The 114,053-nt window shown below is 60.9% G+C and carries 97 protein-coding genes, 1 tRNA gene and 8 pseudogenes (2 of these 106 only partly in view); 49 read left to right on the forward strand and 57 right to left on the reverse strand.

What is annotated here, in order from left to right; translation table 11 throughout:
- Positions 1–691: the end of a carboxylesterase/lipase family protein gene (locus WJU18_RS07500; RefSeq protein WP_423459480.1), read on the forward strand. Its footprint begins 911 nt before the window's first position; the window shows 691 of its 1,602 coding nt (coding positions 912–1,602); its start codon lies beyond the left edge, outside the window; the stop codon is at positions 689–691.
- A gap of 145 nt (positions 692–836) precedes the next feature.
- On the opposite strand, the gene WJU18_RS07505 is transcribed toward WJU18_RS07500, so the two are convergent.
- The gene (locus WJU18_RS07505) at positions 837–1,745 is read right to left on the reverse strand and encodes a LysR family transcriptional regulator (RefSeq protein WP_423459481.1); all 909 of its coding nucleotides are present in this window, start codon (positions 1,743–1,745) and stop codon (positions 837–839) included.
- A gap of 139 nt (positions 1,746–1,884) precedes the next feature.
- Between WJU18_RS07505 and WJU18_RS07510 the strand changes: the two genes are divergently transcribed.
- Genes WJU18_RS07510 through WJU18_RS07525 form a run of 4 tightly spaced genes read left to right on the forward strand, consistent with a single transcriptional unit; the run spans position 1,885 to position 7,321 of the window.
- On the forward strand, positions 1,885–3,489 hold the full coding sequence (locus WJU18_RS07510; RefSeq protein WP_423459482.1) for a gamma-glutamyltransferase family protein: 1,605 nt from the start codon (positions 1,885–1,887) through the stop codon (positions 3,487–3,489).
- Entirely contained in the window at positions 3,486–5,177 is a 1,692-nt protein-coding gene (locus WJU18_RS07515) for an amidohydrolase (RefSeq protein ID WP_423459483.1), read from the forward strand. The genes WJU18_RS07510 and WJU18_RS07515 overlap by 4 nt, the downstream gene beginning before the upstream one ends.
- A complete protein-coding gene (locus WJU18_RS07520; protein WP_423459484.1) occupies positions 5,174–6,310 on the forward strand; it encodes a DSD1 family PLP-dependent enzyme in 1,137 nt (378 codons plus the stop codon). Before WJU18_RS07515 ends, WJU18_RS07520 begins: the two co-directional genes overlap by 4 nt.
- A gap of 36 nt (positions 6,311–6,346) precedes the next feature.
- The gene (locus tag WJU18_RS07525) at positions 6,347–7,321 is read left to right on the forward strand and encodes a Bug family tripartite tricarboxylate transporter substrate binding protein (protein WP_423459485.1); all 975 of its coding nucleotides are present in this window, start codon (positions 6,347–6,349) and stop codon (positions 7,319–7,321) included.
- Between the two features lie 31 nt (positions 7,322–7,352).
- On the opposite strand, the gene WJU18_RS07530 is transcribed toward WJU18_RS07525, so the two are convergent.
- A complete protein-coding gene (locus WJU18_RS07530) occupies positions 7,353–8,375 on the reverse strand; it encodes a patatin-like phospholipase family protein (RefSeq protein WP_423459486.1) in 1,023 nt (340 codons plus the stop codon).
- A 922-nt stretch (positions 8,376–9,297) separates the two neighbouring features.
- Here WJU18_RS07530 and WJU18_RS07535 point away from each other — a divergent pair.
- The 5 genes from WJU18_RS07535 to WJU18_RS07555 all read left to right on the forward strand — a co-directional run bounded on the left by WJU18_RS07535 (position 9,298) and on the right by WJU18_RS07555 (position 15,125).
- Positions 9,298–10,758, forward strand: coding sequence for a tyrosine-type recombinase/integrase (locus WJU18_RS07535; protein WP_423460959.1), 1,461 nt, complete (start codon positions 9,298–9,300; stop codon positions 10,756–10,758).
- Between the two features lie 197 nt (positions 10,759–10,955).
- The gene (locus WJU18_RS07540; protein WP_423459487.1) at positions 10,956–11,702 is read left to right on the forward strand and encodes a hypothetical protein; all 747 of its coding nucleotides are present in this window, start codon (positions 10,956–10,958) and stop codon (positions 11,700–11,702) included.
- Between the two features lie 312 nt (positions 11,703–12,014).
- Positions 12,015–12,476, forward strand: a complete 462-nt coding sequence (locus WJU18_RS07545; RefSeq protein ID WP_423459488.1) for a CHC2 zinc finger domain-containing protein — start codon at positions 12,015–12,017, stop codon at positions 12,474–12,476.
- Entirely contained in the window at positions 12,473–14,302 is a 1,830-nt protein-coding gene (locus tag WJU18_RS07550; protein ID WP_423459489.1) for a DUF927 domain-containing protein, read from the forward strand. Before WJU18_RS07545 ends, WJU18_RS07550 begins: the two co-directional genes overlap by 4 nt.
- A 283-nt stretch (positions 14,303–14,585) precedes the next feature.
- Positions 14,586–15,125 (forward strand): hypothetical protein, encoded by a 540-nt coding sequence (locus WJU18_RS07555; protein WP_423459490.1) that lies wholly within the window; start codon positions 14,586–14,588, stop codon positions 15,123–15,125.
- Positions 15,126–15,447: 322 nt separating this feature from the next.
- Here the strand turns inward: WJU18_RS07555 and WJU18_RS07560 are convergent, their stop codons facing one another.
- Positions 15,448–16,116: a hypothetical protein gene (locus WJU18_RS07560; RefSeq protein ID WP_423459491.1), complete on the reverse strand. Its 669-nt coding sequence runs from the start codon at positions 16,114–16,116 to the stop codon at positions 15,448–15,450.
- Between the two features lie 332 nt (positions 16,117–16,448).
- On the opposite strand from WJU18_RS07560, the gene tnpA reads away from it, so the two are divergent.
- From tnpA to tnpC, 3 genes are read left to right on the forward strand one after another with little or no spacing between them, the layout of a single operon-like run.
- Complete coding sequence (gene tnpA / locus WJU18_RS07565) at positions 16,449–16,781, forward strand: IS66-like element accessory protein TnpA (RefSeq protein WP_423459492.1); 333 nt, start codon at positions 16,449–16,451, stop codon at positions 16,779–16,781.
- Positions 16,769–17,113: an IS66 family insertion sequence element accessory protein TnpB gene (gene tnpB, locus WJU18_RS07570; protein WP_423459493.1), complete on the forward strand. Its 345-nt coding sequence runs from the start codon at positions 16,769–16,771 to the stop codon at positions 17,111–17,113. The genes tnpA and tnpB (WJU18_RS07570) overlap by 13 nt, the downstream gene beginning before the upstream one ends.
- 59 nt (positions 17,114–17,172) lie before the next feature.
- Positions 17,173–18,723, forward strand: coding sequence for an IS66 family transposase (tnpC, locus tag WJU18_RS07575; RefSeq protein WP_423459494.1), 1,551 nt, complete (start codon positions 17,173–17,175; stop codon positions 18,721–18,723).
- A 264-nt stretch (positions 18,724–18,987) separates the two neighbouring features.
- On the opposite strand, the gene WJU18_RS07580 is transcribed toward tnpC, so the two are convergent.
- The 5 genes from WJU18_RS07580 to WJU18_RS07600 form a co-directional block, all read right to left on the reverse strand.
- Positions 18,988–19,560, reverse strand: coding sequence for a hypothetical protein (locus WJU18_RS07580; protein WP_423459495.1), 573 nt, complete (start codon positions 19,558–19,560; stop codon positions 18,988–18,990).
- Positions 19,561–19,867: 307 nt separating this feature from the next.
- Entirely contained in the window at positions 19,868–21,124 is a 1,257-nt protein-coding gene (locus WJU18_RS07585; RefSeq protein WP_423459496.1) for a TolC family protein, read from the reverse strand.
- Positions 21,121–21,423, reverse strand: coding sequence for a DUF3240 family protein (locus WJU18_RS07590; protein ID WP_423459497.1), 303 nt, complete (start codon positions 21,421–21,423; stop codon positions 21,121–21,123). The genes WJU18_RS07585 and WJU18_RS07590 overlap by 4 nt, the downstream gene beginning before the upstream one ends.
- The gene (locus tag WJU18_RS07595) at positions 21,416–24,523 is read right to left on the reverse strand and encodes an efflux RND transporter permease subunit (protein ID WP_423459498.1); all 3,108 of its coding nucleotides are present in this window, start codon (positions 24,521–24,523) and stop codon (positions 21,416–21,418) included. Before WJU18_RS07595 ends, WJU18_RS07590 begins: the two co-directional genes overlap by 8 nt.
- A gap of 1 nt (position 24,524) precedes the next feature.
- Positions 24,525–25,637, reverse strand: a complete 1,113-nt coding sequence (locus WJU18_RS07600) for an efflux RND transporter periplasmic adaptor subunit (protein ID WP_423459499.1) — start codon at positions 25,635–25,637, stop codon at positions 24,525–24,527.
- 304 nt (positions 25,638–25,941) lie between these two features.
- On the opposite strand from WJU18_RS07600, the gene WJU18_RS07605 reads away from it, so the two are divergent.
- On the forward strand, positions 25,942–26,088 hold the full coding sequence (locus WJU18_RS07605) for a hypothetical protein (RefSeq protein WP_423459500.1): 147 nt from the start codon (positions 25,942–25,944) through the stop codon (positions 26,086–26,088).
- Positions 26,089–26,290: 202 nt separating this feature from the next.
- Here the strand turns inward: WJU18_RS07605 and WJU18_RS07610 are convergent, their stop codons facing one another.
- Positions 26,291–26,977, reverse strand: coding sequence for a HupE/UreJ family protein (locus WJU18_RS07610; protein ID WP_423459501.1), 687 nt, complete (start codon positions 26,975–26,977; stop codon positions 26,291–26,293).
- A 255-nt stretch (positions 26,978–27,232) separates the two neighbouring features.
- Here WJU18_RS07610 and WJU18_RS07615 point away from each other — a divergent pair, with 255 nt between their 5' ends.
- From WJU18_RS07615 to WJU18_RS07625, 3 genes are all read left to right on the forward strand, one after another.
- On the forward strand, positions 27,233–27,511 hold the full coding sequence (locus WJU18_RS07615; protein ID WP_423459502.1) for a metal-sensing transcriptional repressor: 279 nt from the start codon (positions 27,233–27,235) through the stop codon (positions 27,509–27,511).
- Positions 27,512–27,603: 92 nt separating this feature from the next.
- Positions 27,604–29,076, forward strand: coding sequence for an IS5 family transposase (locus WJU18_RS07620; protein WP_423459503.1), 1,473 nt, complete (start codon positions 27,604–27,606; stop codon positions 29,074–29,076).
- A 71-nt stretch (positions 29,077–29,147) separates the two neighbouring features.
- Entirely contained in the window at positions 29,148–30,464 is a 1,317-nt protein-coding gene (locus WJU18_RS07625) for an MFS transporter (RefSeq protein ID WP_423459504.1), read from the forward strand.
- A 453-nt stretch (positions 30,465–30,917) separates the two neighbouring features.
- On the opposite strand, the gene WJU18_RS07630 is transcribed toward WJU18_RS07625, so the two are convergent.
- On the reverse strand, positions 30,918–31,481 hold the full coding sequence (locus tag WJU18_RS07630) for a transmembrane anchor protein (protein ID WP_423459505.1): 564 nt from the start codon (positions 31,479–31,481) through the stop codon (positions 30,918–30,920).
- Positions 31,482–31,589: 108 nt separating this feature from the next.
- Complete coding sequence (locus WJU18_RS07635; protein ID WP_423459506.1) at positions 31,590–32,327, reverse strand: HupE/UreJ family protein; 738 nt, start codon at positions 32,325–32,327, stop codon at positions 31,590–31,592.
- Between the two features lie 360 nt (positions 32,328–32,687).
- Here WJU18_RS07635 and WJU18_RS07640 point away from each other — a divergent pair, with 360 nt between their 5' ends.
- Positions 32,688–33,083, forward strand: a complete 396-nt coding sequence (locus WJU18_RS07640) for a metal-sensing transcriptional repressor (RefSeq protein ID WP_423459507.1) — start codon at positions 32,688–32,690, stop codon at positions 33,081–33,083.
- 316 nt (positions 33,084–33,399) lie between these two features.
- Positions 33,400–33,585 (forward strand): annotated as a pseudogene (locus WJU18_RS07645) (DedA family protein); the annotation flags it as partial.
- 18 nt (positions 33,586–33,603) lie between these two features.
- Here the strand turns inward: WJU18_RS07645 and WJU18_RS07650 are convergent.
- Entirely contained in the window at positions 33,604–34,086 is a 483-nt protein-coding gene (locus WJU18_RS07650) for a Fur family transcriptional regulator (protein ID WP_423459508.1), read from the reverse strand.
- 279 nt (positions 34,087–34,365) lie between these two features.
- Between WJU18_RS07650 and aztA the strand changes: the two genes are divergently transcribed.
- From aztA to WJU18_RS07670, 4 genes and pseudogenes are all read left to right on the forward strand, one after another.
- Positions 34,366–35,139, forward strand: coding sequence for a zinc ABC transporter ATP-binding protein AztA (gene aztA, locus WJU18_RS07655; RefSeq protein ID WP_423459509.1), 774 nt, complete (start codon positions 34,366–34,368; stop codon positions 35,137–35,139).
- Entirely contained in the window at positions 35,139–36,011 is an 873-nt protein-coding gene (locus tag WJU18_RS07660) for a metal ABC transporter permease (protein WP_423460960.1), read from the forward strand. Before aztA ends, WJU18_RS07660 begins: the two co-directional genes overlap by 1 nt.
- A 5-nt stretch (positions 36,012–36,016) precedes the next feature.
- On the forward strand, positions 36,017–36,964 hold the full coding sequence (locus tag WJU18_RS07665; RefSeq protein ID WP_423459510.1) for a metal ABC transporter solute-binding protein, Zn/Mn family: 948 nt from the start codon (positions 36,017–36,019) through the stop codon (positions 36,962–36,964).
- Positions 36,965–36,976: 12 nt separating this feature from the next.
- Positions 36,977–37,461, forward strand: a pseudogene (locus WJU18_RS07670) (EamA/RhaT family transporter); the annotation flags it as partial.
- 12 nt (positions 37,462–37,473) lie between these two features.
- On the opposite strand, the gene WJU18_RS07675 reads toward WJU18_RS07670, so the two are convergent.
- From WJU18_RS07675 to WJU18_RS07695, 5 genes are all read right to left on the reverse strand, one after another.
- Positions 37,474–37,809 (reverse strand): hypothetical protein, encoded by a 336-nt coding sequence (locus WJU18_RS07675; protein ID WP_423459511.1) that lies wholly within the window; start codon positions 37,807–37,809, stop codon positions 37,474–37,476.
- 71 nt (positions 37,810–37,880) lie between these two features.
- A complete protein-coding gene (locus tag WJU18_RS07680; RefSeq protein ID WP_423459512.1) occupies positions 37,881–38,339 on the reverse strand; it encodes a chromate resistance protein ChrB domain-containing protein in 459 nt (152 codons plus the stop codon).
- A gap of 4 nt (positions 38,340–38,343) precedes the next feature.
- Complete coding sequence (locus tag WJU18_RS07685) at positions 38,344–39,252, reverse strand: Fe-Mn family superoxide dismutase (RefSeq protein ID WP_423459513.1); 909 nt, start codon at positions 39,250–39,252, stop codon at positions 38,344–38,346.
- 31 nt (positions 39,253–39,283) lie between these two features.
- The gene (locus tag WJU18_RS07690) at positions 39,284–40,411 is read right to left on the reverse strand and encodes a chromate transporter (protein WP_423459514.1); all 1,128 of its coding nucleotides are present in this window, start codon (positions 40,409–40,411) and stop codon (positions 39,284–39,286) included.
- Positions 40,412–40,509: 98 nt separating this feature from the next.
- On the reverse strand, positions 40,510–41,472 hold the full coding sequence (locus tag WJU18_RS07695; protein ID WP_423459515.1) for a chromate resistance protein ChrB domain-containing protein: 963 nt from the start codon (positions 41,470–41,472) through the stop codon (positions 40,510–40,512).
- A gap of 729 nt (positions 41,473–42,201) precedes the next feature.
- Here WJU18_RS07695 and WJU18_RS07700 point away from each other — a divergent pair.
- A complete protein-coding gene (locus WJU18_RS07700) occupies positions 42,202–42,633 on the forward strand; it encodes a hypothetical protein (protein WP_423459516.1) in 432 nt (143 codons plus the stop codon).
- A gap of 146 nt (positions 42,634–42,779) precedes the next feature.
- Here WJU18_RS07700 and WJU18_RS07705 read toward each other — a convergent pair whose 3' ends face one another.
- On the reverse strand, positions 42,780–42,956 hold the full coding sequence (locus tag WJU18_RS07705; protein WP_423459517.1) for a hypothetical protein: 177 nt from the start codon (positions 42,954–42,956) through the stop codon (positions 42,780–42,782).
- 712 nt (positions 42,957–43,668) lie between these two features.
- Here WJU18_RS07705 and WJU18_RS07710 point away from each other — a divergent pair.
- Positions 43,669–43,914: a helix-turn-helix domain-containing protein gene (locus tag WJU18_RS07710; protein ID WP_423459518.1), complete on the forward strand. Its 246-nt coding sequence runs from the start codon at positions 43,669–43,671 to the stop codon at positions 43,912–43,914.
- A 53-nt stretch (positions 43,915–43,967) separates the two neighbouring features.
- Here the strand turns inward: WJU18_RS07710 and WJU18_RS07715 are convergent, their stop codons facing one another.
- A complete protein-coding gene (locus WJU18_RS07715) occupies positions 43,968–44,309 on the reverse strand; it encodes a hypothetical protein (protein WP_423459519.1) in 342 nt (113 codons plus the stop codon).
- 334 nt (positions 44,310–44,643) lie between these two features.
- On the opposite strand from WJU18_RS07715, the gene WJU18_RS07720 reads away from it, so the two are divergent.
- Positions 44,644–45,126 (forward strand): DUF488 family protein, encoded by a 483-nt coding sequence (locus WJU18_RS07720; RefSeq protein WP_423459520.1) that lies wholly within the window; start codon positions 44,644–44,646, stop codon positions 45,124–45,126.
- Here the strand turns inward: WJU18_RS07720 and WJU18_RS07725 are convergent.
- Positions 45,083–45,907 (reverse strand): hypothetical protein, encoded by an 825-nt coding sequence (locus tag WJU18_RS07725; protein ID WP_423459521.1) that lies wholly within the window; start codon positions 45,905–45,907, stop codon positions 45,083–45,085. The genes WJU18_RS07720 and WJU18_RS07725 overlap by 44 nt on opposite strands.
- An 811-nt stretch (positions 45,908–46,718) precedes the next feature.
- Here WJU18_RS07725 and tnpB (WJU18_RS07730) point away from each other — a divergent pair.
- Positions 46,719–47,060 (forward strand): annotated as a pseudogene (gene tnpB, locus WJU18_RS07730) (IS66 family insertion sequence element accessory protein TnpB); the annotation flags it as partial.
- Between the two features lie 82 nt (positions 47,061–47,142).
- Here the strand turns inward: tnpB (WJU18_RS07730) and WJU18_RS07735 are convergent.
- Entirely contained in the window at positions 47,143–47,337 is a 195-nt protein-coding gene (locus WJU18_RS07735) for a hypothetical protein (RefSeq protein WP_423459522.1), read from the reverse strand.
- 167 nt (positions 47,338–47,504) lie between these two features.
- On the opposite strand from WJU18_RS07735, the gene WJU18_RS07740 reads away from it, so the two are divergent.
- The 3 genes and pseudogenes from WJU18_RS07740 to WJU18_RS07750 all read left to right on the forward strand — a co-directional run bounded on the left by WJU18_RS07740 (position 47,505) and on the right by WJU18_RS07750 (position 52,176).
- On the forward strand, positions 47,505–49,553 hold the full coding sequence (locus WJU18_RS07740) for an ATP-dependent nuclease (RefSeq protein WP_423459523.1): 2,049 nt from the start codon (positions 47,505–47,507) through the stop codon (positions 49,551–49,553).
- Complete coding sequence (locus WJU18_RS07745) at positions 49,550–51,301, forward strand: UvrD-helicase domain-containing protein (protein ID WP_423459524.1); 1,752 nt, start codon at positions 49,550–49,552, stop codon at positions 51,299–51,301. The genes WJU18_RS07740 and WJU18_RS07745 overlap by 4 nt, the downstream gene beginning before the upstream one ends.
- Before the next feature lie 198 nt (positions 51,302–51,499).
- Positions 51,500–52,176: pseudogene (locus WJU18_RS07750) on the forward strand (response regulator).
- 84 nt (positions 52,177–52,260) lie between these two features.
- Here WJU18_RS07750 and WJU18_RS07755 read toward each other — a convergent pair.
- From WJU18_RS07755 to WJU18_RS07800, 10 genes are all read right to left on the reverse strand, one after another.
- On the reverse strand, positions 52,261–53,781 hold the full coding sequence (locus tag WJU18_RS07755) for a recombinase family protein (RefSeq protein ID WP_423459525.1): 1,521 nt from the start codon (positions 53,779–53,781) through the stop codon (positions 52,261–52,263).
- A 586-nt stretch (positions 53,782–54,367) separates the two neighbouring features.
- Complete coding sequence (locus WJU18_RS07760; RefSeq protein WP_423459526.1) at positions 54,368–55,216, reverse strand: phospholipase D-like domain-containing protein; 849 nt, start codon at positions 55,214–55,216, stop codon at positions 54,368–54,370.
- A complete protein-coding gene (locus WJU18_RS07765) occupies positions 55,206–57,437 on the reverse strand; it encodes a hypothetical protein (protein ID WP_423459527.1) in 2,232 nt (743 codons plus the stop codon). Before WJU18_RS07765 ends, WJU18_RS07760 begins: the two co-directional genes overlap by 11 nt.
- Position 57,438: 1 nt before the next feature.
- Positions 57,439–61,650, reverse strand: coding sequence for a DEAD/DEAH box helicase family protein (locus WJU18_RS07770; protein WP_423459528.1), 4,212 nt, complete (start codon positions 61,648–61,650; stop codon positions 57,439–57,441).
- Positions 61,647–64,442, reverse strand: coding sequence for a hypothetical protein (locus WJU18_RS07775; RefSeq protein ID WP_423459529.1), 2,796 nt, complete (start codon positions 64,440–64,442; stop codon positions 61,647–61,649). The genes WJU18_RS07770 and WJU18_RS07775 overlap by 4 nt, the downstream gene beginning before the upstream one ends.
- 11 nt (positions 64,443–64,453) lie before the next feature.
- Positions 64,454–66,217: an HsdM family class I SAM-dependent methyltransferase gene (locus tag WJU18_RS07780; RefSeq protein WP_423459530.1), complete on the reverse strand. Its 1,764-nt coding sequence runs from the start codon at positions 66,215–66,217 to the stop codon at positions 64,454–64,456.
- 201 nt (positions 66,218–66,418) lie between these two features.
- Complete coding sequence (locus WJU18_RS07785; protein ID WP_423459531.1) at positions 66,419–66,859, reverse strand: IS3 family transposase; 441 nt, start codon at positions 66,857–66,859, stop codon at positions 66,419–66,421.
- Positions 66,860–66,938: 79 nt separating this feature from the next.
- Positions 66,939–67,457 carry a helix-turn-helix domain-containing protein gene (locus WJU18_RS07790; RefSeq protein WP_423459532.1) on the reverse strand — a complete coding sequence of 173 codons (519 nt, stop codon included), beginning with the start codon at positions 67,455–67,457 and terminating at the stop codon, positions 66,939–66,941.
- Between the two features lie 255 nt (positions 67,458–67,712).
- Positions 67,713–67,789, reverse strand: a tRNA-Met gene (locus tag WJU18_RS07795).
- A 91-nt stretch (positions 67,790–67,880) separates the two neighbouring features.
- Positions 67,881–69,383 carry a vWA domain-containing protein gene (locus WJU18_RS07800; RefSeq protein WP_423459533.1) on the reverse strand — a complete coding sequence of 501 codons (1,503 nt, stop codon included), beginning with the start codon at positions 69,381–69,383 and terminating at the stop codon, positions 67,881–67,883.
- 137 nt (positions 69,384–69,520) lie between these two features.
- On the opposite strand from WJU18_RS07800, the gene WJU18_RS07805 reads away from it, so the two are divergent.
- Positions 69,521–70,144 (forward strand): sigma-70 family RNA polymerase sigma factor, encoded by a 624-nt coding sequence (locus WJU18_RS07805; RefSeq protein WP_423459534.1) that lies wholly within the window; start codon positions 69,521–69,523, stop codon positions 70,142–70,144.
- Complete coding sequence (locus WJU18_RS07810) at positions 70,141–71,397, forward strand: hypothetical protein (protein WP_423459535.1); 1,257 nt, start codon at positions 70,141–70,143, stop codon at positions 71,395–71,397. The genes WJU18_RS07805 and WJU18_RS07810 overlap by 4 nt, the downstream gene beginning before the upstream one ends.
- A 100-nt stretch (positions 71,398–71,497) precedes the next feature.
- On the opposite strand, the gene WJU18_RS07815 is transcribed toward WJU18_RS07810, so the two are convergent.
- Positions 71,498–72,277: an enoyl-CoA hydratase gene (locus WJU18_RS07815; protein ID WP_423459536.1), complete on the reverse strand. Its 780-nt coding sequence runs from the start codon at positions 72,275–72,277 to the stop codon at positions 71,498–71,500.
- Positions 72,278–72,422: 145 nt separating this feature from the next.
- Between WJU18_RS07815 and WJU18_RS07820 the strand changes: the two genes are divergently transcribed.
- From WJU18_RS07820 to paaK, 3 genes are read left to right on the forward strand one after another with little or no spacing between them, the layout of a single operon-like run.
- Positions 72,423–73,223, forward strand: coding sequence for an enoyl-CoA hydratase-related protein (locus tag WJU18_RS07820; RefSeq protein WP_423459537.1), 801 nt, complete (start codon positions 72,423–72,425; stop codon positions 73,221–73,223).
- Positions 73,223–73,690 (forward strand): hydroxyphenylacetyl-CoA thioesterase PaaI, encoded by a 468-nt coding sequence (paaI, locus tag WJU18_RS07825; protein ID WP_423460961.1) that lies wholly within the window; start codon positions 73,223–73,225, stop codon positions 73,688–73,690. Before WJU18_RS07820 ends, paaI begins: the two co-directional genes overlap by 1 nt.
- Before the next feature lie 10 nt (positions 73,691–73,700).
- The gene (gene paaK, locus WJU18_RS07830) at positions 73,701–74,996 is read left to right on the forward strand and encodes a phenylacetate--CoA ligase PaaK (RefSeq protein WP_423459538.1); all 1,296 of its coding nucleotides are present in this window, start codon (positions 73,701–73,703) and stop codon (positions 74,994–74,996) included.
- A 112-nt stretch (positions 74,997–75,108) separates the two neighbouring features.
- Here paaK and WJU18_RS07835 read toward each other — a convergent pair whose 3' ends face one another.
- From WJU18_RS07835 to WJU18_RS07850, 4 genes are read right to left on the reverse strand one after another with little or no spacing between them, the layout of a single operon-like run.
- Entirely contained in the window at positions 75,109–76,377 is a 1,269-nt protein-coding gene (locus tag WJU18_RS07835; protein WP_423459539.1) for a DUF3108 domain-containing protein, read from the reverse strand.
- Positions 76,362–78,263: a M61 family metallopeptidase gene (locus WJU18_RS07840; protein WP_423459540.1), complete on the reverse strand. Its 1,902-nt coding sequence runs from the start codon at positions 78,261–78,263 to the stop codon at positions 76,362–76,364. The genes WJU18_RS07835 and WJU18_RS07840 overlap by 16 nt, the downstream gene beginning before the upstream one ends.
- Positions 78,264–78,315: 52 nt before the next feature.
- Positions 78,316–79,035, reverse strand: coding sequence for a DsbC family protein (locus WJU18_RS07845; RefSeq protein ID WP_423459541.1), 720 nt, complete (start codon positions 79,033–79,035; stop codon positions 78,316–78,318).
- Positions 79,032–80,213 (reverse strand): FAD-dependent monooxygenase, encoded by a 1,182-nt coding sequence (locus WJU18_RS07850; RefSeq protein ID WP_423459542.1) that lies wholly within the window; start codon positions 80,211–80,213, stop codon positions 79,032–79,034. The genes WJU18_RS07845 and WJU18_RS07850 overlap by 4 nt, the downstream gene beginning before the upstream one ends.
- 133 nt (positions 80,214–80,346) lie before the next feature.
- Between WJU18_RS07850 and WJU18_RS07855 the strand changes: the two genes are divergently transcribed.
- Together WJU18_RS07855 and ychF are read left to right on the forward strand one after the other, a co-directional pair.
- The gene (locus WJU18_RS07855; protein ID WP_423459543.1) at positions 80,347–81,225 is read left to right on the forward strand and encodes an MOSC domain-containing protein; all 879 of its coding nucleotides are present in this window, start codon (positions 80,347–80,349) and stop codon (positions 81,223–81,225) included.
- A gap of 177 nt (positions 81,226–81,402) precedes the next feature.
- On the forward strand, positions 81,403–82,497 hold the full coding sequence (ychF, locus tag WJU18_RS07860) for a redox-regulated ATPase YchF (protein ID WP_423459544.1): 1,095 nt from the start codon (positions 81,403–81,405) through the stop codon (positions 82,495–82,497).
- A gap of 220 nt (positions 82,498–82,717) precedes the next feature.
- Here the strand turns inward: ychF and WJU18_RS07865 are convergent, their stop codons facing one another.
- The 4 genes from WJU18_RS07865 to WJU18_RS07880 all read right to left on the reverse strand — a co-directional run bounded on the left by WJU18_RS07865 (position 82,718) and on the right by WJU18_RS07880 (position 86,145).
- Positions 82,718–83,182, reverse strand: coding sequence for an SH3 domain-containing protein (locus WJU18_RS07865; RefSeq protein ID WP_423459545.1), 465 nt, complete (start codon positions 83,180–83,182; stop codon positions 82,718–82,720).
- Between the two features lie 93 nt (positions 83,183–83,275).
- The gene (locus tag WJU18_RS07870; protein WP_423459546.1) at positions 83,276–83,941 is read right to left on the reverse strand and encodes a hypothetical protein; all 666 of its coding nucleotides are present in this window, start codon (positions 83,939–83,941) and stop codon (positions 83,276–83,278) included.
- On the reverse strand, positions 83,908–85,314 hold the full coding sequence (locus tag WJU18_RS07875) for a hypothetical protein (protein WP_423459547.1): 1,407 nt from the start codon (positions 85,312–85,314) through the stop codon (positions 83,908–83,910). The genes WJU18_RS07870 and WJU18_RS07875 overlap by 34 nt, the downstream gene beginning before the upstream one ends.
- 300 nt (positions 85,315–85,614) lie before the next feature.
- A complete protein-coding gene (locus WJU18_RS07880; protein WP_423459548.1) occupies positions 85,615–86,145 on the reverse strand; it encodes a TetR family transcriptional regulator in 531 nt (176 codons plus the stop codon).
- A gap of 77 nt (positions 86,146–86,222) precedes the next feature.
- Between WJU18_RS07880 and WJU18_RS07885 the strand changes: the two genes are divergently transcribed.
- From WJU18_RS07885 to WJU18_RS07895, 3 genes are all read left to right on the forward strand, one after another.
- The gene (locus tag WJU18_RS07885) at positions 86,223–87,695 is read left to right on the forward strand and encodes an MFS transporter (RefSeq protein WP_423459549.1); all 1,473 of its coding nucleotides are present in this window, start codon (positions 86,223–86,225) and stop codon (positions 87,693–87,695) included.
- Positions 87,696–87,989: 294 nt separating this feature from the next.
- The gene (locus WJU18_RS07890; RefSeq protein ID WP_423459550.1) at positions 87,990–88,811 is read left to right on the forward strand and encodes an SDR family oxidoreductase; all 822 of its coding nucleotides are present in this window, start codon (positions 87,990–87,992) and stop codon (positions 88,809–88,811) included.
- Entirely contained in the window at positions 88,808–89,590 is a 783-nt protein-coding gene (locus WJU18_RS07895) for an enoyl-CoA hydratase/isomerase family protein (protein WP_423459551.1), read from the forward strand. Before WJU18_RS07890 ends, WJU18_RS07895 begins: the two co-directional genes overlap by 4 nt.
- A gap of 22 nt (positions 89,591–89,612) precedes the next feature.
- Here WJU18_RS07895 and WJU18_RS07900 read toward each other — a convergent pair whose 3' ends face one another.
- From WJU18_RS07900 to WJU18_RS07950, 11 genes and pseudogenes are all read right to left on the reverse strand, one after another.
- Positions 89,613–90,470: a MaoC/PaaZ C-terminal domain-containing protein gene (locus WJU18_RS07900; RefSeq protein ID WP_423459552.1), complete on the reverse strand. Its 858-nt coding sequence runs from the start codon at positions 90,468–90,470 to the stop codon at positions 89,613–89,615.
- 233 nt (positions 90,471–90,703) lie between these two features.
- Positions 90,704–91,372 (reverse strand): type 1 glutamine amidotransferase, encoded by a 669-nt coding sequence (locus WJU18_RS07905; RefSeq protein WP_423459553.1) that lies wholly within the window; start codon positions 91,370–91,372, stop codon positions 90,704–90,706.
- A 53-nt stretch (positions 91,373–91,425) separates the two neighbouring features.
- Positions 91,426–92,142, reverse strand: coding sequence for an ABC transporter ATP-binding protein (locus WJU18_RS07910; RefSeq protein WP_423459554.1), 717 nt, complete (start codon positions 92,140–92,142; stop codon positions 91,426–91,428).
- Positions 92,135–92,917, reverse strand: a complete 783-nt coding sequence (locus tag WJU18_RS07915; protein WP_423459555.1) for an ABC transporter ATP-binding protein — start codon at positions 92,915–92,917, stop codon at positions 92,135–92,137. The genes WJU18_RS07910 and WJU18_RS07915 overlap by 8 nt, the downstream gene beginning before the upstream one ends.
- Positions 92,914–93,881, reverse strand: a pseudogene (locus WJU18_RS07920) (branched-chain amino acid ABC transporter permease). Before WJU18_RS07920 ends, WJU18_RS07915 begins: the two are co-directional and overlap by 4 nt.
- Before the next feature lie 139 nt (positions 93,882–94,020).
- On the reverse strand, positions 94,021–94,881 hold the full coding sequence (locus tag WJU18_RS07925; RefSeq protein ID WP_423459556.1) for a branched-chain amino acid ABC transporter permease: 861 nt from the start codon (positions 94,879–94,881) through the stop codon (positions 94,021–94,023).
- Between the two features lie 57 nt (positions 94,882–94,938).
- Positions 94,939–96,123, reverse strand: coding sequence for an ABC transporter substrate-binding protein (locus WJU18_RS07930; protein ID WP_423459557.1), 1,185 nt, complete (start codon positions 96,121–96,123; stop codon positions 94,939–94,941).
- Positions 96,124–96,205: 82 nt separating this feature from the next.
- Complete coding sequence (locus WJU18_RS07935; protein WP_423459558.1) at positions 96,206–97,453, reverse strand: NAD(P)/FAD-dependent oxidoreductase; 1,248 nt, start codon at positions 97,451–97,453, stop codon at positions 96,206–96,208.
- Positions 97,453–97,776, reverse strand: a complete 324-nt coding sequence (locus tag WJU18_RS07940) for a 2Fe-2S iron-sulfur cluster-binding protein (protein WP_423459559.1) — start codon at positions 97,774–97,776, stop codon at positions 97,453–97,455. Before WJU18_RS07940 ends, WJU18_RS07935 begins: the two co-directional genes overlap by 1 nt.
- A gap of 18 nt (positions 97,777–97,794) precedes the next feature.
- Positions 97,795–99,233: pseudogene (locus WJU18_RS07945) on the reverse strand (glutamine synthetase family protein).
- Between the two features lie 11 nt (positions 99,234–99,244).
- Complete coding sequence (locus WJU18_RS07950; protein WP_423459560.1) at positions 99,245–100,567, reverse strand: Rieske 2Fe-2S domain-containing protein; 1,323 nt, start codon at positions 100,565–100,567, stop codon at positions 99,245–99,247.
- A 298-nt stretch (positions 100,568–100,865) separates the two neighbouring features.
- Here WJU18_RS07950 and WJU18_RS07955 point away from each other — a divergent pair, with 298 nt between their 5' ends.
- A complete protein-coding gene (locus WJU18_RS07955) occupies positions 100,866–101,600 on the forward strand; it encodes a GntR family transcriptional regulator (RefSeq protein ID WP_423459561.1) in 735 nt (244 codons plus the stop codon).
- Between the two features lie 22 nt (positions 101,601–101,622).
- Here WJU18_RS07955 and WJU18_RS07960 read toward each other — a convergent pair whose 3' ends face one another.
- From WJU18_RS07960 to WJU18_RS07970, 3 genes and pseudogenes are all read right to left on the reverse strand, one after another.
- On the reverse strand, positions 101,623–102,279 hold the full coding sequence (locus WJU18_RS07960) for an NAD(P)H-dependent flavin oxidoreductase (RefSeq protein ID WP_423460962.1): 657 nt from the start codon (positions 102,277–102,279) through the stop codon (positions 101,623–101,625).
- 139 nt (positions 102,280–102,418) lie between these two features.
- Positions 102,419–102,658: pseudogene (locus tag WJU18_RS07965) on the reverse strand (nitronate monooxygenase); the annotation flags it as partial.
- Positions 102,655–103,479: an IclR family transcriptional regulator gene (locus tag WJU18_RS07970; RefSeq protein ID WP_423459562.1), complete on the reverse strand. Its 825-nt coding sequence runs from the start codon at positions 103,477–103,479 to the stop codon at positions 102,655–102,657. The gene WJU18_RS07970 and the pseudogene WJU18_RS07965, both read right to left, overlap by 4 nt.
- Before the next feature lie 67 nt (positions 103,480–103,546).
- On the opposite strand from WJU18_RS07970, the gene WJU18_RS07975 reads away from it, so the two are divergent.
- From WJU18_RS07975 to WJU18_RS08005, 7 genes are read left to right on the forward strand one after another with little or no spacing between them, the layout of a single operon-like run.
- Positions 103,547–104,755 (forward strand): iron-containing alcohol dehydrogenase family protein, encoded by a 1,209-nt coding sequence (locus tag WJU18_RS07975; protein ID WP_423459563.1) that lies wholly within the window; start codon positions 103,547–103,549, stop codon positions 104,753–104,755.
- A 57-nt stretch (positions 104,756–104,812) separates the two neighbouring features.
- Positions 104,813–106,270, forward strand: coding sequence for an aldehyde dehydrogenase family protein (locus tag WJU18_RS07980; protein ID WP_423459564.1), 1,458 nt, complete (start codon positions 104,813–104,815; stop codon positions 106,268–106,270).
- Between the two features lie 28 nt (positions 106,271–106,298).
- The gene (locus WJU18_RS07985) at positions 106,299–107,279 is read left to right on the forward strand and encodes a Bug family tripartite tricarboxylate transporter substrate binding protein (protein ID WP_423459565.1); all 981 of its coding nucleotides are present in this window, start codon (positions 106,299–106,301) and stop codon (positions 107,277–107,279) included.
- A gap of 27 nt (positions 107,280–107,306) precedes the next feature.
- A complete protein-coding gene (locus tag WJU18_RS07990) occupies positions 107,307–108,056 on the forward strand; it encodes an SDR family NAD(P)-dependent oxidoreductase (RefSeq protein ID WP_423459566.1) in 750 nt (249 codons plus the stop codon).
- Positions 108,053–108,613, forward strand: a complete 561-nt coding sequence (locus WJU18_RS07995; protein ID WP_423459567.1) for a MaoC family dehydratase — start codon at positions 108,053–108,055, stop codon at positions 108,611–108,613. The genes WJU18_RS07990 and WJU18_RS07995 overlap by 4 nt, the downstream gene beginning before the upstream one ends.
- Positions 108,610–110,745, forward strand: a complete 2,136-nt coding sequence (locus tag WJU18_RS08000; RefSeq protein ID WP_423459568.1) for an acetate--CoA ligase family protein — start codon at positions 108,610–108,612, stop codon at positions 110,743–110,745. Before WJU18_RS07995 ends, WJU18_RS08000 begins: the two co-directional genes overlap by 4 nt.
- A 36-nt stretch (positions 110,746–110,781) precedes the next feature.
- Positions 110,782–111,537 (forward strand): citryl-CoA lyase, encoded by a 756-nt coding sequence (locus WJU18_RS08005; protein ID WP_423459569.1) that lies wholly within the window; start codon positions 110,782–110,784, stop codon positions 111,535–111,537.
- A gap of 52 nt (positions 111,538–111,589) precedes the next feature.
- Here WJU18_RS08005 and alkB read toward each other — a convergent pair.
- The 3 genes and pseudogenes from alkB to WJU18_RS08020 form a co-directional block, all read right to left on the reverse strand.
- Positions 111,590–112,245 (reverse strand): annotated as a pseudogene (gene alkB / locus WJU18_RS08010) (DNA oxidative demethylase AlkB).
- Positions 112,246–113,057: 812 nt separating this feature from the next.
- Entirely contained in the window at positions 113,058–113,531 is a 474-nt protein-coding gene (locus WJU18_RS08015) for a YqaA family protein (RefSeq protein WP_423459570.1), read from the reverse strand.
- Positions 113,532–113,552: 21 nt separating this feature from the next.
- Positions 113,553–113,699 carry a hypothetical protein gene (locus tag WJU18_RS08020; RefSeq protein WP_423459571.1) on the reverse strand — a complete coding sequence of 49 codons (147 nt, stop codon included), beginning with the start codon at positions 113,697–113,699 and terminating at the stop codon, positions 113,553–113,555.
- Between the two features lie 223 nt (positions 113,700–113,922).
- Here WJU18_RS08020 and dusB point away from each other — a divergent pair, with 223 nt between their 5' ends.
- Positions 113,923–114,053 carry the 5' portion of a tRNA dihydrouridine synthase DusB gene (gene dusB / locus WJU18_RS08025; RefSeq protein ID WP_423459572.1) on the forward strand. It continues 919 nt past the right edge of the window, so only the first 131 of its 1,050 coding nucleotides appear in the window; the start codon lies at positions 113,923–113,925; its stop codon lies off the right edge, out of view.

The raw sequence follows: 114,053 nt of genomic DNA on the forward strand, positions 1-114,053 counted from the left end.
GAAGGTTCCGTTGCGCGCTTTTGCAGAAGGCGATTTCAACCGTGTGCCAGTGATGATTGGTGGTGTATACGACGAAGGCACATTGTTCTCCGACCCGAATATGAGCGCGGCGGTTTACCCGTTCGCTTTGCATTCTTTGGCGCCGGCTGGCTCCGATACCACACGGATCGATGCGGCCTACGCGCTGTCGCGCTTTTCCTCGCCGGGACAGGCATTTGCACGGGCCACGGGAGATGCGATGTATGCGTGCGGGAACAGTATCCAGCGCACCACGCTCTCAGCCTGGGTGCCAGTCTACGGGTGGGAGTTGACCGATCCGGTCATGTCTTTTCCCGAGCAATCCAGCGGCTACTACTATGGCAGCTCTCACGGGATGGATGCCATGTACTGGGCCGGTGGAGTGGAGGGGCTAAGGAACTATCCCTATCTTGACGCCCCTGTCGCGGACAAGGTGACCAACGCTCCCGCGCTTGCCCAGCGCAAGGCGCTCAGCGCGCAGATGCAGGAGCACCTGGTGAACTTCGTCCGCAGCGGCGACCCGAACGGCGAGCAAGGTTCCGCAAGTTTGGATTGGCCGCGCTTTGCAGGCTCAGGAGAGCAGCATCTGATGCACTTCACGCTACCGGAGAGCCGAGTTGCCAATGGAGAGTTCGAGACGACGCACCACTGCGAAATCTGGCCTGCCATATAGAGGTTGGCCGGCTCCGCCATGACGCACGGACCTTGAACAGCAAGGCCCGTGCAAAGGAGAAAACGAGAAGCCTTAAGCCTGAAAGCAGGGCCCGCTGCGCGGTTTAGCGCTACAGGTGTTTCCCGCGAAACTACAGGGTTCAGAGCTATCGCCTCGCCTTGGACTGAAGCTTGGCGCCAAGCTTCAGTGCACTTGCAAGCTGCGTCGCGGCACGGGAAAGCCTGCGGTTTGTACGGACGAAGAGAGCCACCGCGTCCTGGGACTGCAGTTCGGGAACCCGGACTTCGCGAAGTCCCGATGAGGCGACCACGACCTTGAGCAGGGGCTCTGGAATCAGGGTGACGTAATCGGTGGAGGCCACCAGCGCCTGAACAAAGTAAAGCGAATCCGACCGCATGGCGATCATGGGGCCGCTCTTTCGTATGGTCTTGAACGCCGCTTGAAGATCGGCGGCAACATCAAAGGCGGCGCTCGGGAGCACCCATTGGGATTCGGCAAAATCCTCTAGCGACTTGGCTGCACGCAATGGATGTTTCTGGCGCACGGCGATCACGGTGCTCACGGTGAACAGGTCATGCACTTCGATCGATGCGGGAAGCGCTCCCCGCGGCCGTGCACCGATGACGAGATCAAGCGAGCCATCCGCCAACTGGGAAAGGTGGGAGCTCGGCAATCCGCCCATGACGTGCAGCTGGACCTTGGGGTACCTCTCATGAAAATCTTCCAGAACCGAGGGTAGAAGATCGACCCCTAGCGTCGCGGAACATGCAATGCGCACCACGTCATCCGGATCGCCCGCCAACTCGGCGAGATCAACGGGAATGCGGTCGATCTCGTTCGTGATCAGCTTGGCGCGCTCGTGAAGCACCTCGCCGAACTCGGTCAAGCGCGAACCCTTTGAGTCGCGGGTGAGCAGCGACACACCCAGTGTGGTCTCCAATGCGCGCAGCGAGCGGGATACTGCTGGCTGAGTGATCCCCAGCGATTCTGCCGCCAGCCGGACGCTCCCGTTGTCGGCGACCGCGACAAAGTGCTGCAAGTGAGTGAGATTCACAGGTTCATCTCAAGCCAAAGAAGGGCAGAAAAAGAAGGGCAGATTAAAGGTGGATGGATTGGTTAACCCCTTAACTGATTTGAGTATACCCACGGACCACGCCCGCTCCTACAGTGAACCCCCTCACACATGAGGATCTATGCAGGATTTGTCTCAATCATCGATAGCCCAGGCAGGCCTGGGGGTCACCGAGGCTGCCGGAACGGGTTATGCCGTCGTGTCGAGCCATCCGCTCGCGACTGCACAGGCGCAGCGCGTGCTGCAGGCAGGCGGGAATGCCTTCGATGCGGCGGTGGCTGGCGCGGCCGTGCTGTGCGTGGCACTGCCCCATGCCTGCGGCTTGGGCGGCGATGGCTTTGCGATGGTGCATGACGCCTCGAAGAACGAGGTCTGGAGCCTGAACGGGTCTGGCGCCTCGCCTCTGGCGCTTGCGCCTCATGTCTCAGCCTCCCAATTGGGCCAGGGGCCGCTTAGTTGCGGGGTTCCGGGTATGGTGGGCGGATGGCATGCCATTCATGAACGGTTCGGCCGTCTTGGCTGGCAATCGCTTATCGAACCTGCTGCCCGGCTGGCCGCGGAAGGCGTCGAGGTTTGCGATGACTTCGCGCAATCTTTCCGTTTGTTTGGCGCAGGGGTGAAGGCAGATGCCGGCCTCGCGCAACTGTTCCTCACGGACGGGGAGCTTCCGGTGATTGGAGACAGGCTGCTTCAGCCGGCCCTGGCCCGTTCGCTTCAAGCCATCGCAGATAACGGCCCGAAAGCTCTCTATCAAGGGGACATCGGTCAATCGATGTGCCAGGTGCTGCAGGCGCAGGGCGGCTCAATGTCCATGGACGATCTGAGCGCGTACGAGCCCATCTGGTCGCGTCCGTTGAGTGCCAGCTACCGTGGGTTGACTGTGAATGTCGCCTCGCCCAATTCGTTCGGCTTGTTCATGCTGCTTCAGCTTCTGGCACTTGAGGGCACCGGCATTGAAAAGCATGGTCCCTTGTCTGCGGAGCGGTTGGCGCTTCTGATGAAGGCGGCCAAGACAGCTTTCGCGCACGGACTCTCCTATGTGGGAGACCCTTCGCATGTAGCGTCCGCCCAAGAGGCCCTCTCTCCAGCGGCTGCCGAAGCACTGCGTGAAGGGATGCGTTCCGATGGGCCGGCGCGCTCGATCAGCAAATCCCAAGGCACGGCGACGATATCGGTGGTCGATGAGTCTGGCAATGCGATCACGCTGATTCAAAGCATTTTCAAGCCCTTTGGTGCGATGGTGGCGGATGCTGCGACAGGCGTGATCTTGAACAATCGCCTGGCGGGATTCAATCCGCAGGCAGATCATCCCAACGGCGCAGGACCGGGCAAGCGGCCGGCGCATACCTTGAACCCGGTCATGGTGATGAGCGGGGGGCGGCTGAAGTATTTGCTGGGAACACCAGGGGGCTCGGGCCAGACGATCACCTTGACGCATGTCTTGTCCGCCCTGGTGGATATGAAGCTTTCCCTCAGGGAAAGCATCGCGGCGCCGCGCTGGTCGATGGATCTTCGCGGTGGGCTGCTGATTGAGCCAGGCCTTGCCGAAGGCAGGGCCGCCGGGGTTCCGGCTCAGTTGCGCGAGCAGGGTCTCGATGTTCAAGTTGCAGCAGCCGAGCGATTCTTCTTCGGGTCGGCGGAATGCATCGAGCTGGCCGATGATGGCCGGCGCATCGCCGTGGCCGACGACAGGCGCGATGCTTCTTGCGTGGCGGGGAATGCATGAATCGTGATCGGCTATTCGTCAACGGAAAAATAATCTCGGTTGATCAGCGCTTCGGCGTGTACGAGGCTATCCACGTGCGGGGCGACCGTATCGTGGCCGTAGGATCCAGCGAGCAGATCAAGGCGGGGGCCCCCGCCGAGGCTGTCATTCAGGATCTGAGTGGCCGGGCCGTGCTCCCCGGGCTGATCGACGGGCATGCCCACATGGACCGGGAGGGGCTCAAGCAGGTCTATCCGTCGCTGGAGGGTGCCCGCTCGATACGCGACATTCTCGACCGGATCGCGGCGCTGGTACGCCAGGCCAAGCCGGGCGAGTGGATCGTCACCATGCCGGTCGGCGATCCGCCTTCCTACTGGAACATGCCGCAAGGGCTGCAGGAGCAGCGCTGGCCCACCCGCTGGGATCTGGACCAGGTGGCGCCGGACAACCCTGTGTTCATCAAGCCCATCTGGGGGTTCTGGCGCCACGCGTTGCCGCTCGTCTCGATAGCGAATTCAAGGGCGCTCGAAGCGTGCGGCCTCGACGGAAGCACGCCATCGATGACCGAATCGGTGCATCTTGAAAAGGACAGCCATGGAAACCTCACGGGCGTTTTCTTCGAGCACACCTACATGTCTGTCGTCGAGTTGACGCTGATGCTCAGGGCGGGCCGTTTCACGGGGCGCGACCGCGTCGCTGCGCTTGAGCGCTCCATGCGGGAGTACAACGCCTACGGCACCACGAGCGTGTTCGAAGAGCACGGGATTGCCGGCGAGGTGCTGAGTGCCTACCAGGAACTCAGGTCACGCGGGCCGTTGAATGTGCGGGCCCATCTGGTCCACAGCCCCTCATGGTCGACGGTGGCGGGCGCCGACCGCGAGAAGCTTCTGGCCACCTGGGGAGCGTGGATGGGCGGGCGAGGCCTTGGCGATGAGTATCTGCGCGCAGGCGGCTTGTACGTGCTGATGGACGAGGAGGGCGATGGCCCGCGGTCTCCAAAGGAGAACATGCTGCGCGCCTCATGCAACCCCTACACCGGATGGGCGGGTTTCTACAACGACGCCGGTCTTCCTCGCGAAGAACTGAAAGCGGTGCTGATCGCCGCGGCCCGCAACAACATCAGGTGCGTCGGCGTGACGCCGGATCTGATCGGTCTGTACGAAGAAGTCGATCGCGTGGTGCCGATCCGGGACAAGCGCTGGGTCCTGGGGCACATCAGCTTGCTGACAGAGACGGACATTGCCAAGGCGCGAGACCTTGGGCTTGTCATGACCACGCATACCAACAGGTATATCTACCGGGCCGGAATCAGGACACGTGATTCGATCGGCATCGAGCGTGAGCAGGAAATATCTCCTTTGCGGAGCCTGGAAAAGGCAGGCGTTCGGGTGTCCCTCGCGACGGACAACGTGCCAGTATCGATGTTTCATCCGATATGGCATGCCGTGGCGCGCCGGGACCGGTCGGGCGAGTTGGTGGCTGCAGACCAGCGCGTCAGCAGAGAGCAGGCCATCAGGGCCGCGACCCTGGACGGCGCGTTCCTGACGTTCGAGGAAAAATCAAAAGGCTCCTTGGAACCGGGCAAGCTCGCGGACTTTTTTGTGTGCAGCGATGACCCTCTCACGGTGCAGGAGGATGCGTTGAAAGACATTGTTTCCGTGGAGACCTATGTGGGCGGCGTGCAGACCTATTCAAGGAGCGGCGAATGACGGCAAATGCTGATCTCATCGGGCAACCCGGTGGCGCCCGGCTTCTGACGACCCCCGCGTTGATCGTGGATGGCGAGTTGCTTGAGCGGAATACCCGTTCCATGGTAGAGCTTGCCGCAAAAGCAGGCATGAAGCTGCGCCCGCACGCCAAAACCCACAAGTGCTCGGAGCTGGGCAAGCGGCAGATCCAATGGGGCGCGAGCGGCCTGTGCTGCGCCACCCCGCATGAGGCACTGGTTATGTTGGGCGCGGGGATCGGAGACCTGCTTCTCACGGCGCCGGTCACCCAGCCCAGGCAGGCGAGCGCCATTGCCGCCGCGCTCCAGCGCTTGTGCCCATCAGGGCAGCCTTGCGAATTTTCCGTGGTGGTCGATTCGATCTGTGGCATCGAGTTGTGGGAAGAGGCCTTGAAAGGCGCCCGCCTCCAGATCAATGCGCTGGTGGATTTGGATATCGGCATGCAGCGGACCGGAGCGCCGGATAGCCCGGCGGCGATCGAACTCGCCACGCGCCTTTCAGCCAGCCCGAGCATGAAATATGCAGGCGTTCAGGCGTACTCGGGATTGGTGCAGCACATAGAGAGTTTCGAGGAAAGGCAGCGGGTCTATGGAACTCATCTGCAAAAGCTCAAGGCCGTTCTCGATGGGCTGCGGGCCGCGGGACTCGCGCCAACCATCGTCTCAGGCGGCGGTACTGGCTCGTTTCCGATCGACGCGGCGAGTGGCCTTTTCAATGAGCATCAGGCGGGTTCGTTTGTCTTCATGGATGTGGAATACGGCAGGGTGGCCTGGGGCACCTCCATGGTGCCGTTCGATGTATCCATCTGGCTGAGAGGCCATGTCATCAGCCAGAACCATCCGGGCATCGCCACGGTGAACCTGGGCACCAAGAGTCTTTCTTCAGACAGCTTCGCACCAGGCGTGCGAGGCCAGCCGGATTGGACTTTCCAGTTCTTCGGCGACGAATACGGAAAGCTCCAGTTCGCCGGACCGGGCGAGCCGCTATGGGGAAAGACCGTGGATTTCGTGCTTCCGCATTGCGACCCCACCGTGAACCTGCACAGCGAATATCACGTGCTGCACGGAGACACCCTCATCGCGATCTGGCCCATCGACGGCCGGGGCGTGCTTTGACACCTTGATTTTGATGCCATCAACCGGAGCTTTCCCATGAAGCTATCTCTCTCGAAAATGATCTGCGCCTTTGCTCTCATCAGCTTTGGCCAGGCGGGATTCACGCAGGCGGCCTACCCGGCGAAGCCGATCACCATGGTCGTTCCCTTTGCGCCAGGAGGCACTGCGGACAATATCGGCCGGTTATTGGCCAATCACATGTCGCAGACCCTGGGCCAGGCGGTCGCGGTGGAAAACCGGGCCGGGGCGGGCGGCAATATCGGGTCCGCCTATGTGGCCAAGTCGGCCGCCCCCGATGGCTACACCATCCTGCTCGCGACCAACAGCCTGGCGACCAACGTGTCGCTCATGAAGATGTCTTTCGATCCCCGCCGCGATCTGGCTGCCGTGGCGGGTATCGCGGGCCTTCCCAACGTCATGATTGTGTCGAAGGACAGCCCCTACAAATCGCTTGCCGACGTCGTGGCCGCGGGCAAGGCGAATCCCCAATCATTGACTTACGGCTCATCGGGGCCGGGGTCGGGAAGCCATCTTGGGAGCGAGTTGTTCCGCGCCGCCTCTGGAACACCGATGCTGCATGTGCCCTACAAGGGCAGCGCCGCGGTTTATCCGGATCTGCTGTCGGGGCGCATCTCTTTTCTGTTCGACGTTTTCGGTTCTGCTGCGCCCATGATCGAAGGCGGATCGGTGCGCGCGCTGGCGATCTCATCACGCCAGCGGCTGCCATCGTTTCCCAATATCCCGACCGTACAGGAGTCGGGGTACCCTGGCTTCGTGGTGCTTAATTGGATAGGCTTTTTTGCGCCCGCTCAGACGCCCGCACCCATCATCGCGAAACTCCAGTCTGCCGTGGAACGCGCGCTCTCTCAGCCGGATGTCAAGGCCGCGTTGACCAAAATCGGGGCTGAAAACGTGCCCGCGAAATCCGCGGAGTTCGGCGCCTATTTCAATGCGGACGTGGAGCGCTGGGCGGGACTGGTCCGCGAGGGCCGTGTGAAGCCACTCGAATGAGCGCTGGCCGGAGCTAAAGATCGGCCAGGAACTAGGGTTTGGGGCAGGCGTCGTTCAGGCCCACCATGTCGGTCAGCTTCTGCAGGCGTGAGCGCTGGTCCAGGCAGGCGTGGTGCTGGGCTTCGGCCTCCTTCTGTTGCGCGAGGTGCGCAGCCTTGTCGCGCGTCGCCTGCAGCTGCGCGACACGCTCGCGAATCTGCGGCATTGCGGCCAGGGCGGCTTTTTCACCTTCCAGGATAGCGTTGGCACGCTGAGTGAAGTCGGCTGCGCCGATGTCGAGCACCTGCGGGCGCACGATCACATCCGCGCGGGCGAGCTCGGCCTGGCCGAGCTTTTGGCCCATGATCGCAATGGATTGGCCGAGCGTGCCCAGCATGTCGGTGGGTGATTGTCCGCGCGCTTTATTGGAGATGTCCACGGCGACCACTACATCCGCGCCCAGTTGGCGCGCCGCATCCACCGGTACGGGGCTGACGACGCCGCCATCCACGTAATGGTATTTGCCGATGGCTACCGGCTGGAAGACGCCAGGCACGCTGCTGGAGGCACGTACCGCCTGACCGGTATTGCCCAGCGAGAACACGGTGCGCGTTCCATCTTCCAGCCGGGTGGCCACGGCCACGAAGGGTTTGGCCAGCCGCTCCAGCGGCTGGCGCCGCACCTGCTGGTTCACGTAGTCTTCGAGCTTCTGCCCCAGCACCAGCCCGCCAGAGGAAAACTGCAGATCGCGGATCTTGGCTTCGTCGAGCGCGACGGCTTTTTCCTGCAGCTCGAACGCGTTCATGCCGCTGGCGTACAGCGCCCCGACCACGCTGCCCGCGCTGGTGCCCGCCACTACCGCGGGAGCGAAGCCATTAGCCTCCAGCATCTTGATGACGCCGATATGGGCGAAGCCCTTGGCTGCGCCGCCTCCCAGTGCAACGCCCACTTTGATGGGAGGCAGAGCCGAAGAGTGGGGCGGCGCGGCCTGTGCGGGGACCGGGGACGCGGGGGTCTCGGATGTGGGGGCGGGCGGTGAACTGCCGCAAGCAGCCAAGAGGGCCGCCGCACTCATGACACTCCACGGGCGCCACAGGGCTAAAAGGCGGGCGAGGGTATTCTGAGCGTTCAGGCGCATACGGGGAAAGGATGGCGCGATAGAAATGTATTCAAGTCTATTGATCGCTTAAATCCGCACAGGTTCATCTCTAGAAGTAAACAAAAAATCCGCCTGCCTGAGCAGAGATGCTCGCGCACTAGCCGAACCATGGCTCACTGTGAATGGCTCATGCCAACTTGGCCAATCAACTCAAGACTTCTCGTTCGAGTTGGTCTTCGGTCATTCTTACTCCCCGTGCCGTTCCAGGAGAATCTGTACCTTGATAGGGGATGGACGCCACCACACCTTTGAGTTTCGCCAGACGATGGCTGTTGCTGGCTAGCTTCTTAAGGATCGCCGGTGTGTAAAACCGCGAGGGGCCAGCGTTTCAAGAGGCAGCAGCGAGGTCATGGCGCGGCAGGAATAGCTTACTTGTATAAAAAATCGGAATTTTTATACATGTTAGCGTCTATATGTATAAGAACGGTGGTTTTTAATACGATTAGGCTGTTGCCTTCATGCCAAGGCTTCGTCCGCTTGCTGCTCGGCTTGGTCTGCCTCAAATGCTCTTGCATCCGCCATTACAGCTTTGAGAAAGTAAGGCTAAATAAAAAGCCCCGCGCTACAGTATTTGTAGCAACGGGGCTAATAGCCACGAGGGCTTATGTATGGTGGCGCTTCACGGACTCGAACCGCGGACCTGTGGATTATGATTCCTCTTGTTTTAGTATTTGCCATTGTTGATGTCGATTGATAAAATTCAATTGAATCAACAGGATATGATCAAATTTGAGTAAATCGCTTGATCGAGGTGTTGATTGAAATACGCCAAAATTCAGGGTTTTTGGCTACACAGTGGCTACACAGATCGCCGTGTAGCCAACCGGAGATCGACACCATGGCACGTCCAAAGAGTTCTGAAGCGCCAGACACCAGCAAAGCTATCGAGCTGACCGCAGGGGCTATCGAGCGCCTGATCTGCCGCACCGACGTCAAGGCCCAGGCGTTCCTGCGGGACACAAAGGCGCCGGGTTTGCGGGTACGCGTGACCAGCGCGGGTGCAAAGTCATTCGTTTTCGAGGCGAAGTTAAACCGTCAGACCATTCGGCGCACTATTGGTGATGTGCGGGCTTGGAGCATTGAGGCGGCACGACAGGAGGCCAATCGCCTTCGGGTGACATTAGACAGTGGTCATGACCCCCGTGAATTGGAGCGCCAAGCCGAGGCTGAGAAAGCCGCACGCAAGGCCGATGCGGAAGCCGCAGCCGCGCGCATCAAGCAGGAAGCTGCTGCCGCGGCTTTGACCGTGGGCGAGGTATGGGCTGTTTATTTGGAAGCGCGCAAGCCGCATTGGGGCACCACTCACTACAACGACCACGTCAAGCTGGCCCGCGCTGGAGGAGAGGTTGCCAAACGAGGCACTCGCGGTAAGGGGGTAACCATCGCCATGCCCTTGCACGTTCTCATGGAAAAGCCGCTGCGCAGCCTGGATGCTCCAACAGTGGAGGCGTGGGCCGCCGAGGAGGCTAAGACTCGTCCCACCAGTGCTCGTCTCGCCTGGCGCCTCCTGAAAGTGTTCTTGAATTGGTGTGCGGAGCAGCCTGAGTACGCCCCGCTACTACCATCCAAAAATGCAGCTGCCACTCGGAAGACTCGGGAGGCGCTGGGCAAGCCCAAGGCCAAGACGGACGCCTTGCTGCGCGAGCAGTTGCCGGCGTGGTTTGCCGCGGTGCGCAACTTGGCCAATCCGACAATTTCTGCCGCCCTTCAGGTGATGCTCCTGACCGGCGCGCGGCCGGGGGAGGTGCTGTCCATGAGATGGGAGGACGTAAACCAGCTGTGGCGGGGCTTGACGATCCGCGACAAGGTCGAGGGTGAACGTGTCATCCCGTTGACTCCATATGTGCAGTCGCTCCTGACCAAATTGCCTCGGCGAAACGAATGGGTGTTCGCCAGTACGCGCATAGTGAAGATGGACGAAAAGAACATGGCTCGTCGCGAACGCCGAGCTCATGCCAGCGGCGAATCGATGGAGTTGGGTGAAGTGGTGCAGGCCAGCGAATCCGGACACATTTCTGAGCCTCGGAGCCACCATGCCTGCGCTTGCGCGGCTGCCGGCATCGACCACTTGACATTACATGGCCTGCGCCGCTCATTTAAGAGTTTGACGGAATGGCTTGATGTTCCCGCCGGGATTGTGGCGCAGCTTATGGGTCACAAGCCTAGCGCTACCGCGGAAAAGCATTACGCCGTTCGACCTCTGGATATGTTGCGAGTACACCATGAGCGCATAGAGGCGTGGATTCTGGAGCAGGCCGACGTGGAGTGCGACGCAAGAGCTGACCCCCGAAAGCTCTAGGTGCTAGCAGCATTGGGGATGCGCAAGCACGGCCCTGCATACGCGACCATCAATTTAGAAGTTGTAGGTGTTTGTGAAAATGACGCAAACTAAGCGCAACAGGACAACTGAAATCACAGCGGCACCCGATTGTTCGTTCAGCGATGAATGCGCTAAAAGCACTGAATTGAGCTAGTACTACCCCAGGAGGATCCACGTTGGCAGATGGAGAATTTGGCTTTGCCCGACTCGAACATTGGGCCGAGTTTTTTGAAATTAAACGAATTCAGGTTGTCCAAGCCGCCGTGAACGGGCAAATTGGGTTGTATTTCCTGTTGCGGGATTGTTTTACTTCAAGCCTGCCCAATCCGAACCCTGGGCGCCCCCTGGAAATGAGCCGTTGGCGCAGCATTTATCTGCAGGCCGACAAGCCTACGCTTCAAAGAGTCCTCAATAGCGGTGAAGCGAGCAACGTGCAGGAGGCATACATCTCCAATGCAGGGCGGGTACATACCGGTTGGCCTGAAGCTGGGAGGGTGTACGTGGAATTGCCGGCCAACGGGAGAATGGCGACGCCGATAACTATTCGGCTTGGAGACTTGTTCGCCATAGGTGATCACGTTGAAAGATTGAGGCTTGCCACGGTAACACCCCCTACAGGAAAAATTGCGGCCGTTGAGGCAGGGTCGGGCTATGTCAACACACAGGTGGACGCTGATCCAACGCCGACTTTACGCAGGGAGCCTTTGCCGCGGTCCCAAGCACAGGATGAAGCCATACTTTGCGCCATTGCGCAGCGAGGCCATGACCCCAAAGCTATACCTCCTTGGAAACCAAGCATGCCTGGACTGAAAGCCGAGATGCGCGCCGAAATGAGGTCCCGCAAAAAACTGTTCACTAGCGATAAGGTATTCGATAAGGCTTGGGAGCGTTTGCGCGCCAGCGGTGACATTGCTGACGCCTGACTCTTCTCCCCCAGTTTGGGGGATATGAAACCCTTGCGGGGGAGGATAGTTCGCGGAAAAAACTCGCGCATCGAAACAAACCCGAAAGGGAGGAAACGATGGCAGCGAAAGCCACACAATACCCGCCGCTGGAAAGCGTCACTCGTCCTACAGTCCCTACGTCCCAGGCAGCGTATTACCTGAATCGCGCTCAGCAAACTCTGCGCATCTGGGCTTGCCGTGAGGATGGTCCTATCCGTCCCCTGCGTATCCATGGCCGCCTTGCATGGCCGGTCGGCGCCATCCGCCACCTCCTGGGTCTGGAGGCGTAACTTGAGCTTCGATCAATCTCAACTTCCAGACCCTGCCGACTACTACGTAAACACGGCCGGCCTGAAGCTGACGGGTAAAGCTAAGTGGCGTACCGCAGGCTGCCCTTTCCATGGCGGTAGCGACAGCCTGCGCATCAACTTGCGTAATGGCGCTTTCGTGTGCATGGCGGGCTGCGGCGCGAAAGGGGGTGATGTATTGGCCTTCCATATGGCTTACGCGGGCCTTGGCTTCGTTGAGGCCGCCAAGGCACTCGGTGCATGGGTTGCAGACGGCAAGACCGCTCCGACGCGCCCCACGCCTATCACTGCCCGCTCAGCGTTGGAAATCCTTCGCGCCGAAGCCTATGTGATCGCTGTCGCCGCCGGCAATCTCGCTCGCGGCGTGGTTTTGACCGACATCGATCTCGCCCGTCTGATGACCGCAACTGGACGTGTCACGCGCATCTGGGAGATGTTTACATGATGTCGGACGCTTATAAGCGCGATCTTGCGGCGCTGGATGATTCCATTGCCAGCCATGTAGGAAAAACTGGCGAGATGATGACGAATCACCTGCCATTTGCGGTGCCTGGTGAAAGCGAACGTCCCTGTTTTAAGGTTCTGGATGACTGGACAGAGCTTGATGGCGTCAAGTTTAAGCCCGGCGTGCATTCTTTTGGTCTGAAGCGCGGAAAGAAGGAAGACGATCCTCCCTCGCTTACTCACGATTGGGTTTGTGGCCCTTTGTACATTGAGGCAGTTACCACCGACGCGCACGGCAGCAATTACGGACGTCAATTGCGCTTCAGAACCTCTTTGGGCAAATGGCGGAGCTGGGCCATGCCCATGGAACTGCTGCGCGCTGACGGAGCCGACTTGCGCGGCGAACTGTTGCATATGGGCTTGGAAATCGACCCCGGCATGCACAGAGCGCTGAGCCGCTATCTGCAGGCATTGACGCCAGAGCGCAACATCCTGTGCACCGCTCAAACCGGATGGGCTGGTCAGGTGTTCGTGCTTCCTGCTGAAGTTATTGGTCCAGGTTCTGAGGGTGTCGTGTTCCAGTCCGGTGAGCGACCTAGTGATGAGTATGCACAGGCTGGCAGCATGGAGGGCTGGAAAACTGGAGTGGCGGCGTTGGCCGTTGGCAATCCGCTGTTGATCTTGGCCATCTGCGCTGCTCTCGCTGGCCCTTTGCTGAAGAAGGTCAATGCCGAGAGCGGTGGCATACATTTCGTGGGCGATTCGAGCACCGGCAAGACCACCGCCATTGAAGTCGCATGCAGCGTGTGGGGCGGCGAAGGTTTTCGGCGCTCCTGGCGAGCTACCAGCAACGGTATGGAAGGTGTGGCAGCCTTGTTCAATGACTCGTTGTTGGCGCTGGACGAAATCAGCGAATGTGATCCACGCGAGGTCGGTGCCATCGTTTACAGCCTGGGCAATGGGCGTGGCAAACAGCGCGCGTCGCGCACCGGTACAGCCCGTGCTGTTGCCAGCTGGAAATGCAGTGTGTTGTCCAGTGGTGAACGCACCATCGGCACCACGATGGCAGACGGCGGACAACGCATCAAGGCTGGACAGACCGTGCGCCTGTTGGATGTACCTGCGCAGCGCCGCTATGGCGCCTGGGATGAACTGCATGGTCACGCCAGTGGTGCGGCCTTCTCTGATGCCCTTAAGACCGCCAGCAAGACTCACTACGGCCACGCCGGGCGTGCATTCCTGCAGGCTTTAACCCGAAGCGACATAGACTTTGCTGATGCGCTGGAGGTCATGAAGGCGCGGCCGCAGTTTCAAGCCCGGGACGGACAGGCAAAACGCGCCGCCGCTCGTTTTGCCCTGCTGGCTTTAGCAGGCGAACTGGCGACAGCCCTCGGAATAACCCAATGGCAGCCCCAGCAAGCCATCGAGGCCGCGGCCGAGGGTTTCCGTGTTTGGCTGGCCGAGCGCGGCGATGTTCCGGGAAACCTCGAACGCGCTCAATTGCTGGAGAAGGTGGAGGGCTTCATAGAGCGCTACGGAGACAGCAAATTTAGCGCGATCGGCACGAGCCCCAGTCCAACCATGATGATCCGTGACCGAGCCGGCTGGTGGGAGGAGGCGCCTGGCGGCAGGGTATACCTGTTTACTGGCGATGGAATGCGCGAGTGCCTGAGGGGCTATGACTTCCAGCGCGGATTGGACGTACTGCGGGAGGCCGGAGCCCTGCCAAGACCGGGTGCAGATGGCAAAAGCTCATTCTTGCGTCGCATTGATGGACAACAGAGACGCGTGTATCCCGTGAACGCTCATTATCTGGACGCGAGTTAATCATGATTTGTGCTTTCTGCATCGATCTGCGGGGTGTTACGGGTGTGGCACGTGTGCACGTCAGCCCTCATGCGGGTTTGCGTTGGAACACTCCGCAGAAGCGTCGGTGTTCCATGTGTTTCAGCTGCCAGCCATCCGTCATGCCTGGAACACTTGGAACACCGGCAGAAATGGATGGTGTTTCAGCAAAAGGTCTGCGTCCGTGTGGATTGAACACACGATACACCTGGAACACTGAAAAAAATCAGACTATGGTGGAATCCACGCCCGGAGCGAGGAAGCTATGAGTTTCGGAGTACTCCAGGGATTGTTTGACATGCTGGCGGCGCAGGACGATATGACTGCGGCGCCAGATCCGATTCTCGCTCCAACGGACGACCTGAGTGAGGACGTGGTCACCAGCTTTCAGAGACATGGGGCGCGCGCTGTGACAGGTGACGCTGTCGAAGTAGTCGCGAATCCTCAGATTGCCGACACGCTAATGGACCATCAAATTGACGACCTCGAGGCGTCGGCCGATCGCTACTGCTGGCCCTTCGACCCCAGTATGGATGCTGCGATGAACCGTACAGAACAGGCAGTCCTTCAGGCGCGCATCATCTTGTTTACCCGCCAAGATATTGGCGAAGAGTTGGCGGAGGCATTGGCCGACAAGTTGGTGCGCCGTGATCGCGAGGGGGACGACCGCCGCCTCTGTCTTGAGTGCGTGCATTTGAGCTCAAAGCGCTGCGGCATCTATACCAGGGCAGAACTGAAGTCTCCTGAGGTCGGTGGCGTCCTTCAGATGCTGCAACGCTGTCCCGCGTTCGCCAGCTTTCAATAGCAGGTCTGAGCGCCTATTTGGATACCCTTTTAGGACGTTTTTGGGGCTTCAGCGCCCAGGACGGACGGGGGTGTAAGAAGGGGGACTTGGTGCCCGATTCTGGTTGGGCTAGGAGCGCGTGTTAGTGCTAGGACTCTGCTTCCGCCCATTGGGCGGTGCGTGTTGAGCACGAGTGGTAGTTCACTCGAAACATCTAGTCAAAAGGAGGTCGCTTGCCGGGGTTTCCACTTTGATCGGAGGACAAAACAGAAGCTCGCAGTTTTCGCGGCTAGCCCGTCTTCTTGACATGCTGCGAGTCTGTCACAACACGGCCGTCGATCGACTACTCGACATAAAAATCGACCCGATTTCCGATCGATGTCGTTGCAGTTGCCAGGGTAATCACTTTCCCCGCGTGCGAAGCGGAAGCTACTTCTAATGAAAGGCTTTCCGTTATGGTGCGAATTCCTATCCCAACGCGAGTCACAGCTAGGATAGTTCCATCCATGGCTCGCGTAAACCATTCTTCATCTGCTGGTGAGCAAACATGCACCCAGAAGTCACCAGAACCAGCAGGTGTGTGATCGAGCATCACAGTGCGAATGGCATCACTCGTCAGAATCTCTTGAATGACGAGTTCCATAGTTCCGGCGAGCTCACCGGTGTTCTTTCTGAACCACTGAAAACTCCCCATGCCTTCGATCCGTTCCAGCGTTCCATCTGGATTCCTTACATCGAGAAAAGGAAAAAATGTAGGGGACACGAGCTGTACACGACTGCCAACCAAATTTCTGGCAGTCTTTGCCCAGTCCACTTTTTCCACGTCCTTTGCTGACACCACGTCAATTTTGAGAAGTTCGGCTTTGCGTATCGCCGACCTCGTGAAGCCATTTCGCGACCAGAGTACCAGTTTAGAGGTGGGCAAACTTTCGTGCTTTAGCCATCGACTCGATCCAGGTAACGTCTGCAGGGCGTGTATGGTCCCGGCATTCGGCACACAAATAGAGTTCATGCCCCACTATCTTCGCATAAGCAACAACATCGACTTCCCGTTTGTCGCCCGTGTGCAGATCACACAGCATCCGAGATTCGGTGACTTCCCAGCCCTTCGATAGTCTGGTGTGAATCACGGTTACTAAGCGTTGGAAGTGGTTGGATCTTTGTGGCATGGAATTGTCTCGACAGGAACGATTTCCCCGTGGTTGTGTGCTACGACGCCAACGATCACTTCAAAGCGGGAGATGTTCAAGATGCACAAGTTCTAGTTAATCAGTAAGCACCCGGTGAACCCATATTGAATCCTGTGATGGGGTTGGCTAGTGTCCACCTCTTTAGGTGGGCACCATGACGAAGACAGAATTAGCACCGTTGCGCCGTCGGCGTACTTATCCGAAGGCGTTGAAGGCGCAGATCGTGGCCGAGTGCAGCCAGCCCGGTGCGTCCATTGCGGGAGTAGCGCTGTCGCACGCGGTGAATGCGAACCTGGTGCACAAGTGGATCCGCCAGAGTAGCGAGCGAGGGCAGAACGTGCCGGGGTTTGTGCCTGTGATGGTGAGCGCGCCGGCGAGCGGCCATATCGAGATCCGGCTGGTGCGCGGGCCTGTGCAAGCCACGGTGCAATGGCCCGTGAGCGAAGCGGGAGCCTGCGTGGCCTGGCTGCGCGAGTGGCTGAAGTGATCCGCGTAGAGGCCATCTGGCTGGCCACCCATCCGCTGGACATGCGCGCAGGCGCCAACACAGCCCTGGCTCGGGTGATCGAAGTCTTTGGCACTGCCAAGCCTCATCACGCCTACTGCTTTGCCAACCAGCGTGCCAACCGCATGAAGGTGCTCGTGCATGATGGCATCGGCCTGTGGCTGGCCGCGCGGCGGCTGAACCGCGGCAAGTTCATCTGGTCCAATGCGATGCACGGTGCCCACGTGCCCTTGGACAGTGAGCAGTGGCAAGCGCTGGTGCTAGGTCTGCCCTGGCAACACGTCGGTGCCGCAGGTGCCATCTCCGTGCTGTAGCTGGCAATGGGGTAAGACGCCAATAGCAGGTGCTTTGAGTCTCTGCCACACTGCAGGCCATGAGTGATGCAGTGAGCCTCGATCAGTTGGATGCGCAGCAGTTGCGCGTACTGGCCGAACGCCTGATGGGCCAGGTGGCTGAGCGCGATGCGCAGATCGCCCGACACGATCAGGCGCTGCACTTTAAGCAGACGCATATCGATCAGCTCACGCAGGAGCTGGCGCTGTACAAGCGCTGGCGCTATGGCCGGCGAAGCGAACAGCTCAATGCAGCGCAGGCAAGCCTGTTGGAAGAAACGATGGATGCAGACATGGCGGCCATCGAAGAACAAGTGCTGGCCTTGCAGGCCAGCATCACAGCCCGGCCTGTCACCCAGGCACCACGGCGTATGAAGCTGCCGCCCGAGCTGCCGCGTACCGAGATTCACCATGAGCCGGCCTCCACGACGTGCCGCTGCGGCTGCGAGCTCAAACGCATGGGCGAAGATGTGAGCGAGAAGCTGGACTATGTGCCGGGTGTCTTCTCGGTGCAGCGCCACATCCGCGGCAAATGGGTGTGCGCGCAGTGCGAAACCCTCACGCAAGCGCCGGTACCGGCCCAGATCATCGACAAAGGCATCCCCACGGCAGGCCTGCTGGCGCAGGTGCTGGTGGCCAAGTTCGCCGATCACCTGCCGTTGTATCGGCAAGAAGGCATCTTTGCACGCGCAGGTCTGGCGCTGGCCCGCTCGACGCTGGGCGAATGGGTGGGCGTGTGCGGACTGCGGCTGCAGCCGTTGGTCGAGGCGCTCAAGGCCGAGGTGCTGACCAAGACAGTGCTGCACGCGGATGAGACTCCGGTGCAGATGCTCAAGCCCGGGGCAGGCAAGACCCATCAGGCCTACCTGTGGGCCTATACGCCCACGGCGTATGAGCAGGTGCGTGCGGTGGTCTATGACTTCCAGCCCAGCCGGGCGGGCGAGCACTGCCGCGCGTTCCTGGCTGAGTGGCGAGGCAAGCTGGTGACCGACGACTATGCGGGCTACAAGGCGGGGTTTGCCGCAGGGATCACCGAGTTGGGGTGCATGGCGCACGCACGGCGCAAGTTCCATGATCTACATATGAACCACCAGAGCCAGATCGCGGCACAGGCGCTGGAGTTGTTTGGCGCGCTGTACGGAATCGAACGCGAGGTGGCTCAGTTGCCTGCCCAAGAGCGGCAAAGGATGCGGCAGGCACGCGCCAGGCCGGTTGCCGAGACACTGCATCGGTGGCTGTTGGCGCAGCGGCTGCGGGTGCCGGATGGATCGGGCACGGCGCGCGCCATCGACTACAGCCTCAAGCGCTGGCAGGCGCTCACGCGCTACCTGGACGATGGTGATGCGCCCATCGACAACAACTGGGTGGAAAACCAGATCCGGCCTTGGGCGGTGGGCCGCTCGAACTGGTTGTTCGCCGGATCGCTGCGCGGTGGGCAGCGCGCAGCCGCCATCATGAGCCTGATTCAGTCGGCGCGCCTGAATGGCCATGATCCGTATGCCTATCTGAAAGACGTGCTCGAACGCTTGCCCACTCACAAGAACAGCCAGATCAGCAAACTGCTGCCTCACCGCTGGACACCAGCAGGCTGATACAACTGCGTCAAGACGGGTTCACCGGGTGCTTACGTTAATCAGCCTTATATGCGGTTGCAGAAACCTTTGTGACGCATTCAACACAGTATGGCGCTTAGACATTGATTGAAAATCTAGTGATGCACCAAAAATCCTCAGGGTTAAGTGAGGAGGTCAAGCTGATCTGGACCCAAGCCTAGGTCGCGTACGAAGAGGTCCGCTAGCGCGGTCTCATCCAATTGCGACTTCGAACCACAGGCAGTTGATTGCGCCGACTGCATCTCAGTGCCGATCGGTGGCGCCTTTGACATAGAACCAAACAGGCAAGCTCACTTCCACAGGCGCGATGTCATCACCCAAGGTGTGGAAGAGCACTCCGGGCTTTTCGTCCTTGATTGATCTGTAGCCCTCGGCCATCAGACTCATCGCCTCCTCCAGTCGCGCGCGCACATAGTAGCCGTCGGGAGGCTTGGTCTGTTTCACTGGTTTTTTATCCGGCTGACGTCCGGGCAATACCTCTTGGAGCAACCACGAGAGGGCGTTGCGTTCTGCTCGGCTTCGATGTAAGGCGGTTTGATGGTTACCATCTCGCTCTTCTCGACGGGCTAAGATGTTGAGCCGGTAGCGCAACGCAACAACATGGTTTACGAATCTTTCTGAGTCCGAACGGTCCCGAGTCGTTGGATATGCTTCAGGGACATTCGCTAGTGCATCTAGTAGGCGACGTCGAGCGCTCGTTCGAGGTGAATCGGTTAACGGCCCCTGCTCAGCGTTAAGCTCGGAGTCGCCATCATTCTCAAAAACAATTTTCCGCTCCTTTTTGTCAATAAGCGTCCATTTGTCGTCTTGTGTCATCTAGATCCCCTACATTGGTATAAACGTCAGGGCAATCATGCCTTAGGAATCGCGTTCAGATACATTTTCCGTTCCCACATCAGGAACGGAGAATGGGAAAGCATGACCTCTCGCTCAAGATCCAGGCCAAGTCCGATGAGTTGGTTAACAAGGCCTCAGTTAACGCGCCGGTTTACAAAACTAACCCTGTTAACGAACAGCAGACGGTTGAGGCTGTAGCGCAGACGCAGGCGGGTATTCGGCTTGCGCAGCGGGAGGATATTCACCGTGCCCGGCAGATTGTCTTACCACCAATCCCTAGTTCCTGTTACCGCGTCGCTTGCTGCCACAAGGCTCCCGTGTCTAAAAGCAGCTGGTAGCGCGCACGTAAAGCATCCATTCGCGTTGATTGGACCGCTCTCACAGCCTCAAGCGCCTGTCGACGGGTCAATAAGAGTGCCTGAACGTCCAACTCTCCCGCTGCATAAGCCTTCTGGCTTAACTGAGTGGTCTCCTGTACCGCTTTAGCTGCGTCCACGGCCAGCTTCCAACGATCGAAGTTACCTATCGCTTCCCGGAACCGGGTAGCTACCTGCAGTTCCAACTCGCGTTGTTGACGTTCAAATCCAGCACGCGCGACATCGACTTGACGTAGAGATTCAAGAGCTGCCTGCTGCCGATAGGTTCCGCCAATGGGAATACTGACGCTTAAACCAACAATCCGTTCGCTTCGTCTGGCCTCAGAACTCACGAACATTCCAACCGTTGGGTCAGGGGTGCGTTCCGCGCGCACTCTTTCGGCGGCCAGTTCAGCGCGGACTACGGCCTGCCTTGCTGCAACCAACGAGGGGTGATCTGCCGTCGCGCGCTGGCGCCACTGGTCTTCGCCTAGCTCCAAGGGCGCGGGGTCTGGTTGAGACCGTGCTTGAGCTGGCAACGTGGGGTATCTAACTTGCAAAGCCGCTAAAGCTTTCGCCTCAGCTGTTGCAGCCTCGGCTACTTGCCGCCGAGCCTCTACCAGATCGGCTCTTGCAACGTTGGACTCTAGACGTGACGCGTCACCAGCTTTGCGCCTCAAATCTACCGTGCGTTGGTTTTCTTCTGCTAGCCAGACCTGATCTTCCAAGGCGGCACGCGTGTTCTGTGCGGCTTGCCAATCCAGCCAAGTTTGGAGCAGTGTCTCTGCTGCTTCGATGCGTGCCTTTCCCAATTGCGCACGAGCGAGTTCTTCCGTCGATTGACCTAGTCGACGGTCCAAGTCTGCCTTTCCACCCCAACGAATTGGTCGCTCTATTTGGACGGTCCATTCATTGGACCCGCTCTCACCCTTAGTCCTCCGGCGTTGTGCATTCCCCCCGACCGTCCATTCATACGGGCCTGCCGCAATCATGGCAGCGCTATGACGTGAGGCCTCAAGAGCATGACGAGCTTGGACTACTGCAGGGTCCTGCTCTATGGCCAGTTGAGCCTGGTTCGCATCTGGGAGTTCGGCGGGCAGTGCTTGACCAAAGGACTGCAAAGCAGTAGTCAGGATGAGAGATATCAGCCCGGTGCGCAGAATTGTCATGATGTGAAGTTGTTTCATTTGATTTCTCCGACGTGGCTCAAAGGCACCGTCCAATAACGCAATCCTGTTCCAGCAAAGTCGACGCGAAGTGTCTCAAGCAGTTCAGTCAGCTCTGCAGGTCCTGTCAGGATCTGCAACTGGATGGCATGACTACGACCCATGACCTGTTCACTCTTGTCAAGAAGACCATGAGCCATCCCGTGGCTGAAAGTCGGTGTAGTGGTGAAGATCCGGTCTGTCACATTGGCAAGTAATGCGTCCAATAACTTCTCCTCTACTTCAGGCGGACACAACACGGTTAGGCAAAGCTCAGACATGTGTCAACTCCTTTGCGTCGCCAGAATATGGGCGGGTTGTAGATTGGCCGAAGCGCAAATAAAGGATGGGTAAAAGAATCAAGGTCAGCGCGGTCGCGGTGATGAGCCCGCCAATCACCACGATGGCCAGAGGGCGTTGGATTTCTGATCCGGGGCCGGTCGCAAACAGCAAGGGAATCAACCCAAATGCAGTAATAGCTGCCGTCATCAATACCGGCCTTAGTCGGCGCTTTGCACCTTGGACAACGCAAGCCAGTGGATCTAAGCCTTCGGCGCGCAACTGATTGAAGTAACTGACGAGCACTAGACCATTCAGTACTGCGATGCCGAGCAAGGCGATAAAGCCGACCGACGCAGGCACCGAGAGATACTCTCCTGTGACCCAGAGCGCAATGACTCCACCCACTAGCGCGAAAGGGATGTTGCTAAGCACAAGAAGTGCTTGGCGGATAGATCCAAACGTGGTGAACAAAATGACAAAAATGAAGGCTAGCGATAGCGGAACCACCAGAGCCAACCGGGCGGCGGCACGCTGCTGGTTTTCGAACTGCCCGCCCCAAGCGATGCGATAGCCTGTTGGCAAACTAACGTTCTGGTCAATCTTGGCGCGCGCCTCCTCGACAAATCCAACCAGATCGCGCCCAGCCACATTGGCAATCACTACGCTATAGCGGCTGCCCATTTCACGATCAATCTTCACCGGGCCGCTGGTCCGCTCCAATCGAGCCAAAGTGCGAAGGGGGACACTCTGGCCGTCTGGGGCCGTGATTCGCAATGCCTCAAACTCTGCTGGGGAAATCCGCACAGCGTCGGTGCCACGCATCACGATTGGGATACGGCGGTTACCGTCAATCACTGTCCCTGCGCGCTGACCCTCTATCTGCACGCGTAGAGCGTTCTGCACGTCTTCCATTGACAACCCGTAGCGACCTGCAGCCAGCCGGTCGACTATGACGCTAAGGTACTGGACTCCATCGTTTTCGACCGTGTAGACATCCTGGTTGCCTGGAACCTCCTTGACCAGCTTTTCTATTTGGGCTGCCAACTGGTTTAGCTTGTTCAAGTCGGGTCCGAAAACCTTGATTGCCACGTCGCCTCGAACGCCGATGATCATCTCGGACACCCGCATATCAATTGGCTGTGTGAAGCTGTATCCCACCCCTGGTAAATCGTCCAACACGGCGCGAATCCGATCTTGCAGTACTTCCTTGTTCTCGGCAGACCATTGGTCGCGAGGCTTGAGGACCAGAAAGGTATCTGTCTGGTTTAAGCCCATGGGGTCAAGCCCGATCTCATCTGAGCCCGCACGGGCGACGACACCAGTGATCTCGGGAATCGCTCCCATCAGCGCCTGTTGAATGCGGAGGTCTAGCGCGGCAGTCTGCTCTAGACTTACGGAGGGCAGCTTTTCGATACCCACGATGATGTCGCCTTCGTCCATCGCTGGCATGAATGTTTTGCCGACCAAGGTGTAGACCCCTGCCGCAGCGGCGAGCATCGCAGTTGCAAGGACAAAGACCAGCTTTTGGCGTTTCAGCGCAAAGATCAGGGTTGGTTCGTAGAGAGCTGCCAATTTCCGTGGCAGCCAAGGGTCATCGTGCACTCCGCGCTTGATGAGGAAGGACGACAGAACTGGAATGATGGTCAGCGACAAGAGCAGAGAACTGGCCAGCGCGAATACGATGGTCATTGCGACGGGCACGAAGAACTTACCTTCCAGACCTTGAAGGGTCAGTAGCGGCAGGAACACGACAACAATGATGAGGATGCCTGCCGCGACCGGCACAGCGACCTCGCGGACCGCTCGGAACACGATGTGGAGGCGGGGGAGCCGCTTACTCTCTTTTTCATTGCCAAGGTGCTGGACCACGTTCTCAACCACCACCACTGCCGCATCCACAAGCATGCCCAACGCAATAGCGAGCCCGCCCAGGCTCATCAGGTTGGCCGACATACCGGTCATTCGCATCAAAATGAAGGTTGCCAATGCGGTCAGGGGCAGCACGAGGGCTACAGTAAGAGCGGCGCGGAGGTTGCCAAGGAAAGCGCCCAATAACACCAAAACCAACACTGTTGCTTCCAGTAGCGCCTTCGAAACGGTTCCTACAGCCTTTTCAACCAAGCTGGCCCGGTTGTAGAAAACGTTCAATTCAATGCCTTCGGGCAGCGTGGGCTTCAGCTCTGCGATCTTTTGTTGCACACCCTCGACCACTTTTTGAGCATTCGCGCCAGCCAAGCCCAGTACTAATCCTTGAACAGCCTCACCTTTACCATCCTTGGTAACAACACCGTAGCGGGTCACGCTCCCGTCGCGCACTGTCGCGACCTCCCCAAGTCTGACGGTCTCGCCCTTGTCGGCCTTGACGACTACTGCGCGCAGGTCCTCCGCGTCGCGGATGCTTCCCTCGCTACGAACCAGTAGCACCTCGTCGCCTTCGCTGAGCCTTCCTGCACCATCGTTGCGGTTGTTGGTCTCAATCGCAGCCTTGACTTGCATCGTGGATATCCCTACCGCAGCCAGACGAACCGGGTCAGGTACGACTTCAAAGCTGTGCACCTTGCCGCCCAGGGCGTTGACGTCTGCTACTCCCACCACTGAGCGCAAAGCTGGCCGAATAACCCAGTCCAGCAAGTTGCGCCGCTCTTCCAACGAATAGCGCTCACCTTCAATGGTGAACATGAACATCTCACCCAGTGGTGTGGTGATAGGAGCCATACCGCCGCTAATCCCTGCCGGAAGGTCGCCTAGAATTCCAGATAAGCGCTCCGATACCTGCTGGCGTGCCCAGTAAATATCGGTGCCGTCTTCAAAGTCGATCGTCACGTCGACGATGCCGTACTTGGACACCGATCGCAGCATGCGTTGCTTTGGAATGCCCAGCATCTCGACCTCTATCGGCAAGGCGATGCGGCTTTCAATTTCCTCGGGGGTCATTCCCGGGGCTTTCATGATGACCTTGACCTGGGTGCTGGCTACGTCTGGAAACGCATCAATCGGAAGATCTTTGAAAGCCAGCCAACCGGCGCCCGCTAGCAATAAGCCTGCAAGCAGCACAAACAAGCGCTGTGCGAGCGCAAAATGAACTAAGCGCGACAGCATGTTAGTTGCTCCCGCCTTTACCGAGCCAAGCTGCTTTCAGTGCGATGACTGAGGAGACGGCGATCTGCTGTCCCGGGCGCAATTCGCCTACTACGAACAGCGATTGACCGGCTCCTGCCTGCACGGTGACGCGCGTGGCCGTGAAGCCCTCAGGCGTGCGTACAAATAGAAAAGCATCGTTGTCCTGACGAACCACAGATGACACTGGAACGGCCCATCCGCCTGTCGCGCTAAACGGCACGCGCACCTGCAACGCTTCGCCTACACGTACTTGCTCAGCGCCTTTGGTTACCTCTGAGCGCAATGTCACCGTCTGGCTGTCTGAAACTATTGGCCCAAACCCGACGACCTTGGCTAACAGCTTGCGGTCGACCCCCTCCAAAATCGCTCCCTTGGGCGCAACCTGAGACTGCCTGGCAACTGGAATCTGAACGTCCAACCAGAGCTTGCGCGTATCAGCCACGCGCAACAGCGCTTCTGCGGGCTGCACCCGTTGTCCTGGCTTGGCGTCGATTCTGGTCACGATGCCGGGGCTGCGGGCGTAGAGCAACAAAGCGTCTTGCATCGCCCCTCCTTGGGCGACACGCCGGATCATCCCCGCATCGGCCCCAGAAAGCCTTAGTGCCGACTCTGCCTGAGTTTGGCGGATGCGCGCCTCAGACGCTGCAGCCTGCGATTCTTGGATTCGCCGCTCTGGGATGATTCCTTCAGAAAACAAAGCTTGTTCTCGGACCAATGTTTGCTGCGCGAGTCGCGACCGCGAGGCGGCTTCGGCTAGGCGCAACTGTAGTTCACCAAGCTCCGGGCTTACCAGTCGCACCAAAGGCTGCCCCGTTTTCACGAGCTCGTTCTCTGTAACCAGCAATTGGTCAATGCTCCCGCCCAACGGTGCGCTGAGTACAACTTCCTGCGCTGGGGGTAGCACTACACGTGCGGGATATGCTAAGCCCGCGATCGGTGCCGGATTTTCCAAAGTCTGTAACTGAATACCCAAGGCTTGCAATTGCGCTGGAGACACTTTGAAGCTCTCGGCCTGTGCAAGTTGCGCTGCGCTCGAAGCGGCGAGCAAGATGATGGTGCGCGCGAGCGCCATCCTAACAAGATGATGAAACATGAAACCTCCACGACGGAACCCGGCGCACCGTTTGGTGCACCACTGAAAGCGGAAAAAGAATGCTTCAGGCGCGGATGGGAGGCGCGCGTCCGTCTGGAGGTAGGCTTCGTTGGACGATCGGCGGCGGCCGGTCTAGTGGTAACGGTGTTCCGGTCACTACCTCACGAACCGCGAGTACTAGCCGGAACGAGGTCGATGGGTAGAGCGGTTTGTCTGCCTCCGGATTGGGGGCGGGGTCACCTAATTGTGGTCGTAGATCCGCGAGCAGTGCTGTGGTCGCATGGAAAGCTTCTGGGCTGCTCTCATGGCTCTCGCAGAAGTCTTGCCTGTCGATGGAATGACCGAAGCCTTCGATAGCAACCATCTCGTCTACACGAGAATCATGATGATGCTGATGCCAGGGGGCACTGACTTGGTCTGCTATCAACACGACGGCCAGGAGGCAGCGTAACCACCAGCCAACGACATGTCGAGAAGGCAAGCGGGCGACATTGATCTTCATTCGCGCGTTCCTCCTATAGGGAGATTCGGGAGGAACGGCATAGTACTCACCGGTGCTCGCCAAAACCGCTGATTTTCCTGAAGAGACGCCTTAATAGAGAGCGTCTCGGGATTGAATGGCGATTTATTGCTGTGCACCGCAAGCCTTGATCTCAAGCCAGTACGTCGCGTACCAAGCCATAGGGCAATATCTGGTACTCCAGGATATTGGTGGCCACGCCGACACCATGAAAAGTCGCAAATACCAGCGTAGCAAGCCCAGGGTTTGGTTGAATGATCCTCCAGCGTTGAAATCCCCCAAGGTTGTCCACAACTTTGTAGACCACAGACAGACCAAGCATCACGTTGATCAGGTATATGTTGGTTCCTAGACCAAAATAGACTCCAAAAATCATGGCAGTGAAATGGCCGAGCACAAAAAGGCTCACGTAGGTGCCGACGTGCGTGAGCCGGAATAGGAAGAAGAAAACCCCCATCAAAAAGAGGATGTGGCCAAGATTTAGGAGCATGTGTCCTATCCCAGGGGCTATGAGCGTAAGCAGATCCAGACGGGTAGGTCCCTGTAAATGACCGTTTTCTCTTGGATCCGCCGCGTCAGCCATGGCGTCTGGAACTCCTAGGGCGATCGTCAACGTGAGCGAGACCAATACACGATGAGATAGAAAAAAGAGCAGGCTTCTCGGCGCAGGCAATGCTAGCGATGACCCGATAGATCCGAGGTTGCAAAACCTGCTAAAAAGCGAAGCCAAAAAATCAGCAGTGATCTGGGAAAAGATGAACGGAGATGGGCGCGGAACCGCGCAACCACTACGACTAAGCAATGTCATTCCCGTGTCCATTTTTTGTCTCCGAGGTCATGCCAACTTGACATGGAGAAATTCATGCAAACGCCTCCACAATTTTGGCCAATGGCAGAGGGCTTTAGTGGCAGATATCGCGACAGAGGCATGATGAACGTCGATAGGAACACTTTTCGATACAGATTGACTGCAGCGCGCGAAGTGCCAATTAGCAATGACTACAAAGAGGGCGCTCTACGCTAACCTGAGGAAACGAATGATTGATTTAACCTGGGGGGAGGATAACATAGAGTCATGGAAAATCTACACACACATGAGACTCACGCTGCCATCGTCAAGCGCCTGAAGCGAGCAAACGGGCATCTGGCTAGCGTGATCCAGATGATTGAGGGCGGACGCGAGTGCTTGGACATTGCTCAACAACTTCAAGCCGTTGAGAAAGCGATCTCTCAAGCCAAGAAGACGCTTGTGCAGGACCACATTGACCACTGTCTGGAACATGCCATTGCGGATGCTGGGAAAGCCGGTGCACGCTCATTAGTCGCCCCTGCAAAACTCCTGCAATCCGCATGAATGCTGACGATCTGGGGTGATTCCGAATGGTCAGAACTCCCAAAGAGATATTCAATAGAGCCTGTTTTCTGGGAGTTTTTGAAAGCAGCGCCATGACTGACGATTTTTTCCGTAACCGTCTGGACCAGATGATTGATTTGCGCCACCCTCTGGCAGTGCTGGCCAGTCGCATGCCCTGGCAAGAGATCGAGGCATCGCTGGCTCAGCGCTGGGCGCGGCAGATCAAGGCTGGCAGGAAGATTGAGGATCTGGACCTGTTTGGAGCGGTATCTGGCGTGGCAGATGGACGAATCTCCAACGCTGGGCGGCCACGGTTGCCCACCCGGCTGATGGTGGCGCTGCTTTACCTCAAGCATGCTTTCAATGAGAGCGACGAAGACGTCATACAGCGCTGGGGCGAAACGCCCACGTGGCAATACTTTTCGGGCAACGAATACTTTGAGCACCGCTGGCCTTGCGACCCAACCCAACTGGGGCGCTTTCGCAAAGCCCTGGGCGAAGAAGGCGTGGAAGAACTGCTGGCACGCACCATGGAGGTGGCCGTCAACCTTAAGCTCATTGCCAGGCAGGAACTGGCCCGAGTGATCGTGGACTCCACCGTCCAGGAGAAAGCCGTTGCCCACCCCACCGACAGCAAGTTGCTGGAGACAGCACGCGCCAAAGTGGTCCAGGAGGCCAAGGCCGCAGGCATCGAGCTGAAGCAAACCTATGCCAAAGAAGGCCGGGAACTTCGATTCAAGGCTGGCCGTTACGCCCATGCGCGGCAATTCAAACGCATGCGCAAGGTCATCAAACGCCAGCGCACCATCGTGCAAAGGCTGCAGCGCGAGGTGGGCCGCAAGATGAGCACGCTGGCTCAGGCGGTGCAGCAAGCCTTGGGTCACACGCTGGACAAGGCCAAACGGTTGGTCATGCAGACGCTCAGCCGCAAGGCGATGGACAACCGCGCCAAGCTCTACAGTTGGCACGCACCGGAGGTTGAGTGCATCTCAAAAGGCAAGAGTCGCAACCCCTATGAATTTGGGGTGAAGGTCGGTCTGGCCATGACGCTCAAGGGCAACCTGATCGTGGGCGCCAGGAGCTTTCCCGGCAATCCGTATGACGGTCACACCTTGCACGAGCAGATCGAACAGAGCACGATCCTGATGCAAAGCCTGGGCGTCAAGCCGCAGGTGGTCTATGCCGACCTGGGATACCGGGGTGTGGACAAGGACAACCCGGACATTGAGATCAAGCACCGCGGCAAAGACAAGCGACTGACCAACGAAGAGCGCAGACTGCTCAAACGACGTCAGGCGATCGAACCGATCATCGGTCACCTCAAGGCCGATCACCGCATGGACCGCTGCCATCTCAAAGGCTCAGAGGGCGATGCGCTGCACGCGGTGCTGTGCGCCGCGGGATACAACATTCAGTGGCTGCTGAGAATGATCGCCAAAAAAGGCCTGGGCCTTTTGTTGTGCCTGTTGCAGGCAAGAATTTCGGTCGCCCTGATTGCGAAATTGGCCGAAATCATCGGCCATCACCGACTACAAAAAACAGATCAACGTTGGGCCTTGGGTTGAAACGAATTTTGCAGGGACGACTCATTAGATGAGTTCAAGCAAATTACTCGCTACCTCTGAGAGAGCTTTCCATGTGGAACTTACTTGCTAATCGAACTTATCGGCATTTGTTCGCTGCACAAGTGATTGCGTTGGTGGGCACGGGGCTAGCCACAGTGGCCCTAGGGCTGCTGGCATTCGACTTGGCGGGGCAAGATGCTGGCATGGTCTTGGGGACGGCGCTGGCCATCAAAATGGCAGCCTACGTTCTTGTGGCGCCGGTCGCCACTGCATTGGCTCAGGGGCTGCCTAGGCGCACGACTCTCGTTGCGTTGGATTTAGTCCGTGGCTTTGTGGCGCTGCTTCTGCCCTTTGTATCCCAGATCTGGCAGATTTACCTGTTGATATTCATACTGCAGGCCGCGTCTGCCGCATTCACGCCGCTATTCCAAGCCACTATTCCGGAAGTGCTTCCGGACGAGCGTGAGTACACCAAGGCTCTATCACTCTCACGGTTGGCTTACGATTTGGAGACCCTTCTAAGCCCATTGCTTGCCGCAGCGCTACTGACTGTAATTGGGTTTCACGACCTATTCGCCGGTACTGTAGTTGGCTTCCTGGCTTCAGCTGTGCTTGTCGTCAGTGTCAAGCTTCCGGCATTGGCGAAGTCTGAGAAGCGCAGCATCTACGAACGCACGACAAGAGGCTTACGGGTTTTCCTGGCAACGCCGAGGTTGCGTGGACTATTGGCCGTCAATGGGGCGGCTGCAGCTGCAGTATCGATGGTTTTCGTCAACACGGTGTTTCTGGTTCAAGCGCGCTGGGGAATGCCACAAAGTTCGGTAGCTCTCGCGCTCGCGGCTTTCGGTGCAGGGTCAATAGTTGTCGCTCTTGCGTTGCCACCGCTTCTTGAACGCTGGCCCGACCGACCGGTCATGCTACTTGGTGTTGCCTCGTTGGCTGTAACGATGTTGCTCGGTAGTTTTTTCGCTAGCTACCCCGTACTGCTAGTTTTGTGGTTTTTGGCGGGTGCCGGATACTCTGCGGCCATGACACCCACAGGGAGGGTCATAAGGCGCTCAGCTGCGCCGTCCGATCGACCCGCTCTGTTTGCGGCGCAGTTCGCGCTGTCCCACGGGTGTTGGCTCTTGTTCTACCCGTTGGCAGGATGGGCAGGTGCACGCTTGGGTGTGACCGCCACGTTTCTCATGCTGGGCCTATTTGGAGCTGCCGCCACTGCTCTGGCATGGCGGATTTGGCCGGAACATGATCCGGAAATCGTCGAGCACACGCACGCCGACTTGCCGGTGAATGCCTCGCATCTAGAGAAAGAAAGTGCCGGGACAGGCGTTCGACACGCACACGCCTACTTTATCGACGACCTTCATCCATCTTGGCCCCGCTCGTAAGAAGTTTCGGCTCGATCGTGAAGGATCAACCATAGATCGCTGAGGGGAATCGGCGCCGGAGACTGTTTGCAAATTCCGGGTCCTTCTCGACCAGAAAGAGTCTTTCCGGCGGCGATCCCTTTTCAATGAGTAGTTGCGTGAATACGCCTGTTCCAGGGCCCAGTTCCACGACAACCCCACCCTCCGGATCGATTTCGCGGGTGATCAACAGGCCAACTGACGACTCGATGGCGCGACCGTGCCGATCTCCTCGGGGCTGGCCAGCCATTGCCGAAGGAAGGTCGCACGTTCGGTCGAAGTCGACATGAACAAGCCTTTCATGGGTTGATGGCAATTTCCGCGCGCACAGACACTTACCACGACAGCATTTGTCGGGCTGGCGTGGGACGCTGTGCTGAGCGGTCATCGCAGCGGAAGGGCGCTCGCCTGGTCGAACCAGGCGAGCGCGCAACCTCACTGAACGCGCTTGAGTTGGCTGTAGTCCCCGCGAGTGCGTAGGACCACTTCAACATTGGCTGGGCTGCGATTACGCCAGAACCAGCCATGGTTTCCCGTGAAGTCCGCAGTCAACACTCCTTCGTCTTTCTGGACACCACGTCCCTTTTCGTAGCTGATTGACTTGCCCCCACCATCGCCGTGTGTGTCGTAGTTGACGACACCACCATTGACCACCCAGGCGTATTCGGCCTTGGCTCCTTGCTTCATCACCAGTTTGATCTCAATCCCCTGACCGGGAGGTAAGGTAAAGCGTTCTTCATCTTTCCAAGTGGCTTGGGTCGGAACAGGCGCCGGTAAGGCAACGGCGGGGGCTCCGCGGTTGGCTGCGACAGCAGGAGCTTGCGTGGGAGAAGGACTGGCGCTGGCGCCGTTGGACTGGGCATCGACCGAGGCATCCGCAGCTGCTTCTGCTGCCAGTTGTGTCTTGATCTCGCCCATCTCGGTGAGGCGCAGCACGCGACCTACGCCGCTCGGATCGATGCCATACTCGGATGGCAGGATCACGGTGATGAGCAGCACCAGAGCGGAAACCGCAGCAATGATGGTGGAGCGCAGCAGTTGTTTAGACGATGGGAGTTCGGATAGGGGGGTAGGTTGCTGTTGTACATGAATACGGTCTATGCGATATTAGGAGACGAAGAGGCCGGTCAACTGGAGGCCCACGAGCATGAAGCCCAGGCTCATCATGACCACGTTGGCGCTGTATGCGTAGCGCAAAAAGCTGGACGTGCGGCGCCAGTAACCCATGGCGATGAGAATCACGCCGAGCGCCAGGAGCTGGCCCAGCTCCACTCCGACATTGAACGCCAGCAAATTGGGCACTAGGCCATCAGGAGATATCTGGTACTCCAGGATCTTTGTGGCCAGGCCAAAGCCGTGAAACAGACCGAACACCAGGGTCGCTACTTTGGTGTTGGGCTGAAAACCCAGCCACCGCTGGAAGGCACCCATGTTGTCGAGCGCCTTGTAGACCACGGATAAGCCGATGATGGCGTCGATGACGTAGCTGTTGATTCCGACGTTGAAGTACACGCCCAGAACCATGGTGGTGGAGTGGCCCAGCGCGAACAGGCTGACGTAGATGGCGATGTGCTTCATCCTGTACAGGAAAAAGATGACGCCGAACAGGAAAAGGATGTGATCGTAGCCCGTCATCATGTGCTTGGCACCCAGGTAGACGAAGGGCAGTAGGTTCACCCCCGAGATTTCCTGGATGTAGCCCTTGTCGCCTTCGGTGACGGCGTGGGCTAGGGCATCGACAGTGCCGGTCAGAAGCGCGATGAAAACTAGCGTAATGAGGAGCAGACGTCCCCGCCATGTCAGCCATGGCAGATCCGCCAGCCCATCGTGAAAACGGCTGTGCATGAAAAAAACTCCAAAAGAATAGAAACAAGAGCGACGAACACAGCGCGCGCAAGCGCGCCTGTTCAGGCGTTTTCTAGGTCTCTCGGAGGTCTATCCAGCCGGAAGATTGGCATTCGATCAACCTGAGAACGCACCGTCGCGTGCCAGGCGGATGGCCTCGGTATCCAGTCGGTTATGCCTTCCTGTGTGGTGTGCGCTTTGTCGTGGAAATGATCGTGGGCGTGATGGGGGTGCGCTGAATCTGCCGTAGCTCCTGTGGACTCGTCGTCGTGCGCATGACCATGTGCAAGGTCAATGTTGTTATCGAGACTGTGATCGACAGCCGCCAGCGCAGCGATACCGTGTGAATGGGTGACGCCGATGGCAGAACTCAACATGCCACACAGAAGCGCTATCAGCACCAACCAGCACAAGGCTGGGGCGCGCATCAAGGTGCGGACTGAGCGGGTACGGCACATGGATTGGCGAACGATCGTACAGAGGGCGATGGAGGCAGTATCATATCCTCCCCTGGGGGATATTTTCAAATCTAAACTCAGGCGGAAAGATCAAACTCATCCTGAAATCATTAAACGCCTTCGTCGCGCCGGTGGCCCTTTCAACGGCATCGTGGAGATGATTGAGCAAGGTCGTAGCTGTCTTGACATTGACCAACAACTCCAAGCGGTGGAAAAAGCTATCCAACAAACCAATAAAACGCTGATCCAGGATCGCATTGACGACTGCTTTGAAGGGGTGAACGGCCCGTTTGCGTGAGGCCCGCGTATGTCGATTGCGGAGTTCAAGAAGATAACGCGTGACCTGTGGCGTACTTCAATAGCCCTGCGCACAAACTGTTCCAGTTGCCATTTCCTACCGAGACCGGGCGGCCTGGAGATTCAGCGCAACACGCGGAGATCGCTGGGCACTACCAAGAGAACGGCACTCGCGACGCCCACCTGCTCTGGAGCGAAGATCGACATCCCAATTGGTTCCACGCAAAGCCTTGATCCAGATGACGATTGCAGATTGGAGCGCCTACGGGGGCTATTTCTGAGCGCCTTTATCGCCGCCGCCTTGCTTCCTGCGGCGTCCGAGGCCGTATCAGCGCTACGGCAAGTGGAGTTTGTTGATGAGTTGGGCACCCGTTATAGGCGATTTTCTGGCCATCGTGGCCGGTCTCGTGCGTGAGCCGTTTCCGATCGTCCTGCTGCTTGTAACGGTCGCTAAGTTGGGGCGCTATCTGGTGGTCACCGCCGTGACGTTGGGCCTAGTATGAGGACCGTGATTGACATCTTCAGCGGCGTGACGGAGGCTCGATGCATCCGGAGCAGGTCCCGTGGATGGAAAGGTCGATGCGCTGGCCCATGTGGCCCAGGTTGGACAACGCGCTCAGAATCTGATCCGCGGCGGCCTTGGTCGGCTCGCTCGCCTCGGGCAGGTTGAAATGGCGATGACAGGCGTCGCATTCGAAGCGTGGCAAGGGCATGTCGGGCTGGAGGCTACGAAGCCCGAAACGCCAGGCTCGATCCGCGTCGTCACTGTGCCTTTCCAGCACCTCCGTTGCAACCAACCGCTCCAACAGGCGGTACAGCGTCACCCGATTTACCGGCACACCACGTTGCATCAGGGCCTTTTCGAACTCCGCATGTGTTCTTGCGCAAACTGGTTCTGCGAGCAAAACGTCCAGCACGGTGAGTGCTGCTCGGGTGCGGCGCAATCCGGCCCGTCCCAGCAGATCGGCTGGCGTGGCGGTGTTTTCCAAGATGGGAGCTGACATTTCTGGTTCCTGTCGAAACAGTGGCTGGTACTACTCAGATGATGTGTCATCCATTAACGCAACTCTATTGCTATATCATTCTCTTAAACGCAACTGAGTTGCAATTATCGCTCTATCATGATCCATCCGCATAGTCATCGCCACTCTGTCTCCAAACCTGCAGCGAACGAGGGAGTCGGCCTGTTGCTGCGATCCGGCTTGAGTAGGTTATTCGTCGCCAGTCTGGTCAGCTTGCTGCTCTGGGCTATTTTGCTCTGGGTTATTAAGGCGGACTGAACCATGAGCTTATCGACGCTGTTTCTGGAAAATTTGACACTGGGGTATGAACGCCACCCGGCGGTCCATCACCTTGATCTGCGCATCGAGCCTGCATCGTTGGTGGCCATCATCGGTCCCAACGGCGCTGGGAAGTCGACCTTGCTCAAGGGAATGGCCGGGTTGCTCCGGCCGTTGCAGGGCCGTATCCGTGGTCTAGATGGCCAGCGCGTAGCGTACTTACCGCAACTCTCCGAGGTCGATAGAAGCTTTCCTATCAACGTTGTCGACATGGTGGCCTTGGGGCTGTGGCGGGAAGTGGGTGCGCTTGGGGCGTTCAATAGCGCACATCGCGAACGCTGCCGGGTGGCTCTGGCCGCGGTGGGGCTGACCGGGTTCGATCACCGGCCGCTGGACACCCTATCTGGGGGGCAGTTTCAGCGCGCTCTGTTCGCGCGCCTGATATTGCAGGACGCCTCTGTACTTCTACTAGATGAGCCTTTTGCGGCGGTTGATGAGCGCACCACGGGCGAACTGATGAGCATGTTGCGTACTTGGCAACGGGAGGGCCGCACAGTGATTGCTGTGCTGCATGACCTGGACCTGGCCCGGCGCAATTTTGACCATGCGTTGCTGCTGGCGCGCGAAGCGATCGCCTGGGGGCCTCCGAACCAGGTATTGATGCCTGCCCAATTAGCGCGAGCGCGAGGATTGCACGAGGCCTTCGACGACGACGCGGCGACGTGCGAGACGCCACGACCGGCTGTCCTAGTCATGGATGGAGTGCTGCCCTCATGATGGAGATTCTGTGGCAAGCATTAGCGGGGCCGTTCGTGGAGTTCGGATTTATGCAACGAGCCTGGGTTGGCTGCCTCGCTTTGTCGCTGAGCGCCGCGCCCCTTGGTGTGTTCCTCATGCTGCGGCGCATGAGCCTCATGGGCGATGCCATGGCCCACGGCATTCTGCCCGGTGCCGCTCTGGGCTATCTTTATGCAGGACTTTCGTTGGGGGCAATGACGATAGGTGGAATCGTCGCGGGCGTAGCTATAGCGATCGCTTCTGGCTTGGTTGCACGCTCGACCGCGTTAAAGGAGGACACCAGCCTAGCAGCCTTCTATCTAATGTCTCTGGCGCTGGGGGTTCTCATCGTTTCGACGAGGGGGAACAACGTCGATTTGCTGCACGTGCTGTTTGGTACGGTGCTTTCGCTGAATGATGAGGCGTTGGTGCTGCTGGGATCGATTACCACGCTGACGCTTGTGGGCCTCGCTGTGCTGTATCGCCCGCTGGTTCTGGAGTGCTTAGACCCAGCGTTCCTCCGCATGGTCAGCCGTCGGTGGAGTCCCGTGGCGCACTATGGCTTCCTGGGTTTGCTGGTGATCAATTTAGTGGCTGGCTTTCACGCTCTAGGCACGCTTATGTCGGTCGGCTTATTGGTGTTGCCCGCCGCAGCGGCTCGCTTCTGGGTGCGCCAGGTCAGTCCGATGCTGCTATTGGCCTCAGGGTTTGCAATGCTGGGCACTACGTCGGGCCTGCTCTTGTCTTTTCACGCAGATTGGCCCAGCGGGCCAACAATCGTGCTGTGCCTGGGCATCCTGTATCTGTTCTCTCTGGCTTTCGGGCGCCAGGGTTTATTCCAACCTCGCTTTTCTTCTCATCTTCAGGGTTGATCACCATGACCGTTAAATCCCATTTCCTCTCTAAGCGCAAAGCTCTCGCGGGCTTGCTACTTGCAGTGTTCGCGCAACTCGGTGCATCTCAGGTATATGCGGCAGGCGAGGTGAAGGCCGTCGCGACATTCAGCATTCTGGGCGACTTGGTCCGGCAGGTGGGAGGTGACCGTGTGAACCTGACGGTTCTGGTCGGGGCTGGTGGCGACAGCCATGTATTTCAATCCAACCCGGCGCAAGCGCGCAGCGTGGGGCAGGCGCAGGTACTTTTCTCTAATGGACTGGGCTATGAGAGTTGGGTGCGGCGATTGGTTCAGGCTGCGAAGTTCAAGGGCCGCCATGTCGTGGTGAGCCAGGGGATTGAAACGCTTAAGGCGACCGACTCGGGTGGCCACGGTCATGGCCATGCCCATGACGAGGTGGACCCACATGCTTGGCAGTCCGTTGGAAACGTCAAGCGCTATGTGAAGAATATTGCTGATGGCCTGTGCGCAGTGGATGCGGCGGGTTGCATGGAGTATCGGCGTAACGAGCAGTCCTATCAGGCCGAGCTTGACCGGCTTGAAGCGGAGATTCGAGTCGCCTGGGAATCTGTGCCTATCGAGCAGCGCAAGGTCATCACGTCCCACGACGCGTTCGGCTATTACGCGCGGGCTTATCAAGTTCGTTTCCTGGCAGCACAAGGAACGAGCACAAGTGCCGAGGCCACCACGAAAGGCGTGGCCCGGCTGGTGCGTCAGATTAAGGCCGAAGGCGTCAAAGCCTTGTTCGTGGAGAGTATCTCTGATCCTCGGTTGATCGAACAGGTAGGGCGTGAGACTGGCATAAAGCCGTCGGGAACACTCTTCTCGGATTCTTTGTCTCAGTCAGATGATTCTGCGTCGAGTTATGCGGCGCTGATGCGTCACAACACGCGAGTGCTGGTGACTGCCGTGCAAGGCAAGGGCCGATGAACGCCTCGCAGACGAGCGATCCCGGGGACTTCGGCTAACGCCATTCTGGGTGTTCTGGCGGGCGATTCGCTGCCGAAGCTGGGCACGGCCCGGGCCTGATGGCCCTGGGAGCCATCGGCTACGGCCTGAGCTTGCGCTTCTACCTGCTGGCCCAGCGGGCCTTTGGTGCAGCGCGCACAGGATCGGTGTTCGCCTTCGCGTCTTCCATTGGCGCCGCAATCGCCATTGCTTAGGGCAACCATAGCGGCACCTGGGTTATGGCGGTGGGCGGCCTGCTGATGGTGCGGGGGGTGGTGCTGCACTTGGCGGAGTCACATGGGCACGAGCATGCGCATGAGCGGCTGGAGCACGAGCACGCGCATAGCCACGACGATGGCCACCACGGCTACACTCACGATCCGATGCCGGTTGGCACGCACAGCAATCCCCACGTGCATGAACCAATGGTGCATGCGCACCCGTATGTACCGGATGCGCACCATCGGCACGAGCACTAACTGCGCAGCCGGTCACGGCTCGCGTTTGGGCATCGGCCGGATGACGCCCTGGAAGACCACGAACTGCGCATCGTCCTTGTACTGCAGTTCCTGCCCGTCACGCATGACGCTGTAGCAGATCGGCTCGTTCTCGCTAATTTCCGGCTGCAGCAAGCAGAGCTGATTGCCTTTGACAGACCAGCGTGCCGTCCGCTGGCGGCCGTTTTCTGACCGCTCAACGTGTCCGTCCGCGAAATACCTGTGTCCCCAGTGGCGTTCATCGGTCACGTATTTGCCGCTGATGGCGGCGCGGATCTGCGGGCCGGTCAGCGGCACCTCCTTGGCGGTCGCGGAAAGTGCGCAGAGCATGGCTGCAGCGGCGGCAAGGCGCAGGAGGTGCCGAGCGCTAGCAGTTGTTCGGTATGCATTCCGCATGGCGATCAGGCGGTTATGGCGGGTGGCCAGTTGTGCGTCTCGGCCTGACAGGAGCGGCACCACGCATAGAGCGCGTCGTACATCACCATGCCGTGCCGGAGCATTTCGTGGTCGTCGCTGAAGTTGTGCGACAGCCCGAGCGAAAGCGCATAGAGCCCCGCCGATTGCGGCGTCAGGTCGAGCCGAGAGGTATCGGCGCCGCGCACGATCCCGGCCAACTGATCCAGCGCCGGATCATGGAGGTGGTACTTCGCCAGGAAGGCATCGAAGCTGCACAGCTCGCCCACATGGCTCAGTTCGACATTCGGGATGTCGTAGGGAATGGCGCCGGCGGCCTTGGCGGTGCTCAGCACCTCGCTGGCCGGCACATAGAGAAATTCGGGCGCCTTGTCGATGAAACGCGCGATTAGCCAGGGGCAGGCGATGCGGTCGATCTTGGGGCGTTCTCGGGTGATCCACTGCATGGTGCTACTCCTTCGCTTCCAGGGCTACGCCGATGGCTCGGCAGGCCTCGATGCCACCGGCCACATAGCGCGCATCGAAGCCGCGCGCCCGCAGTGCGAGTGCCACGGATTGGCTGACGTCATGGCCATGCACGCAGTACACGAGGACGGGTTGAGATGTATCGAGTTCGGCGCTCCATTCGGCCAACTGCGCAGGGTTGCCCCACATGGCTCCCGCCACGCGATCGGCGGCTTTTGCATAGTCTGCGGCCCGGCGCACATCGATAAGCTGGACCTTGTCGGGAACTGTCTTGGGAGGCGCCGACCAGGGTAGCGCATCGGCCTCGACTGCCGCGCCATAGCGTCGCGCTACTTCCTCCCAGCGGATGTTCTGCATGAAGGCGTCCACATACGCGGCCGCCCTGGCCCCGAAATCCATGTGGTATGCGTGCTCATACATGTCCAGCGCCAACAGCGGTGTGGCCCGGGCCAGCAGGTGCGTGTGGTCGGCCGCCCAATGGGAGACCAGCCGCGCCTCGCGGGTTGACCAGGACAGCAGCGCCCAGCCCGAGCCACCGCCCATGGCCTTGGCCAGCGCGGTGAATTCCGCACGCCAGCGGTCGGTGCTGCCAAAGTCGCGCGCCAGGGCCACGGCCAAGCCAGAGTCCGGCAAGGAGTCGTCGCCGCCCAGCGATTCGAAGTACAGCTCATGGAGCCAGGCGGAGTTGGCGGCGATCAACTCCTCGCGCTTCAGGCCATTGATAGTGAACACCGGCGCGCTCGGCCAGTCCAGCTGCGCCAGTTGCTGGCGGATGGCGCCTAGGCGCTTGACGGCGCCGGTGTAGTTGTTGGCGTGGTGGCTGGCGATCAGCTTCTCCGATAGGCCATTGAGGGCCGCTGGATTCAGGGTAAGGGAACGTGGTTGCAGATCCATCGCAGTGCTCCTGGGTGTGTGAGGCATCCTGTCAAGCGTGAGTGACCAGGGGATGCACGATCAGTCCGATCACAGCAGCCACCGCCACAACCGCCGGTTCGGGAATCTTTTTGAAGCGCCACAGCACGGTAGCTGTCGCCAAGGCCAGTGCCGCTGTTATCCAGTCCGTGATGGAGCGTTGCCCGATCACAATCACTGCGCCGGCAATCGAGCCAATAGCTGCGGCCGTCACGCCGTCCACGAAGGCGATCACATCGGGGCGCTTGCCATATTTCTTGAAGTACGGGGCCGGGATGACCGTGAATAGATAGCAAGGAACGAAAGTAGCGAGTGCCGCCACCAACGCACCCCAGAAGCCGGATACGAGAAAACCGATGAAGCCGGTCGTGATGACCACCGGGCCCGGCGTGATCATGGCCACGGCCACCGCGTCCACGAACTGCCGGTCGGTCAGCCAGCCGTATTCCTTGACAACGCCGCCATAGAGAAACGGCACGATCGCCAGGCCACTGCCAAAGACGAAACTGCCAGCATAGGCGAAGTACAGTCCGATCTGCTTGAGCTTCACCCAGTCAATGGTGTTCAACGCAAACAGACTGGCCACGGGAGCAGCCACGCTGTTCAGGTTGCCGCCGCGCTTGAGCCACGTAGGCGGTGCGCGCCAGAACCACACCAGCACGCCGGCGCCCAAGAACAGCCAGATCTCCTCCGATTGAGTGACCACAGTGACAGCGGCGCTAACCAGAAAGATCGGCCACAGCAGCTTGTCCTTGCCGATGCTCTTGCTGGTCAGCTTGTAGGCGCTGATGGCGATGATACCGACCACGGTAGCACCCACGCCATAGAACACAGACTGCATCCAGCCGATACCGCCATAGGCCACGTAGGCCGCGCCCAATGCCACCACCATGAAGAAGGAGGGAAGGACAAAGGCCACGCCGACCAGGGAGGCGCCAAGGAAGCGGAAGTGGACATAGCCCAGGTAGATGGCCAACTGTGCCGCCAGCGGCCCGGGCATCAGCTGGGCCAGGGCCAGACCTTCCTTGTAGTCCGCGTCGGTGATCCACTGGCGCTTTTCCACCAGGTCGCGGTACATGTAGCCGGCCAGGGCCACGGGGCCGCCAAAGCCCCAGGTGCCTAGGGCCAGTATGTAGCGCACGAGCTGCCAGAGGGTGTAGCCGGGGAGCTTGCAGCTCTGGGATCGGGTGCTGCCGCTGTGTCGAGGTTGCTCATGTTCGTCCTTGGAGTTGTTGAGGCCTACGGCTTGCGCGGGCTGGAGAAATGGGCGTGGAGCGAGTCCAGCACGCCGCTGATGTCGGCCAGCAGCGCGTCGTCGTCCGGCCAGCGCTTGCGGGCGCCAGCCAGCACGGCCTCGAAGCCGTTGGCCTCGGGTGTGGGCGCGCCACCCACGTCGAGCGCATGCACCATGGCGGCTAGCTGGGAGAGCCCGCGATTGCCTTCCAGCCCGAAACTTGCAAGCAGTACCTCAAAGGTCACCCGTTCACCTACATGCGAGAACGTCGCGCCGTCGAAGTCGAAACCCAGGGCATCCGGCGGGCAACTGGCCGGGGTGTCCAGCCACAGAAAGCGCGCGTGCGGGTCGATATAGCGCTGGATAAGCCAAGCGCTGGCCACGCGATCTACCCAGAGGTCGCGGCGCGTGGCCCAGAGCCGTCCCTGGTACTGCATGCGGTCCCGCCGGGCAATGCGCCCGGCCATTGCTTGGGGCTCTCCAGGTGATTGCGCGGCGTCGATGGCGTTGGAAAAGTCCCGCCATTGGGCTTCGGCGCGGATCGAGCTCTCGTCCGGAAAGAAGTCGATCTTGCGGATGGCCTCGTAGGCACGCGCATGCCTGCGCTGCAGGCGGCCCAACTCGGTTGCGCCCAGGCTGGGTAGCGTCTGGCGTGCCTGCGCCAGTTCCTCCAGCCAGGGAGCATAGTCGGCGGCCCGGTCGAACAGAGTCTGGAGCGCTGCCTGCTCGGCCATGTCCCGGGCCTGTACCTGGAGCAGCCAAGCCTGGCCGCCCTCCTGCAGCGCCTCGTCGGCCAGGGCCTGCAACTGCGTAGCCTGCTCCACCTGCGCGGGCAGCAGATAGGCGCCATCGCGCAGGGCCGCGCAGCCCAGCGTCTTGACAGCGCGCCAAATCCGCATGCGCACCGTAGCGCTGGCGGATGGGAGGCTGATGATGAGGGTCAGCCAAGAGTCGGAGCTAAGAGTCATGGCCGCAGCTTATGCTGCCGTCATGGTCACTGCAATAGTGTAGCTATCTCTACAAAAATTGTGTGATCAGAGCCGCAAGAGGCACACAAGCGCCAGGAGCTGTGCGCTGCGCTCCCCAATGCCGGATGTGGCCAGGTGCTGGGGGTGTAGCGGCTTGCTGCTCCCTCATGGTGCCAAGGTATTCGCGCCGCAAAGGGCGGCGCGTGCAGGCACGCTTCTAGTTATTCCAAGTCCCTAGCATTGGGACAATTGGCCTCGTGTGAGGAAATCAGTTGGGGAGCAGCTTGGAGTCGACTTGTTGTGCAGCCAGTCGATGGAATATGGCGCCTGTGAGAGCCGGGAGCAGAGGACCCAGGTTCAGCTTGATATGGATCCCAATACTAGAAGCAGGTTGTACGACTTGCGCGGAACCAGTGGCATTCGGCTCTGCGCCTTGGTCTCAATGCGTGGAAATCGCGTTCACTTGCTCGACTTCAGGAAAAGGTGGGGCCCGAGCGCTTGGTAAATATGCCGGGGTTTTGGTCGTGATATGAGAATGTCTCTACTCCATTTTGAGACTGAGAAAACATGGCTAGACCGGCGAATCCTAGGCGCAACCTTGTAATTTCCACGATTAACCGTTTGGTAGGCGAACATGGCGTTAAAAGCGGCCTGCACCAAGCGCGACAGCAGTTTCCTGATGTCCCCAATGCCACCTGGGCGCGGTGGCGTTTGGCGGCGATTGGGAGCGTGAGCAAGGCCGATGCTGACGCCGTGGTTGGTCTGGCGCCTGAGGTGCGTGCCCAGATTCCTCGGCTGCATGAATTGGCGCCGGTGGTCGAAGATCCAGTGCCGGCAACGCACAAGGCGGTTCGATTCTGGGAAATGCTCGATGAGCTTGAGCAGGACGCACAGTTGATGCGCGAGTTCGCGTTGAGCAGGAGTCCTGATGGCAAGATCAAGCTGCGCGTGCCGCCGGCTTTGCGTGACGCCCACCGCATGCGCTGCGACCTGATCAGGCTGGCTTTGGCACAGGCTGAAGTTGCATGGAGCGCTGAACGTGCGGCAACGTTCTATCAAGCCATCATCGACGAAATTGGTGCTGAAAGTCCCGCGTGTCAGAGGCGCATCCTGGACCGTCTGGCGCGCGTGCAGGGCGAGGCCGCAGCACGCGGATTCTGAGTGCTTCCGATGGTCTCGAACCTCAGGTTTGCCTGCGTCCTCGAGACCGACCGGGTACAACTGGTCGCGTACCTGGCTCAGGTCGCATGGAGCCGCTTTGTGGCGTCGCCTTTGGGTAAAGGCGAAAGATGCTGGGTCTACGGTTCTTATTGCTGCTTAGGAGGGTTTTCTGGCCAAATCAGGCGGATGGCAATGGCAAGCAGCAGAAAGAAAATCCCGGTTTCGGCCTCCTGAAATAGAGCACCAGGCCTCATGCGTTGTATCAAATCAGTCATAAAGAACACGGTACCGATGACCAAGGCTGCGATAGAAGCGTATTTCATGAAATTTCCCTTTCGTTGATGAGATTTCTTACAAAAGCTCCGCCGTGAATTGCACGTGGGGTATCTGACTGTTGCCGAATTTGAGCTTTCCGGTCCGGGGCTTTCAAGGCCCGTGATGAAGCATGCGTCGATGGTCGCTTGCATTCCAAAGTGGAGCGCTTGACGGAGGCTGTGTTTTCATGATTGACGACTAAGAGCTAGTCGGTCGGAGGAAGTCATTCGTATCGACTGCTGATGCCCTGGTTGCGCGGTAGCGATGCCTCACACTGCGCCACAGTCGGAAAAAATGTCCAGACTTCTGAGCGGCCACCGCTGAGTGGGCGCTCAACCTCAACGACTCCACCGGCAAGGTCATTCGTGGTGGCGTACTGACCGAAACTCTGGATCTCGCGGATTTTGTCGGCTGGTGAGTCCACCCCCAAGCAGCTAGATTTACTCGGGTTCCGACCAAACCATTGGCGCTTGGCCGGAGGAATTACGGGCGCAGCAAGATGTGAATCGTTTGTCCAGGGTGCGACCTGACTTTTTGTTGCTGCTTTTTCTGTAGCTGTTTTCTCTGTGCAAGCCGCAGTAGTGCCTACAGAAAAAGCGATCACGCATTTCATCACGGTGCTTTGCATAGTTGTTGTGGTGATGGAAGTTGTCCTGAGATATAAGTATATGTGGAAGATCGTCCGTGGTGTGATTGGCATCGAAAAAAGACGATGCAGCTATGCCAGTTGCATCGCCCCAGCACGCCGATCACCCAGCCTTGGTGGCGTTAGGCGCGGCTATTCGGCAGGCCCGTCTAGAGAAAAGAATTTCGCAGGAAGAGTTGGCACATCGAAGCGAAATTGATCGTTCCTACATGAGCAGCATCGAGCGAGGCCAGCAGAACCCCGGCATTGCTTCAGTGCTGAGAATTGCCGCGGCATTGGAGATCACTGGGTCTGAGCTGCTGGCCCGTGCACAACTTTGATTGATGGGATGCTTGATAGCGGACAGGAGCGGAGATGCCTGTAGTTGAACTGTTCAAACTTGAAAATACACGCGTTTGCTGACGGGTACACCTGACTTCACCGTAAGCCAACAGATCAGGCTCTGAACGTCGAGAAAAGTGGTGAGCCTGTCAGGCAGCGCGTCCAGGCCCGGAACCTCGCCACCAAAGCCGATTGCCAAGCGTTCGGCCAGCACCGGTAAATGCTCTTTTGCCACGCCATAGAGGGTGGAAATGCCGCTGCTGCGCTCGCACAGTTCGACCTCAATGATGCCGCAGTCGCACACCCCGACGAGGCCGAACGTTCCCCGGCGAGCGCCAGGCATGCTCAGCCAGTAACCGTCGCGTTCAACAGGTGACTTCAGTGCCTCCGTCATGTCGATATTTTCTCCGCTTTGCAGGTGCGCACCGCGCTTCTCAACGCAGACCTCACTGCGACCACTCTTGCCGGCGGCAATATCACGAAGGTTCGAGACAAATTGGCCAAGTCAGATGAGCGCCAGCAGGCAATTCTCGACACCATGGCAAGGGCTTGTACAGAAATCGGCGGCAGGCGACCATTCCCGGCTAGGAGCGAGCATTGACTAATGACTGCTTCCCGATAGTCGCGGCTCTGCTGCGAAATCGTAGACCGCGGCCGACCTGGTCAAAGCTCGCGTGAGACAATTGGCCCGCACCATTTTTCGGTGATGCTCCAACCCTCGACTACCAGTGACCACTCCCGCGCTTTTCACCTTCGGCTACGAAGGTTTGACTATCGACGGGTTCATCTCCCGTCTGAAGGACGCGCGCGTGAACCTGGTCGTGGACGTGCGCGAGCTGCCGCTCTCACGCAAAAAGGGGTTCTCGAAAAGCGCATTCCGCGAGCATCTGGCCGCGGCAGGCATCGGTTATGAGCATCGGTCCGCCCTGGGTTGCCCCAAGCTCGTGCGCGACAAATACCGCGAAAGCGGCGACTGGGCTGACTACACCCGTGGTTTTCTGGCCCATCTGGATACCGTGAAAACCGAGGTGCGGAACTTGGCCGCCACAGCCCGCGACCACCGAGCATGCCTGGTCTGTTTCGAAGCTGATTTTTCTGCCTGCCACCGCTCCTACGTGGCCCGCGCCGTGCGAGCTGCTGGTGGCCCAGCGGTGCACCACCTGACGGCTAAAACAGTGTTTGCTGACGCACCAGCGTCTCTGGCAGCTTAGGCGGGTACAGCACGCTTACGATCAACCACTGCCCCGGAAAACGGTGTATGGTCCCCAAGAGGAACATGACATCCAGCTCGCTGAACTGAGTGACAAACTTGTGGCGCATCGCCTCCTGCCAGTCAGCGTGGCGGTGCACGTTCCAGTAGAGCGCTCCGGCTTCCCAGTCCACCAGCTTGTGCTTGAACGGCTTCATACCCTCCGGGGTCTGGCATTCGTAGCGGTAGTGGAAGTCGTAAGGGAGCTTCTTGAGCGTCTTGAGGGAGCGCTGATCCTCCACCGCGTCGAACAGGCTGCCCTGCTGCTGCTCCTGCAACAGCTTTGCCAGTTCATCCTCAGTCCAGTCTGGAGAGTCCACAGCCTTGATGTCTAGCCCCAGCAAGCGGCTCGGCCGCACCAGCCCCAGGGTCGTCCCACTTGCCTGACGTGAAGCCTCCAGCGCATCGAACGAATCAAACACCGGTACGCCCTTGATCGCCTCGCGGCGGATGATCCAGTGGTCGCGTGTGGGAAGCGGATCGCTCTCCACCTCGATCGTGTCCACCGAAACGCGGTGACTCTCCGGCCGGGCATCGTCCTGCGCGCGGCGAACCCGGGCTGTGATCCACTGCCACTTCTTGAACTGCTGATCGTCCTCCACCAGCCGGAACGGCACCGGAAACAGCCGGATCAAGCGCCCGTCGTCGGTCATCCCAGCGACGCAGGAGGTTTCAACATACCGAGCGCTGGGTGACGGGTAGGTCTTGCACAGAATCAGGATGCGTTGGTGGTCTGAAGCCACGTGAGTTCCTCCCTGAAAAGACTGCTTCAACGCAGCCAATTGACCAGCACATCAAGCCACAACCCTGCCCTCCAATCACGCGTCGGCAGCGGAAATGTCATTCCATCCACCTGTCTGGCCGAGATATAAGGGGCTCCGCACAAGGGAATAATTCCACCTCCGGGTGGATGATGCGCGCGAGCGACTCCAGTTTAAGTCTGAAGTCGCTTTTGCAGCGTAACCCGTCTTCTTTTGTTCGGCAGCGAACGACTGCAACTCGCCTCTTATCTGCCGGCGAGTCGCCTCGCTCACGCTGCAGCCGCAGCGATTTCTGCAGGGGAGATAGATCATTCGCTGACCGCACAAGATCGGGAAATGTTCGCGATCAAAATCAGTGTTTCCATCTGAAGAGTACCGCCGCGCCCCCAAAAACCATGCGGAAAACCCCTCGGATTCGTGCTGTTGCCACCGGATGCGACCTGCGGCGACGTGGTCTGGAGCCGCGCCAATGGGCCAACAGGGGGCCGTATGCGGTAGTGCCGCACGTACGGATCTGTGCGGGGGCGGGGAGTAATGCCCGTCCCTACCGCGACCGCCGGTGTCGCCAGTGTCACCGGCCGCGGCGCCGGGCGCCGGCGACATCGCCTGCGTGATGCATATGCAGGCACGACTGCCCAATGGCGTGGCCATCGAGCTTCGCGGCGTCGGGCCGCAGTAGGTGGGCCCTGTGATCGACGCCTTGGGGAGGCTGCAGTGTTCCGTCTCGACGAAGGGCTGAAGGTCTACCTGCACAGTGAACCGGTGGACTTCCGTCTGAAGCCGGCGCGACCGCGTCAAGATCCTGGGCTGGGAGCGCAACGGCTTCTGGCTGTTGCTCAAGCGCCTGGAGAAGGACCGGTTCATCTGGCCTTCGGCCGAGGCGGTTCTCACGTTGACGGTTGGCCGCACAGATCGGGCGCTACGCACATGCCAAGCAGTTCTAGCGTATGAAGAAGGCCGTGCGCACGCTGCGCATAGGCGCCATCCGGACATCGACCGCACAATGACGGGTTCAGGTGTGCAGCGGACAGCGTCAAGTGCAGGCAGATCGGTCACTGGATGTCCGCTGTCATGTCATGCGAGCAGGAGCTTGCGACCCATTCCAGCCCCCGGGTTGCTTGGACTGGACGCCTAAAACCTGCCGTTCAGAGATTTGCTCGCGCTGATGCGCGCCGTAGAAATGACAGTACACACGCAGTTCAAGGCGGGCTGCGGTCTCAACTTTTGCGGCGCAACGCTGCGTGTGGGGCGGTGATTCCGCCAGCGCCACTGGCCGGCTCCGGAGCATCTGCGCCATCGGCTTCCTCGAACACGAGGCGCAGCGCATACGGCACCGAACCGGGCCGGGTCGCGCCCGCGAACATCACCAACAACCGCTGCACCTCGTGGCGGAAGAAGCCAGCCGGCGGCACATGCAGCTTTAAGCGATCTACTCTGAGCGCTACGGCACGACCGCATCCTGCGTGCTCGAACTCCGCCGGGAGGTAACATAGGCAACAAAGGATGCGCGTCCGCGCGAGTCATAAATTTTCAAGCAAGGCAGGTCGCACAGGACCAACCTGCAAGGGAGGAGCCTCAGATGCGTTTGAAGAACGTCGCAGTCAAGAATTTCCGCCTGCTACAGGACGTCAGCCTAGTGCTGGAGGGACGGACCACGGTGGTGGTTGGGCGAAACAACAGTGGCAAGACATCTCTCACTGAGGTGATGCGGCGCCTTCTGGAGGACGGTAGCCCGACATTCCGCCTTGAGGATTTCTCGTTTGGCGCACACCAGGCATTCTGGGAGGCGTTGAACTCGTCCCTGCAAGGGGCGGAGGATGATGTCGTTCGGCTGGCCTTGCCCACCATCGAGATCCGGCTGACCTTCGAATACAAGGTCGACGAGGCGCTTGGGTCGCTCAGCGAGTTCATTGTCGACCTTGACCCCAACTGCACGGAGGCTCTGGTAGTCGCAAGCTACGGACTGAAAGATGGCAAGGTGAAGGAGTTGTTCGCCGGCCTGGGAGTTCCTAATGCCCCCGCGACGGACGAGCAAGTGAACACGGCCAAGATTGCTTGCTTCAAATCGTTGCGTGATCGCATCCCGGAGCTGTTTGCGATGACCTTCGCTGCCGTCGATCCCAATGATCCCATGAACAACAAAGCCATTGATGGCGCGGCGCTCCGCAGGCTCTGTGGCAGCGGTTTCATCGGCGCGCAGCGCGGCCTCGACGATGTCAGCCAGAAGGATCGCGTGGTCATTGGCAAGGTTCTGGAGAGCCTGTTTGCGACGGCGAAGAAAAACGCCGCCGATGCTGACGGGCATGGCATCACCGGAGAATTGGAGCTTGCCGTCGCCGGCATTCAGGACAAGATTGGCGCGGACTTCAACGTCAAGCTCGACGCTTTGCTGCCGGCGCTGTCGCTGTTCGGCTATCCCAGCCTAGGAGATCAGCAGAAGCTCAGGACGGAAACTGCGCTGGACGTCAGCCGCCTGCTGACCAACCACACTAAGGTTCGCTACACCGGCGTGAACGGGGTGAATCTCCCGGAGGGCTACAACGGCCTAGGAACCCGCAATCTGATCCTCATCCTGCTACAGCTCCGCGAGTTCTTCAAGGTCTATACAGCAGCCGAGCCGCGTCCGGGAACCCAGGTCATCTTCATCGAGGAGCCGGAGGTACACCTTCATCCTCAGATGCAGGAGGTTTTCATCCGAAAGCTGACGGAGATCGCGGGGGCCTTCAGCGCAGAGCTGGGTAGTCCATGGCCCGTGCAGTTCGTCGTGTCGACCCATTCGTCGCACCTCGCGAACGAAGCCCACTTCGAATCGATCAGGTACTTCCTTGCCAAGCCTGGAGCGGATGGTCAACCTTCTCAGACGGTGGTCAAAGATCTGCGCAAGGGGTTGGCCAGCAAGCAGGAACCTGACCGCGGCTTCCTGCATCAGTACATGACGTTAACTCGGTGCGATCTCTTCTTTGCAGACAAGGCCGTGTTGATCGAGGGGACTACGGAACGGCTTCTACTGCCACGCATGATCAAGATGCTCGATGTGGGCATGGCCGATGGGAAGAAGCTGGGGAGCCAGTACCTGTCCGTGATCGAGATCGGCGGTGCGTACGCTCACATCTTCTTCGACCTTTTGAAATTCCTAGAGGTCCGGACCCTGGTCATAACAGACATCGATGCCGTCAAGTCAAATGGTGCGGCGAGCTATGTGAAATGCGAAGTGCGCCACGGCGAGCGGACCAGCAACGCCTGCCTGAAAGCGTGGTTCAAGGCCGACGTTACGACTGCAGAACTCCTAGCCGCGACCGACGAGGCGAAGATCGACGCCAAGCGTCGGGTGGCGTTCCAGCAGCCCGAAGTGGAAGGCGGGCCGTGCGGGCGCAGCTTTGAAGACGCCTTCATGCTGGCCAATGCAGCGCTATTCCCGTTCGTTGGTCTTAGTGATGCGGAAAGGGAGACCCAGGCCTGGGAGGCCGCCAGCAACGTCAAGAAGTCGGATTTCGCACTGAAATACGCTTTAACCGAGGAAGCGTGGGCGATTCCGCGCTACATCTCGGAGGGGCTGACCTGGCTCGCCGAAGACGGGGCACCACCGTCTGCGGGCACCGGAGCAGGGGCAGCTGGGGCAACGCTATGACTGGGGATCAGCATCCTAGCGCTGCGCTTCTTGCTGCGCAGGCTGCCGACGCCCAAGTCGCGGCCTGCATCGCTGCCGGCGAGAGCTTTCTGCTTGAGGCGGGGGCCGGAGCCGGTAAGACCTATTCCCTCGTCGAGACCCTCAAGGCGCTGATCGCATCACACGGGGCCAAACTACGGCAGCGCGGACAGCGGATTGCTTGCATTACGTACACCAACGCGGCCACCGCGGTGATCAACAGTCGGATCGATGGCAACCCGGTCGTCCTAACGGATACCATCCATGCGTTCTGCTGGTCGCTCGTCAAGGACTTCCAGGGCGTGCTGAGGCAGCTTGTGTCGACGTTGGACAAGTGGTCAGAACGCTTAGCGGACTCGCAGATTGCAGTGGCGGGCCAGCGCGTGGAATATGAGTTGGGCCATCGACGAATCACTGACACGACGATCTCGCTTCATCATGACGACGTTCTGTCGATCGCGGCGAAGCTGCTGGTGCGACCGAAGTTTCAAGCCGTGCTAGCGGATCGGTTCCCATTCGTACTCATCGACGAGTACCAAGACACTAACGTGGCCATCATGGATGCCATCAAGGAGAATCTCATTGGCCGGCCTGGAGGACCTCTGGTTGGACTCTTCGGTGACCACTGGCAACGCATCTACGAGGACACCTGTGGTCACGTTGCCGATCCAGATCTGACGGAGATCGGCAAGAAAGCGAATTTCCGGTCGGCGACGGCTGTCGTCGATGTGCTAAACGCCATCCGGCCGGAGCTTCCTCAAGCCGTTGACGATGCGAACTTCATCGGCTCAGCAGTCGCTTACCACACTAACGGCTGGGTGGGACAGCGTAGACCTGGGACCGGAGGAGGTCATTGGAAGGGCGATCTCCCCGCGGAGGAAGCTCACCGATTCCTGGAGGCGTTGGTGGCCAAACTGGCTAACGAAGGCTGGGACTTCGCTGCGGACAAAACCAAGATCCTCATGTTGACGCACAACATGCTGGCGAATGAGCAGGGCTACTCCAACCTCGCAAAAGTTTTCCCATATACCGATCTGTACATCAAGAAGCAGGATGAGTACATCGCGTTCTTCGTCGATAGGCTAGAGCCAGCTTGTGACGCGTTCACCCGAAGGCGCTACGGCGAAATGTTCGAGTTACTGGGAAGCAACGCGCCACGCTTCGAGTCGCACGAAGCCAAGCTGAAATGGTCGACGTCAATGGTTGAGCTTGTGGCACTCAGGGAAATGGGAACTGTTGGCGACGTCGTCACTCATATCGATGCCGGAGGCTATATACGTTTGCCTGACCAAATCCTCAAGCGTGAGAAGGACGCGAAAGAGTTCGAGCCTTTAGAAGGTGAGAGGGTGCCGGACCGAATCGAGCTCACAAGGAAGCTTCGAAACGTCGCTTACGGCGAGGTCATTGCTCTCGAAAAGTTCATCAATGGCCACACGCCATTTGCGACAAAGCATAGTGTTAAGGGCGACCAGTTCGACAACGTCTTAGTAGTCTTGGGCCGCGGCTGGAACGTCTACAACTTCGGGCAGTACCTGGATTGGGTCGAAGCAGGCCAGGCACCCGCGGATAAACAGGATGCGTTCGAGCGATATCGCAACCTGTTCTATGTCGCCTGCTCACGCCCCACCACGCGCCTGGCATTGCTTTTCACGCAAGAGCTTACGAACCGAGGAATCGCGACCCTGCAGGCGTGGTTTGGTGACGATTCGGTCGAAGCATTCCTTCCCTGACCGGAGAACGTGGTCCATCCGTGTGCGCAAACAGGGCCGTCTCTTATCTTTGCATCTCCACGGAGACTTTGCGTGCGCCGTATACCCTATTGCAGCAATGTTTAAGCGCAAGCCGCCTCGGCATGATCGAGCGGTTTTTCTCTGCTACTCCTTTTCTGTCCCACCATGAGCGTTTTGTTGTCCCACGGCGCCCCTTCGATGGAGTCCCTCCTGCCTGTGCCGGTCCTGATAGTGGAAGATGAGCCATTGATGCGCATCCGGCTGGAAAAGATCCTGCGCCAGCTCGGCTACGCTGCAGACAGCCTGGTTCTGGCCGGCTCGCTGACCGAGGCACGAGAACGACTGGCTCAGGACCCGATGGCACTGGCGCTGGTCGATCTGGGTCTGCCCGATGGCAACGGAGTGGACCTGATCGCCGAGATGCGAGCCGCCGACCCCATGATAGGCATCCTGGTCATCTCGGCCTGGAGTACGGACGATGCGATCCTGAACGCGCTGCGTGCAGGCGCTACCGGCTATGTGCTCAAGGAGCGCGACGACGTGGAGGTAAGCCTGTCCATTCGCAGCGTGCTGCGCGGGGGGCGCCGATCGATCCTTTCCTGGCTCGACGGATCATCGAGTTCCTTCAAATACCTGCCCAATCACCGGCAGCAAGCGAACCATCAGAGGCCCCACCCCTCACCAAGGAGTTGAGCCAGCGGGAGCAGCAAATCCTCGAATTGGTAGCTGAAGGCGCCACCAATCGCGAGATCGGCAAGAAGCTTTTTATTTCCTATCACACAGTGGATTGCCACATCAAGCGCATTTACCGCAAGCTGGCCGTCTCTTCGCGCGTGCGCGCCATCAGCACAGCACGCCGGCATGGCCTGATCTAATGCGCCGCTGGCGCACGTTCCTGACACCCTGGTTGATCCTGAAAGTTACAGCATGAGCCGGGAACGTACCATCCTTACATACCCTCACCGACCTTCCCTCAGCGCCGCAAGCACAGCGCCTTGCAGTTCGCGGGCCGAACGAAGCGGAAGGAGGGGCGGTGGTGGATCGTCAGATATCCATGAAGGGGCTCTTAGATACTGGGCGTACGTGAGCAGCATAAAGTGGCTGGCGGTTTTATCATCCTGCATCTGAGCGAGCAATACCCAGTCAGCAACCGGACGGCGCACTTTCGGGACGTGCCATCGTTTTGGGAAAAGTATGCTGCGTGGCCACAAAAGTTTTGTTCGTATGCGGCATTGGTTCGCGACCAGCATGACACGGCTGAGGGGATGGGTTTGACAGTCAATGCCTGCTGAACGAATAAGCGCGGCGACCGAGTCTTCGAGTTGATCACCGATTTGGCGCCCCTCCAACGCGCTCTTTATATGGCGCAAGCGCATGGCGTGTGGGTCACGTCCGGCGAGCTCTAGTGCCTTAGCCAAAGAGCCGAAGGCGTTGACATAGGTGTCTCTTGAGAAAAAACCCATGGCCTCGAGATCTCGTTCTGTGACGAATGGGTTCTCGGCCAATCTGGCGCGCAGCACCTCCAGCAATTGCTCCTTGTTCCGACGCAGTCTTCTACGCTGCAGAAGTTTGCTTTGCGCCTGGTCCCACAAATATTTCGGCACCAATCGATCGATAACGCCCTCTGCCTTGGTTTCCGGCCGTTTCTTCCTTTTGCGTCCGCCCAGGCGTTCCCGTCCCCAAAGGAAGTCTCCCGCGAACGCCTCACACCTGAGGAGGCTGTCTACCACTCTTACGGTGAGCAGCCTCCCGTCAGGCGCCCTCACTCCTTCTCGCAGAAGCGTCCTGGCCGTTTTGCTGATATTGCCCTCAGGCGCGCAATACAGTTCAAAGATGTGGTTTACAAGGTCAACCTCGCACTGAGGTCCTGGCTCCCAGACAATGCGTTCGTTTTGCATCGATTTCCGCTGGAGCCGCGCTAGCGGACGCCGGTTGCCCCATTGGTCAACCGCAACCTTGGCGATACCTATCCGGGGTATCGACCCCATCTGGAATCCCAACTGAATTGCCTGGTCTTGTCCCGCTCGCGTCTTGACGCCAAGCTCGCGGGCATACTCAGCCGCCATGGCCCTCTTAAGAGTTTTGAGCAAAGCCGTGAGGGGGTCGATGTCCGAGCCGAACGGCTCCTGAACATAGACCACACGAGCGCCGTTCATGCGGCAGGTGTACTCGTAGTATGCCGCTGCATCGATGTCCTGGAAACGACCCCAGCGGCTGACGTCATACACGAGCACGACGTCGAAGGGCCGAGGCATGCCCATGACATCCCGCAGGAGGCGCTTCATGCCGTCGCGGTGGGCGATGCTGAGGCCGCTTTTCGCCGCGTCCTCATAGACGCCCACAATCGAAAGTCCATTTTTGGAAGCATAGGCGCGGATGGCCTCAAGCTGTGTGCTGAGAGAAAGCTCTTGCCTGTCGCTGGACATCCGCAGATACGCGGCCGCTCGCACATCAGGCTGCGAGGTATTGAACGTCATCATGCAAAGCCTCCGACAAATGTAAAGCTCCATGAGTTTATTTTCAATCGCGCGAGGGCCTGGGCTCTGAGCGTGATCGGCCAGCCGATCGCCGACGCGATTCTCCAGCCATTGGGCGACAGCTTTCTGGCATTGACGAGCGCGCAGAAGGTGCTTTTCTAGGGACTGCAGGGAGCAACCTCGTTCGACACCTAGCGACGGGACTGGCCGATCGGTAGAGGGGGCATTGCGGCTTGGCTATGCAACTGTGCTTTGAGTTTTAGCCAGCTCGCGCTGGACGGTCGGTTTGCAGCGGTTGCGGCCGCTGACAGCAGAAGGGAAAGCGAACGGTCTGGTCCAGTTTGCGGTCACCGAGGCCTTCGTAGCACGCCTGGTGCGAACGACCGGATTGGAGTGGCTTGCAGCCATTCCAGTCGATGCTGCACGGACGGTTCAAGACCTCGGCGGTTCAACGACTGCTGCCAAATGAGGTGAGAAGAACTAACTGTTCACCATTATCCGGAAGTGGTGTTAATGTTAGGCATGAGACATGCAGCGAACAAAAGACTTGCTGCGATTGTCGCCATGTAGCGCCTCGTGTCTCGGGGCCCTAGATCATTGACCCAGAAACGGCTCGAATGGCCCGCAGTAGCTCGGCTATTCGGAAAGCAGCCCGACCCCGCACATAGAGACCAAGCTCTAGCGAGTGCTCGAAAGACCACTGGTTCATATTTGAAGAGCCCACATAGGCCGTGTCGTCATCTCCCAGAACCGTCTTCGCGTGGAACGTCTCGTTTCCCGGCAAACCGGGTCGGTCCAGTCGAAAGTTGACAACATCCACCCCGAGGGCGACCAATTGTGCGTCAACCTTCTCCAACCCTTCGGGTGGCAGTCCCTCCTTCGTGGCACGGAGAATCAGACACCTGTCGGCGGCGGCCGTGTTCTCAAACAAGTTCAGGACGACCTCGGCGCCGACGTCGTCAAAAAAGGGCGTCATCACGATGAGCGACCGCTGAGCGCTACCTGCTATGGCTGGCAGCAGCTGCTTAGTGTCGCGAAAGCCCCAGCCGCCGGACAGCATGCTTTCGAGCTTGCGAGACACCTGGCTGGGCGCCGGCGGCTTGGTGAGCACCACATCCACCAGATCCGTGTCCTGATGCACCCGAGTTCGGTACAGGCGCGCGCCTTCGAGGAGCGGCGCCAGTTGGCTGGCCAAAGTGCTGTCGCATGACCGCCAGCTAAGGGGACCCATCTGTCCAAAGAGACCAAGCTGCAGTCCAACCGACAGTGCGCGCTCGATGTCCCCTGCTCGGGCGCGCGGCAACCCCGCGCGGGTGCAGATGGTGTGCACGTCCGAAGGCAGGTCCAACCGTCCTTGGGCTGCCGCCGCGCAAAGCGGGGCACTCACCTCCGCATGAGGCGCCAATGCATCGAACGCATGCAACAGGCTAGAGCTCATCGTCCTCGTTGACCACTTCAAGAAAGCCACGGATGCGTTGGCCCCTATGTGTCGCGTCTTCCCGAGGCGGTGGACCACCCTTCAGTACCGCTCGCGACAAGAGTTGGTTCTGAGCGACGCACGATGTCTCCGGAATCATGATGCAGTCCGGGCAGGCACCGCCGGCAGTGTCGCAGAGGCGACCAGAGTTGCAGCGGTGCGTTGACGGTTCCAAGAGCCGGGCCAGGAACCGGTTGTTTTCATTTCGCCAGAGCGCCGAAAGGTTGCCCAGGTCCATCGTCGTTCCGTTGCGATATACGACAAAAGCCAGGTCCAACGGGAAGATGTACTCGCCCATCGAGCCCAAGTCGAGACCGGACAGCTCAGCGATGCTCTTCATGAGCACGTGCGCGTACGTATGCAGCAGGGTGTAGACGTACCGGTAAGTGGCCGCGTCCCCTTCCTTCAGCAACGAGAAGTAGCGCCCAAACGGTTGAGCCACTTCAAGCAGACGGCCTCCGAGCTTGACGGTGCTGTCCTTGTTCCAGTCCGGCAGGTCGCCCACTGCGACGGCTTGCAGCCAGGCGTACACGGCCTCCGGGTCCAGCCTGACATAGACCGCCTCGTTGGCCTGCGTGACCACGTAGATGGGGCGTTTGCTATTGCGCAGGGAATCGAACAGGCGTAGACGAACCGGGACGTTCTGGCCACGCTTTTCCAAGATGGGCGTCGCCGAGACCCGCGTGTAGCCGTGCGTGAAGCGGCAAAGGTCAAACTCCCGAATCAGACCGAGGTCTGCGAAGCCAAGCTTCTTCATGAGCCGCGCGGTTTCAGCCTCCTGCGCAGCCTTGACGGGCACGTCTTTGGGGGCAAGGTCGTTGTCTAGGTGGTTGAACCTAACGAACTTCGCCCGACCTCCGTCAGGTGGCGCTGAGAGCTTTCCTCGATTCAGGGCCTCATGCTCCACTGCCAGAACGAAAGGGTCGAATCGACTCGTGTATTCGCTACGAATCGCCATCTGGGCCGTGATGACGGGAGGGAGCTCAACCCGCGGGCGTACAAGAGGCGGGTCACTTGTCGTCCAGCGCGTGACCAGCTTCTTCAACTCGTCTTCCATCAACGCCAGCGCCGCCGCGTCGTTCATGCCCTTCGCGAGGTCGCGCATCTTCGACAGGTTCTCGTAGGTCTCCCATTCACTTGCCTTTCCGGCAGCCTGAAGCGAGTTCTTCATCTCGTCGGAAGTGAGCCTCCCGCTTGTGAACCGGAACTGGGCGCCGATGAACTCGGCGAGTTCGAGCTGTCGCTGTGGTTCCAGCAAAGTCAGCAGCTGATGCTCGGACTCTGGGAACAGGACGAACTGGTCGGCCTGCGCGTAGTACGCCGAAGACGCCCGATACGAGATGGGCTCCATCCGTCGCTCGCCGACTCGCTTGTCCATGCCGGGGCGATCCCGAAATACGCCTGTCGTGAACGGGTCGTTCTGTCGCCACTCATCGGACCCTTTGTGGCCACAGGTCGGGTTGGCGCAGTAGAAGTGCCACTTACCAATTCGCGGTGAGTCCGTGTTCAGCTTGAAGGACTTGCCGCCGCAAACGGTGCACTCTTCGCCATGCAGCCGTGCGGCTCCCGTGCGGGTGTTCCACTCCCATCGTCCCGGAGTGACCGGCATCCACTCGCCGGACCAATGAACGAACACGACGTCAACCTGGCGCCATTGGCACGGTCCCTTGGCCTCGGGTGCTGTGCACCTGGTCCTCCTCATGCCCAGAAGATTCTTCGAGAGGTCGTGAGCAGAATCAAATCGCCTGAACAGTCGGCACTTGTTGCAAACGAACGTGAGCGGCGCCGGGGCGTAACCCATCCTCAATGGACTCAGAAAAGAGATGCGGTCACCGGCCAGAGGCACCACGGAGGCGCCTTTCAGGAGGGCCTCGTCGAGACACTGTTCGGGGTCAATGGGCCGAGTGGTGGAGCCGACTGAGTAGGCGCGCGAGAACCATGTCTGCCAGATTTCCTGCAGGCGCAGAATGATTTGCGCCTTCGTCGGCGCGGAAATGGGTGCGTCGTCAATCGATGCCGACAGGTCTGGGATGGAGATACAAGCGCCCAGGCCGCCTTCAAAGGTAAAGAATGCACCTGGCGCGTACGCCGACCCAAGTTGGCCGCGAGACCGCGTCATGGTTGGCGCGCTCAGTGTCTTTTCGTCCTCGTCCGAACCGAGAAATGCTAGTGCTGTTGCCACGTCAGTCTCCAGTCTGAGCGTTGTCAGCGCCCCCGTTATCAGCCACGCCGTTCCGCACCAGGTCCATCACCAGTTGGACCTCGGGGAGGGTTTGCCGGTGCCCGGTCGCGTCCCGTAGCGATGCTTGAATGACGCCGCCTTGGTCAACGTCCCGAAGCGATGTCATGGGCTTGAGCATCGGGTCCGTCTGCCCCTTGAAGAAGCCATCCATGGTGCCGCTGCCCCAAACGGGGCTGCTCCAGGTATCGACAATCAAGTTGCGTGTTCGCTGGTCAATGCGGCGCCGATAGTGTTCTTCACCCTCTGGCGAGAAGCCGTCTCGTAGCCCCACCGCCAGTTCGACGAACTTGTCGATGTCATCAAGGAATGCGTCGCCTCGAGCCTTGAACTCGGCGCGGACATTGGGGATAAAGCTGAAATCAGGCGTCTTGCCCTTCTCGTCCTCGGGCAAGCGCAATAGCTCCCGGCTCGGAACGACGCCCAACAAGTAGGCCTGGAAAAGGCTCGGGAACACACGCTCGATGGCCTTCTCGGCCCATCGGTCGATGGCAGCCGGCTGGACCATGCGCTCAAGGAAGCGGTGGAAGATGTCGTAGACATGGACGATGTGTCGGTCACGCCGGCGTTGCGGCGTTGGCACAAGCACTACAAAACCGATGTGAGTCCGCCCGACCCGCGAAGACGCTTGGATGTATTCGGCAATGTCCGAGGGCATGCCTGCGAAGAACATCGAGTTGAACTCATCAACGTCGACGCCGTGAGAGATGGCGGACGTCGCGATAACTGACCGCATCTGCTCTCGGATAGGTGGAAGGGGCTGGCCAGGGTTCACGCGCTTTTGCGCGGTATCGACGACGCCCTGAATCTCGCCTTGCTCGACCGAGCCTGTGATGAGGCGCGTATCGATGCCCTCCAAAGGAATGCCTTCATTCAGATGCCGCTTGCGCGTCTCCTCCGCCTCCGCGGCCATGATTTGGTCGCCACCCTTCTTGTTGGTCACGTAGGTCAACGCAATGCGGTGTAGGTCAACCAGCGTTGCCAATTCCGAAGCGCTGGCGATGCCTAGGGCCTGTCGATGTAAACCTTGGAGCGGGCCGGCAGAGATGTGACCAATCAGCTGATCCCTTGCCTCGTGCAGCCCTGGGTCCCCGCCCGCGGTTAGGAGGTCGAAAAGACGGGTCACAGTGAGGTGGAATCCGGACAAGACTGAGACGCTTGTTGACGTGTGTGGCTTCCCGTTGGTCATGAACGCCGTGTAGACGCGCGCTTGACGGCTTGCAACCTCCACATCTGAATTTGCGCGCCGCTCCGTCTCCTCCGGCGCAGCTTCAGACGGCTTCGCGTAGAACGACTCATAGAGGGACGGACCAGGCTCAGGGAATTGGGTCGCCGGGATGGACCGCTGATACAGGTGTTCAAGCTGCCGTTCTGGGGCGGAGACTGTCGCGGAAGCCGCAATCACCTTCGCGCGTCGGCGCTTGCCTTGCGTGTCCACTGCCACGAGGCCCGTCAGTGACCTGGCAAGGTGAGCGAATATGGCGTCCAGCGTCGATTCGAAAAGACCTGCGAACGTCCCCAGCGACTCATCGAGCAGGTGCGCTTCGTCCTGGATGATGAGGCTGGGGAACGGGTCGTAAAAGAGCCTTTTCCCGCCCTTGTAGCCGGGAAAGACGCCGACCATGCCCTTTGCGGTGGGGCCTGCTGCGAGTTCCTTGTTCTCTGGAATGTAGAGGCGCCCCGATGCTGGGCTGTACCAAGGGGCAGCACCGAACATGCCGTAGATGCGGCGAATGGTTCGGCCCGAGTGTCCAATGAGTGCCAGCTTGTCGACGGTGCCCAGAAGCACTGACGGCGCCAGGTCGTAGATGTCCTCATCAACGATGTAGAAAGGCAAAGGCTTCCAGGTGCCGCCATTCGAGTCGCACTTGATGTCCGTGCAGACGTGGCCCAGCGTCTGGTCGCCGTGCTCCGAGAAGAGCCGCAGCGCAGTCTCGCTTCCGCAGAAGGGGCACTTGGGCAATTTCCGCCATGCTCGCATCGCTGCGGAGTACTTGGAGTCGTTCGACCTGAGCGTCTCCTCGTTGGCCGGGGTTGGCGGCGCAACACTTGCCAGCGGTATGCTCTTGACGCCCTTTGTGCTGTGCCGGTTCGGCGAGCCTCCGCTGCCGACCCAGAAACCAATGGAGAGCGGCTCTCCGCTGTAGCCGTGACTTCGCCGCACACGCTCGCCGTGTGCGAGGACACGGGCGCAGCGTTGAGCCTGCTGAATGGTGAGCAGACGAAGTGGGTATCGAATCAACGACGTCACGCCTCGATGCTTGCCACGCAGCCGGTCAAGCATGAGATTGAACAGGAGCAAGCCGAAGAATGCCTCGGACTTGCCCCCACCGGTTGCGAAGTACAGCAGCGTGACGGCGTCGTCGCGCTTTTCGTCGAAGAGGTGAGCGAACTCCGGTATACGTGAGGCCAAGGCTGGAATATTCGCAACGACGAACGCCAGTTGGAACAGGCGCCACTTGTTGTCATCACGTTTGAACCGAGCCTTCATGAAGTCGGCCATGGCTTCGTTCATGGCCAGCCACGCCTCAAAGACGACAGCCTTCTTGTCCGTCTGAGCCCCGCGGGCCTTCCATGCAGCTCTGGACTCCTGCAGGCACTTAAGACCGGCGTCGACCGAATTCAGCTCCGACCGCCACTTCAAGAGGTCGGCCTTGAAAGCTTCGGCCTCGCGGGCTGCTCCGGCAGTGTCAGATGGATCCAGGCCCTCGGCTGTCTTGACCTGTGACGGGAGCTCCTTCAGCCATGCGTCCATCGCGGGAACCAGCGGCGCCAAGCCGTCCAGTCCGCTCGGCGCGGCCAGCGCTCGGACAAGACGTTGCACACCGTTGGCGCTCGTGGGCACGATTCGAGGCTGGATGTATCTTGGCGTCCACGTAGTCTGCAGGATCCGTACGTCTGCCTCGGACTGCACGCGCTCGACACCACAGTTGTGGCCCATAGCTGGGTAGGCCAAATACTTGTTGTAGCGGTAGGAGGGCTCGATACGCTCCAACTTCAAGGGTTGATGCAGTGCTGCTGGCAGCTCAAGCCGCAGCGAGGTTTGAAAAATGGATTCTTCGGTCTCGTCGGCGAACTGCCGAGGCATCTGGCTGACGTTCTCCAGCGCGATGAACAGAGTTCGCTTCGAAGGGTCCAGCCAGTCGGTGTGGAGTTCGAGGTCCCAGGAAAGCTTGATGTCCGGAATGGCGATGCGGAGGTCTGACTTGCGCACTCGGTCCAGGAACTCAGACCACTTGGTGTATTGGCTCGCTGGAATCTGCAGGTCGTGCCGGTAGCCCCATGCCTTGCCGCCAGTTTCGGGGTCGTCGCTCTTGACCCAGTCCTCCAGCCGCTTGAACACTGCCGCATTCATGTGTGCGGCATGGTCCGCAATGTCATGCTCGAGCTGGTCGGCGGACTTGACGGTGTCTAGTTCAAGGTCGGGCAGCACAACCTCGAGTCTGAGCCACTTGTGGGGCACGCTCAGCGGTTCAAAGTGCTCGTCCTTGATGGGCAACCCAGACGCAGCCGGAACAGCCACGCCCTCCTTGGTCAGCTCGTCGGCGCCGTCCTCAGCGGAGGCTGCTTCGGCTGGGGCGTCTTCCTCGACAGTCTCCTGCGGCAGGTCTGCCGTGAGTAGGCGATGTGGGATACCCCTCTCGGCATAGACTGCTTCGACGACCTTGTTCCTGGTCTCAGCCCACTGCGGGTGCTTCCACCGAGAGGTGTATTCGCCTTTAACCTTGTCCCAGGCCTCGTCTAGCCGTTTATCACGCTCGGCCTTCAGCTCCGCGACTACCGATTGGCGAAGCATGAAGACTGGCCGGCAGATGGGCCGCTTGAGGTCCTCTTCTTCTGGGAGTATGCGGACGTACATCGAGAAGCGCGGGGACACCTTGACCACGGAAGGCGTCCCGGCGTTGAGTTGCATTTGAATCCCATGCGACGAGATCCAGATAGGCGAAGTCACCTCGTCGTCGCCGGTCGGATTCTTCTGTGGGAGGATGAAGCCGGAGTTGAGCAGCGCTCGTGGTCGGGCGCCGAACAAGTATTGGCCGCTGGGCCCATTGCCGCTGAGCTTCGAGTAGGTGAGGTTCAGCAGGCCATCAACGACCGCCTCCTTCAGGGTCGAATGCACCAACACTGGGTCTGCGCGCAGTACAGGCTGGCTCATTGCTTCGTCTCCTTCAGAGGACTGGCGCTCTCAACTGTCACCACGTTAGAACGCGCCTTTTCGAACAGCGTCGCGAGTGTTTGCCTCTTGATGCTTGAGTTAGCCATCGCGGACTCGGGCTGCAGGAGCATGTAGGCGTAGATGTCGGAGACATGCCGCCCATCGAGACGCCGAGAATTACGCACGGCCATGATGACGCGCTGCCACTGGTAGGCTGCTTCAAGCGGAGAAAACTCCAGAACTTGGGCGAACGCCTTGAAGGTTGATTCGCGCAGCGGCGCCTGAGGCCTGAGCTGGTCGAATGGCGTGTTGGTGGAGTTCCCGAGGTCAATCCAGTGGCGCATGGCCTGCTCCTTCGCTAGGTCCGCTTCGAGGCGACCGTCAACGGTGAGGATGGCCTGCCGCATTGCTCGAACCTTATCCTGAACCGTACCTGTCGGGAATCGCTGCGCAAAGCGCTTTTGGACTTGCTCGTGGTAGCTGCGTAGAGCGGCCTCAAACGTCTTGTCCGTCTGAATAGGAAGCCCGGCATCCTGGAGCACCTGTTCAACCATCTCCCTGAGTTCTGCGGACATGACAAAGAGCTTGTCGCCAGGCTCCAGCGAGCGAGCCAAGCACGTCCGGAATCCGGCGTCTGATGCGTGATGGGACGCCGGGTCGTAGATGTAGACCTCGGACGTTTCCCGCCGACACTGCGTGACACCGTTTTCCAGTCGAATTGCCCACAAGTCCGGGTCTACTTCATGGTCGGTCGTCGAGATGTCCGAAGAAAGCTCGACGCGGAATGTGGGTAGAACGTAGTCACTCGTCGACAGGACCGAGGCGTCCTCGGGCAGGTCCTTCAGTTGGCGAAGGATGGACTCGATGCGAGGCTTGTAGGAGTGAAATTCTGGGAAGTTCTCGGCGATGGGCTTCAACGTTGCGCGCAAGAACTGGCCAGCGCGCTGCGTCAACAGCACAACAGAGTGTGACGGGACCCGGTCGTCCGTCAGGAGCAGGCGCAGGCAGTCTTCATTCAAGCCAGCGAAAACCAAGGTCGAGCTGTCAAGCCCTAGGAGATGCTCTTCAAGGTGCGCTGCCGACATGAAGTGAATGCGCTCCTGGAACGAGCTGAACGCGACGCCCCCTGGATACTGGTCGTAGCCTTGGAGAAATCGCTCGGCCAAGCGGCGATAGAGGGCGTTCGTAAACACCACTGCTACGCTCCGTCGCTCGCTCCCAGCGGCAGCGGCAACGAGCTCCGCGAGCTTATGTGCGAACGGCGTCGCCTTGCTGTAGTTCCCGAAGAGGTTTGATGCGCGAGACACGCAGTCCAACAGCGCGGAGCGGTCTTCGCCAACACCGACGGCCCGTTCGAAGTCGTTGACCGCCGCCATGTGCAGAGGCCAGTCGAAGGCCGCGCGAGTCCGATCGGACACGTCGGGGCCCGCCAAGTAATCGGACATGTGCATCACGCCGCATGGCAACGCAGCAATGCGCGATATGTAGCCCGCAGCCTCCATGAGAGCCCGAGCGTTCTCCCTGCCGCCGGGCGCATCCTGCGCGATGCGAACGAGCTTGTTTGCGACCTTGGCGACCGCAGAGTCCACGATGTGCACATCGAACTCGCGCGGCGAGGGGTGCGACGCCTCGGCTGCGCCTGGTGCAAGCAGGCCTTCCGCATCAACGGTGCTCGGAACCCCGCATATCTTGAACTCGTGCGACGTCTTCCAACGCTTGGCAGAGTCTCGCTTGTTGTTCTGTTCCCAGAGCTCATTCTTGAGCCTGTATGCAGCGTGGGGCTCATCCGTGACGATGACCACACCCGGTGGACGTTGCGGAAACGTCTCTTCCAGCATGAGGCAGAAGCGCGCCAAGCGGCCGCGCCAGCCTGTGGCTTCAAAACGGACAGCTCGGGTCGCCAAAACCATGACCACTTCAGGCGGCCCAACGCGTGCCATCTCACGGCAGGCCCTTCGCAGGTCGGCTTCGCTCATACGGCCGTCGAGAGCGAAAAGTGCGTCCGGTGCTGTGCTGGGCTGCCCGAAGGGCTCTGTGTTCTGTTGCAACGCCTTGGCACTGGTGCGGCGGAGTACCTTGGCACGAATGAGCGCGAGCAATCTCTCGTGGCAAGGTTGCCAGCCCCTGAAGTCACCGGGGGCAAAGAAGTGCGGCAGCAACTCGCCGATTGTCGGGTTGAGGGCGTCGCCTTCGAGCTTAGGCAAGCTGCGGTCAGTCAGCCAGAAGTGAAAGGCGTCCTTGGTCGGAAGCGATCTTGTGACCCTTGGGTTGGGGTTTACCTCTTCGAGGCTTCTGGCGATGCTCAGGACCGCCTTACGCTCAAAATGTATGTGGTTCAGTGGATGGAAAGCGTTCGACTTGACGGGGAACAAAAGGCCGCGGACGCCCAGTTTGTCGCCTTCATACCAGCGGGCCAATGTGGCCAGCGCATGCACCACCGTCAGCGTCTTGAGGGTCGCGGGCCACACCATGGCGATGTGGCGGGTTCGGTGCTGCGCGGCATGCAGATAGAGGTCGGCCAGTGCAATCAGGGCTGACGATGGGGCGCTTGGTTCAGCGCTGTCATCACGAAACAACGGGATAAGCGCTTGTTGCACACGTGCCGCTACGGCCGGTGGTTCGCTCGTCGGCTTTGCCACTCCCTGAGTCAGCGGCTTGGGTGCAGTCGTCGCTGAGGACGCAGCGACCGTTGCGTGGTGTCGCGCAGCGATTTGTTTGGCGCGATCAGTTTGGCGTTGGAGCGATTTCGCCCGGTCCGCTTGACGGTCGGCAAGTGACTTGAACAGTGGCACTAGGAAGCTTCCTAATTCTTGGCTGGTTTGGCTACTCCTGAAAGGTCAAGCCCATATGAGCGGTTCACCGCTTGTTCCATAGAGCTCCCTTGACTGCGGTACTTCTTCAGCGTCGCTGGGTCAGGCAACGCGAGCTGAGAGAGTTCGAAAGAGGAGACGTTGGTCGCCCCAGAGATGCATCGATAGATTCGGTCGACTGCGTGCGTACCAAGCAAATCAGCAAGGTCGTTTGGTTGTAGCTCGGGGAGATCAACGGATGGCTCGAGAATGACGATATGGTTCTCCCCGACGAAACCACCGTAGACTAGGAAGATGGGTAGCGGGACAGATGCCACGACGAGCCGTCGCGGTTGGTCGTTCGAAGTTACGCGCTGCATGACGACACAGCACTGACGTACGACCGCAGGGTGCAGCTTGTCTCCCAAGTCAACAAAGTGGTGACCGTCCGCCTTGCGCTCTGGGTCAAAGGTCAGATAGCCGTCCGGGGAAATGTCGCGCGACCAGAGAAGTGGAACCGCCGTCTTCGTCTTGGCCTTGAGCACGTCCCGCAACGTTTCGTACTTGGGGCGCTTGTCGCGGTTCCAAACGTATGCACCGATGCGAATCTTGTAACCGTAGTCTTTGAGCCGGAACTTGCTAGTCGCAGCTCTCTTCAAGAGCTCGACATCGGCCACAGCTCGAGGTATCGGCCACACTGAGCCGCCATTGGGCAGAACAGATGTTCCGACCGGGGTGTACTCGCCTTCTACTGAAACAACTGAGACTTTGGCCTGCGCCACGGTCCTGCTGTCTGGCACTCGGCGACGCAGCACGGTCAGTGCTGTCTCTTGCTCCACGTCGATGAAGACGCCCTTGCGCTCGCTGACCATGCCGATGTGCTCGACATCTGTATTGCGGATGAGAAAGCGGCGCAGGCCGCTGAAGTACTGGCCGGACAGGAAACTGGTCGGGGTGACGAGCGCGACCACGCCACCCGGGCGGACCAGCCGCACGCAATGGAAGATGAAGATGCTGTAGAGGTTCGGCTGAGCTTCGATGACCTGCGCGAACACAGGGTCGAGCAATGCGACTTCCTCGGCCGCGAGCTTACGGTAGGGCGGGTTGCAGACGACAACGTCTCGGCGCCCTAGCTTACCGCGCTGGATTTGCAACGAGTCGGCCGCCTCGATGGCGAACGTTGGGACGTAGCCGGAATCTTCGATGTCCTTGTGCAGCGCCATGTATAGGAACTGGCAAGACAGCTTGCACAGGGTTGCGTCCTTCTCTGTCCCAAACAGGTGCCGCTCGATGTGCTTTAGCCTCGCGCTGGATGAGAGTCCCCGAGCCTCTAGCTCTTCTCTCATCCGGAAGGCGATGGGCGCCAGAAACGCTGCGCCGCCGCAGGCCGGGTCCAAGAAGCTGTGCTTGCCGAAATCGACCCCCTGCGCGGCCAGGTCGTCGAGAAGCCCCCGCGTCAGCGACGCTGGCGTGAAGAACATCGCCAACTTCTTGCGGTGGGTCTCGTCGGTAAGCATCGCGTAGGCCGAGCTCAGCCAGTAGGAGGCCTCGAGGAAGCCCATCTCCTGGAGCAGCCCCACGAAGTTCTTGAGCTGGGGAGTTGCTGCGAGCTCACTGGATGACGGCAGCTTCGGCACCGGCGCGAACTTGAACTGCTGCTTGCACCACAACCGAAGGGCCGTGCCGGCAACGGTCGTGGCGTTGCAGTTGAGTTCGCTCGCGGCTGCGCCGAGAAGCCGAATTTGGCGCAGCAGCGCCAGGCGAGAAGGCTGGCTCACGCCTGGGTTCCTCGCAGGCAAACCCAGCAGCGATGTCTGCAGTCTGATGTGTGACGGGCGCGGCGCAAGCGTTGACTCCTCCCAGTTCTTTCGGCGATCTAGTGCCCACGTCGAGGCGAGACCAGCATATCGCAGATTGATGTATGAATCGCCCCGGGTTTGAACTGATCCCCAGAAGTTGGACGGTCGCGATCCCGCCAATCAGGCGGTGTTTCTCAGCCGGTACTCCACCGGGCTGAGCCCTTGCAATCCGAGCTTGATGCGCTCGTGATTGTAGTAACGGATGTAATCGTGCACGCCTGCTTCGAGTGCTGCGATGCCGTCATGCTTCTCAAGATAGTAGTACTCGGCCTTGAGGGTGCTGAAGAAGCTCTCGATCACAGCATTGTCAAAGCAGTTCCCTCTGCGACTCATGCTTTGTCTGACGCCATGATGCTTAAGCATCGCTTGGTACGGCTGCATCTTGTAGTGCCAGCCTTGGTCCGAATGAACAATCAATTCAGAGGCACATGCTGACCGCCCCAGGGCTTCCCGAAGCGTGTCAGACACCAGGTCGAACACAGGCCGCCTGGCCATGCGGTGCGCGATGATCTCTTGACCTCCATATCGCTCTGCTGTTCGTTGCGCAGGATCGCTTGGCATTGGTAGTAGAACGTGCTGCGGGCAAGGCCTGTTACCTGCAACAGGTCCGCCAGCTTGTGGTGACGCCTCAACCCGGTAATCAGACGCGCTTTGTCGGCGCAACTGATCTCTTCGCCCGGATCAAGGCTTGCAATTTTTTTAGGTACGCTACCTCCGCGCGCAGTCGCGCGTTCTCTTCACGCAGGGTCTGCGCCGAATCTGTCATGACCGGACCTGGCGGCGCTGGGCAGCGTTGTTCTGGCTTCATATTGGGGCGTCCGTGGTTCCCGCTTCCAAGAGCCTCCACGCCGCCTTCATCGAGTTTGCGTCGCCAGACCACCACCTGGTTTGGATTGCGAATGTCGTAGACCGCCGCCACTTGGCGGCTTGAAAGCTGTTCGCGGTCCTGATGGGACAGCACCTGCAGCTTGAACTGCGCACTGTACGCGCTGCGTTTAGGACGCAGCCCGTCGATGCCGTGCAGGCGGTAGTGGCTCACCCAAGTGCGGACCTTCTCCTCGGGCAACGACCACCGCCGCGCCAGCAGCTTCGCCCCACCGTCGCCAGCCAGAAAGCTCTTGACGACTTCCAGCTTGAACTCTGTTTGATACTTCTTCATGGAACCCCTTGAAGTTCGTCCAACTTCTGGGGGTCAGTTCAAACCCGGGGCGATTCAAAAACTCGCTGGAACGCTTTGTTGAGCTCGCTTGCCTCAGTTTGTGGCGCTCAAGATACGCAAGTCCATTGAGCCGAGCATGATAGAGAGGCCGTCGTCGCGGGGCAAAACTCTGCACTAATGGCTACACAGTGGCTACACGCATCCCAGAAACAAAAAAGCCCAGCGGGTTAGGCTGGGCTAAGTTGTTGTTTTTATTGGTGGCGCTTCACGGACTCGAACCGCGGACCTGTGGATTATGATTCCATCGCTCTAACCGACTGAGCTAAAGCGCCGAGCCTTGAATTATAGCGTGCAAAAAAGGAGTTACGCAAACTGCCTTCAAAAACATGTCTCGGGGAGGCTCGAAGCGCGGCACGCGGTTCCTCATGAGGTGGGGAGTTTGGCCAATTCTTCGCGTACCAGGCGCACGATCAAGCGGTCGAGCGAGTCCACCGAATAGTTGCTCACGTCATGCGAGGTTTCGCGGCCTGGCCCGCTGCTCGGCCGGCTGGCGTCGGCGTAGGTAAGAAAGACGAAGCGTCCGCCGGTGTATTGCGCGATCTGGCGCTGAATGTACTCACCCTGGCGGTCCAGCCCGCTGGCGCCCACGCTGAACACCTTGATGCCTTTGCCCAGGGCCGCGAGCATGTCGTTGTCGTACTGCGGGCCGCCGTAGTCCAGATGCGGCGGCGCATCCGCCAGCAGGACCACCAGGCGTGTGGTGCCGTCGCCACGCCAACTGAGCTGGTGCACGGTTTCGTGCAGGGCTTCATTCATGGCTTCCGGGGTGTCGCCGCCACCGTCGGCATGCAAGGCATTGAGCACACGCTGGAAGGCGTTCAGATCGTTCGTGAAATCATGCCTGCGCAGGAGGAAGGCATCGCCCTTATCCCGGTAAGCCACCATGCCGAAACAAAGATCCGGCTGGCTGGGCAGACGCGAGACCTGGTTGGCAATATCGGCCAGGCTGGCCTTGAGTTTTCCGATTTCGTCAGCCATGGAGCCAGTAGCGTCTATCAGGAACACCAGATCGAGCTGGGCGCGCGCCGGCAGGGGAGCAGACGAGAGGGTGACTTCTACGGCGCTTTTCTGGCCCCGGTGCAGGAAGCCCCGTGCTTGCCGGCCGCCCTGGCGCACGGAGATCTCGTAGACCGATGCGTGCGCGGGGTCGAAGGCATTGGGGTGCAGCCACACGCGGCCGCCTGTGTCAGTGCGTGCCCACATCGCGGCTCCTTGGGGCGCGCGCACGGCGACCTCGGCATCGGGAACAGGCCGGCCCGAGCGGTCCTTCACCAGCAGCTGATAGCGCTCGCTCACGTCGCGTTCGCGGTGCTCGACCTGAGTGCGGTCGCGGAAGGCCAGGTAGCCGGTGAAATCGGCGTTGTCGTCCACCATGCCGGCGGTGACGGGCGCTGGGCGGCGGGGAAGGATCTGAGGTGCCGGCGCATCTGCTGAGGCACCGGCCGCGGGGCTGGCGCGGTCCTCGGCAGCGGCGTTGCGCGTCGATTCCTCGCGCATGGGGGATGCCGATTTGGCTACAGGTGCAGCCGGGGCAGGGAGGGCCTCCAGGCGAGCGCCCGGTGCGTATGTTCGCCGTTCCTTCCGGGCGCTGGCCTCGTATTCCTGCCGCTGGCGAGGATCCCGGCCTGGTATTTCCCGGGTTTGGATGGGGCGGCGGCAGCTGGAGGCGCTGGGGGCCTGGAAGTCTGGGGCGGTGAGCGCCGATGGCACGGGCAAGTTGCTCGGCGGCTGTTGCGGCTGGGGACGTGGCTCGGGCCAGATGGCCGGCTCGGTCATCGGACTCAGCGCCTGGGCTGTGCAGGCGGTCAGCAGCACGTAGGAACAGGCCAGCATGGCAAAGCGGCGATGGGCAAGGGGGCGCGGCATGAAGTTCTCCAGGGTTGTGGTGCAGACTGACACGGGCGAGCGCCGCGGATGGGGTTAACGGGTTCAAAATATTTTTTTGAGACATCTCAACCCCACCCAACTCTTTCGCGCGTGCAAGCTGGTGTGAGAATCCCCCTATGCCCCCTGATCGTGCTGCCCAAGGTCTGACGGACGACGAGTTGATGCTGGCCTATGCTCGCGGCGATGCCGACGCTTTTGACGTGCTGTATGGGCGCCATGAAGGCGCTCTGCTGCGCTTCGTGCGCCGGTTGCTGGGCCATGGGCTTTCGGCACAGGCCGATGAAGTGTTTCAGGACACCTGGATGCGCATCATCGCGGCGCGGGAGAACTATTCGGCGCGAGGCGATGCGAGTTGGCGCACGTGGGCGTTCACTATTGCCCATCATGCAGCGATGGATCGGCTGCGTGTGAGTGGACGCGAGAGGCCGCTGGAGTTAGGGGATGATGCTGACGACCCGATGGAGTGGGTGCAGGCGGCTGTGGATTTGAGCCATCCTTCCAGCGAAGATGTGGCGTTCTGGCGGGCGGCTGGGCAGCAATTGCTCGATTGTCTCGATGCCCTGCCAGTAGCTCAGCGTGCTGCCTTTCTGCTGCACCATGAAGACGGCGCATCGGTAGAAGATCTTGCGCACCGCCTGGCGCTGCCGTTTGAAACCGCCAAGAGCCGGTTGCGCTATGCGCTACAGAAGTTGCGTGGTTGCATGCAGGCCTATCTGGTGGTGCTGGAGGCTCGTGCATGAGCGCCGCCCGGCCGCCCGAAGGCGCTCGCTCCGGAGCCGGAGGCGAAGATAAACCGGTGAGCGGCGTTGATTCACAGAGCCCGTCCTCCGCGGACGAGCTCACGACGCTGCGGGATGCGCGCCTGACACGTGCGCTGGAACATGCGCCGGATGCGCATTTGCGCCCTGATCCTGCGGCGAGGGCGGCTGTGCTTGCGGCCGCGAGGAAAGCGGTGGGGCCGGTGGAGCCGGTTACTCCCGCGCCGGGTGGCTGGCGCGCTTGGTTGGGGCTGAATCGCGGCGGACGCCATCGGATGCCCTGGAATGCGGCCTTCGCCACTGTACTGGTCGCTGGATTTGTCACTTTGCTGTGGCGGGGCGAGCCGGTACCTGAGGCGCGCATGGACAGCATGGAGAGCGGACCAGCCACACAAGCCGATGTGCGGGCCGAGCCGCCTGCACCGGCTGCCTCAACGGCATCCAACATCGCAGAGAGTCCCTCTCATACGGCGGAGGTAGTGAAGCCTCCTGCGGAGGAGCTGCCTGAAGCTCGGCCCCCCGCTCCAGCGCCGACCCAGTCTGCGAAACCTGCACCTGCCTTGAAAAAGCCGGCGACGTCGCCTCCTGCACCTGTCCCGGCCATCGAGCGGGCACCAGAGCCAGCGCAGGGTGCGGCGCCTTCGTCAAAAGCGGTGGAGCGTGCGCCTCAGGCGATGGCCGACCGTGCAGAGGAGGCGGAAGACGCCCGAATGGCACAGAGCGCGCAGCGGGAGTCTTCGTCCGCAAGGAGGGAGCGCCATGCGGAGAGCGAGCGTGCCAGGCTGGCGCAACCACCAGGAGCGGGAGCTGCCGCGTCTGCGTTGCCTCCTCCTACCCCTGCGGCGGCACCTCAAGTCATGGCGCCACGTGCTCAGGCTGCTCCTTCTCCTTTGGCCAAGGAAAACTCTTCCAGGCCGGCTCCATCGGCTCTGCCGGCGGGCTGGACGCATTTGCGGCGCTTGCCGGACGGTATGGCGATGGACCGGACTCAGTTGGGGCCGCTGACTCGGGCTTTGGCGGCCTTGCGGGCGGATGGAACCCTGCCTAAGGGCGGGGTGTTGCAGCGCGTCGAGTTGCTGCGCGATGGGCTGCCCCTGGGCGTATTGACGCTCCACGCTGAAGGCTGGCGCTATCAGCCAGCAGATCCGGCTGAAGCTGAGCGTGCCGGGCCGCTGAATGCATCCGAGGCTGCGCGGCTTTCAGGGGAGTTGGCGCGCTTGGCCCCAGGGCGCTGAGAGCCAGCCTCCGTCTGGGACCGCCGAGCTCCAGCTCGGCACGCCTGCTTTCCTTATTTGCCGCACATGCCGAGCTGGAGCTCGGCGGTCCCAAGTGGGCTTAGCTGTGCGTGAAAGCGGCGGGGCGCTTGTTGACGAAGGCGTCCATGCCTTCTTTTTGGTCGTTGGTGGCGAACAGGGCATGGAACAGGCGGCGTTCGAACATCACGCCGTCGCTCAGGGTGCCTTCGAAGGCGCGGTTGACGCTTTCCTTCGCGGCCATCACCGCCAATTGGCCGTAGCCGCAGATCATGAGAGCGGCACCCAGGGTTTCTTCCATCAGCTTGTCGAGCGGCACGACGCGGCTGACCAGGCCGGAGCGCTCGGCTTCCTCGGCATTCATCATGCGGCCGGTGAGGGCCAGGTCCATGGCCTTGGCCTTGCCGACCGCGCGCGGCAGGCGTTGCGTGCCGCCAGCGCCGGGGATCACGCCCAGCTTGATTTCCGGTTGGCCGAACTTGGCGTTGTCGGCCGCAATGATGAAATCGCACATCATGGCGAGTTCGCAGCCACCGCCCAGGGCGAAGCCGCTCACGGCGGCGATGACAGGCTTGCGGATGGAGCGGATGGTTTCCCAGTCGCGCGTGATGTAGTCGTCCTTGTAGACGTCGGCAAAGCTGTAGGTGGCCATGGCGCCGATGTCGGCGCCGGCGGCAAAGGCCTTTTCACTGCCGGTGATGATCATGCAACCGATGGCCTGGTCGGCATCGAAGGCCTTGAGGGCCTGGCCCAGCTCCACCATCAATTGACCGTTCAGCGCATTGAGCTGCTTGGGGCGGTTCAGGGTGATGATGCCGACTTTCCCGCCTTCGGTGCGGACTTCGATGAATTCATAAGCCATGAAATTTCTCCTGCTTTTCTTGAAAGGGTGTTGTCGCGATGGCGCGCAGGGGCCACTATAACGAGCGTATTGACCTATTCAATTACCTAGTTAGCCGACCAATCGGTTGGTTAATGGTAAATTTACGCCTGAAGGAGACAAATCCATGACCAACGCGGAATCCTGCGTCCTGTACGAAACCGATGGCGCCGTCGCCATCCTGACCCTCAACCGCCCTCAGGCGCTCAACAGTTTTACCCGGCAGATGCACCGCGACCTGTGGGCCGCACTCGATCGGGTGGAGGCCGACAAGAACATCCGTGCCCTGGTGCTGACCGGCGCTGGCAGGGGTTTTTGCGCGGGAGCGGATCTGTCGGAGTTCGATTTTCGCGAAGGTGCTGACATCATGCACCGCGCTGATCCCGGTCCGGTGATCCAGGAAGCGTTCAACCCCACCACACGGCGCCTCGTGAATGTGCGCGTGCCCACCATCTGCGCGGTGAACGGCGTGGCCGCCGGGGCGGGCGCCTCAGTGGCGATGGCCTGCGATATCGCCATTGCGGCGCCGGGCGCCAGCTTCATCCAGGCTTTCAGCAAGATCGGCCTGGTGCCGGATAGCGGCGGGACCTGGCTGCTGCCGCAGCGCGTCGGGCTGGCGCGGGCCATGGCCCTGGCGTTCACGGGCGACAAACTCCCGGCGGCCGATGCCAAGGCCATGGGCATGATCTGGGATGTGCAGGAAGATGCCGTCGCGGCCGCCAAGGCCATGGCGCAGCGTCTCGCGGCCATGCCCACCAAGGCGCTGGTGGCCACGCGCCACCTGCTGCGCAACGCTCACACGCACAGCCTGGACGAGCAGCTCGATGCCGAGCGCGACATCCAGTCGCGCATGGGCTTCACGCACGATTACATCGAGGGCGTGACAGCCTTCCTGCAAAAGCGCACGCCGGAATTCAAGGGGGAATGATGACGCAGGCTTCCCTGACGCCTGAACAGGCGCGTGATCTGTCGCGCCGTGTGGGCGAAGCCATGTTCTCGGTGGACGTGGCTTCCAAGGACACCATGGGTATGGAGTTGCTGGCTTGCGAGCCAGGCCGCTCCATGATGCGCATGACCGTGCGCGCCCTTCACCTGAACGGCCACCAGATCTGCCACGGCGGCTTCATCTTCACTCTGGCTGATTCAACGTTCGCGTTTGCGTGCAACAGCCGCAATCACAACACCGTGGCGGCGGGCTGCTCGATCGAGTTTCTCAAACCTGCCTACGAGGGCGATGTGCTTACCTGCGAAGGCGTCGAGCAGGTGCAAAGCGGGCGGCACGGCATTTACGACATGCGCGTGACCAACCAGAAAGGCCAGACCGTGGCTCTTTTCCGGGGCAAGAGCGCGCAGATCCCGGGCACTGTCATTCCCACTGAAGAAGTTTCAACCTAAAGGCTAGAAAATGAAAAACTTCCCGCTCGAGCCGATAGAGAAGGCCAGCATTGATGAGTTGCGCGCCTTGCAACTGGAGCGGCTGCGCTGGTCGCTCAAGCATGCCTATGAGAACTCGCCGGTTTACAAAGCCAAGTTCGATGCGGCTGGTGTGCACCCTGACGATTGCAAGACGCTGGCCGACCTGGCCAAGTTTCCGTTCACCACCAAATCAGACCTGCGCGACAACTACCCCTTCGGTATGTTCGCCGTGCCGCGCGATCAGGTTGTGCGCGTTCATGCCAGCAGCGGCACTACGGGCAAGCCGACCGTGGTGGGCTATACGGCCAAGGACATCGATACGTGGGCCGGCGTGGTGGCGCGTTCCATCCGTGCCGGTGGCGCCCGCCCGGGCGACATGGTTCACGTGAGCTACGGTTACGGCCTTTTTACCGGCGGCATGGGGGCGCACTACGGTGCCGAGAAACTGGGCCTGACAGTGGTGCCGTTTGGCGGCGGCCAGACTGAAAAGCAAATTCAGCTCATTCAGGATTTCAAGCCGGACATCATCATGGTCACGCCCAGCTACATGCTGGCCATTGCCGATGAGATCGAACGCATGGGGCTGGATGCCAAATCCACATCTCTTCGCATCGGCATTTTTGGCGCCGAGCCGTGGACCAATGAAATGCGCTCTGCCCTTGAGGCGCGCATGAGTATCGACGCAGTGGATATTTATGGCCTTTCCGAAGTCATGGGGCCGGGCGTCGCCAGCGAATGCGTGGAGACCAAGGATGGCCCGACCATCTGGGAAGATCATTTCTATCCCGAGATCATCAACCCCGATACGGGTGAGCCGGTGGCGGATGGCGAGCAGGGTGAGCTTGTCTTCACCAGCCTCACGAAGGAGGCGCTGCCCATCATCCGTTACCGCACGCGGGATCTGACGCGCTTGCTGCCCGGCACGGCGCGGACTATGCGCCGCATGGAGAAAATCACCGGCCGCAGCGATGACATGATGATCATCCGCGGGGTCAATGTGTTTCCCACGCAGATCGAGGAACTGATCCTCAAGCGCCCCGAGCTGGCGCCGCACTACCAGTGCGTGCTCACCCGTGAAGGGCCGATGGACAACCTCAAGGTGGCCATTGAAACCGCGCCAGGTATCAGCCCAGAAAGCATCGAGGCTCGCGCCGCAGCCAAGCAGTTGCAGCACGAGATCAAGGTGTATGTAGGCAGTAGCGTGGAGATCGACCTGCGCGGCGAAGGCGGGATCGAGCGAAGCGTTGGCAAAGCGCGGCGCGTGGTAGATCTACGGAAAAAATAACTCTCTGCCTCAGAAGGCTGCGGAGCAACCCGCACGGGGCTGCCGCGGAGCGGGCTTGGCCCGGCCGCAGGCAGCGTCCCCCGGGGGAAGGCGCGCAAGCGCCTCAGGGGGATCATTTCTGTTCTATCGTCTCTACCATCAGATCCACGTAGGTGTCCGGACCGGACGTCAGCTTGATCCGCACGGGTAAATACTGCAGGCTGGGCGCGAACCAGATCTCCGCGGTGATCGGGCCGCGCGGCTTGGCCAAGGGGCGTGGCTTGAGGTGTACCGCAGGCACTGGGCCCAGCTTGGGCAGATACAGGGTGTCCTCGCCGACCATGTCGTAGGTCCACTCGTCCACGCCGCCGGGCCGCGCCAGCCAGAAATTAACCTGACCCCCCGGCTGCAGACGCACCTGGCCCGTGGCGAAGCGGTGCCCCAGTTCCACGAACTGGCTCGCGGCATCCTGTATGTCCTGCGGCCGTGGCACCCGCTCGCCGTTGTCCAGGCGGACATCTTCATCCAGGCGCACGCCGCGCCGTTTCTTGCGGATCTGCTCTTCATACACCTTGGGACGCAGGCCGCCCTCGGTAATCTCACCTTGGCTGGTGAAGCGCGAGGACAAAAGAATACCGACATCAAGCTGTATGACGGCCTGGTAGTTCGTGCCGTCACGCTGCCAGAGCACTTCGGCATCGCCGTGCAGCTCACCGCGGTAGTTGCCGCCCAAGCGGTAGCGCAGGCGGGTGTCGCTGGGCCAACTCGCCAGGAAGGCTGGTGTAGCGCCGCTGGCGGCACTGGCGGGCTGCGGGGCTGAAGACGCTTCAGATGCCGGGCTGGCCGGCGCCACTGAGGCGTCCGCTGTCCGTGTGGGGGATTCCGGCGCGGCAGGCGAGCCCTGATCTGGCGACGCGGAGTCGGACGGCTCGCCTGTCCGGGGCGCGGAGGATGTGTGGCTGGCCGGCTCTGCTGCGCTCGCGTCTTCCGCGGGTGCTTGCGCTACCTGCTCGTCTTGAGGCGTCTCGGGCGGCTCCGCCGCTGGCGGGGCGCTGGCGGGGCGTTTCGGGGTCTTTTTCTTGGGGGCGACTTTCGCTTTGCCAGGGGGCTTGGCGGCCGACGGGACGGCGGGCTCCGCCGAGGCGATGCGGACCGATGGCCTGACGGGGCTGGGTGCGGTATCAGCCGATGGAGGCGGTTGCTCGGTGGCTTGCGGTGTGATGGTGCGCGTATAGAAGGGTGTGGCGACGTCCTTGAGCAGGCTTGGCGGTTGCATCAGGAGCGACAGCCACGCCAGAGCCAGCAGGTGCAGCGCAAGGGTAATCAGAGTTGCAATGGCCCAGCCGCGCGCGGCTGCGCGGCGTGGGCCCGATGGCTTGGAGCTTCTCAGCGGCCGGGCCACGTGCGCGTGCTCGCCGGCGAGTCGCCGGCCGCGCTGGTTGACAGCCCTCGGGGCCGGGCTGAGCCTGATCCACCCCCAGAGGGAGGCAGGCCAGCTTGGGACGGCGCTGCGTTTTCCTGAGAGGGCAACAGGCGCCAGGTGGTGGCCCCGCTTGGGATGCCGAGCGGCAGGCGAAGCAGGCGTTTGTCACGTGCCACCAAGGCCGTGACCTGGCGGGCTTCACCTGCATACAGGGTCAGATCATCCAGGCGCGAAAGGCGCCAGCCGGAGGCAGGCACACCGCGCGTAGCGGGCAACTCCACGCCCAACCATTCGTCGCCAGCGGCCAAGCCGGCGGTAGCGGCGGCGCCGCCGGCCAGGACCACTTTGATGACCACGCTGCCGCTGTTTTCGCTCACCCGCAGGCCCAGTGCCTGGGCCAGTTGGGAGGGCTCATCCAGTAGTTTGACGCCCTGCGCCTGCAGCAGCTTTTTCAGTGGCAACTCGTTTGTGCCGTGCACCCATTCGGCCATTTCGCGATCGAAACGGCGCCCGCCCAGCTTGTTGAGAACAAAGGTGAAATCGCTTTCGGCCATGGGGCCACCTTGGCAGCGTTCCCACACGGCGCGCATCACATCATCGAGCGTGGTGCGGCCTTCGCCGCGCAGAGTGAGATCGAAGCACAGGGCCACCAGCGCACCTTTGGTGTAGTAGCTGATGGTGCTGTTGGCAGTGTTCTCGTCGGGCCGGTAGTATTTGATCCAGGCATCGAAGCTGGCCTCGGCCACCGATTGCGCATAGCGCCCTGGGGCCTGCTGCACCTGGTTGACGGTCTTGGTCAGCAGCTTGAAGTAGGCTGCATCGTCGATCAAGCCTGCACGGCGCAGCAGCAGATCGTCGTAATAGCTGGTGAAGCCTTCGAAGAACCACAGCAGCCGGGTGTAGTTTTCACGCGTGTAGTCGTAGCGCGCAAACTCCTTCGGGCGCAGGCGCTTGACGTTCCAGGTATGAAAGTATTCGTGGCTGATGAGGCCCAGGAGCGTGGTGTAGCCCTCATTGGTGCGCGCTTCTCCCTGGCGGGGCAGATCCCGCCGGGTGCAGATCAGCGCGGTGCTGGCGCGATGCTCCAGGCCACCGTAGCCGTCATCCACCGCGTTCAGCATGAACAGGTAGTGCTTGTGCGGGGCCTTGTTGGCGCCATGCCAGAAGCGGATCGCGGTTTCGCAGATTTTCTGGGCGTCGCGCAACAGCCGGGCGCTGTCGAATGTCGCGGGTGCGCCCGCCACCACGAAACGGTGCGGGACGCCACCGGCCGTGAAGCTGCCGCTCCAGAAAGTCCCCATTTCCACCGGGCTGTCGGCTAGTTCATCGTAGTTGGCGGCTGTATAGCGGCCAAAGCCGTCAGGGCCGGCGCGGCGGGGTGTGAGGGCGGTGGCCAGTTCCCAGTCAGGGGTGTCGTCCGGCTTTTTGACCGTAAGCGTGTGCGGCGAATCTTCCTGGCCGTGCACGCGCAGGCACAGGCTGGTGGGGTTGAAGAAACCGCGCTGGCTATCCAGCCATGCCGTACGGACTGAGTTGTCAAAGGCATAAACCTGATAGCGCAGCACCAGCGGGCGGTTAGGTTCGCAAACGATGTCCCAGGTGCATTTGTCGATCTGACGCACGGTGCAGGCGCTGCGCCCCTGGCGGGCGGCCAGCCCATGCAGGTGCCGGGAAAACTCGCGGACCAGGTAACTGCCTGGAATCCAGACGGGCAGTGAGACGCGCTGCACCGCAGCGGGCCGCGGCACGGTGAGCTCGATGACGTACTCGTGGCCGGCCAGGCTAGCTGCTGCGATGTCGTAGTGCGCTACTGCGGCCATGCCGGTCTTTTTCGGGGAGGTCTTTGTCTGAGAGGGCTTAGGCATAGCCCATAACCTTATCAGCTTGGGAGGAGCCCCCGGGCGCTGAAGCAGCGCATCAGCGCGTCAGCAGCTTCTCTACCTGCTGGGCGTTGATGGCGCCTGGCACACGGGTGCCATCGGCAAATACCAGAGTTGGGGTGCCGGTGATACGGTATTTCTTGGCCAGCTCCAGGTTGGCCGTGATCGCATCGGTATTGCAACTGGCGGCCTTGGGTACGGCAGCGTCATGCATCCAGTCGTTCCAGGCCTTGGCTTTATCCTTGGCGCACCAGATGTTGCGGGCTTTTTCCACCGAATCGGCACCCAGGATCGGGATCAGATAAACGCTGACCGTCACGTTGTCGACGTTCTGCATGTCTTTTTCAAAGCGCTTGCAGTAGCCGCAGTTGGGGTCTTCGAACACGGCCAGCTTGCGCTTGCCATTGCCGCGCACGATGGTGAAGGCATTCTTGGCCGGCAGATCCTTGAAATCGATCGCGGTGAGCTTTTCGATGCGCTCGTCGGTCAGGTTCCTCTTGTTGCGCGTGTCCAGCAGGCTGCCCTGGATCAGGTAGTTGCCCTCGGCGTCGGTGTAGAGCACCTCGTTGCCCACACGCACCTCGAACAGCCCCGGCATGGCCGTTTTGCTGATTTCATCGATCTGCGCCAGAGCGGGAATGCGCTCTGCCAGATTCTTGCGGATGGCGGCTTCCTGGGCGTGGGCCGCGAAAGGCAGCATCAGGGCCAGCGCGAGCGCCGCTGACAATTTTTGCAGTTTTTGTTGTGAGAGGATCATGACGAAAACGGGTGGTCGGGGGTGAATAAGGTACGAGGCGCTTGCGGGCCGGTAGTTCCCATGGCAAGCCGGGCAATGCGTGATTTCAGCGGTCCGCTGTGGTCGAATGCCGTCATGCCCCAGTTGCGCAGCGTGGTCACGAGGCCTTCCGAGCGGCCGAAAAGTTGTTGCAGCGCATCGGTCGCCAGGCTCATGCGCAGCCAATCGGCCTGGCGTGCCCGTTCGTAGCGGCGCAGCAGGCGCATGTCACCCGGGCTGCGCCAGGACTCCCGCTCTGCCAGCACCCGTGCCAATTCGCCCACATCGCCCAGGCCCACATTCAAGCCCTGGCCAGCCAGCGGGTGCATGGTGTGCGCGGCGTCGCCGGCCAAGGCAAAACTTTCGCCCGGCCGTCCAGGCATGGGTCCCACCCAGCGGGTAGCGTGCGCCAGCATCAGCGGCCAGGTGGCGCGCTCGGCGGCCATGGCCACCGCGCCCAGCGCGTGGTTGCTTGCTTCGGCCAGCTGCGCGGCAAAGGCGCCGGGCTCGCAGCCCATCAGCTCGCCTACGCGTTCCGTGCGCACCGCCCATACCACGGCCACCTGATTGCCATGCGCGCCGTCCAGCGGCAGGAACGCCAGGATTTCACCTGCAGGCGTGAACCATTGGCGGGCGACCTGGCCGTGCGCGTGTTCGCAATCGATCCGGGTGGCAATGGCTTGTTGCGGGTAGGGCGTGGTCGTGAATTCCACCCCCAGCTCGGCCCGGGTCTGGCTTGCCCGCCCTTCGCACACCACCGTCAGCGGGGCGGGTACGGGGGCCTGGACCTCCTCGATCGAGCTCTGGTAGCGCACGGCTTCGGCCAGCTTGGCCTCCAAGGCGGGCACATCCACGATCCAGTTCAACGCCGGCACGCCTTGCGCCGCGGCAGAAAATTGCACTTGGCCTTGGCCGTCGCCATGGACCTGCATTTCAAGCACGGGCGTGGCGGCTCTTTCGCCGGGCCAGCAGCGCAGCGATTCGAGCAGGGTGCGCGCGGCCGGACTGAGGGCGTAGGCGCGCACGTCACCATGGCCGCTGGCGGGATCGCGCGGAGGGGAAACCAGTGCCACCCGCAGCCGTTCACGCGCCAGAAGCAATGCCAGCGCGCGGCCCACGATGCCGGCGCCGCGGATGCAAATGTCGGGAGAAAGCGCCATAGGCACCCATTGTAGGCGGCGGGGGGCGGCAAAGCCTTCCTGGCCATTCGAGCAAAATACGCCACCATGGCCCATGCGGATGCCCGCGGGCCGTTCTCTGTTCTCCTCTGTTCTGAATTGATTGGCAGAAAAGATGTCTCAAGCTGATGTGCCTTCGGGCGATGTGCAGGCACGCATCGCGCGCCTTTTCGTGCACCCCGTGAAATCCTGCGGCAGAGTGGAGGTGCGCGAGGCGCTGGTGACTGAAACGGGCCTGGATCTCGATCGGGCGTGGATGGTGGTGGACAGCCAGGGTACCTTTCTGACGCAACGCCAGCTGCCGCGCATGGCCCTGATCCAGCCGCAGATCAAGGCGCTGGAAGTGGTGCTGCGCGCGCCCGGCATGCTGGCCTTGCATCTGGGGATCAACGAGGTCGAGTCGCCTGCGACCGTACGCGTGTGGAAAGACGAGGTGGCAGCCTGGGACATGGGCGATCTGGCCGGGCAGTGGTTCAGCGACTTCCTGGGGCAGCCGGGATTGCGGCTGGCGCGCTTCGATCCTGATATGCGGAGGCTGGCCTCCAAGCAATGGACGGGCGAGGTGGACGCTCCCATCGAGTTCGCGGATGGTTTTCCGCTGCTGGTGGCCAGCGAAGCTTCGTTGGGGGGCCTGAACGGGCGTTTGCAGGCCGCCGGCCATGAGGCCGTGGGTATCGAGCGCTTTCGCCCCAACATCGTGCTTTCAGGCGTGGAGGAGCACGACGAAGATCGCCTCGATGAGATTCGCATTGCCACCGGGGACGGTTTGGTGCGGGTGCGCCCCGTGAAGCCTTGCTCGCGATGCCCGATCCCGAACATCGATCCGGCCACAGCCGAATCCAGCCCCGAGGTGCTCGAAACGCTGCGGACCTATCGTGCCGACCCGCGCCTGGAAGGCGCACTCACCTTCGGCATGAACGGCATCGTGCTGGAAGGCGCAGGGCGCACGCTGCGCGTGGGTGATGCCGTGGGGGCGGATTTCCGGTTCGACTAGGAGCCAAGTCCGGCAGCCTCCAGGGTCCCATTAGTACAATCGGCAGCAGATCAGGACTTACACAAGGCTTTCTCATTCCCGCGCAGGCGGGAATCCAGTGCGGCCTTTCGACAACCCCCTGGATTTCCGCCCGCGCGGGAATGATGCAGGAGTAGGTTCTGCTGACAAGGAACTTCCATGAGCTTGCAATGCGGCATCGTGGGCCTGCCCAACGTGGGCAAGTCCACGCTTTTCAACGCGCTGACCAAGGCGGGCATCGCCGCCGAGAACTATCCCTTCTGCACCATCGAGCCGAACACGGGCGTGGTTGAAGTGCCTGATCCGCGCCTGGCGAAACTCGCCGAGATCGTGAAGCCTGAGCGCGTGCTGCCTGCGATTGTCGAATTTGTCGACATCGCGGGCCTGGTGGCAGGTGCCAGCAAGGGCGAAGGGCTGGGCAACCAGTTCCTGGCCCATATCCGCGAAACCGACGCCATCGTGAACGTGGTGCGCTGCTTCGAAGATCCGAACGTGATCCACGTCGCAGGCAAGGTGGATCCCATCGCGGATATCGAGGTCATCCAGACTGAGCTGTGCCTGGCTGACCTGGGTACCGTGGAAAAAGCGCATCAGCGCTACACCAAGGCGGCCAAGAGCGGTAACGACAAGGAAGCCACCGCCATGCTCAAGCTGCTGGGCCCCGTGCAGGCAGCGCTGAACGAAGGCAAGCCGGTGCGTACCCTGCAGCTCTCGAAAGAAGACCAGGCCGTACTCAAGCCCCTGTGCCTCATCACGGCCAAGCCGGCGATGTTCGTGGGCAACGTATCCGAGGACGGCTTCGAGAACAACCCGCTGCTTGATCGCTTGCAAGAATACGCGGCCACGCAGAATGCGCCCATGGTGGCCATCTGCGCCAAGATGGAAGCCGATATGGCCGACATGAACGACGAGGACAAGGCTTTGTTCCTGGCCGAGATGGGCCAGGAAGAGCCAGGCCTGAACCGCCTGATCCGTGCCGCCTTCAAGTTGCTGGGCTTGCAGACCTATTTCACCGCCGGCGTGAAGGAAGTCCGCGCCTGGACCATCCATATCGGCGACACCGCTCCGCAAGCCGCTGGCGTGATCCATGGCGATTTCGAGCGCGGCTTCATCCGTGCGCAGACCATCGCCTTTGACGACTACATCCAGTTCAAAGGCGAGCAGGGCGCCAAGGATTCGGGAAAGATGCGCAGTGAAGGCAAGGAATACATCGTCAAGGATGGGGATGTGATGAATTTCCTCTTCAACGTTTAAACGTGTGATCGACGTCTGAAGGCAATACTCACATCTATTCGCCTTGTTTCATGATGACCCTTGGCGGTCTTTGAAGCTAACGGGTTAGGTGAAAAAAAACGGCGCACCGTGTTTTTGCATGTGGCGCCGCTTTTCATGTTTCCCAAGAAAAGATTGAGTGAGATATGGGTGCTGTCCATGCCGGATATGTATTGATCCGGTGAAAACCTGCGACAAGCCTTTACCACCCCCACAGCAGGTTGCGGGAAACCCAGCCTTTCACACCCGTGTCGCGTTGAACCTTGACCCATCCCGAGCGCTTGTCTAACGTGGTGAGTACTTCGCCATATACAAGCTTGCCGGTGACTTTGCTGCGGGTCGTGGGTTGCGATCTGAGATTGGCCACATTGGCTTTGACGATGTGATGGGGTGATTTCACAGTCAATGACCTGAATACCCACCCTTTGTCATTTTCAAAATCACGAACCTGAAGCCAATTGCCTTTGCGGCTCAACACCTGCAGCGGGTAGCCTTTAACCAAAGCCCAATTCACATCGTGATTCGTCCCAGGCCCTGAGCGCATGTTGACTTCAGTCTTGGAAATGCTCACCATCTGCTGCGCAGACGCTGAGCCGGGAAAAGCTATTGAAGCGCTGAGGACAAGTGAAGCGAAGAAAGCTGGGGCGGTGATTTGATTCTTTGGCATATCCCTTCATGAAGGCCAATATGCTGCAAAGTTCCCCTTTATTTTCATTGTGTTTCAATTGTATTTGCGCAAAGGCCGTGGCCTCTATCAGTCTTAGCCTTTCCGAACACGCTTGACTCGCCAGACAGCTGCCATCAGCAGCATGCCCAGTAGCATCAACGCGGCATTTGATGTGGCAGGCACTGGCGTTGGGGCTGCGCCCGGCGTGATGGTGTCGGTGTCGCTGCTGCTGCAATCATCGCCCGTGCAATCGCCGCTGAGTGTGGCGGTGTTGGTGATGCTGCCGGTTGCATTGGCATTGACGGTGGCCGTCACTGTATAGCTGACGACGCCATCGACCTGTGCCACAGCGATGCCCGTACATCCTGTGGTCGTGCATGTGCCAGCCTGGCTGCCATTGCCGACGTTCTCGCTGACGATGCTGGTGACGTTCAGGTTTTCGGGGGTGTCTGTCCAACTCACGTTCGTGGCCGGGCCCGTACCTGTGTTCTCGATGGTCACCGTGTAGGTGACGGTATCGCCGGGCTTGACCACATTGATGGTGTTGGTCTTGATGATCTTCAGGGCCGGGACAAGTACCACCTCCGGTATCACCGGATCTCGATCAATTGACGTGCAGACGGCGTTCGGACTGTCGCTGTCGGGTGTGCCGTTCAGGCATCCGCCGCCATTGACTATGGCGGTATTGGCCGCTGTGGCTCCAGCGGCCGCCGTGACCGTAGCCGTCACCGCATAGCTGGCGCTGCTGCCGGTGGGCAATATGATGCCGGAGCAGCCAGTGAGGCTGCAGATGCCGGCGGCGCCGGGGGCGTGACGGCGCTGGTGGGTGTAATGGCCGTGATCGTCAAGCCGTCCGGCGTATCGGTCCATTGCAGGTTGCTGGCTTCACTCTCGCCGTTGTTGGTGAGCACTACGGTGTAGAGGATGCTGCTGCCCTGGGTGACTTCGTCGAGATGGTTGGTCTTGTGGACCGTGACGGATGCTGGTGGCGTCACGATGGGATCTTCGTCGGTACTTGTGCACACTGCGGTGGGCTGGGTCGCGGTGCCAGCGTTGCAGCCTCCGCCATTCACCGTGGCGGTGTTGCGGGCGATTGAGCCAGCGGCACCAGTGACGTTGGCGGTGACCTGATAGCTAAAGGTGCTGCCGGGGCTGATGGAGATGGAGGTGCAGCCTGTAAGGGTGCAGAGACCTGCGTTTTCAGGGTCGTCCGGAGTAGTCAGGCTGGTGATGCTGGTGATCGCCAATCCGAGCGGTGCATCTTGCCAACTGACCCCAGTGGCCATGGAGCCGCCGACGTTGGTGAGTGTGACGGTGTATACCACTCCGGTCTTGGCCGCTTCCAACTGCGTGAAGCCGTTGGTTTTGTTCACAACCAGCGACGCGGGTACGGTCACGGCTTCCTCGTTGTAGGCCACGAACGAGACGTCCGATTCACCACTCATCTTTTGGACGAAACGGGTAATTTGTCCCATGTTCAGGGCGGTGATGCCAAAGTCTGAAAGATGATAGGCCCGCATGCGCAAGTCGCGGTTGCCATTCAGGTTGGACTGCGCCGTATGGTTGGGGTTCCAGAATTGCCAGTTCTGCTTGCCTATCGCCGGCACGGCGTTGCCGGCGCCAGAGCCAAAGATGATTTGCACGGCATTGCCGACCATTTGGCCACTGTTGTCCGTGAAGTAGAACTCATCGAAGGTTTGGTTTGAAGGCTGTCCTACCTGAGTCACCAGAACATCCGGCACTGTGTCCGCGATCGCACTGGCATTGGCTACGGTAGCGAAATAGCGCAATTCGGTTTTGGGAATGTTGAACAGCGCAGTATTCAGATCGAGGCCGTGGTTGCCGTCGGAGAGATACGACGCCCGCGTTTTGGCGGGGTTGTAGGTGCCGGAAAGCGGAACCGCATTCAATCCTCCCACCGCAGGAACTTGGGATGGATCTGGATTGAAGGCGCGGAAGCTGGCAGGGGTAAACGATCCAGGCACCAAGGCGTCGTTCACACCAGTCGAATAGGTGGTTCCGAGCACGGTGAATGACAGTAAATCATTGGAGCCGTCGGCGATGACGCCCGACGTTGAACTCCAGCCGCCGCCATAGCTTCCAAAAACCGCCGAAATGTTGTCGGCGGCCAAGGCGGTGATGGAAGAACTCAGTAACGCTGCTGTCAGCAGGGGCCGTAGGCCGGGGAAGGGAGGGAGCGAGCGGAGAAGGGGAGATTTTGGAGCGTACGCAGGCATTCAACTTCACGATAGATGTAACCTATAGTGTCGTTTGCGTTGAATTTTTGTGTCAATTGCGGAACGGGTGACCGATGCCAACTAATTCACTAAAACAGCGAAGCGTTGAACGCGAATGCTGATTTGTGTGCATTTCGCCCGCAAGCGGCGCCCTGTGATGGCGCCTCCAAGTGTTGAGATGGTTTTCTCAATGGGCTAGGCAGATCGTCCGTTCCCGCGAACATCCGAGAAAACTTGCGCCCAATCCTCATTTGCGATGGGGAGCAAGTTCATGAACCGGAGCATCAAGGCGCCTTCCAGCGCGCATAGGCGCAGGATCTCCTGGCGGCCTTCCGGCGTCGCCGCCGAGAGATTCTGAAAAGTGGCGGCATACCATTTGCGCACGTATTCACGGCTTTCCGGCTCCAGGGCCATGGCCAGGGACAAGGCGGCGATTCGCTGGTTGACCATGGATTCGGCCGAAACGACCGCGTCCACGTAGGCGTTTACCGGGGAGGCGCCAGCCCCCCTGGACGCGCTGAACCTCTCTTCGTACCCCGCATCCAGGTGTGCATAAAGCGCGCTCAGGAGTTCTTCCTTCGAGCCGAAAGCACCCTGCACCCCCTTGCTCACGCCGGCGGCCTTGGCGATGGCGTCGAACGACAAGGCGCCGGCGCCGCGCGTCACGATGATCTGCTCGGCCGCCTCGAGCAGGCGCGCTTTGTCTATGGATGGTTTTCTTCCCATGCCAGCGTTCCAGGCAATAAAAATACGATTGTATTAAAATACGATCGTATTTTAATTTAATGGACAAAAGGTACGGTATGGAGTTCAAGCGTCGCTGGTTGACCTTGGCTATTGTTTCGGTGGCTCTCTTTTTGGTCGTGATCGACATGACGGTGCTCTACACGGCACTTCCCAGCCTGGCTCAGGCATTGCAGACCACTGCTTCCGAGAAGCTGTGGATTCTCAATGCCTACTCGCTGGTCATGGCGGGCCTGATGCCCGTGCTTGGCGCCTTGGGAGACCGATGGGGGCATCGCCGGGTCTTCATCTTCGGCATGGTCACGTTCGGCATGGCTTCCACGGCGGCGGCATTCGCGCCCAGCCCGGAAGTGCTGATTGCCGCGCGGGCGTTGCTGGCCGTGGGAGGGGCCGCGATGATGCCGGCCACCATCGCCATCATCCGCGTGAGTTTCCAGGATGCCAAGGAACTGGCCCTGGCCATCGGCATCTGGGCCGCGATTGCCTCGGGCGGGGCCGCGGTAGGCCCACTGCTGGGCGGCGCCTTGCTGGAGCATTTCTGGTGGGGCTCTGTTTTCCTGATCAACGTGCCTATCATTGCCGCCGCCACGCTTCTTGCATGGCTGTATGTGCCTGCCAAGGCCGGGAATCCGGACATCACCATTGATCTGCGGAGCTGCCTGCAAAGCATGGTCGGCATCATTGCCCTCGCGTACGGTATCAAGGAGTTTGCCAAGCCGGAGGGCAGCGCTGCGGTGGCATGGGTGGCGTTTGTGCTTGGCGCTTGCGCGCTTTACCTGTTTGCCCGGAGGCAACTGCGCATCCCCCGGCCGTTGATCGATCTGCGCCTGTTGGCCGAGACGCCCGTCGCCATGGGCATGCTGGTGGCGTTGATCGTTTCCATGACGCTGATCGGATTCGAGCTGGTGCTCAGCCAGCGTCTTCAACTCGTGATCGGCAAAAGCCCCCTGGAAGCAGGCGCTTATGTACTGCCAATTTCCCTGGGCTCGTTTTTTGCCGGGCCGTTGGCAGGCGCCTTGATCGGCCGGGTAGGAAGCGTGCGCGTCATCGTGGGCGGCTTGGCGCTGACGTTCCTGGGGATTCTGGGTTATCTCCTCCTGCGGGACGGCAGTACCTTGTCTCAACTGGCAGCTTTGTCTGTATGCGGCATAGGCATAGGGGCCAGCCTGACAGCTTCGAGTACCTTGGTCATGAGCAATGTGCCGGAAGACCGCGCGGGCATGGCGGGTTCCGCCGAGGGAGTGGCCTATGAGTTTGGTGGAGGGTTCGGTGTCACGATCTTCGGTTCCATCATGACGGCGGTCTATGCATCCTCCATGCACAAGGATGGTTTTGCTGGTAAGGCGGGGAGCAGCCTGGACGAGGCTTACATGTACGTGCAGAACCATCCGGAAGCATCCAGCATGCTGGACAGCGCCTTGCACGCCTTTGAGGCCTCATTCGCGCGGGTGAGCCTCTCGGTGGCCGCGATTCTTTTGGGGCTGACGTTCGTGGTTTTCTTCATGGGAGCGAAAGCAAGAAGCCGGTCATGAGGCGTCTTCCGGGCCGTTTCGGTAATCGGAAGCATGTTGACAGCCCAAGCGTCCGTTCCCATAATTCTTTTATAGAAATGATTGTTCTTATATAAGAATAATGGGCGCGCCCCCCTTGTACGATCATCCCTCAAGCCCATCGGGTGTTCTTGAAAATTTTTTGTTTATTTTCATACTTATTTGTATGCATGAATAAAGTATTATTGATAACCTTTATGGGGTGCGAATCAGCGTTCGTGGATGCCTCCGGCGAGGCATGAGGCATTTTCAAAAGAAGGAAAGGAGACAACTGGCATGGAGTTCGATTTCAAAGGCGCTTCGGTGTTTGTCGCAGGCGGCACCAGCGGCATCAATCTGGGGATCGCCGAGAGTTACGCCCGCGCTGGTGCCAAGGTGGCGGTGATGAGCCGCAACGCTGACCGGGTGGCTGGCGCGGTGAAGCAACTCCAGGCTCATGGCGGGCAGGTGCTGGGGACCGTTGGCGACGTGCGCGATCAGGCGCAGGTGCGTCTTGCGATGCAGCAAGCCCATGCGGCACATGGCGACTTCGATGTGCTGGTTTCCGGCGCTGCCGGGAATTTCCTGTGCCCTGCGCAGGATCTGTCGTCCAACGGATTCAAAGTGGTGGTCGATATCGACCTGATAGGCACGTTTCACGTCATGCGAACAGGCTTTGATTTCGCGCGCAAGCCAGGGGCGTCTTTCATCAACATCTCCGCGCCGCAGTCGGCCTTTCCCTCGGCCATGCAGGTGCATGTCTGCGCCGCCAAGGCGGGGCTGGATCAGGTCATGCGCGTGCTTGCGCTGGAGTGGGGGGAGCATGGCATCCGCGTCAACTCGATCTCACCCGGCCCGATAGAAAATACCGGTGGCATCAACAAGCTGGTGGATGCCAAGAAGATGTCCGATATCAAGCAGCGGATCCCCATGCGGCGCATGGGCACGACGGAGGATATCGGGCACATGGCGCTCTTCCTGGGTTCGCCCATGGCCAGTTACATTACCGGCGCATATATTCCTGTCGATGGCGGGATTGCATTGCTGGGCGGACGCAGCTATGCAGGAGATCCCGTGGCAACCCCTCGTGAAGATGCCCGGCAGGGGGCGAATGCATGAGTACGGCTGCGGTTCTTGCCGAAGTGTCCAACGGCGTGGCTTGCTGGACTCTCAACCGCCCAGCCGAACGCAATCCGTTTTCCGCCGAGATCAAGCAAGCGCTGCTGAAACTGGCGCAGGAGTTTGTGGCGGACGAGCGGCAAAAGGTGGTGATCATTACTGGCGCGGGAGAGTTTTTCAGTGCGGGCGGTGATCTGCGCGTGGTGGGCAGCGACCCCTCACCGCTCAATACCCGGCGGATCATCTCGGTGACGCATGCGTTTCTGCGTCTGCTGCACAGTTGCGAGAAGCCCGTTATCACGGCGGTCAATGGCGGCGCGGTCGGTGCCGGGGTCGGTCTGGCCATGTCGGGCGACATCGTTCTGGCTTCTGACCGCGCTTGGTTCATGTCCGGCTTTCCACGAATTGGCGCCGTTCCCGATGCGGGGCTGATGTATTACCTGACACGCGCGGTCGGGCTGCCCAAGGCGCGCGATTTCCTGTTGACCAACCGCCGTATCGACGCCGCTGGCGCTGACGCCAGCGGCATGGTCAGCCGTGTAGTGCCGCACGATGAGCTGATGGCGCAGGCGAGGGCGCTGGCGCGCGAATTGGCGGAAGGCCCGACAGCCGCGACGGCCCTGACCAAGGCTATGCTGGCTCAAACACTCCACGACAGCTTCGACAGCCACCTGCTGCGCGAAGATCTGGCGCAGGCGGTGGCTTTCAGTACAAACGATCTGGCCGAAGGCGTGGCCGCTCTCAAGGAGAAGCGCCGCCCCCGCTTTCAGGGGAGGTGAGCATGCGGCTTGCGGCGCGGCTTTATGGCGAGACTTCGGCGCGTCCGCGATCCAGCACGATCACATCGCGCTCGGGCACGCGGCAGCGGAACGAGAAGCGTCCGGCGCCTTCGCGGAAGATCTCGACGGCCAGTGTTTCGCCTGGGAATACCGGTTTGGAAAAGCGCAGCGACAGCGATTTCAGGCGCACAGGATCGTTGCCGGCACACTCCTGGAGAATGGCGCGTGTCGCAAAGCCGAGCGAGCACAGGCCATGAAGGATCGGGGCGGGAAAGCCTCCCTTGGAAGCTGCCGCCGGATCGGCGTGGATGGGGTTGTAGTCGCCGCTTAATCTGTATATCAACGCTTGCTGAGGCAGCGTGGGAAAGCTGGCGGACAGGTCCGGGGCGCGCTCAGGCAGCGGCTCGGGCTGTGGGGGGACGTCGCCAAAGCCGCCTTGACCGCCATCGCCGCGCAGGAACAGCACAGTTCCCAGCGTCGCAATGAGATCACCCGACTGCACATCGTAGAGCCTCTTGGTTTGGTAGACCTTGGCGCCCTTGTCCGCGCCCAGATCCTGCACGGCATCGATCCGGAACTCGCCCCGAATCAGACCTTCGACAGGAACGGGCCGATGGATCTGGAAGCTTTGCTCTCCATGCAGCAAGCGCAGCCAGTCAATGCCGAGTTCCGGCTCGCGCGCCCAGAAGCCCGGATGCGCGATCACGTTGACGATCGAGGGAACAGCTTGCAGGCCTTCTTCATACACAAACTTGAGCTGCGCCGCATTCAGCGGATCGGAGCCATAGCCCAGCCCCAGCGCATAGAGCATGGTGTCGCGGCGCGTCAGATGGTGTTCAACCGGCGCAAACTGACGCTGCTGAATGGCTTCGAGATTCATTGCTGTTTCCTGTGATGCTTGAAATTTCGCCGAAGGGGCTTCTCAACAAGGTATCTGGAACACCAGCATGCAAGTGCGTGTGCCGGTGTGGCATCAATAAGGATGTGCCTTCAGATATCGACTTGAAAACATATCATAGTTGAGCATTTGGTATCCTTGCAAACTAATTTGCGAGCCCGCACCGGATATGCCGTTGTCTTGGCGGGAAGCGCCCGTACTTCTGGCGCTTGCAGTCAGGCGCAGCCGCGCACCCAGCGTGCGTACAGGCGCGACAGGATGGCGCTCATGCTGGCTGTGCGGGCTTCCAGGTTATTGGAGGCGTCCGCGGGATCGCTCACCGCAGGGTTGCCCAGGGCAAACTGGCGCTTGAGTTGTTCTCCGTTGCGCTGGAGGGAGAGTGCCACGAGTTCGGGTGTCATTTCCAGATGGGATTGCAGCAGCAGATGGCGGCCACGCAACACGAAGGCCTGGTTGGCGCAGTGCGCGCTAGAGGCAATCTGCTGCGACCCGGGCGGCGGCTGGAACGTGTCTCCGTGCCATTGAAACGTCTGTACCTGACGCGCCGCGAATTCACCCCACCACTCGTGGGAGAGTTCGCTGGTTCCCGTTTGCAGCGGCTGCCAGCCGATCTCGGGGGCCGTATGCCGCGCAACGCTGCCGCCAAGGGCCAGCGCTACCAACTGGCTGCCCAGGCAATGCCCCGCGACTGGCAGACCTCGCGCGTCCGCATCGCGAATGAGCGCAAGCTCAAGCGGGATCCAGGGCAGATCGTCATGTACGCCCATGTAGCCGCCCATGAAGACGAGGCCGCCGAAGGCCTCAGCGCTCTCGGGCACGGGCTCGCCGTCGACGATGCGGACTACGCGTACCGTGCGGCCGAGCGATTCCAGAATCGGGACCACAGTGCCGGGGGCTCCAACCTCTGTGTGCTGAAAAACCGCAATGGGCTTCATCGCTATGCGGCCTCCCTGAGCTCAACGCCCAGCAATTTGTCCAGCAGCACGCCATTGCGGGCCAGGTCGGCACTGGGGCCGGCATGCACCACGGTGCCGCGTTCAAGGACGATGGCCTGGTGGGTCATTTCCAGCGCGAGCACGGGATGTTGCTCCACCACGATCGATGCAAGGCCTTCATTTTCGCAAAGGCGCCGGATCGAGCGGGCCAGCTCTTCGACGATGATGGGGGCAAGGCCTTCCATCGGTTCGTCGAGCAGCAACAGGGCTGGGTTGGTCATGAGCGCACGGCCGATGGCCAGCATCTGCTGTTCGCCGCCAGACAGCTGGTTGCCATAGTTGCCGCGCCGTTCGCGAAGGCGCGGGAAAAAGCCGTATACCCGCTCAAGATTCCACGGGCCCGGCTGCATGACGACCGTGAGGTTCTCCTCCACGGTGAGCGAAGGGAAGACCTCGCGTTCCTGGGGGACCCAGCCGAGGCCCGCGCGCACGCGCTGATGCGGGGCCCAGCGGGTGATGTCCTTGCCGCGCCAACGGATCGCGCCGCTCATGACGCGGGTATTGCCCATGAGTGTTTCGAGCAAGGTCGTCTTGCCCACGCCGTTGCGTCCGAGAATGGCCAGGCTCTGGCCTTCTGCGATCGAGAACTGCAGGCGGTCCAGCACCACCGCGTTTCCGTAGCCCGCCGTGACGGTGTCGAAGGCGAGCTGTTCAGACATGTGGCGCCTCCGTGTGCGTGCCGATGTGCTTGCTGCCCAGGTAGACCTCGCGTACCCGGGGATCCTGGCCGATCTCGGCGGGGGTGCCCTCTGTGAGGATGCGGCCGGCCACCAGGACGGAAATGCGCCGTGAAAATCGGAAGACGAGGTTCATGTCGTGTTCGATGAAAAGGACGCTGATGTCCTGTGGAAGTTCTGCGATGGCTTCGAAGAGTTCGCCGCTTTCGTCTTCAGGCACGCCAGCAGCGGGCTCATCCAGGAGCAGGATGCGGGGGCGGGCGGCCAAGGCCAGCGCGATCTCGAGCAGGCGCTGTTTGCCATAGGCCAACTGAGCCACTGGCACATTGGCCAGATCGTCGAGGCGCAAACGCGCCAGGAGCGCGTGCGCTTCATCGAAGACATGCGTGCACCGCTTCAAGGGGCGCCACCAGGTGGCCCCCAGCCCTTCGCGCTCGCTGATGGCCAGGACGGCCGAAAGCAGAGGCGTCAGGGTGGGGAACAGCGTGTTGATCTGAAAGGTGCGCACCACGCCCAGGCGGGCACGCTGGTCGCAGGTGGCGGCCGTGATGTCCTGATCGCCCAGGCGCACCGAGCCGGTGGTGGGCCGGTAGACCCCCGTGAGCAGGTTGATGAGCGTTGTCTTGCCGGCCCCGTTGGGGCCGATCAAGGCTTGGCGGGCCCCTGGCTCCAGAGTCAGGTTCACGTTCGCCACGGCATGGAAGGCGCCGAAGCTGATGCCCAGATCCTGCGTTTGCAATGCGTGCGCGCGGCTCATCGTGTGGGCTCCTCGATCCGGACGCGGCGGGAAAGCGCGCCCATGATGCCGCCCCGCCCCAGCATGACTGCGGCGATCAGGAAGATGCCGAGCCAGAACATCCAGTATTGCGGGTTCATGTCGGCGAACCAGTCATGCACCAGCATGTAGACGAGCGCGCCTATCAGGCCACCATACAGCCGCCCTGTTCCGCCAAGCACCAGAACGATCAGCACTTCGGCGGAGCGGTTGAAGCTGATGGATTCGATGCCGACGAATTGTGTGGTCTGCGCCAGCAGCGCACCGGCAACGCCGGCCACCGCGGCCGAGAAGGCATAGGCCATGCGCAGGCGCGACTCGACCGGCGAGCCGATGGCCAGCATGCGCTTGCGGCTGTCATGGATGCCGCGCAGCGCCAAGCCGAAGGGGAGCGCAGCACCAGGCGCACCAGCAGGAACATGAGCAGCACGACCACGAAGGAGTAGATGAAGGCGGTCTTGCCGAACAGGTCGAACTCGAACAGGCCCAGCACAGGTGACACCATCATGCCTTGCAGGCCATCGGTGCCCCCCGTGATACCGGAGAGCCGGTTGACCAGCTCGGCCAGCAGCACGCAGACGCCGATGGTGATCATCAACCGCGTGAGATCCGCGCCGCGGACCACCAGGTAGCTGAGCACATAGCCAAGCGCGGCGCAGACGAGCAGGGCCGCGAGCAGGCCGCTGATGGGCTCGCCCCAGCCGTGCTTGGCGAGCAAGCCCGCTGTATAGGCGCCGGCACCGAAGAAGGCGGCGTGGCCGACGGTAAGAATGCCGGCATAGCCCAGAGCCATGTCCAGCGACACCGCGAACAGGCCGAAGATCAGGATCTGGCTCATCAACGTGAGCTGATTGGGCAGCAGAAAGAAGCTGCTGGCCAATGCGAGCCAGAAGACGATTTCGGCCGCGCGCAGCCTTTGCGGTGTGAGCGTCAAGGTATTTTTCATCACAACCCAGAGGGAGAAGGGGGCATAGGCAAAAGGCCGCGGAGCAGGCCATGCGCAGGCACCCGCGGAGCTGGCTCTGCCAGGCCACTGGGTGCGTCCCCCTGTGGGGGAGGGCGCGTAAGCGACTCAGGGGGAGATTTCACTTCAGACCTTTCCGGGGGACGATGCCGTTCGGCCTGAGCAGCAGCATGACGATCATGAACACGTAGATGAGAAAGGCGCCGGCTTCAGGGAAATAGTATTTTCCGGCCACGTCCACGATGCCCACCAGCAGCGCGGCGATGAAAGGACCCACGATGGTGCCCGCGCCGCCGACGCACACCACGATCAGGAAGTAGACGAGATACTTCAGCGGAAAGCTGGGCTCCAGGCCCAGCACACCCAGGCTCAAGGCGCCACCCAAGCCTGCGAGGCCGCAGCCCAATGAAAAAGTCAGGAAGAACAGGCGCTGCACATGGATGCCCGTGCCGCCCGCCACGCGCTGGTTGTCCACCGAGGCGCGCACCATGGCGCCATAGCGCGTCTTGCCCAGCACGAGCAGCAGTCCCGTGAGCACCAGCACGCCGGCCACGATGAGGAACAGGCGATAGCGGCCGACGGAAAGCGAGCCGATGGTCAACTGACCTTCCAGGTAGGAAGGCAGCGAGAACGGTTGCATCGACGGGCCGAAGCCCCAGGTGAAGGCCGCGATGGAGACGAACACCAGCCCGATGGACAGCAATACCTGATCCAGGGGGTGGGCGCGGTACAGGCGCCGGTAGAGAGTGAACTCCAGCAGAGCGCCGATCAGCGCTGCCGCGGCGAAAGAGGCCGCCAGGGACGGGAAGAAACCCAGCCCCATCCGGCTCATGAGGATGCTGGCAGCATAGCCGCCGACCATGGCAAAACTGCCATGCGCGAGGTTGACGAAGTTCATCAACCCCATCGTGATGGACAACCCCACCCCGATCAGGAACAGGAGCATCCCGTAGGCGACTCCGTCGAAGATAACGATTCCCATAAAGCGTTGTGCAGGTGCCCTGAGCGAAGGCGCGCGAGCGCCTTCGGCATCACGGGGTTACTGGCCTTCTTTGGCCGGATCCTTGACGCGCTCGAACTTGTCGAATTCCGTGTTGACCAGCTTGCCGCCGACCTTCTCGGTCTTGCGGATGTAGACCGTCTGCACGATGTCGCGCGTGGCGGCGTCGATCTCGATCGGGCCGCGCGGGCTCTCGAAGGCCATGCCCTTGAGCGCTTGCATGACCTTGTCGCCCGAGACATCGCCTTTGGTCTTGGTGAGCGCCTGATCAATGGCCGCCATGGCATCGTAGGCGGTCACGGCGAAGTAGTTCGGGCGCAGCGAAGTGCCGAATTGCGCCTCGAAGTCTTTCACGAATTTCTGGTTCTTGGCGCTGGGGTGCGCATAGGAGTAGTGGTGGCTGGTGACCAGGCCGAGGGCCACATCGCCCGTGGCTTCCATGAAGCTGTCATCAGTGGCTTCGCCGGTCGCGAAGAGCTTGATGCCGGCTTCTTCCATGCCGCGTTCCTTCCAGACCTTGAGGAAGGCCGGAGGCATGACACCCGAGGGGAAGAAGAAGAACACGGCTTGGGGCTTGGCGTCCTTGATGCGTTGCACGTAGGCGGAGAAGTCGGGGTTGTTCATGGGCGTGCGCACTCCGCCGACCACCTTGCCGCCGCCGGCCGTGAAGGCCTTCTTGAACGCGGTTTCCGCATCCTGGCCTGACGCGTAGTCGGCGACCACCGTATAGGCTTCCTTCACACCTTGCTTGAGCATGTAGCGCGCCATCGGATCCGTGACCTGCTGCACCGTGAAAGACAGGCGGGCGATGTAGGGCGAGCTGGTCGTGATCGCGGAGGAGGCTGCGTTCATCACGATAGTAGGAATCTTGGCCTGGGTGGCAATTGCGCCAACGGCATAGGCGTTAGGGCTGAAATCGAGGCCCGTAAGCACGTTGACCTTGTCACGCACGATCAACTCCTGAGCGATGCGCTTGGCGGCATCGGGCGCGGGCCCCGCGGTGTCTTTCTTGATGATCTCGACCGGACGGCCCGCGACCTTGCCCCCGTGTTCCTTCAGGTACAGCGCGATGCCGGCGTCGAACTGGCGGCCGTAGTCGGCATAGGGGCCGGAATAGGTGGCGATCAATCCGATCCGCACCGCGTTCTGCGCGAAGGCCGGTGCCTGTGCGGTGGCGCAGGCCAGAATGGCTGCGCCCAGCAATGTTCTCTTGGTCATCTTCATCGGGGAACTCCTGGGGTTGGCCGGCGAACCGGCGAAAATGGTTATGGAGGCGGGTGATGTTGGGGCCGCTGAAATTGCCGGCTTACCCTTGAAAAGTCTTGAGGTCGACCGATTCGTCCTGTAACTGCCGTGGATCGATCCGCACGCGTTTGGCGATCAGCTTCCGGCTCAGCATATGTTCGGCCGGCCGGTTGACGGAGTGCGAGGCCGCGATCGTGCCATCGCGCAAGTAGAACAGGCTGAACCGGTCTGTCTGCCTGTCGCCGCGCATGACCACCTCATCGCCAGGCATTGGGAGCCCGGCCATCTGCAGTTTGAGATTGTGCTGGTCGCTCCAGAACCAGGGCACGCCTTCGAAGGGTTGGGGTTCGCCTGCCAAGGCGCTTGCCGCGGCGCGCGCGCCGTCGTTGGCCGCCTGGATGGATTCCAGCCGCATGCGCCCAGGTCCTCCGGGGACCGCGGGCAGTTCGGCATTGGCGACGTCGCCAATGGCAAGCACGTTCGGCGCGTTGGTACGGCCCAGCGCATCGGTGAGGATGCCGTTGTCGCACGCGATGCCTGCTTGTTGGGCGAGCTCCACATTGGGCTGTACACCAATGCCCAGTACGGCCATGTCGCAATCGATCCGGCGGCCGTCGTCCAGTTCGACATGGGTGATTTGGCCGTTGCTGCCGGCGAGGGCACGCACGCCGTGGCCGAGCAAGAGCTCCACGCCGCGCTGGCGGTGCGCTTCGGCAAGATAGTCCGACATCAGCGGAGGAAAACTGCGCGCGAGCAGCCGCGGCTGGCTTTCCACGACGGTCACGGCGGCGCCCCGCGCGGCCAGCGCGGAGGCGACTTCCAACCCGATGAATCCGCCACCGATCACACAGGCCCGCTTGGCACTGGACAGCGCATCCGATACGCGCAGCGCGTCTTCGAGCGTACGGAGGTTGAAGACGCCGCCCAGCTCACTGCCGGGCACAGGCAAGGACCTGCAGCGCGCGCCGGTGGCCAGCGCGAGCGAGCCGTATTTCAAGGTGCTGCCGTCGTCCAGCGCCAGGGTTTGCGCACCGGGATCGAGCGCGATGGCACGGCGTCCCAGGCGAAGATCAATGCCCTGGCTCTCGAAGAAGTCAGCTCCTCGCAGAGGCAGCGCGTCCAGGGAGGTTTTTCCCGTCAGCACGCCCTTGGAAAGGGGAGGGCGCTGATAGGGTGCATGCCGTTCCTCGCCCAGCAGGACGATCGGGGCGTCGAAGCCCAGGTCCCGGAGACTGGCCGCCAATTGCGTGCCGGCGTAGGACGCACCGACGATGACGAGCGCGGAGGCGGATGCAGGATGGGCGCTCATCAGACCTGCCTTTCGGGGATGCGCACCGTCAGACCGTCGAGCTCGGGTGTGACGACGATCTGGCAGCTGAGGCGGCTGCCCGGCTGGCGGTCGGACGCCACGCCGTCGAGCAGCTCGTTCTCCATGTCGTCGGGAGGAGGCAACTGGCTCATGAAAGTGTCTTCGACATAGACGTGGCAGGTGGCGCAGGAGCAGCACCCGCCGCACTCGGCTTCGATGCCGCGCACGTTGTGGTGGATGGCGGTTTCCATCACGCTGGCGCCGGCTTTTGCGTCGATGCTGCGCGTGCTGCCGTCCTTGAGGATGTAGTGGATCGTGGGCATGGTGGCGGAATTTCAGGCTTAGAACATATCGAAGTATTCGCGGTGTTCCCACTCGCTGACTTCGAGGTTGAAGCGGGCGATCTCCGCTTCCTTGATGTGGCAGTAGTACTCGACGAAGCGCGGATCGAGCCGTTCGGTCAGGACGGTGTCGGCGCGCAGGGCCGCGAGCGCCTCGGAAAGGGAACGCGGCAACTGGTCGGCGGCGGTTTCGTATGGTGCATCCGCCGAAGGGCCGGGGTCGAGCTGGCGGGTGATGCCGTCAAGACCCGAGAAGATCTGGGAGGCCAGGTACAGATACGGGTTGGCCGTGGGTTCACCCACGCGGTTCTCGATCCTCGTGGCGTTCTGGCCGGCACCGCCGAGCACGCGAAGCATGGCGCCCCGGTTGTCGCGGGCCCAGATGGCACGGTCGGGCGCCAGAGAGAAGGGACGATAGCGGCGGTAGCCGTTGATGGTGGGGCTGGCCAGGGGGCGGAGCCGCGCGCATGCGCCTTGAGGCCTGCCAGGTAGTGCATGCCCAGGGGGCTCAGCGCGGCGTCGTCCTGCGAAGGGATGAAGGCATTGCGGCGATCAATCTTGCTGCGCAGGGATTGATGCAGATGCCATCCGCTGGACATCACATTGGGAATGCGCGGGCGGCACATGAAGGTGGCATGGTAGCCGTTGCGCTGGCAGATCTGCTTGATGGCGCTGCGCAGCAGGATCATCGTGTCGGCCGGCACGAGGCCTGCCGTGGGACCGAAGACCAGCTCGAACTGGCTGGGGCCGAACTCGATCTCCAGCGAGAGCAGGGGGAGCCCCAGCGCGATCAGTTGAGAGCGCAGCAAGTCCATCAGCGGCTCCACGCTGTCGTAGCGTAGCTCCGTCAGGTATTGATGGCCTTGCGTGAGCAATGACACTTCCGGCGGCTTGCCGGGTTGCCCGGAGTGCTCCAGGCTCAGGCTTTGCGCCTCCAGCTTGAACGCATGGAATTCGACCTCGAGGCCGGCCACGAATTCGAGATCCAGGGCATCCAGCCCGGCGATGGCGCGCTGCAGGATCTGGCGGGTGCCGAAAAGGCACGGATGGCCGTCCAGCGTATAGGCATCGCAAAGAATCCAGCCGGTGCGCGGTGCCCAGGGCAGCATGCGGAAGGTGCCCGGATCGGGCACGATCTTGAAATCGGCGCCGCCTTGCATGCTGGGATCATTGAAGCCGCCGCCAGCCGAGAACACCGGAAAGACCGTCCGGTGAGAAGTATCCTTGGCCAGCAAGGTGGACGTCAGGTTGACGCCATCCCACAGCGCGCTCAGGGCAGCATCGGCCACGAGTGTCTTGCCGCGCAGCACTCCGTGCTGATCAGGCCAGGCGAAGCGGACCACGTCCATCTCACCTGCCTTGAGGCGTCCCATGATGTCACTGGCCTGTTGGCGTTGGTCCGCGGACCACAGGCCGAAGCATTCGACAAAGCTTTCCATGATGGGGGTGCTCAGGCAGTCAGCCGCGCGGAGGCCCAGTCGCTGCCCTGGCGCCGGGCGAGGTCGGCGTCGTGGCAATAGGATTCCACCTTGGCGGCATCGGCCACGCCGTCGATGGAACGAGGACCCGTGAGCGTGCGGGCTTGCGCCGCGTCGGGCTGCATCAGGGCCGGCTGGCCGGCCAGCGTGTGCTCGATGGCTTCCTGCAGGAGGCGGCGGTAGGCGATGATGCCCTTGTCGGTGGTCCCCAGGTGTTCCCGGGTGCGGTTCTGGATCGGCCCCATGGATTCGCACGCCCATTGATCGTGCACGTTGATATCCATGCCCATGCCCGTGTAGGTCTGGGTGAGTTGCTCCTCCACGCTGTAGCCGTAGTGGTTGCGCTTGTTCTTGCGCGAGGTGTAGCCCGGCAGTTCGATGGTGGCCAGGCGCTGGTCGCGCATCTGCTGCTTGTCGACCGGACCGGTGAAGCTGGTGAAGATGGCATACCAGTAGCAGTGCGTATCGTCCACGGGTACATGCCACTGGGAGATGGTCATCTCGCTGCTCATCGGAATGACGAAGGCCTGCGGGAAAATGAGGTTCGTCACGCGCACATGGGTCTGCTCTTCCGAGAGCTTGCGCAGCGTGGTGAGTCGCATACCGTAAGGCGCCTGCTCGACACGGATTTCCGGGCAGTCGTATTCGCGCAGCACCTGCGTGATGGCCATCTTGGAGTCGGCCGAAGCGCCGCGGAATTGCTTGCCGTAGCTCTCGGAGGTGTCTTCGTCCTCGAAGAACCGGTGCAGGAACGAGGCGTGCGCGGGGTCGATCCCGACTTCGAGGGCCTGCAGCCAGTTGCACTCCCACAGCCCCTTGAAGGCGAACGTGTGGCTGTCGGGGGCGACGAAGCAGTCGAAATCCGGGAAGGCGGGTGGCTCGCCTTCACCGATGTACGCAAAGATGATGCCGCTCTTTTCAACGACTGGATAGGCAGGCTGCTGGATTCGGGTACACAGCTTGCTGCCCGCGGGTTCGGCCGGGGTCTCCAGGCACTTGCCCGAGGCGTCGAACAGCCAGCCGTGAAAGGCGCACCGCAGTCCGCCGCTTTCAAGGCGGCCAAAGGCCAGATCCGCGCCACGGTGGGGGCAGTCACGGTCCAGCATGCCGAGATTTCCCTGCTGATCGCGGAACAGAACGAAATCCTGGCCCATGAGCTTCACTGGCTTGAGCGGACGCGGCCCTTGCAGCTCCTCGGTCAAGGCCACCGGCTGCCAGTAGCGGCGAAGGAGCTGGCCTGCAGGCATATCGGGCCCGACACGGGTCAACAGGTCGTTCTTTTCTGCGCTGATCATGGGAAATTCCTAAAAAATATTGAGTGCACGCTATTGCATGCAACGGCGTGCATTGTTCTTTTGTTGATTGATCCTGGTCAATGGTTTTGTAACTTAAATCTCAAAAATATAGGGTAAATACTTATGTTTTGATCGAAAAACAGAGCGGTGAAAGAAGGTTGAGGCGAAATTAAGCGGCTATGATTTGATGGATGGCTCAGAGTTGCATGCAGGGTGATGGTTGCCTGTTTTGGTGTGTGCAGAGGCTGGGATCACAATGGATAAAGAGACAAATGCATCTTCGTAGCAGGCGGTAGAAATGGACTCACAACAATCTCGGGTCTTGGTCCAATTGCGGGACATGATCCTCAAGGGCGAGTTCGTCCCGGGGGAGCGCCTTGCGGAGATTCCTCTTGCGGAACGGCTGGGCGCATCGCGCACGCCTGTGCGGCTGGCGCTGGGAAGCCTGGAGCACGAAGGCCTCATCGAGCCCTCGCCGGTAGGCGGCTATCAGATGCGGCGTTTCACTTCCCGCGAAATCGCGGATGCCATTCGCGTGCGCGGCATGGTCGAAGGGTTCGCGGCAAGGCTCCTGGCCGAGGAGGGCGCGCCCAGGCAGTTGCTGCGCGAACTGCACGACTGCCTGGATGCCGGCGACAAGGCCGTCAACAAGCCGCAGATGGAACTGGATGATTACGCGGCCTATGTGGAAATGAACGACCGGTTTCACCGCCTCATCATCGAGGGATGCGGCAACTCGTCGCTCAAGCGCATCATGGAGCAGTTGCGCGGCCAGCCCTTTGCAGCGCCCAGCTCGATGCTGCCCATGCAATCGTCAATGACCGAGGGCCAGCAGTGGATGCAGCAGGCGCATCGCCAGCACCATGCCATCGTCCAATCCATCGAGCGCGGCCAGGGTTCGCGCGCGCAGGCGCTAGGGGAGGAGCACGTGGAAATCGCGCGGATGAACCTCGACTACGCCCTGGAACGGCCGGAACTGGCTGCCGAGCTCATGCCGGGCATGCGCCTGGTGGCTGGGCAGGGGCGCGGCTGAGGCTCCTCGTAAGACCTTAAGGTCAGGTTGAAGCCAGCATGGCCCGAAAGCGGCCGCTGGCCTGCATGCATTCCGTTTGCAGGCGGCGGACGATGTCGGCCACTGGTTCTACGGCGCGTGCGAAACCGACAGCGGGGCCCATGGACAGCATGCCTTCTTCGTGCTGGCCGGCCTGATAGGCCAGCGCTTGCGTGCGCTCGCCGCTGATCAATGCGCCAAATTCCGCATGGCTACGCGCTCCGGCGGCTTCGAGTGCGGCCACCTTGCGCGCATTCTCGTTGTCCACCACGCGCCAGGTATCGCCCAGGCTGCCCAGGACTGCGCGGGTGCCGTGGGCATCGGTGGCTACTATCCGCTGCTTGTAGGCATCGTGCGCAGGTGTTTCAAGCGCGGGTGTGAAGACGCTGCCCATGACCACGGCATCGGCGCCTAGCGCCAGGGCGGCGGCAATCTGCCGGCCGTGGCCGATGCCGCCACCGAGCGCCAGCGGGATGTGCAACTGATCGAGCGCGTACGCGCCGTTCAGGAAGGTGGGGAGCTGGTTGCTGCCTGGATGCCCGCCTTCTTCCATGCCGACGAGGGTGACGGCATCGACGCCCATGTTTTGCGCGCTCACTGCGTGGCGGACATGGGCGCACTTGTGGATCACGATGGCTTTGGCTTCCCGGAAGATGGGCATCAGTTCGGTGGGGGAGTCCGGCGGTTTCGAACAGGCGGACGCCTTCGTCCAAGGCAATCTTGAGCCGTACCGGCATCGAGTCATTGCCGGAGGCGCGCCGGGAGAGCGTGAGATTGACGCCGAAAGGCTGCCCGCCAGTCAGTTCACGGCACTCCCGCAGCGCTTGCCGGAAGTCTTCGTCCGTGCGCAGGCTGCGCGCCGTGATGAAGCCCATGCCGCCTGCTCGCACCATGGCGGCTACCAGGCGCGCATCGGACAGCCACATCATGCCGCCCAGGAGCAGGGGCCAGCGGATGCCGAGCAGTTCGGTCACGCGCGTGGGCCAACGTTCCGGGATCGGCGCATCCAGTTCGGGGTTGGTGGAGATGCGCGCGTTCATATGTGTCTTCCCATGAGCAGAATAGGTTGAAGGTCAGTGGCCAACTGCCGGAGCAACGGACCGGCTTCGTCGAGCATCAGCGACTTGGGCAGCAGCGATGCTGGCCCCCCGCAACTCACCACATAGCGCTCGCCGGCGGTCAGTTCGATGGTCGAGGCCACCGTATTGATCTGGTGGATGGGGCGTTCGTGATAGACGAAGCCGCGCTCCGGGTATTGAGCGATGGCATTGGCCATGGCTTGCTGCTCGGCTTCGTCGCCGAGCTGGCCGTCGGCGCGTGCCGTTTCGAGCAGCTCGTCGCGTTCCTGCGGGGTACAGCAGGCCAGGTAAGACCAGCCGATGGCGCTGTGGAAGAGGGGGATGCGCGAGCCCACCCGCAGGTTCATCAGGAGCGGCGAGTTGCCTTGGCATCTGAGCAGGTACACGATGCTGTTGCCGTCCCTCCGCCCCAAGGCCACCGCTACCTGATAGCGGTCGGCCAGAACCTGAAGCAGCGGGCGGATGACTTCCAGGGCCTCCTGGCCGGCCAGGGCGGCGCTTCCCAGGGCGATGGCCGCGATGCCTAGCTGCAGTTTGTCCTTGCCTGGAACGGCATGGAGAAAGCCCGTCTTCTGAAGGGTGTAGCACAGCCGCCAGACAGTGGGCTGCGCCAGACCCGTGAGGTGCGCGATTTCCGTGGTCCCGAGCGTGCGCCGTTCAGCGTCGAAGCAGCGCAGGATTTCCAGACCCCGGGCCAGCGCGGTCACGAATTGCCGATCGGGTTCAGCGGCCTCTTCCTGGGATGGGGTGTGAGCGCGCGCGGATGCAGGACCTCTTGACATGGGTAAGTGCTCTCCTCTAACATTAATTCACTAATCGAATTATGAATTCGCACTGCAAATTATATAGATGAATGAGAAGGATGTAAAGGGCACGGGGACAGGTTCTTCGCAGGCCCACGGACGTATCGAATGGCCTGGCGCTTGTTTCTGGGGCGGTGATGCATTGGTGCGTGCCATTCGGGCGGCTGGACAGCGGTTGCGCAAACCGCTGGTCGTGACCGATGCCGGTGTGTGGGCCGCACTTGGCCCTTTCGTGGAGGCTGCGTTGGCTGATGTGCGCGGGTTGCAGTGGCAGGTATACGGCGGCGTGGTGTCCAACCCCAGTCTGGCGCAGGTGCGCGATGCCCTTCGCGCGGGCCGTGAATCGGGTTCTGAAAGCCTGATCGCGGTGGGGGGTGGCAGTGTCATGGATGTGGCCAAGGTCACGCTGGCATGCATGGCCAGCGGCTTGGAAGTGGAGGCGCTGCAAACGCTGGAAGGGCAGGCTTGGCTGGAGGCCGCCACCACGCCGGATGATCCGCTTTTTCTTGCGGTCCCGACAACCTCTGGAACGGGCAGTGAAAGCAGTTCTGCCGCGCTGATTCAGGGTGATGGCGGCCGCAAGCGCCTGTTTCGTTCCACGCGCACCCGGCCGGCGCTGGTGGCGCTGCAACCGGAATTGACGCTCGGCTTGCCTTTCGGGCCCACGGCCCAAGGCGGTTTTGATGCGGTGTTGCATGCGTTGGGGGCCTGGGTCAATACGGATCCCTGCCCCGTAGGCAAGGCCATGGCGTTGCAAGCGCTGCGGCTGTGCATGAAGGCGCTGCCCGCCGTTCTGGCAGCGCCGGCGAGCCTGCAGGCCCGCGCCGATATGCAGATGGGGGCCTACATGGCGGGTGTGGCCATTGGCATGAACAAGGTCGATGCGGTGCATGCCATGTGCACGCCGCTCGAATCCCGGGTGCACATGGCCCATGCGGAGGTTCTCGGGCCTGTGTTCAGCGTGGTGTCCCGCTATACGGCCGAAACCGCAGCCAGGCCCTACGCGGAAGCTGCGCGCGCGCTGGGTGTGGCCGATACCGGTGATGAGCGGCGCGATGCCCTGGCGCTGATCGGCGCGGTGGAGGAACTGGCCGCACGGGCACGGATCTCCTTGCGCTTTCCCGATCTGCGTCTCTTGCCTGAAGACGCTGAACTGCTGGCCGTGCAAGCCCGGCAAAGCGCGTCGATGCCCCTCAACCCGCGTGTGCTTGCGCACGAGGAAATCAAGTCGCTGTATCTGCAAATGGCGGCATAAGAGCGCGTGAAAAAAAGCGCGTGCAAAAAGCGCATTCGCGCTCCAAGAAAGAATTTGATGAACGTTATTGACTCACGGCCCTACGAACTGCTGATCGGTGAACGCTGGCGCGCCGGTGCGCAAAGCCGCACTTTCGACACGCTCAACCCCGCCACTGGGCGGGTGCTGGCCCAGGTGTATGAAGCCACCGAGGCCGATGTGGATGCCGCCGTGCTCGCGGCCCACGAGGCCTATCAGGCGCACTGGCGCAAGACCACTCCCGCCGAGCGCGGCCGGCTGCTGCGGCGGTTGGCTGCCTTGTTCGAGCGCGATCGCGAAAAGATCGCCTGGATCGAGACCTTGAATGTGGGCAAGCCCATCACGCATTCGTTGGATTCGCTCAAGGCCATGCCTTCTTCGCTGGAGTATTTCGCGGGCATCATCCCTGCCGTGCGCGGTGAGACCATTCCGGTCGGCAACCACAACGTGCTCAACTTCACCATCCGCGAGCCGCTGGGCGTGTGCGCGCTCATCATGCCCTGGAACTACCCGATGACGCTGACCGTCAACAAGCTCGGGCCGGCGCTGGCGGCGGGCAATACGGTGATTCTCAAGCCTTCGGAAGTGACGCCGCTCTCTACCATGGTCCTGGCGCGGTTGTTCGAGGAAGCCGGTTTTCCACCAGGCGTGGTCAACGTGGTCAACGGACCGGGCTCGACGGTGGGAGAGCGGCTCGTGACGCATCCGCTGGTGTCGCGCGTGTCGTTCACGGGAGGCACCGTCACGGGTTCGCGCATCGTGGCTTCCACGGCTGCCGACGTCAAGCGCGTGACGCTGGAGCTGGGAGGCAAGTCTCCGCTCATCGTCTTCGAAGATGCGCCGCTGGAGCAGGCCGTCGCGGTGGCGGCCGGAGATCTCATCAAGAATTCGGGCCAGGTATGCATTGCCTGTACCCGCCTGTTGGTGCAGGAGTCGGTCAAGCGCGAGTTCCTGGACCGCGTGCAGGAGCGGCTCGATGCCATCCGCATCGGCTCCCCCGAAGACCCCGCCACGGAGATGGGGCCCTTGGTCAGTGCCGCGCAGAAGCAGCGTGTGGAGAAATACATCCGCATCGCGAGCGAGGAGGGAGCCAGGCCTGTGCAGTACGGCTCCCTGTCGGGTGCGGCGGAGACGGGCTTCTTCGTCAAGCCGACGCTGCTGATGGACTCGCAGGCTCGGATGCAGTCGGCGCAGGACGAAATCTTCGGCCCGGTGCAATCGGTCATCAGCTTTCGCGATGAGGACGAGGCCTTGCGCATCGCCAACGATTCCCGCTATGGCCTGGCCGCCGTTCTTTTTACCCGCGATGGCGGGCGCGCCTTGCGCATGGCACGAGGCATCCAGTCGGGCAGCGTGGCCATCAACACCGGGGTGCGGACTTCGTTCGACGCGCCTTTCGGTGGCTACAAGCAATCAGGCATCGGCAAGGAGCGAGGGCTCGAAGCCATCTATGAAAACACGCAGCTCAAGAACGTCAAGTACGACATGAGCGTGTAGATCCGGATCTTTTTACCAATAGGAGTTGATGATGAAATTCGTAGCCAAGTTTGCAGGCAAGCTCGCCGTCGGGGCCGCAGCGTGCGTGTTGGCGGGCCATGCATTCGCGGAGTGGCCTGAGAAGCCCGTCCGCATGGTGATTGGCTTTGCGCCTGGGGGTGCTTCCGATATCGCCTTCAAGATGGTGCAGGACGTGCTGTCGCAAAAGCTCGGCCAGCCCGTGGTGCCGGAGTACAAACCCGGAGCCAACGGCAATATCGCTAACCAGGCTGCGGCCACCGCGGCGCCCGACGGCTACACCGCGCTGTGGGCCAATGTGGGGCCGCTGGCCACCAACACTTATCTGTACAAGGGCGTGAAGCTCGATCCGGCCAAGGCGTTTGTACCGGTGACGCAGTTGACCGATTCTCCTCTGGTGGTGGTGGTGCCCAAGTCGTCCCCTTATCACACCATGCAGGATCTGGTGCAGGCTGCCAGGAAAGGCGATGCCCATATGTCATACGGCTCGGCTGGCAACGGCAGCTCCATGCATATCGCGGGCGCTTCGCTGGCGTTGGCCCTGAATGCTTCGTTTACCCACGTGCCCTACAAAGGCAGCGGGCCGGCGATCCAGGATCTGTTGGGCAGCCGCTTGACGTTCATGGTGGACAGCCGTTCTACGACCGCGCCTTTCATCAAGGATGGTTTGTTGCGTGCGCTGGCCGTCAGCGGGGACAAGCGCGTTGCCGATATGCCGGATGTGCCCACGGTGGCGGAAGCGGGAGTTCCCGGCTTCAAGGTCACTACATGGCAAGCCGTGGTCATGCCGGCGGGCACGCCTGCCCCCATCGTCGAGAAATTCTCCAAGGCTCTCCGCGATACGCTGGCCACGCCGGAAGTGCGTGAGCGCTTCGCCCGCATCTACACGCCGCTGGTGGGCAGCACGCCCGAGGAGTTCGCGAAGTTCTGGGCCAAAGAGCGCCACGAAGCGAAGACGCTGGTGGAAAAAGCCCAAATGCAGATCGACTGAAGCGCTGCAAGAAAAGAGGAATCGATCATGGATCTGGGTTTGAAGGATTGCACCGCTTTTGTGACCGGCGGGGCGGGGACGCTGGGCTTGGCGATGGCCAGGCGATTCGTGCAGGAGGGCTGCAATGTGGTGGTGTGCGACACCAATCAGGAGGCCATCGACGCCGCGTGCGGTGAACTGGCCGCCATGGGCGGGCAGGTGCTGGGTGTACGCGCGGATGTCACCAGCAAGGAAGAGGTCGGCGCCGCGGTACGGAAGGCCGTGGACCGATGGAACAAGGTGGATATTCTGGTTAATAACGCGGGCTTCGCTCGTGACCGCTATCTCACCAAGATGGCGGAAGAAGACTGGCATGCCGTGCTGGACGTGACGCTGCTCGGCGCTTTCCATTGCTCGCGGGCGGTGTTGCCCCTGATGATGGAAAACCGCTTCGGGCGAGTGATCAATATCGCCTCGCGCGCGCATCTGGGCAACCCGGGACAGACCAATTATTCGGCCGCCAAGGCTGGCCTGATCGGGTTCACGCGCTCGTTGGCCCTGGAGTCGGGCAAGTTCGGTATCACGGCCAATGCCGTGGCGCCTGGTGTGATTTCCACGCCCCGCATGCAGCAGCGCCCTGATTATGTTGAACTGACCGAGCGTGCCAAATCCAATACGCCGGTCGCGCGGCTGGGTGATCCGGCTGACGTGGCGGCCACGGTAGCCTTCCTGGCGTCCAGGCTTGCCGGGTTCACGACCGGTGAAACCGTGCATGTGACCGGAGGGCGGTACGCATGAGCGCCGCGTCGGGCCGCCCCAAGCAAGCTCGCACCGGAGCCGGAGGCGAAGGTATATCAACACACGCACCCTTCGATCTCGATGAGCATCTGGGCCGGCGCCTCTATTTCGACGACCTGAAGCCCGGCCAGACCTGGGAGAGCCCGCGCCGCACGGTCACCGAAGCCGACGTGGTTCAGTTCGCAGGCCTCTCGGGAGACTACAACGCACTGCATACCGACGCGGTGTTTGCGGCCGATCACCCATTCGGCCAGCGGGCTGCCCATGGCTTGCTGACGCTGGCCATCGCCTCAGGCTTGACCACGCGGATGCTGGTGTACCGCCTGATGGACGGTGCCCGCCTGGCGCTGACCGAGCTGCGATGCAAATGGCGGGCGCCCGTTCTGATGGGCGACACCATTCATGTGGAACTCCGCATCGGTGAAAAATCGCTCTCGCCCAAGCGTCCCGGCACGGGCCGCGTGGTGATGCATCGCACCATCAGGAACCAGCGCGGTGAAGTGGTGGCGGAAAGCGAGTGGACTGCCCTGATGAAATGCCGGCCGGAGGCTGCATGAGCTTGAGTACTTCTGAGTTTGATCCTTCGGTCTGTTTCGACGATCTGCTGGAATTGACCAGGCCGCGTTCGGTGATGATCGTTGGCGCATCCACCTCGCCTGGCACATTGGGCCACACCACGGTGGTGAACGTGCTGGAGCATTCGGATTTCGATGGTGATGTCTACTTGGTCAATCCCAAGGGCGGAGAACTGAAGGGCAAGCCGCTCTACAAGGCGGTGAACGATGTTCCCGTGGAGGGTATCGATGTGGCCCTGCTGCTGATTCCCGCCGAGGCGGCCGTGGCGACTTTGCAAGCATGCGCGGCGCAGGGCGTGCGCTATGCCATCGTATTCACGGGAGGTTTTGGTGAGCTGGGCGAGGCCGGCCGTTCGGTGGAGGCTGACATGCTGGCCCTGGCCCGGCGCACCGGCATGCGCCTCTATGGTCCCAATTGCGCGGGCATGACCATGCTGGCGCCGCGCCTGGGGCTGACCTTCTCGACTGAGTTCTGCAATGACGGCCGCAGCGGCGGGCTTTCGCGCATCGGTCTGGTGACGCAAGGCGGTGGCCTGGGACGTTCGCTCATGCAAGGCAATGAGCGCGGCGTGCGTTTCTCGCGCTGGTTCTCTACAGGCAATGAGCTGGATCTGGACAGCGCCGACTTCATTCACTGGTTGGCGAACGACCCCGGTACTGACTTGATCTGCACGGTAATGGAAGGTATCAAGGATGGTTCGCGTTTCGTGGCGGCCGCCAAGGCCGCACGGCGCGCAGGAAAGCCGCTGGTGGCGCTCAAGATAGGGCGTTCGGATTTCGGAAAGAAGGCCGCGCAGTCGCACACCGCTTCCCTGGCGGGCGAGGATGTGGTGAACGACGCGGTGTTTTCGCAGTACGGGGTGATACGGGTCGATGATCTGGATGAGTTGCTCGACGTCGCCAGCCTGATCTCGCGCGTTGGGGCGCGCGATCTGCAGCGCATCTGCGTGTACTCCTCCTCGGGCGGCGCAGGCGTGTTGTCAGCCGACAAGGTGGGCGAGGCGGCTTTGTCCATGGCCACGCTGGCGGAAGACACCGTGGCTGAGATGGCCCGGCATGCGCCTTCTTATGCGGCGCTTACAAACCCGGTGGATCTGACCACGAAGGCGCTGGTGGATCCAGCGCTTGCCAGGAAATGCCTGACCCCACTCTTCGCAGATCCAGGCGTGGATGTGGTGCTCTACCCGCTGACTTCCAACTATGCCGCCAGTACGGAAGGGATCGTGCGCAACATGCTGGATGTGGCCAGAGGCGGCGGGAAGCCCTTTGTGCCTGTCTGGATGAGCAGCCGCCGCGGTCCCGCGCATGACTTGCTGGTCCAGGAAGGCTTCGCGCCCATGTATAGCCTGCGCAATACCATGCTGGCACTGCAGCGGATCAGCCGCTATGCGCTGCAAGCCCGGGACACTGCGGATCAAGACAGTTCGCTTGCGGCGTTGCCGGCGGCGGCCACGGTGTCACTACCCTGCAACGAGGCGCAAGCCAAGGCGCTGCTCGCGGAGCATGGCGTGCGTTCACCCAGGGAGGCGCAGGCCGCCACGGCTGATGATGCGGTGAAGCATGCCTGTGCCATCGGTTTTCCAGTGGCGCTCAAACTGGTGGCCGACGGCGTGTTGCACAAGAGCGAGGTCGGGGGCGTTCAGCTTCACCTGCGCAGCGAGGAACAGGTGCGGGATGCCTTCGAGCGCATCATGGACAACGCCTTACGGCACCAGATTTCCCGGCAAGCCATCCGCGGCGTGCTGGTTTCGGAAATGGTGACGCAGGGTGTGGAAATGTTGGTTGGCATTCACCGGGATGAGGTCTTTGGTCCGGTGCTTTCCGTGGGTGCAGGGGGCGTATGGGTGGAAGTGGAGGCCGATGTGGCACGTTGCCATCTGCCCGCCAGCCGCCGGGTCTTGGAGCGCGCGCTGGATCAGACGCGTGTTGCCAAACGCCTGGCCAGTCACCGGGGAATGCCGGCACGCGATCGCACGGCCCTGGTCGATGCCATGCAGCGTATCGCGGCATTGTTCCTGGCCTTGGGCGAGCAGGTTCAATCGCTGGAGGTCAATCCCTTGGTCGTGCTGGACGACAGGCAGGGCGTGGTCGCTCTGGATGCGGTGATCGAGTGAACCCGCCATTCATTTAAATCAACAACGGAATATCAAATGTTCGATAGCAAGATCGGGGGCGGAGACGCCCATTCCATCCTGGTTCGAGGCCACGACCTGGTCAACGAGTTGTTCAACCGCGACTTTATCGACGTGCTTGCACTGGAGCTGTTGGGGGAGTTTCCTTCGCCCGAGCTCAAGCGCATGCTCAACCTGTTCCTGGTCAGCGCTACTGACCACGGCCTGACGCCTAGCGCCCTGTCCGCCCGCCTGACTTTGCATGGTGCGCCGGAAGCCATGCAGGGCGCGCTGGCCGCGGGCCTGCTGGGCGCGGGCAGCCGCTTTCTGGGCGTGATCGAATATGCCGCGCGCTTTTTGCGCGACGCGCTTCCCAAACAGGAAAGCTATACCGACGAGGAACTGCGCCAGTATGCAGAGGAGTGCGTCAAGGCCAACAAAGCCGCCAAGCGCAAGATTCCTGGCGTAGGACATCCCATCCATGTCGATGGCGATCCGCGCTGCGAAAAGATGTTCGAGATCGCCAAGGAATGCGGTTACTACGGTAACTACTCGCGTTTCGCGGTGGAGTTGGCCGCGGCAACGGCGCGCTTGTCTGGCCGCAAGGTCCCCTTGAATGCCACGGGGGCCAAGGGCGCGATTGTGCTGGACATGGGCTTGACGCCCGAACTGGGCAAGGCGCTGACCATGATTGGACGTTCCGTGGGACTGATGGCCCACATCATTGAGGAGCAGAGAAATCCGATTGGCCAGAAGGTGTGGGACATGGCTTCAGGCCATTCCGCACACGGCTAGCCATCGGATGATGGGGGCAGGTGACCGGAGCCGGGTGCCGTTGCGCGGCCAGCTATCCGGCCCTGCGGAACGTGAAGTTGATTCGTTCGGTGCCTAGCAGCGGATGTGTGCTTTCCTTGATGGGCGCGACGCCATGAAAGCGCAGCCGGTCGGCGCCGCCCCACACGGCGACGTCTCCATGGAAGAGCGGCACTCGTTCGGCTCGGTCCCCCGGCGCTGGCCGCCCCACAGAAAGACGGCAGGCACGCCCAACGATACCGAGACGATAGGGAAGGAAAAATCGCGCTCGTTCTTGTCCTGGTGCAGGGAGAGGCGGGTGCCGGGCCGGTAGCGGTTGATCAGGCAGGCATCTGGCGTGAAGCCTGCAAAGCCCGCTTGCGCGGCTGCATCGCACGCCAGCCGCATGAAAGGGGCAGGCAGTGTGGGCCAGGGACGGCCGCTGTCAGGGTCATTGGATGTATAGCGATAACCACGGGTGTCGCTGGTCCAACCGAGTGAGCCGCAGTTGGTGAGCGGCACCGACATGCGCTGGCCGCCGGGGGTGACCATATGCCGGAAGGGTGCCTCGGAGATGATAGTCTGGAGCGCGGGCCAGAGATCCGCGACATAAGCCTGCGCAAATCCTCGCAGGACCACAGCCTGGCTGCCCAGGCGTGTTTCGGTGCCGGCGAGAAAGTTTTCTTGATCGAACAGGGAAATAGTGTTCACGGTGGCCGGGATGCCTGATCAGCGCCTTGCCAGACGATAGACGCAAGCGGGGGAAGTTGCGCAAGACGATGTGGGTTCGCTTGGCTGTCAGGCCGGAGGCGTCGAGCACCCGCTGCGAAACCGGACAGCGAAAGCCATAGGTGAATAGATAGAGCGCGCCGTGCTCCGGCATGGCAGAGAACGCCGCTGCGAGGATTCTCCGGTGATAGGAGCTGGCCATGTTGCGCAGGGGCAAGCCGCAGATGGTGGCTTCTATGCCCCGCAGGGCGGGATGGTCGCGCCGGGGAAGGTTCTGGGCTGGGGCGTTCAGGACGGTTGCGCCTGGAAACTCATCTCTCAGATGATGGCTCATTTCAGCGTCGCTTTCAACCAGCACCAGGGCTGAGGCGTCCAGGCCGTTGCGCAGCAGAGCTCGGGTAAAAACCCCTGTACCTACCCCTAGTTCCAGGACTTTTCCGCTTTTTGAGGTGATGCCGGCCGTGATGGCTGCTGACAGCGCAGAACCGGACGGCGCCAACGCTCCCACGGATCGGGGGTTGGAGAGGAGCGCCCGAAAGAAGCGTCTGCGCTCTTGCAGCCATGCCCGCGATGGGCGGTGCTCAGGTTGGGAGGCGCCTGCTGCCTTGAACGAGGATGCAGAAGTCATAGTGTGGCTGGGGCGCCACTTCATCCCTTCCTCGCGAGTGCCGCGCCGCGGAGCCTGGATGAGGCGTCGCCTTGAGCTGAACAAGGTCACCATTATTGAGGCGATTCCCCGGTAACCCGATGAAAAAGAGTGCTAAGAATGATGTGGGAGGGCCGATCTTGGGCGTTCACGCAGGCGGCCATAGGTAGAGTAGCGCCGCCGTCATGACGAGGTAGCGCAGGAACTTGCCCGCCGCCATGTAGCAGGCGCAGGGAAGAAGCGGCATCTTCAGCCAGCCGGCGACCGCGCAAAGGGGGTCACCGATCACCGGCAGGAAAGAGAAAAGGCATGCCTTGGGGCCCAGCTTTTCCAGCCACTCAAGCGCTCGCAGATGCGTGGCTGAGTGCCGGTACTTGTCGACCACCTTGTGGGCGCCCAAACCCATCCACCAGCTCACCATGCCGCCCAGGGTATTGCCCGCCGTAGCCACCAGGATGGCGGGCCAGAACAAATGCGGGTTCAGTTTGATGAGGCCGAACACCGCGGGTTCCGACCCCAGGGGCAACAAGGTAGCCGAGACGAAGGCCACCGCGAATACCGTGGACAAGCCATATTCGGGTAGCGCGAGCGCATTGAGCAGGGATTGCAGCCAAGCTTCCATCAGGCGGGCTAGGGTGTGTCATCAATTAAAACCCTCACGCGCTGACTCGCCCTGGGGATGGATACGCGAAGGCAGGCGCAGGCCGTAGTGATCTACGGTCAAGCCTGCCGACAAAGTAGACGCCGCAGGGCGAGCCAGCCCGTAGGGTTGCCAGGCTGTGCGGTGCATGGCGTTGTTGCAGCTCGCTTGTGTACACCAGTACACGGCGCTCGCTGCGCCTAGCCCTGCACCGCACAGCCTGGCAACGCGTGAGGGTTTTAATTGATGACACACCCTAGTGTAGAGCGTATGGCAGATGATTCGTCATTTCGATTGCTGAAATTTTGAGCAGCTAGAATGGCCTCCTTCCAGCCGATCCCCTTTTCGCCCTCTCTTTTTTCGCGACCACTCCATGCAGATCGGTCCCCATGTTCTGCCGAACAACGTTTTCGTCGCGCCCATGGCGGGGGTGACGGATCGGCCGTTTCGCCAGCTATGCCGCAGCTTCGGCGCCGGCTATGCGGTGAGCGAGATGGTGACTTC

The sequence above is a fragment of the Ottowia sp. VDI28 genome, from assembly GCF_049532675.1.
Lineage (GTDB): Bacteria > Pseudomonadota > Gammaproteobacteria > Burkholderiales > Burkholderiaceae_C > Ottowia.

Coding starts and splice junctions, on each gene's coding strand:
- WJU18_RS07740 (WP_423459523.1), top strand. CDS start 47,505: ATGCGTTTGAAGAACGTCGCAGTCAAGAATTTCCGCCTGCTACAGGAC.
- WJU18_RS08020 (WP_423459571.1), bottom strand. CDS start 113,699: ATGCACCGCACAGCCTGGCAACCCTACGGGCTGGCTCGCCCTGCGGCG.
- WJU18_RS07940 (WP_423459559.1), bottom strand. CDS start 97,776: ATGCCCACGATCCACTACATCCTCAAGGACGGCAGCACGCGCAGCATC.
- WJU18_RS07885 (WP_423459549.1), top strand. CDS start 86,223: ATGGAGTTCAAGCGTCGCTGGTTGACCTTGGCTATTGTTTCGGTGGCT.
- WJU18_RS07880 (WP_423459548.1), bottom strand. CDS start 86,145: ATGGGAAGAAAACCATCCATAGACAAAGCGCGCCTGCTCGAGGCGGCC.
- WJU18_RS07770 (WP_423459528.1), bottom strand. CDS start 61,650: ATGAGCCAGCCTGTACTGCGCGCAGACCCAGTGTTGGTGCATTCGACC.
- WJU18_RS07850 (WP_423459542.1), bottom strand. CDS start 80,213: ATGGCGCTTTCTCCCGACATTTGCATCCGCGGCGCCGGCATCGTGGGC.
- WJU18_RS07845 (WP_423459541.1), bottom strand. CDS start 79,035: ATGATCCTCTCACAACAAAAACTGCAAAAATTGTCAGCGGCGCTCGCG.
- WJU18_RS08000 (WP_423459568.1), top strand. CDS start 108,610: ATGAGCTTGAGTACTTCTGAGTTTGATCCTTCGGTCTGTTTCGACGAT.
- WJU18_RS07995 (WP_423459567.1), top strand. CDS start 108,053: ATGAGCGCCGCGTCGGGCCGCCCCAAGCAAGCTCGCACCGGAGCCGGA.
- WJU18_RS07625 (WP_423459504.1), top strand. CDS start 29,148: ATGTGGAACTTACTTGCTAATCGAACTTATCGGCATTTGTTCGCTGCA.
- WJU18_RS07890 (WP_423459550.1), top strand. CDS start 87,990: ATGGAGTTCGATTTCAAAGGCGCTTCGGTGTTTGTCGCAGGCGGCACC.
- WJU18_RS07510 (WP_423459482.1), top strand. CDS start 1,885: ATGCAGGATTTGTCTCAATCATCGATAGCCCAGGCAGGCCTGGGGGTC.
- WJU18_RS07820 (WP_423459537.1), top strand. CDS start 72,423: ATGACCAACGCGGAATCCTGCGTCCTGTACGAAACCGATGGCGCCGTC.
- WJU18_RS07685 (WP_423459513.1), bottom strand. CDS start 39,252: ATGGATCTGCAACCACGTTCCCTTACCCTGAATCCAGCGGCCCTCAAT.
- WJU18_RS07600 (WP_423459499.1), bottom strand. CDS start 25,637: ATGTTTCATCATCTTGTTAGGATGGCGCTCGCGCGCACCATCATCTTG.
- WJU18_RS07930 (WP_423459557.1), bottom strand. CDS start 96,123: ATGAAGATGACCAAGAGAACATTGCTGGGCGCAGCCATTCTGGCCTGC.
- WJU18_RS07530 (WP_423459486.1), bottom strand. CDS start 8,375: ATGAGTGCGGCGGCCCTCTTGGCTGCTTGCGGCAGTTCACCGCCCGCC.
- WJU18_RS07790 (WP_423459532.1), bottom strand. CDS start 67,457: ATGAAGAAGTATCAAACAGAGTTCAAGCTGGAAGTCGTCAAGAGCTTT.
- WJU18_RS08005 (WP_423459569.1), top strand. CDS start 110,782: ATGTTCGATAGCAAGATCGGGGGCGGAGACGCCCATTCCATCCTGGTT.
- WJU18_RS07785 (WP_423459531.1), bottom strand. CDS start 66,859: ATGCCAAGCGATCCTGCGCAACGAACAGCAGAGCGATATGGAGGTCAA.
- WJU18_RS07970 (WP_423459562.1), bottom strand. CDS start 103,479: ATGTCAAGAGGTCCTGCATCCGCGCGCGCTCACACCCCATCCCAGGAA.
- WJU18_RS07805 (WP_423459534.1), top strand. CDS start 69,521: ATGCCCCCTGATCGTGCTGCCCAAGGTCTGACGGACGACGAGTTGATG.
- WJU18_RS07595 (WP_423459498.1), bottom strand. CDS start 24,523: ATGCTGTCGCGCTTAGTTCATTTTGCGCTCGCACAGCGCTTGTTTGTG.
- WJU18_RS07695 (WP_423459515.1), bottom strand. CDS start 41,472: ATGACTCTTAGCTCCGACTCTTGGCTGACCCTCATCATCAGCCTCCCA.
- WJU18_RS07840 (WP_423459540.1), bottom strand. CDS start 78,263: ATGCCTAAGCCCTCTCAGACAAAGACCTCCCCGAAAAAGACCGGCATG.
- WJU18_RS07515 (WP_423459483.1), top strand. CDS start 3,486: ATGAATCGTGATCGGCTATTCGTCAACGGAAAAATAATCTCGGTTGAT.
- WJU18_RS07755 (WP_423459525.1), bottom strand. CDS start 53,781: ATGATGACGTTCAATACCTCGCAGCCTGATGTGCGAGCGGCCGCGTAT.
- WJU18_RS07590 (WP_423459497.1), bottom strand. CDS start 21,423: ATGTCTGAGCTTTGCCTAACCGTGTTGTGTCCGCCTGAAGTAGAGGAG.
- WJU18_RS07660 (WP_423460960.1), top strand. CDS start 35,139: ATGGAGATTCTGTGGCAAGCATTAGCGGGGCCGTTCGTGGAGTTCGGA.
- WJU18_RS07605 (WP_423459500.1), top strand. CDS start 25,942: ATGGCTCTCGCAGAAGTCTTGCCTGTCGATGGAATGACCGAAGCCTTC.
- WJU18_RS07990 (WP_423459566.1), top strand. CDS start 107,307: ATGGATCTGGGTTTGAAGGATTGCACCGCTTTTGTGACCGGCGGGGCG.
- WJU18_RS07950 (WP_423459560.1), bottom strand. CDS start 100,567: ATGATCAGCGCAGAAAAGAACGACCTGTTGACCCGTGTCGGGCCCGAT.
- WJU18_RS07960 (WP_423460962.1), bottom strand. CDS start 102,279: ATGCCCATCTTCCGGGAAGCCAAAGCCATCGTGATCCACAAGTGCGCC.
- WJU18_RS07925 (WP_423459556.1), bottom strand. CDS start 94,881: ATGGGAATCGTTATCTTCGACGGAGTCGCCTACGGGATGCTCCTGTTC.
- WJU18_RS07715 (WP_423459519.1), bottom strand. CDS start 44,309: ATGACGGAGGCACTGAAGTCACCTGTTGAACGCGACGGTTACTGGCTG.
- WJU18_RS07635 (WP_423459506.1), bottom strand. CDS start 32,327: ATGCACAGCCGTTTTCACGATGGGCTGGCGGATCTGCCATGGCTGACA.
- WJU18_RS07910 (WP_423459554.1), bottom strand. CDS start 92,142: ATGTCTGAACAGCTCGCCTTCGACACCGTCACGGCGGGCTACGGAAAC.
- WJU18_RS07675 (WP_423459511.1), bottom strand. CDS start 37,809: ATGCTCTGCGCACTTTCCGCGACCGCCAAGGAGGTGCCGCTGACCGGC.
- paaK (WP_423459538.1), top strand. CDS start 73,701: ATGAAAAACTTCCCGCTCGAGCCGATAGAGAAGGCCAGCATTGATGAG.
- WJU18_RS07535 (WP_423460959.1), top strand. CDS start 9,298: ATGGCACGTCCAAAGAGTTCTGAAGCGCCAGACACCAGCAAAGCTATC.
- WJU18_RS07620 (WP_423459503.1), top strand. CDS start 27,604: ATGACTGACGATTTTTTCCGTAACCGTCTGGACCAGATGATTGATTTG.
- WJU18_RS07665 (WP_423459510.1), top strand. CDS start 36,017: ATGACCGTTAAATCCCATTTCCTCTCTAAGCGCAAAGCTCTCGCGGGC.
- WJU18_RS07955 (WP_423459561.1), top strand. CDS start 100,866: ATGGACTCACAACAATCTCGGGTCTTGGTCCAATTGCGGGACATGATC.
- tnpA (WP_423459492.1), top strand. CDS start 16,449: ATGACGAAGACAGAATTAGCACCGTTGCGCCGTCGGCGTACTTATCCG.
- WJU18_RS07760 (WP_423459526.1), bottom strand. CDS start 55,216: ATGAGCTCTAGCCTGTTGCATGCGTTCGATGCATTGGCGCCTCATGCG.
- WJU18_RS07745 (WP_423459524.1), top strand. CDS start 49,550: ATGACTGGGGATCAGCATCCTAGCGCTGCGCTTCTTGCTGCGCAGGCT.
- WJU18_RS07980 (WP_423459564.1), top strand. CDS start 104,813: ATGAACGTTATTGACTCACGGCCCTACGAACTGCTGATCGGTGAACGC.
- WJU18_RS07640 (WP_423459507.1), top strand. CDS start 32,688: ATGGCAGAACTCAACATGCCACACAGAAGCGCTATCAGCACCAACCAG.
- WJU18_RS07520 (WP_423459484.1), top strand. CDS start 5,174: ATGACGGCAAATGCTGATCTCATCGGGCAACCCGGTGGCGCCCGGCTT.
- WJU18_RS07800 (WP_423459533.1), bottom strand. CDS start 69,383: ATGCCGCGCCCCCTTGCCCATCGCCGCTTTGCCATGCTGGCCTGTTCC.
- WJU18_RS07975 (WP_423459563.1), top strand. CDS start 103,547: ATGAATGAGAAGGATGTAAAGGGCACGGGGACAGGTTCTTCGCAGGCC.
- WJU18_RS07610 (WP_423459501.1), bottom strand. CDS start 26,977: ATGGACACGGGAATGACATTGCTTAGTCGTAGTGGTTGCGCGGTTCCG.
- WJU18_RS07815 (WP_423459536.1), bottom strand. CDS start 72,277: ATGGCTTATGAATTCATCGAAGTCCGCACCGAAGGCGGGAAAGTCGGC.
- WJU18_RS07560 (WP_423459491.1), bottom strand. CDS start 16,116: ATGAACTCTATTTGTGTGCCGAATGCCGGGACCATACACGCCCTGCAG.
- WJU18_RS07525 (WP_423459485.1), top strand. CDS start 6,347: ATGAAGCTATCTCTCTCGAAAATGATCTGCGCCTTTGCTCTCATCAGC.
- WJU18_RS07985 (WP_423459565.1), top strand. CDS start 106,299: ATGATGAAATTCGTAGCCAAGTTTGCAGGCAAGCTCGCCGTCGGGGCC.
- WJU18_RS07810 (WP_423459535.1), top strand. CDS start 70,141: ATGAGCGCCGCCCGGCCGCCCGAAGGCGCTCGCTCCGGAGCCGGAGGC.
- ychF (WP_423459544.1), top strand. CDS start 81,403: ATGAGCTTGCAATGCGGCATCGTGGGCCTGCCCAACGTGGGCAAGTCC.
- WJU18_RS07710 (WP_423459518.1), top strand. CDS start 43,669: ATGCCAGTTGCATCGCCCCAGCACGCCGATCACCCAGCCTTGGTGGCG.
- WJU18_RS07915 (WP_423459555.1), bottom strand. CDS start 92,917: ATGAGCCGCGCGCACGCATTGCAAACGCAGGATCTGGGCATCAGCTTC.
- tnpC (WP_423459494.1), top strand. CDS start 17,173: ATGAGTGATGCAGTGAGCCTCGATCAGTTGGATGCGCAGCAGTTGCGC.
- WJU18_RS07585 (WP_423459496.1), bottom strand. CDS start 21,124: ATGAAACAACTTCACATCATGACAATTCTGCGCACCGGGCTGATATCT.
- WJU18_RS07900 (WP_423459552.1), bottom strand. CDS start 90,470: ATGAATCTCGAAGCCATTCAGCAGCGTCAGTTTGCGCCGGTTGAACAC.
- WJU18_RS08015 (WP_423459570.1), bottom strand. CDS start 113,531: ATGGAAGCTTGGCTGCAATCCCTGCTCAATGCGCTCGCGCTACCCGAA.
- paaI (WP_423460961.1), top strand. CDS start 73,223: ATGACGCAGGCTTCCCTGACGCCTGAACAGGCGCGTGATCTGTCGCGC.
- WJU18_RS07855 (WP_423459543.1), top strand. CDS start 80,347: ATGTCTCAAGCTGATGTGCCTTCGGGCGATGTGCAGGCACGCATCGCG.
- WJU18_RS07615 (WP_423459502.1), top strand. CDS start 27,233: ATGGAAAATCTACACACACATGAGACTCACGCTGCCATCGTCAAGCGC.
- aztA (WP_423459509.1), top strand. CDS start 34,366: ATGAGCTTATCGACGCTGTTTCTGGAAAATTTGACACTGGGGTATGAA.
- WJU18_RS07580 (WP_423459495.1), bottom strand. CDS start 19,560: ATGACACAAGACGACAAATGGACGCTTATTGACAAAAAGGAGCGGAAA.
- WJU18_RS07865 (WP_423459545.1), bottom strand. CDS start 83,182: ATGCCAAAGAATCAAATCACCGCCCCAGCTTTCTTCGCTTCACTTGTC.
- WJU18_RS07935 (WP_423459558.1), bottom strand. CDS start 97,453: ATGAGCGCCCATCCTGCATCCGCCTCCGCGCTCGTCATCGTCGGTGCG.
- WJU18_RS07650 (WP_423459508.1), bottom strand. CDS start 34,086: ATGTCAGCTCCCATCTTGGAAAACACCGCCACGCCAGCCGATCTGCTG.
- WJU18_RS07705 (WP_423459517.1), bottom strand. CDS start 42,956: ATGAAATACGCTTCTATCGCAGCCTTGGTCATCGGTACCGTGTTCTTT.
- WJU18_RS07555 (WP_423459490.1), top strand. CDS start 14,586: ATGAGTTTCGGAGTACTCCAGGGATTGTTTGACATGCTGGCGGCGCAG.
- WJU18_RS07550 (WP_423459489.1), top strand. CDS start 12,473: ATGATGTCGGACGCTTATAAGCGCGATCTTGCGGCGCTGGATGATTCC.
- WJU18_RS07680 (WP_423459512.1), bottom strand. CDS start 38,339: ATGCAGTGGATCACCCGAGAACGCCCCAAGATCGACCGCATCGCCTGC.
- WJU18_RS07895 (WP_423459551.1), top strand. CDS start 88,808: ATGAGTACGGCTGCGGTTCTTGCCGAAGTGTCCAACGGCGTGGCTTGC.